94 protein-coding genes, 1 tRNA gene and 7 pseudogenes (1 of these 102 only partly in view) are annotated in these 113,973 nt (G+C 70.8%); 50 read left to right on the top strand and 52 right to left on the bottom strand.

The annotated features are described in order from the left end of the window. Positions 1–1,221: the 5' portion of an extracellular solute-binding protein gene (locus ACTWQC_RS13395; protein ID WP_443315863.1), read on the bottom strand. 84 nt of this gene lie to the left of the window's left edge; only the first 1,221 of its 1,305 coding nucleotides appear in the window; it begins with the start codon at positions 1,219–1,221; its stop codon lies beyond the left edge, outside the window. A 516-nt stretch (positions 1,222–1,737) separates the two neighbouring features. Here ACTWQC_RS13395 and ACTWQC_RS13390 point away from each other — a divergent pair. From ACTWQC_RS13390 to ACTWQC_RS13380, 3 genes and pseudogenes are all read left to right on the top strand, one after another. Beyond that, a pseudogene (locus ACTWQC_RS13390) lies at positions 1,738–3,123 on the top strand (alpha-amylase); the annotation flags it as partial. Between the two features lie 291 nt (positions 3,124–3,414). Beyond that, positions 3,415–6,168, top strand: coding sequence for a pullulanase-type alpha-1,6-glucosidase (gene pulA / locus ACTWQC_RS13385; RefSeq protein ID WP_443315862.1), 2,754 nt, complete (start codon positions 3,415–3,417; stop codon positions 6,166–6,168). Positions 6,169–6,276: 108 nt separating this feature from the next. After that, a complete protein-coding gene (locus tag ACTWQC_RS13380; protein ID WP_443315861.1) occupies positions 6,277–7,206 on the top strand; it encodes a hypothetical protein in 930 nt (309 codons plus the stop codon). Between the two features lie 92 nt (positions 7,207–7,298). Here ACTWQC_RS13380 and ACTWQC_RS13375 read toward each other — a convergent pair whose 3' ends face one another. The 7 genes and pseudogenes from ACTWQC_RS13375 to ACTWQC_RS13345 all read right to left on the bottom strand — a co-directional run bounded on the left by ACTWQC_RS13375 (position 7,299) and on the right by ACTWQC_RS13345 (position 16,247). Continuing rightward, positions 7,299–7,769, bottom strand: coding sequence for an NUDIX domain-containing protein (locus ACTWQC_RS13375; RefSeq protein ID WP_443315860.1), 471 nt, complete (start codon positions 7,767–7,769; stop codon positions 7,299–7,301). Positions 7,770–7,803: 34 nt separating this feature from the next. Next, positions 7,804–8,130: pseudogene (locus ACTWQC_RS13370) on the bottom strand (helix-turn-helix domain-containing protein); the annotation flags it as partial. 565 nt (positions 8,131–8,695) lie between these two features. Then, entirely contained in the window at positions 8,696–9,196 is a 501-nt protein-coding gene (locus ACTWQC_RS13365; protein WP_443315859.1) for a nuclear transport factor 2 family protein, read from the bottom strand. A gap of 78 nt (positions 9,197–9,274) precedes the next feature. Continuing rightward, positions 9,275–9,877, bottom strand: coding sequence for a dihydrofolate reductase family protein (locus tag ACTWQC_RS13360; RefSeq protein WP_443315858.1), 603 nt, complete (start codon positions 9,875–9,877; stop codon positions 9,275–9,277). A 92-nt stretch (positions 9,878–9,969) separates the two neighbouring features. After that, positions 9,970–10,713 (bottom strand): TetR/AcrR family transcriptional regulator, encoded by a 744-nt coding sequence (locus ACTWQC_RS13355; protein ID WP_443315857.1) that lies wholly within the window; start codon positions 10,711–10,713, stop codon positions 9,970–9,972. Between the two features lie 84 nt (positions 10,714–10,797). Further along, positions 10,798–12,834, bottom strand: a complete 2,037-nt coding sequence (locus ACTWQC_RS13350) for a hypothetical protein (protein ID WP_443315856.1) — start codon at positions 12,832–12,834, stop codon at positions 10,798–10,800. Positions 12,835–13,502: 668 nt separating this feature from the next. After that, complete coding sequence (locus tag ACTWQC_RS13345; RefSeq protein ID WP_443315855.1) at positions 13,503–16,247, bottom strand: AAA family ATPase; 2,745 nt, start codon at positions 16,245–16,247, stop codon at positions 13,503–13,505. A 389-nt stretch (positions 16,248–16,636) separates the two neighbouring features. On the opposite strand from ACTWQC_RS13345, the gene ACTWQC_RS13340 reads away from it, so the two are divergent. The 6 genes from ACTWQC_RS13340 (at position 16,637) to ACTWQC_RS13315 (ending at position 19,816) form a co-directional block, all read left to right on the top strand. Then, positions 16,637–17,263 carry a hypothetical protein gene (locus tag ACTWQC_RS13340; RefSeq protein WP_443315854.1) on the top strand — a complete coding sequence of 209 codons (627 nt, stop codon included), beginning with the start codon at positions 16,637–16,639 and terminating at the stop codon, positions 17,261–17,263. Positions 17,264–17,278: 15 nt separating this feature from the next. Further along, a complete protein-coding gene (locus ACTWQC_RS13335) occupies positions 17,279–17,794 on the top strand; it encodes a hypothetical protein (RefSeq protein ID WP_443315853.1) in 516 nt (171 codons plus the stop codon). Further along, a complete protein-coding gene (locus tag ACTWQC_RS13330; RefSeq protein WP_443315852.1) occupies positions 17,794–18,354 on the top strand; it encodes a hypothetical protein in 561 nt (186 codons plus the stop codon). The genes ACTWQC_RS13335 and ACTWQC_RS13330 overlap by 1 nt, the downstream gene beginning before the upstream one ends. Continuing rightward, entirely contained in the window at positions 18,351–18,527 is a 177-nt protein-coding gene (locus ACTWQC_RS13325; RefSeq protein WP_443315851.1) for a hypothetical protein, read from the top strand. Before ACTWQC_RS13330 ends, ACTWQC_RS13325 begins: the two co-directional genes overlap by 4 nt. A 108-nt stretch (positions 18,528–18,635) precedes the next feature. After that, positions 18,636–19,106, top strand: coding sequence for a hypothetical protein (locus ACTWQC_RS13320; protein WP_443315850.1), 471 nt, complete (start codon positions 18,636–18,638; stop codon positions 19,104–19,106). Between the two features lie 14 nt (positions 19,107–19,120). Next, a complete protein-coding gene (locus ACTWQC_RS13315; RefSeq protein WP_443315849.1) occupies positions 19,121–19,816 on the top strand; it encodes a MauE/DoxX family redox-associated membrane protein in 696 nt (231 codons plus the stop codon). Here ACTWQC_RS13315 and ACTWQC_RS13310 read toward each other — a convergent pair. Continuing rightward, positions 19,724–20,152, bottom strand: a pseudogene (locus ACTWQC_RS13310) (AIR synthase-related protein); the annotation flags it as partial. The gene ACTWQC_RS13315 and the pseudogene ACTWQC_RS13310 sit on opposite strands and share 93 nt — an antisense overlap. 118 nt (positions 20,153–20,270) lie before the next feature. Between ACTWQC_RS13310 and ACTWQC_RS13305 the strand changes: the two are divergent. The 4 genes from ACTWQC_RS13305 to ACTWQC_RS13290 all read left to right on the top strand — a co-directional run bounded on the left by ACTWQC_RS13305 (position 20,271) and on the right by ACTWQC_RS13290 (position 23,458). After that, a tRNA-Sec gene (locus ACTWQC_RS13305) sits at positions 20,271–20,365 on the top strand. 23 nt (positions 20,366–20,388) lie between these two features. Beyond that, entirely contained in the window at positions 20,389–21,672 is a 1,284-nt protein-coding gene (selA, locus tag ACTWQC_RS13300) for an L-seryl-tRNA(Sec) selenium transferase (protein ID WP_443315848.1), read from the top strand. Continuing rightward, positions 21,669–22,874: a selenocysteine-specific translation elongation factor gene (gene selB / locus ACTWQC_RS13295; RefSeq protein WP_443315847.1), complete on the top strand. Its 1,206-nt coding sequence runs from the start codon at positions 21,669–21,671 to the stop codon at positions 22,872–22,874. Before selA ends, selB begins: the two co-directional genes overlap by 4 nt. Then, on the top strand, positions 22,841–23,458 hold the full coding sequence (locus ACTWQC_RS13290) for a SelB domain-containing protein (protein WP_443315846.1): 618 nt from the start codon (positions 22,841–22,843) through the stop codon (positions 23,456–23,458). Before selB ends, ACTWQC_RS13290 begins: the two co-directional genes overlap by 34 nt. Before the next feature lie 105 nt (positions 23,459–23,563). Here ACTWQC_RS13290 and ACTWQC_RS13285 read toward each other — a convergent pair whose 3' ends face one another. Further along, a complete protein-coding gene (locus ACTWQC_RS13285; protein ID WP_443315925.1) occupies positions 23,564–26,713 on the bottom strand; it encodes an alpha-N-acetylglucosaminidase in 3,150 nt (1,049 codons plus the stop codon). A gap of 231 nt (positions 26,714–26,944) precedes the next feature. Here ACTWQC_RS13285 and ACTWQC_RS13280 point away from each other — a divergent pair, with 231 nt between their 5' ends. After that, a complete protein-coding gene (locus ACTWQC_RS13280; RefSeq protein WP_443315845.1) occupies positions 26,945–27,391 on the top strand; it encodes a hypothetical protein in 447 nt (148 codons plus the stop codon). A gap of 71 nt (positions 27,392–27,462) precedes the next feature. On the opposite strand, the gene ACTWQC_RS13275 is transcribed toward ACTWQC_RS13280, so the two are convergent. Beyond that, positions 27,463–28,947 (bottom strand): DUF1996 domain-containing protein, encoded by a 1,485-nt coding sequence (locus tag ACTWQC_RS13275; protein WP_443315844.1) that lies wholly within the window; start codon positions 28,945–28,947, stop codon positions 27,463–27,465. Between the two features lie 503 nt (positions 28,948–29,450). Here ACTWQC_RS13275 and ACTWQC_RS13270 point away from each other — a divergent pair. Then, positions 29,451–30,713 carry an IPT/TIG domain-containing protein gene (locus ACTWQC_RS13270; protein ID WP_443315843.1) on the top strand — a complete coding sequence of 421 codons (1,263 nt, stop codon included), beginning with the start codon at positions 29,451–29,453 and terminating at the stop codon, positions 30,711–30,713. Positions 30,714–30,825: 112 nt separating this feature from the next. Here the strand turns inward: ACTWQC_RS13270 and rfbC are convergent, their stop codons facing one another. Beyond that, positions 30,826–31,440: a dTDP-4-dehydrorhamnose 3,5-epimerase gene (gene rfbC / locus ACTWQC_RS13265; RefSeq protein WP_443315842.1), complete on the bottom strand. Its 615-nt coding sequence runs from the start codon at positions 31,438–31,440 to the stop codon at positions 30,826–30,828. After that, a complete protein-coding gene (gene rfbA, locus ACTWQC_RS13260; RefSeq protein WP_443315841.1) occupies positions 31,437–32,318 on the bottom strand; it encodes a glucose-1-phosphate thymidylyltransferase RfbA in 882 nt (293 codons plus the stop codon). Before rfbA ends, rfbC begins: the two co-directional genes overlap by 4 nt. Before the next feature lie 162 nt (positions 32,319–32,480). Here rfbA and rfbB point away from each other — a divergent pair, with 162 nt between their 5' ends. Together rfbB and rfbD are read left to right on the top strand one after the other, a co-directional pair. Further along, a complete protein-coding gene (rfbB, locus tag ACTWQC_RS13255; RefSeq protein ID WP_443315840.1) occupies positions 32,481–33,464 on the top strand; it encodes a dTDP-glucose 4,6-dehydratase in 984 nt (327 codons plus the stop codon). Further along, positions 33,464–34,393: a dTDP-4-dehydrorhamnose reductase gene (gene rfbD, locus ACTWQC_RS13250; RefSeq protein WP_443315839.1), complete on the top strand. Its 930-nt coding sequence runs from the start codon at positions 33,464–33,466 to the stop codon at positions 34,391–34,393. The genes rfbB and rfbD overlap by 1 nt, the downstream gene beginning before the upstream one ends. 25 nt (positions 34,394–34,418) lie before the next feature. Here the strand turns inward: rfbD and ACTWQC_RS13245 are convergent, their stop codons facing one another. The 11 genes and pseudogenes from ACTWQC_RS13245 to ACTWQC_RS13195 all read right to left on the bottom strand — a co-directional run. After that, complete coding sequence (locus ACTWQC_RS13245; RefSeq protein ID WP_443315838.1) at positions 34,419–36,230, bottom strand: DUF4012 domain-containing protein; 1,812 nt, start codon at positions 36,228–36,230, stop codon at positions 34,419–34,421. A gap of 12 nt (positions 36,231–36,242) precedes the next feature. Then, positions 36,243–36,872: a hypothetical protein gene (locus tag ACTWQC_RS13240; protein ID WP_443315837.1), complete on the bottom strand. Its 630-nt coding sequence runs from the start codon at positions 36,870–36,872 to the stop codon at positions 36,243–36,245. Next, complete coding sequence (locus ACTWQC_RS13235; RefSeq protein WP_443315836.1) at positions 36,869–38,353, bottom strand: hypothetical protein; 1,485 nt, start codon at positions 38,351–38,353, stop codon at positions 36,869–36,871. The genes ACTWQC_RS13240 and ACTWQC_RS13235 overlap by 4 nt, the downstream gene beginning before the upstream one ends. Further along, positions 38,350–39,573 (bottom strand): glycosyltransferase family 4 protein, encoded by a 1,224-nt coding sequence (locus ACTWQC_RS13230; RefSeq protein WP_443315835.1) that lies wholly within the window; start codon positions 39,571–39,573, stop codon positions 38,350–38,352. The genes ACTWQC_RS13235 and ACTWQC_RS13230 overlap by 4 nt, the downstream gene beginning before the upstream one ends. Further along, positions 39,561–40,529, bottom strand: a complete 969-nt coding sequence (locus ACTWQC_RS13225) for a glycosyltransferase family 2 protein (RefSeq protein ID WP_443315834.1) — start codon at positions 40,527–40,529, stop codon at positions 39,561–39,563. The genes ACTWQC_RS13230 and ACTWQC_RS13225 overlap by 13 nt, the downstream gene beginning before the upstream one ends. After that, complete coding sequence (locus tag ACTWQC_RS13220) at positions 40,526–41,830, bottom strand: O-antigen ligase family protein (RefSeq protein WP_443315833.1); 1,305 nt, start codon at positions 41,828–41,830, stop codon at positions 40,526–40,528. The genes ACTWQC_RS13225 and ACTWQC_RS13220 overlap by 4 nt, the downstream gene beginning before the upstream one ends. Continuing rightward, the gene (locus ACTWQC_RS13215; protein ID WP_443315832.1) at positions 41,827–43,854 is read right to left on the bottom strand and encodes a glycosyltransferase; all 2,028 of its coding nucleotides are present in this window, start codon (positions 43,852–43,854) and stop codon (positions 41,827–41,829) included. The genes ACTWQC_RS13220 and ACTWQC_RS13215 overlap by 4 nt, the downstream gene beginning before the upstream one ends. Continuing rightward, positions 43,851–44,714 carry a class I SAM-dependent methyltransferase gene (locus ACTWQC_RS13210; protein WP_443315831.1) on the bottom strand — a complete coding sequence of 288 codons (864 nt, stop codon included), beginning with the start codon at positions 44,712–44,714 and terminating at the stop codon, positions 43,851–43,853. Before ACTWQC_RS13210 ends, ACTWQC_RS13215 begins: the two co-directional genes overlap by 4 nt. Continuing rightward, positions 44,708–46,285: a lipopolysaccharide biosynthesis protein gene (locus ACTWQC_RS13205; protein ID WP_443315830.1), complete on the bottom strand. Its 1,578-nt coding sequence runs from the start codon at positions 46,283–46,285 to the stop codon at positions 44,708–44,710. Before ACTWQC_RS13205 ends, ACTWQC_RS13210 begins: the two co-directional genes overlap by 7 nt. Further along, positions 46,278–47,393, bottom strand: coding sequence for a sugar transferase (locus tag ACTWQC_RS13200; RefSeq protein WP_443315829.1), 1,116 nt, complete (start codon positions 47,391–47,393; stop codon positions 46,278–46,280). The genes ACTWQC_RS13205 and ACTWQC_RS13200 overlap by 8 nt, the downstream gene beginning before the upstream one ends. Positions 47,394–47,802: 409 nt before the next feature. Beyond that, positions 47,803–47,925: pseudogene (locus ACTWQC_RS13195) on the bottom strand (DNA-binding response regulator); the annotation flags it as partial. Between the two features lie 81 nt (positions 47,926–48,006). On the opposite strand from ACTWQC_RS13195, the gene ACTWQC_RS13190 reads away from it, so the two are divergent. Both ACTWQC_RS13190 and ACTWQC_RS13185 read left to right on the top strand, forming a co-directional pair. Beyond that, positions 48,007–48,768, top strand: a complete 762-nt coding sequence (locus tag ACTWQC_RS13190; protein ID WP_443315828.1) for a hypothetical protein — start codon at positions 48,007–48,009, stop codon at positions 48,766–48,768. Positions 48,769–48,983: 215 nt separating this feature from the next. Then, positions 48,984–50,531: a PepSY-associated TM helix domain-containing protein gene (locus tag ACTWQC_RS13185; RefSeq protein WP_443315827.1), complete on the top strand. Its 1,548-nt coding sequence runs from the start codon at positions 48,984–48,986 to the stop codon at positions 50,529–50,531. Between the two features lie 162 nt (positions 50,532–50,693). On the opposite strand, the gene ACTWQC_RS13180 is transcribed toward ACTWQC_RS13185, so the two are convergent. Both ACTWQC_RS13180 and glnII read right to left on the bottom strand, forming a co-directional pair. After that, complete coding sequence (locus ACTWQC_RS13180; RefSeq protein ID WP_443315826.1) at positions 50,694–51,311, bottom strand: winged helix-turn-helix domain-containing protein; 618 nt, start codon at positions 51,309–51,311, stop codon at positions 50,694–50,696. A gap of 417 nt (positions 51,312–51,728) precedes the next feature. After that, a complete protein-coding gene (glnII, locus tag ACTWQC_RS13175; protein WP_443315825.1) occupies positions 51,729–52,748 on the bottom strand; it encodes a glutamine synthetase in 1,020 nt (339 codons plus the stop codon). A gap of 217 nt (positions 52,749–52,965) precedes the next feature. On the opposite strand from glnII, the gene ACTWQC_RS13170 reads away from it, so the two are divergent. The 5 genes from ACTWQC_RS13170 to ACTWQC_RS13150 all read left to right on the top strand — a co-directional run bounded on the left by ACTWQC_RS13170 (position 52,966) and on the right by ACTWQC_RS13150 (position 58,238). After that, a complete protein-coding gene (locus tag ACTWQC_RS13170) occupies positions 52,966–53,898 on the top strand; it encodes a Gfo/Idh/MocA family protein (RefSeq protein WP_443315824.1) in 933 nt (310 codons plus the stop codon). A gap of 57 nt (positions 53,899–53,955) precedes the next feature. Further along, a complete protein-coding gene (locus tag ACTWQC_RS13165; protein WP_443315823.1) occupies positions 53,956–54,273 on the top strand; it encodes a MazG-like family protein in 318 nt (105 codons plus the stop codon). Positions 54,274–54,511: 238 nt separating this feature from the next. After that, entirely contained in the window at positions 54,512–55,381 is an 870-nt protein-coding gene (locus tag ACTWQC_RS13160; protein ID WP_443315822.1) for a HalD/BesD family halogenase, read from the top strand. An 86-nt stretch (positions 55,382–55,467) separates the two neighbouring features. After that, positions 55,468–56,421, top strand: coding sequence for a class I SAM-dependent methyltransferase (locus ACTWQC_RS13155; RefSeq protein WP_443315821.1), 954 nt, complete (start codon positions 55,468–55,470; stop codon positions 56,419–56,421). Continuing rightward, entirely contained in the window at positions 56,418–58,238 is a 1,821-nt protein-coding gene (locus ACTWQC_RS13150) for a choline/carnitine O-acyltransferase (RefSeq protein ID WP_443315820.1), read from the top strand. Before ACTWQC_RS13155 ends, ACTWQC_RS13150 begins: the two co-directional genes overlap by 4 nt. A gap of 254 nt (positions 58,239–58,492) precedes the next feature. On the opposite strand, the gene ACTWQC_RS13145 is transcribed toward ACTWQC_RS13150, so the two are convergent. Beyond that, positions 58,493–60,133, bottom strand: a complete 1,641-nt coding sequence (locus tag ACTWQC_RS13145) for a hypothetical protein (RefSeq protein ID WP_443315819.1) — start codon at positions 60,131–60,133, stop codon at positions 58,493–58,495. Positions 60,134–60,562: 429 nt separating this feature from the next. On the opposite strand from ACTWQC_RS13145, the gene ACTWQC_RS13140 reads away from it, so the two are divergent. After that, positions 60,563–60,805 carry a peptidoglycan-binding domain-containing protein gene (locus ACTWQC_RS13140; protein ID WP_443315818.1) on the top strand — a complete coding sequence of 81 codons (243 nt, stop codon included), beginning with the start codon at positions 60,563–60,565 and terminating at the stop codon, positions 60,803–60,805. Positions 60,806–61,518: 713 nt separating this feature from the next. On the opposite strand, the gene ACTWQC_RS13135 is transcribed toward ACTWQC_RS13140, so the two are convergent. Next, positions 61,519–62,100, bottom strand: a complete 582-nt coding sequence (locus tag ACTWQC_RS13135) for a GNAT family N-acetyltransferase (RefSeq protein WP_443315817.1) — start codon at positions 62,098–62,100, stop codon at positions 61,519–61,521. 335 nt (positions 62,101–62,435) lie between these two features. On the opposite strand from ACTWQC_RS13135, the pseudogene ACTWQC_RS13130 reads away from it, so the two are divergent. Both ACTWQC_RS13130 and ACTWQC_RS13125 read left to right on the top strand, forming a co-directional pair. Next, positions 62,436–62,804: pseudogene (locus ACTWQC_RS13130) on the top strand (NF041680 family putative transposase); the annotation flags it as partial. A gap of 100 nt (positions 62,805–62,904) precedes the next feature. Next, a complete protein-coding gene (locus ACTWQC_RS13125) occupies positions 62,905–63,489 on the top strand; it encodes a hypothetical protein (RefSeq protein WP_443315816.1) in 585 nt (194 codons plus the stop codon). A gap of 215 nt (positions 63,490–63,704) precedes the next feature. Here ACTWQC_RS13125 and glnA read toward each other — a convergent pair whose 3' ends face one another. After that, positions 63,705–65,114, bottom strand: coding sequence for a type I glutamate--ammonia ligase (glnA, locus tag ACTWQC_RS13120; RefSeq protein WP_443315815.1), 1,410 nt, complete (start codon positions 65,112–65,114; stop codon positions 63,705–63,707). A 241-nt stretch (positions 65,115–65,355) separates the two neighbouring features. Here glnA and ACTWQC_RS13115 point away from each other — a divergent pair, with 241 nt between their 5' ends. Then, positions 65,356–65,823 carry an RDD family protein gene (locus ACTWQC_RS13115; RefSeq protein WP_443315814.1) on the top strand — a complete coding sequence of 156 codons (468 nt, stop codon included), beginning with the start codon at positions 65,356–65,358 and terminating at the stop codon, positions 65,821–65,823. Positions 65,824–65,931: 108 nt separating this feature from the next. Here ACTWQC_RS13115 and ACTWQC_RS13110 read toward each other — a convergent pair whose 3' ends face one another. The 4 genes from ACTWQC_RS13110 to lipB all read right to left on the bottom strand — a co-directional run bounded on the left by ACTWQC_RS13110 (position 65,932) and on the right by lipB (position 68,968). Further along, positions 65,932–66,621 (bottom strand): DUF4191 domain-containing protein, encoded by a 690-nt coding sequence (locus ACTWQC_RS13110; protein ID WP_443315813.1) that lies wholly within the window; start codon positions 66,619–66,621, stop codon positions 65,932–65,934. A gap of 10 nt (positions 66,622–66,631) precedes the next feature. After that, a complete protein-coding gene (locus tag ACTWQC_RS13105; protein WP_443315812.1) occupies positions 66,632–66,841 on the bottom strand; it encodes an SCO2195 family GlnR-regulated protein in 210 nt (69 codons plus the stop codon). Positions 66,842–67,019: 178 nt separating this feature from the next. Continuing rightward, positions 67,020–67,985, bottom strand: coding sequence for a lipoyl synthase (gene lipA / locus ACTWQC_RS13100; protein ID WP_443315811.1), 966 nt, complete (start codon positions 67,983–67,985; stop codon positions 67,020–67,022). A gap of 116 nt (positions 67,986–68,101) precedes the next feature. Next, the gene (gene lipB / locus ACTWQC_RS13095; protein ID WP_443315810.1) at positions 68,102–68,968 is read right to left on the bottom strand and encodes a lipoyl(octanoyl) transferase LipB; all 867 of its coding nucleotides are present in this window, start codon (positions 68,966–68,968) and stop codon (positions 68,102–68,104) included. Between the two features lie 283 nt (positions 68,969–69,251). Here lipB and ACTWQC_RS13090 point away from each other — a divergent pair, with 283 nt between their 5' ends. After that, positions 69,252–70,736, top strand: coding sequence for a regulator (locus ACTWQC_RS13090; protein ID WP_443315809.1), 1,485 nt, complete (start codon positions 69,252–69,254; stop codon positions 70,734–70,736). 16 nt (positions 70,737–70,752) lie between these two features. Here the strand turns inward: ACTWQC_RS13090 and ACTWQC_RS13085 are convergent, their stop codons facing one another. Both ACTWQC_RS13085 and ACTWQC_RS13080 read right to left on the bottom strand, forming a co-directional pair. Further along, the gene (locus ACTWQC_RS13085; RefSeq protein WP_443315808.1) at positions 70,753–72,120 is read right to left on the bottom strand and encodes an NAD(P)/FAD-dependent oxidoreductase; all 1,368 of its coding nucleotides are present in this window, start codon (positions 72,118–72,120) and stop codon (positions 70,753–70,755) included. A 143-nt stretch (positions 72,121–72,263) separates the two neighbouring features. Then, positions 72,264–73,196, bottom strand: a complete 933-nt coding sequence (locus ACTWQC_RS13080) for a TIGR01777 family oxidoreductase (RefSeq protein ID WP_443315807.1) — start codon at positions 73,194–73,196, stop codon at positions 72,264–72,266. 70 nt (positions 73,197–73,266) lie between these two features. On the opposite strand from ACTWQC_RS13080, the gene ACTWQC_RS13075 reads away from it, so the two are divergent. After that, the gene (locus ACTWQC_RS13075; RefSeq protein WP_443315806.1) at positions 73,267–73,806 is read left to right on the top strand and encodes a GNAT family N-acetyltransferase; all 540 of its coding nucleotides are present in this window, start codon (positions 73,267–73,269) and stop codon (positions 73,804–73,806) included. A 322-nt stretch (positions 73,807–74,128) separates the two neighbouring features. On the opposite strand, the gene ACTWQC_RS13070 is transcribed toward ACTWQC_RS13075, so the two are convergent. Beyond that, positions 74,129–74,647, bottom strand: coding sequence for a DUF4240 domain-containing protein (locus ACTWQC_RS13070; RefSeq protein ID WP_443315924.1), 519 nt, complete (start codon positions 74,645–74,647; stop codon positions 74,129–74,131). 195 nt (positions 74,648–74,842) lie between these two features. Between ACTWQC_RS13070 and ACTWQC_RS13065 the strand changes: the two genes are divergently transcribed. Then, positions 74,843–75,772, top strand: a complete 930-nt coding sequence (locus tag ACTWQC_RS13065; protein WP_443315805.1) for an SDR family oxidoreductase — start codon at positions 74,843–74,845, stop codon at positions 75,770–75,772. Positions 75,773–75,854: 82 nt separating this feature from the next. Here the strand turns inward: ACTWQC_RS13065 and ACTWQC_RS13060 are convergent, their stop codons facing one another. The 5 genes from ACTWQC_RS13060 to ACTWQC_RS13040 form a co-directional block, all read right to left on the bottom strand. Beyond that, positions 75,855–76,895 (bottom strand): helix-turn-helix transcriptional regulator, encoded by a 1,041-nt coding sequence (locus tag ACTWQC_RS13060; RefSeq protein ID WP_443315804.1) that lies wholly within the window; start codon positions 76,893–76,895, stop codon positions 75,855–75,857. A 106-nt stretch (positions 76,896–77,001) separates the two neighbouring features. After that, positions 77,002–78,783, bottom strand: a complete 1,782-nt coding sequence (sucB, locus tag ACTWQC_RS13055; RefSeq protein WP_443315803.1) for a 2-oxoglutarate dehydrogenase, E2 component, dihydrolipoamide succinyltransferase — start codon at positions 78,781–78,783, stop codon at positions 77,002–77,004. A 48-nt stretch (positions 78,784–78,831) separates the two neighbouring features. Next, the gene (gene lpdA, locus ACTWQC_RS13050) at positions 78,832–80,220 is read right to left on the bottom strand and encodes a dihydrolipoyl dehydrogenase (RefSeq protein ID WP_443315802.1); all 1,389 of its coding nucleotides are present in this window, start codon (positions 80,218–80,220) and stop codon (positions 78,832–78,834) included. Positions 80,221–80,555: 335 nt separating this feature from the next. Beyond that, entirely contained in the window at positions 80,556–82,106 is a 1,551-nt protein-coding gene (locus ACTWQC_RS13045; protein WP_443315801.1) for a leucyl aminopeptidase, read from the bottom strand. A 331-nt stretch (positions 82,107–82,437) separates the two neighbouring features. Beyond that, complete coding sequence (locus ACTWQC_RS13040) at positions 82,438–83,256, bottom strand: adenosylcobinamide-GDP ribazoletransferase (RefSeq protein ID WP_443315800.1); 819 nt, start codon at positions 83,254–83,256, stop codon at positions 82,438–82,440. Between the two features lie 174 nt (positions 83,257–83,430). On the opposite strand from ACTWQC_RS13040, the gene ACTWQC_RS13035 reads away from it, so the two are divergent. Then, positions 83,431–84,168 carry a hypothetical protein gene (locus tag ACTWQC_RS13035; protein ID WP_443315799.1) on the top strand — a complete coding sequence of 246 codons (738 nt, stop codon included), beginning with the start codon at positions 83,431–83,433 and terminating at the stop codon, positions 84,166–84,168. On the opposite strand, the pseudogene ACTWQC_RS13030 reads toward ACTWQC_RS13035, so the two are convergent. The 3 genes and pseudogenes from ACTWQC_RS13030 to ACTWQC_RS13020 form a co-directional block, all read right to left on the bottom strand. Continuing rightward, positions 84,138–84,887: pseudogene (locus ACTWQC_RS13030) on the bottom strand (hypothetical protein); the annotation flags it as partial. The gene ACTWQC_RS13035 and the pseudogene ACTWQC_RS13030 overlap by 31 nt on opposite strands. Before the next feature lie 125 nt (positions 84,888–85,012). After that, on the bottom strand, positions 85,013–86,167 hold the full coding sequence (gene cobT / locus ACTWQC_RS13025) for a nicotinate-nucleotide--dimethylbenzimidazole phosphoribosyltransferase (protein ID WP_443315798.1): 1,155 nt from the start codon (positions 86,165–86,167) through the stop codon (positions 85,013–85,015). A gap of 64 nt (positions 86,168–86,231) precedes the next feature. Then, a complete protein-coding gene (locus tag ACTWQC_RS13020) occupies positions 86,232–86,813 on the bottom strand; it encodes a TetR/AcrR family transcriptional regulator (RefSeq protein ID WP_443315797.1) in 582 nt (193 codons plus the stop codon). A gap of 113 nt (positions 86,814–86,926) precedes the next feature. Here ACTWQC_RS13020 and ACTWQC_RS13015 point away from each other — a divergent pair, with 113 nt between their 5' ends. Together ACTWQC_RS13015 and ACTWQC_RS13010 are read left to right on the top strand one after the other, a co-directional pair. Next, the gene (locus ACTWQC_RS13015; protein WP_443315796.1) at positions 86,927–87,361 is read left to right on the top strand and encodes a nuclear transport factor 2 family protein; all 435 of its coding nucleotides are present in this window, start codon (positions 86,927–86,929) and stop codon (positions 87,359–87,361) included. After that, positions 87,358–88,224: an NmrA family NAD(P)-binding protein gene (locus ACTWQC_RS13010; RefSeq protein WP_443315795.1), complete on the top strand. Its 867-nt coding sequence runs from the start codon at positions 87,358–87,360 to the stop codon at positions 88,222–88,224. The genes ACTWQC_RS13015 and ACTWQC_RS13010 overlap by 4 nt, the downstream gene beginning before the upstream one ends. A 27-nt stretch (positions 88,225–88,251) precedes the next feature. Here the strand turns inward: ACTWQC_RS13010 and ACTWQC_RS13005 are convergent, their stop codons facing one another. Further along, positions 88,252–89,460: a bifunctional adenosylcobinamide kinase/adenosylcobinamide-phosphate guanylyltransferase gene (locus tag ACTWQC_RS13005; RefSeq protein ID WP_443315794.1), complete on the bottom strand. Its 1,209-nt coding sequence runs from the start codon at positions 89,458–89,460 to the stop codon at positions 88,252–88,254. A gap of 121 nt (positions 89,461–89,581) precedes the next feature. On the opposite strand from ACTWQC_RS13005, the gene ACTWQC_RS13000 reads away from it, so the two are divergent. Then, the gene (locus ACTWQC_RS13000) at positions 89,582–89,785 is read left to right on the top strand and encodes a hypothetical protein (protein ID WP_443315793.1); all 204 of its coding nucleotides are present in this window, start codon (positions 89,582–89,584) and stop codon (positions 89,783–89,785) included. A gap of 54 nt (positions 89,786–89,839) precedes the next feature. Here ACTWQC_RS13000 and ACTWQC_RS12995 read toward each other — a convergent pair whose 3' ends face one another. Together ACTWQC_RS12995 and ACTWQC_RS12990 are read right to left on the bottom strand one after the other, a co-directional pair. Next, entirely contained in the window at positions 89,840–90,574 is a 735-nt protein-coding gene (locus ACTWQC_RS12995) for a methyltransferase domain-containing protein (protein ID WP_443315792.1), read from the bottom strand. Positions 90,575–90,630: 56 nt separating this feature from the next. Further along, a complete protein-coding gene (locus ACTWQC_RS12990) occupies positions 90,631–91,224 on the bottom strand; it encodes a DUF3043 domain-containing protein (RefSeq protein WP_443315791.1) in 594 nt (197 codons plus the stop codon). A 309-nt stretch (positions 91,225–91,533) separates the two neighbouring features. On the opposite strand from ACTWQC_RS12990, the gene ACTWQC_RS12985 reads away from it, so the two are divergent. From ACTWQC_RS12985 to ACTWQC_RS12965, 5 genes are all read left to right on the top strand, one after another. Then, a complete protein-coding gene (locus ACTWQC_RS12985; protein WP_443315790.1) occupies positions 91,534–92,340 on the top strand; it encodes a PspA/IM30 family protein in 807 nt (268 codons plus the stop codon). Positions 92,341–92,402: 62 nt separating this feature from the next. After that, the gene (pspAA, locus tag ACTWQC_RS12980; RefSeq protein WP_443315789.1) at positions 92,403–92,681 is read left to right on the top strand and encodes a PspA-associated protein PspAA; all 279 of its coding nucleotides are present in this window, start codon (positions 92,403–92,405) and stop codon (positions 92,679–92,681) included. Between the two features lie 129 nt (positions 92,682–92,810). Next, positions 92,811–94,154: a sensor histidine kinase gene (locus tag ACTWQC_RS12975; RefSeq protein WP_443315788.1), complete on the top strand. Its 1,344-nt coding sequence runs from the start codon at positions 92,811–92,813 to the stop codon at positions 94,152–94,154. A gap of 42 nt (positions 94,155–94,196) precedes the next feature. Continuing rightward, positions 94,197–94,880, top strand: coding sequence for a response regulator (locus tag ACTWQC_RS12970; RefSeq protein ID WP_443315787.1), 684 nt, complete (start codon positions 94,197–94,199; stop codon positions 94,878–94,880). A gap of 151 nt (positions 94,881–95,031) precedes the next feature. Further along, positions 95,032–98,256, top strand: coding sequence for an efflux RND transporter permease subunit (locus ACTWQC_RS12965; RefSeq protein ID WP_443315786.1), 3,225 nt, complete (start codon positions 95,032–95,034; stop codon positions 98,254–98,256). 817 nt (positions 98,257–99,073) lie between these two features. On the opposite strand, the gene nadA is transcribed toward ACTWQC_RS12965, so the two are convergent. Continuing rightward, on the bottom strand, positions 99,074–100,252 hold the full coding sequence (nadA, locus tag ACTWQC_RS12960; protein WP_443315785.1) for a quinolinate synthase NadA: 1,179 nt from the start codon (positions 100,250–100,252) through the stop codon (positions 99,074–99,076). 273 nt (positions 100,253–100,525) lie between these two features. Here nadA and ACTWQC_RS12955 point away from each other — a divergent pair, with 273 nt between their 5' ends. After that, on the top strand, positions 100,526–100,882 hold the full coding sequence (locus tag ACTWQC_RS12955) for a HesB/IscA family protein (protein WP_436766062.1): 357 nt from the start codon (positions 100,526–100,528) through the stop codon (positions 100,880–100,882). 134 nt (positions 100,883–101,016) lie between these two features. Here ACTWQC_RS12955 and ACTWQC_RS12950 read toward each other — a convergent pair whose 3' ends face one another. After that, positions 101,017–102,726: a hypothetical protein gene (locus tag ACTWQC_RS12950; protein WP_443315784.1), complete on the bottom strand. Its 1,710-nt coding sequence runs from the start codon at positions 102,724–102,726 to the stop codon at positions 101,017–101,019. A 102-nt stretch (positions 102,727–102,828) separates the two neighbouring features. After that, positions 102,829–103,047: a hypothetical protein gene (locus ACTWQC_RS12945; protein WP_443315783.1), complete on the bottom strand. Its 219-nt coding sequence runs from the start codon at positions 103,045–103,047 to the stop codon at positions 102,829–102,831. Between the two features lie 218 nt (positions 103,048–103,265). Here ACTWQC_RS12945 and ACTWQC_RS12940 point away from each other — a divergent pair, with 218 nt between their 5' ends. Further along, entirely contained in the window at positions 103,266–104,240 is a 975-nt protein-coding gene (locus tag ACTWQC_RS12940; RefSeq protein ID WP_443315782.1) for a carbohydrate kinase family protein, read from the top strand. A gap of 93 nt (positions 104,241–104,333) precedes the next feature. On the opposite strand, the gene ACTWQC_RS12935 is transcribed toward ACTWQC_RS12940, so the two are convergent. Continuing rightward, positions 104,334–105,770 (bottom strand): cysteine desulfurase/sulfurtransferase TusA family protein, encoded by a 1,437-nt coding sequence (locus tag ACTWQC_RS12935; RefSeq protein ID WP_443315781.1) that lies wholly within the window; start codon positions 105,768–105,770, stop codon positions 104,334–104,336. Between the two features lie 342 nt (positions 105,771–106,112). Between ACTWQC_RS12935 and ctaC the strand changes: the two genes are divergently transcribed. From ctaC to ACTWQC_RS12915, 4 genes are all read left to right on the top strand, one after another. After that, positions 106,113–107,132, top strand: a complete 1,020-nt coding sequence (gene ctaC / locus ACTWQC_RS12930) for an aa3-type cytochrome oxidase subunit II (RefSeq protein ID WP_443315780.1) — start codon at positions 106,113–106,115, stop codon at positions 107,130–107,132. After that, positions 107,129–108,859 carry an aa3-type cytochrome oxidase subunit I gene (gene ctaD, locus ACTWQC_RS12925; RefSeq protein WP_443315779.1) on the top strand — a complete coding sequence of 577 codons (1,731 nt, stop codon included), beginning with the start codon at positions 107,129–107,131 and terminating at the stop codon, positions 108,857–108,859. Before ctaC ends, ctaD begins: the two co-directional genes overlap by 4 nt. Then, positions 108,856–109,254: a cytochrome c oxidase subunit 4 gene (locus tag ACTWQC_RS12920; RefSeq protein ID WP_443315778.1), complete on the top strand. Its 399-nt coding sequence runs from the start codon at positions 108,856–108,858 to the stop codon at positions 109,252–109,254. The genes ctaD and ACTWQC_RS12920 overlap by 4 nt, the downstream gene beginning before the upstream one ends. Positions 109,255–109,376: 122 nt before the next feature. Then, entirely contained in the window at positions 109,377–110,609 is a 1,233-nt protein-coding gene (locus ACTWQC_RS12915; RefSeq protein ID WP_443315777.1) for an Ig-like domain-containing protein, read from the top strand. Between the two features lie 18 nt (positions 110,610–110,627). Here ACTWQC_RS12915 and ACTWQC_RS12910 read toward each other — a convergent pair whose 3' ends face one another. Further along, positions 110,628–111,029 carry a hypothetical protein gene (locus ACTWQC_RS12910; RefSeq protein WP_443315776.1) on the bottom strand — a complete coding sequence of 134 codons (402 nt, stop codon included), beginning with the start codon at positions 111,027–111,029 and terminating at the stop codon, positions 110,628–110,630. 135 nt (positions 111,030–111,164) lie between these two features. Between ACTWQC_RS12910 and ctaE the strand changes: the two genes are divergently transcribed. The 4 genes and pseudogenes from ctaE to ACTWQC_RS12890 form a co-directional block, all read left to right on the top strand. Next, the gene (gene ctaE / locus ACTWQC_RS12905) at positions 111,165–111,785 is read left to right on the top strand and encodes an aa3-type cytochrome oxidase subunit III (protein WP_443315775.1); all 621 of its coding nucleotides are present in this window, start codon (positions 111,165–111,167) and stop codon (positions 111,783–111,785) included. Between the two features lie 86 nt (positions 111,786–111,871). Then, a complete protein-coding gene (gene qcrC, locus ACTWQC_RS12900) occupies positions 111,872–112,681 on the top strand; it encodes a cytochrome bc1 complex diheme cytochrome c subunit (RefSeq protein ID WP_443315774.1) in 810 nt (269 codons plus the stop codon). Next, positions 112,678–113,745: a cytochrome bc1 complex Rieske iron-sulfur subunit gene (gene qcrA, locus ACTWQC_RS12895; protein WP_443315773.1), complete on the top strand. Its 1,068-nt coding sequence runs from the start codon at positions 112,678–112,680 to the stop codon at positions 113,743–113,745. Before qcrC ends, qcrA begins: the two co-directional genes overlap by 4 nt. Then, a pseudogene (locus ACTWQC_RS12890) lies at positions 113,742–113,973 on the top strand (ubiquinol-cytochrome c reductase cytochrome b subunit); the annotation flags it as partial. The gene qcrA and the pseudogene ACTWQC_RS12890, both read left to right, overlap by 4 nt.

Here is a 113,973-nt window from a genome sequence, read left to right as displayed (position 1 = left end):
CTGCCCGCGCAGGATCTTCACGTAGTGCTGGTCGAAGGCGACGAACAGGTCACCGACGCCGGGGATGGCCGGGCGCGCCTTGGATGTGGCGAGCGCGTCCTGGAAGGCCTTCTTGACCGGGTCGGCCGTGACCTCCTGGGTGTAGGCGGAGGTGCGCGTCGGCAGGGTGCCGAGCTCGGTGGCGGTGTACTCCTGGCTCTTGGCTGAGGTCATGAACTTCACGAAGAGGAGAGCGGCGTCGAGGTTCTTCGTGCCGCGGTAGACCGTGTAGTTGTGGCCGCCGATCGGGGCCGCGCCCTTGCCCGTGGAACCGGCCGGGATGGGCGCGATGCCGAGGTTGTCCTTGTCCTTGAACGCCTTGCCGGTGTAGTCCTCGGCGGTCGACCAGGGGCCGTTGACCACCATGGCGACCTTGCCGTCCTTGAAGGCCGTCTGCATGTTGACGTAGCCGTCGGTGGTGGCGGGCTTCAGCGAGACGCCGGACTTGACCATCTCCAGGGCGGTCTTCACGCCCTTGACGGCCTCGGGGGAGTTCACCGTGATCTTCTTGCCCTTGACGTCGAGCATGTCGCCGCCCTCGCCGTAGATGAACGGCAGGGAGAAGTAGCCCTCGGGGTTGAGCTGGGTGCCCGCGATGCCCGTCTTCTTCTTGATCGTCTTGGCGGTCTCGATGAACTCGTCCCAGGTGGCCGGGGGCTTCTCGATCCCGGCCTTCTTGAAGATCTCCTTGTTGTAGAGGAGACCGAGGGTGTCGGTGACCTGCGGGACGCCGACCGTCTGGCCCTTGTACTTGGCGGTGGACATCGGACCGGGGAGGAAGTCGTCCGCGCCCTCCAGGGCCGCCGTGCCGTCGAGCGGCTGCAGATAGCCGAGGTTCGCGAAGCCGGCGGTCCAGCCCACGTCCGTACGCATCACATCGGGCGCGCCCTTGCCGGACTGGGCGGCGGTCTTGAACTTCTGCTCGGCGGCGTCGAAGGACACCGGAACACGCTTGACCTTGATCTTCGGGTACTTCGCCGAGAAGTCCTTCACCAGTTTGTCGTACGCCGGGCCCTCGGCCTCGTTGGAGGTGTCCCACCAGGTCACGGTGCCGGAGACGCTGCCCGGGTCCTTGGCGGCCTTGGACCCGTCGCCACCGCTGCCTCCGCTGTCACCACCACAGGCCGTCGCTGCCAGAGCCAGCACGCCGGCCACGGCGGCGACCGATATGCCTCGACGCATATTGATCTCCTCATTGGGTGTGGCCCGGCGTGCGACATGTGTGCCATGTGTTCGCTCCCCCGGCTGACGCCGGGATGTGCCCCCAGTCCCTAGGGGGCCGGGCTGGGCAGGAACGTAACAGGGCTGCAAGTCTTGCGAAAGACCTTGCAGAAAGAAAACAGCGAGATTTCCGGGCTGTGACCTCTCTGTGTCCCAGGGCTTGACCGCGGTGGTTGAGGCTCGTACGGTCTCGGCGGCGGCAAGCTGCTGACGGCTTGCTGCAAGAACCGTCATCAATGGCCTTACGGGCACGGCGCGTTGCCATGAGGCTGCACCGAGCGAACCGAAGGGCGCGGCCGCCCGCGCCGGAGGCGCTATCAGACGCTGCGAAAACGAGGCCGAGCGCGGGACCCAGCCGATATGCGGCTGGCGCCGCGCGAGCGCAGCGCCGAGGAGCGTCGACACCGGGTCGGAGCGCCCGGAGGTGAGCGAGGAAGCACACTGCCACCCGCACCCTCCCCCCACGCAGGAGGATCCATGGCCATCAGACTGCTGGCCGCCGCCGTCGCCCTCGCGGCCGGTGCGGCGGTAGCCCTCGCCGTACCGGCGCCTCAGGTGGCAGCCGCCCCGCCAGGGGACAAGGATGTCACCGCGGTTCTGTTCGAGTGGCGATTCGACTCGATTGCACGGGAATGTCGGGAAACGCTCGGTCCGGGGGGCTACGGCTACGTCCAGGTCTCGCCGCCCCAGGAGCACATCCAGGGCGGCCAGTGGTGGACCTCGTACCAGCCCGTCAGTTACAGGATCGCCGGACGGCTCGGTGACCGCACCGCCTTCCGGAACATGGTCGACGCCTGCCATGGGGCGGGCGTGAAGGTCGTCGCGGACGCCGTGATCAACCACATGACGGCCGGGTCCGGTACGGGCACGGGCGGCTCCTCGTACACCAAGTACGACTACCCCGGCACCTACTCGGGCTTCGACATGGACGACTGCCGGTCGCAGGTCAGCAACTACCAGGACCGGTACAACGTCCAGCACTGCGAACTCGTCGAGCTCGCGGACCTCGACACCGGCGAGGAGTACGTGCGCTCGCGGATCGCCGCGTACCTGAACGACCTGCTGTCGCTCGGCGTCGACGGCTTCCGCATCGACGCCGCCAAGCACATGCCGGCGGCCGATGTCGCCGCCATCAAGGGCAAGCTCACCGACCCGGGCGTGTACTGGAAGCAGGAGGCGATCTACGGCGCGGGCGAGGCCGTGTCGCCCACTGAGTACCAGGGCACGGGCGACGTCCAGGAGTTCCGGTACGCCCGCGACCTCAAGCGGGTTTTCACCAGCGAGCAGCTCTCCTATCTGAACAACTACGGCGAGGGCTGGGGCTACATGGAGAGCGGGAAATCCGCCGTCTTCGTCGACAACCACGACACCGAGCGCGGCGGCGACACCCTCAGCTACAAGGACGGCGCCGACTACACGCTGGGACACGTCTTCATGCTGGCCTGGCCGTACGGGGCGCCCGACGTCCACTCCGGCTACGAGTTCAGCGACCGCGACGCCGGACCGCCGAACGGCGGTGCGGTGAACGCCTGCTGGCAGGACGGCTGGAAGTGCCAGCACAAGTGGCCCGAGATCGAGGGGATGGTCGGCTTCCGGAACGCGGTACGCGGCACCGGCGTCACCGACTGGTGGGACAACGGCAACGACGCGATCGCCTTCGGGCGCGGCAGCAAGGGCTTCGTCGGCATCAACCACGAGGGCGGGGCGCTCACCCGTACGTACCGGACGTCGCTCCCGGCGGGCGACTACTGCGATGTGCAGAGCGGCAGCAGGACCGTCACGGTGAACGGCTCAGGCCAGTTCACGGCCACGCTGGGCGCGAACACGGCGCTGGCGCTGCACGTAGGTGCCCGCACCTGCGGGTGAAGCACGTTCCGGCACGGTCCTTGACCGCGCCCGCCCACCCGCCCCTGTAAGGGGCCGGGCAGCACCGCGAAGCCCTGCGCGTACTTCACGAACATCGTCTTGCGCACGAAGAAGTCGGTGGTCCCAACGACCGTGACCATCGCCTGCGGCGCGGCCCTTCCCGCCCCACTCGCCCTTGAAGGGCGGTTGGGCGGGAAGACCGGCGCGAGGCGCCGGGGCCGCAGGCACTGCCCGGCCGCATCCGGCCGACAGCCACTTCCCCGAATTCCTTGCGAAGGAGACACGCCTGTGACCGGCCCCTCCCTGCGACGCAGAACGGCCCTCGCGACCGCCGCTGCGGCGGTGTTCGCCCTGCTGACGGCGGCGGCTCCGCCCGGCACCGCACCGCTCGCCGGACAGCCGAAGTACCTGCTGCCGACCACGGGCGGCGCCCCCGACCTCGACCTGGCCAAGGCCGAGGCGCAGTGGATCGGCCGCGACACCGTGGTCTGGAAGGTCAAGGCCACGGACGCCACCAGCCAGCAGCTCGTCTACGCGCCCGACGGCGGCATCACGGTCGAGGACGGCGCGCTGAGCGACGAGGGGCACTGGCTGCGCCTGAAGCCGTCGGCGCTCACGGACGCGCAGAAGGCGAAGTACCCGCACCTGAAGGACTATCCGGCCTTCGTCGTGGACCCGCGCGACCGGGACCGGATCCGTACGGCCCTGAAGGGCCAGCTCATCGCCACGCAGCGTTCCGCCGAAGGGGCGCTGCTGGCGGCGACGGGCGTGCAGACGCCCGGCGTGCTCGACGACCTGTACGCGGGTGAGGCCGCGCGGGCGAAGCTCGGACCGGTGTTCCGGAAGGGCCGTCCCACGCTGTCCCTCTGGGCGCCGACGGCGCGGAAGGTGTCACTGGAGCTGGACGGCAGGACGGTCCCGATGCGGCGGGACGGCGCGAGTGGCGCCTGGAGCGTCGAGGGCGAGCGGAGCTGGGCCGGGAAGCCGTACCGGTACGCGGTGACCGTCTGGGCCCCGTCCGCGAGGAAGATGGTGACGAACCGGGTCACCGACCCGTACTCCACGGCCCTGACCGCCGACTCCCGGCGCAGCCTGGTCGCCGATCTGTCCGACCCGGAGCTCGCCCCCAAGGGGTGGTCGGACCTGAAGAAGCCGGAGGGCGCGCCGCTGCGCGACGCGCAGATCCAGGAGCTGCACATCCGCGACTTCTCGATCGCCGACCGGACGGCCGGGCACCGCGGTGAGTACCTCGCCTTCACCGCCCGGGACTCGGACGGCATGCGGCACCTGCGGAAACTGGCCCGCGCGGGGACCTCGTACGTCCACCTCCTCCCGGCCTTCGACATCGGCACCATCCCGGAGCGCAAGTCCGACCAGGCGGAGCCCGGCTGCGACCTGCCGTCGTACGCGCCCGACTCCGAGAAGCAGCAGGAGTGCGTGGCGGAGACGGCGGGGAAGGACGCGTACAACTGGGGCTACGACCCGCTGCACTACACCGTGCCGGAGGGCTCGTACGCCAGTGATCCCGAGGGCACGCGCCGCACGGTCGAGTTCCGGCGAATGGTGCAGGGCCTGAACGGAACGGGCCTGCGCACGGTCATGGACGTGGTCTACAACCACACCGTGGCGAGCGGTCAGGACCAGAAGTCCGTGCTGGACAGGATCGTGCCCGGCTACTACCAGCGGCTGCTGGCGGACGGCTCGGTCGCCACCTCCACGTGCTGTGCCAACACCGCGCCCGAGCACGCCATGATGGGCAAGCTCGTCGTGGACTCGGTGGTCACGTGGGCGAAGGAGTACAAGGTCGACGGCTTCCGCTTCGACCTCATGGGCCACCATCCCAAGGCCGGCATCCTCGCTGTCCGCAAGGCGCTCGACGCCCTCACGGTGGAGAAGGACGGCGTCGACGGAAAGAGGATCATCCTCTACGGGGAGGGCTGGAACTTCGGCGAGATCGCCGACGACGCCCGGTTCGTCCAGGCCACGCAGAAGAACATGGCGGGGACCGGCATCGCGACCTTCTCCGACCGGGCGCGGGACGCGGTGCGGGGCGGCGGGCCGTTCGACGAGGACCCGGGGATCCAGGGCTTCGCCTCCGGCCTCTACACCGACCCCAACGGCTCGAAGGCCAACGGCACGCGGGAGGAACAGAAGGCGAGACTCCTCCACTACCAGGACCTGATCAAGGTGGGACTCACGGGCAACCTCGCCTCGTACACCTTCAGGGACAGCAGCGGAAAGGAGGTCAAGGGCTCGGAGGTCGACTACAACGGCGCCCCGGCCGGATACGCCGCGGCCCCCGGCGACGCCCTGGCCTACGCGGACGCCCACGACAACGAGACGCTCTACGACGCCCTCGCCTTCAAGCTCCCGCAGGGGACCGGGGCGGGGGAGCGGGCCCGTATGCAGGTGCTGGCGATGGCCACGGCCGCGCTCTCCCAGGGCCCGGCCCTCTCCCAGGCGGGCACGGACCTCCTCCGCTCCAAGTCTCTGGACCGCAACTCGTATGACAGCGGTGACTGGTTCAACGCCATCCACTGGCCGTGCGGGACGGCGGGCAAGGCGGGTCCTCCGGACCATGCGGGCAACGGCTTCGGCGGCGGGCTCCCGCCGGCGGCCGACAACAAGCCCAAGTGGCCTTACGCCAAGCCGCTGCTGGCCGACCCCGCCCTCCGGCCGGGCTGCGCCCAGCTCACCGCCGCCTCGGCCGCGTACCGGGACCTGCTGAGGATCCGCAGCACGGAGAAGTCCTTCAGCCTGTCCTCGGCGGAGGCGGTCCAGGAGGCGCTCTCCTTCCCGCTCTCGGGCACGGAGGAGACGCCGGGCGTCCTCACGATGCGGCTCGGGGGGCTGGTCGTCGTCTTCAACGCCACACCGGAGCGGCAGGACCAGCGGATCGCTTCGCTCGCGGGCAGGCCGTACGCCCTCCACACCGCCCAGGCCCGTGGCTCGGACGCGGTGGTGAAGTCCGCGTCCTACGACCGCGATTCGGGCACCTTCACGGTCCCGGCGCGCACGGTCGCGGTCTTCGAGGGCCGCTGAAACCTCAACGGTGAAGGGGTTGTTCGTCGCTGTCACTGGGCTGCGCTACCGTGCAGCCCAGTGCACAGACGAACAGATGACCGGTGCACGGACAACAGGGGGTGGGGTATGAGCATGTCCGCATGGGGGCGCGTGGGCGTCTCGGTGACGGCCGTGGCCGTGCTGGCGGGCGTCGCAGGCTGTCAGGACGGCGCCGACTCGTCGTCGAAGAAGTCGAAGGACAAGACGGCCGGACAGCAGGGCGGCGCGCAGACGCCGGTTCAGGCCATCACGGCCGCTTTCAAGAAGACCGAGGCGGCGAAGTCCGCCAAGGTCCGGATGACGATGTCGCTGCCGGTCACCGCCGGGGGCGGTGGCGAGACGGTGATGACGGGGGTCATGGGCTGGGACCCCACGGTGATGGACATGACCATGAGCGGCCCCATGTTCAAGGCCGAGCCCGGCGCGCCGGAGAAGGTCCGCATGGTCTGGCGCGACAACGTGATGTACATGGACATGGGCGCCGCGGCCGCCAAGGACATGGACGGCAAGCGCTGGATGAAGCTCGACCTCGCCGCTGCGGCGAAGGCCTCCGGCGACGAGAAGGCCGCCAAGCAGATGACCGGCGGGCTCGACAGCATGAACCAGGACCCGGCCCAGCAGCTGGCGGTCCTCCTGGAGTCGCCGAACATCCGGCGCGTGGGCGTCCAGCAGATCGACGGGCAGCCGACCGAGCACTACAAGGGCACGCTGACCTTCGAGGACATGCTGAAGGCCAACAAGTCCGGCATCGGCGCGAAGGAACGCGAAGAGCTCCTCAAGAAGATGCGCGAGTCGAAGATCAAGGGCTACGACACCGAGGTCTGGGTCAACGAGGACGACTACCCCGTGAAGATGGACCTGGGGATGAAGACCCCGGAGGGCCGGCTCAAGGTGACGGCTGAGTACTACGACTACGGCGCCCCGGTGGAGGTCCAGACCCCGCCGGACGGCGAGACCGTCGACCTCTTCGCGATGCTGAAGGACATGGGCGAAACGCCCGCCCAGAGCCAGTCCTGACTACCAGGTTATGGCCTGGAGCCGTCCGGGCGTCCGGCCGTAATCAGCGAGAAGCCCCCCGCCTTCGGGGGGCTTTTCGTGTTCACGACGCGCTATCCCAGGTACGGAGACGAACGCTTCTCCATGAAGTGTCGCAACCGAAGTTTCTGCGTGTGGTGCATGGGCAGCGAGTCGAGTTCTTCAGTCGAGACGAAGCGAAGTTCGGTGGACTCGTCCGAGATGGCGAGCGCTCCGCCGACGATCCGTGCCGTAAAACAGACATTGAACTGTCGCCGTACTTCCCCGTCGCTGTACGCGATGACATGACGTGGGTCGGTATACGTGCCGACAAGCCCCGTAATCTCCACGTCAAGGCCGGTCTCTTCCTTGACTTCCCGCACCGCCGTTCCTGGCAATGAGTCGGCCATGTCCATTCCGCCGCCTGGCAGTGCCCAGAGGTCGTTATCGCGGCGACGCTGGAGAAGGATGCGCCCCTGGTCGTCCGTCACGACGGCGGAAGCCGCCACGACCAAGCTGTTGGGCTTGGGAGCTCTGGGGTCGTCGTAATACTCGGTCCGTGCCAAGGGTCACCCTTCCTCCACCGGTGTCGCTGTCGCCCGCGTATACGAGCACATCGATTCGGTCCCGTGCCTGCGCGAGCATGTCCACGAACACAGACATCGGAATGTCTGCGCGTTGCTCGTAGAGCGCCACCAATTCGGGGCTGACTGCGCGTGCGGCGCGTTCCTGCCTCAGGGCTGGCCATAGTGCGAACACGTCTTCCCCTAACGCCTCAGCGGCACGCGTGGCGGTCTGCCGACGGGGGGTGCGACCCAGATTGACCCATCGCTCAACCGACTTGGGGTCGACCTCGGCCTTCGCTGCCAGGCTGGCGTGCGTCCACCCTCCGGCCACGATTGCGGCTCGCAGCCTTTCGTTCGGCATTCACTCTCTCCCCGGGACGGCGGACGTTGCCAGGGACGTTGTACCCGGTGTGGGACGTCCCAAAGTGGGCTTTGGGGGAGGTTCCTACGTCCTGGCTACCCGCGGGAGCCTCACTGCTATGGCGACCAGCGAGCAGCAGACACCGACGGACAAGAACGACCCCCTGTCGCTGATGACTTTGCGTGTCAGCAGGGATGGCGGGCGGACGTACGGACCGCTGAAAGCGGTTCGTGTGGGCGATCCCGTATGCATCCTGGCGAGCCCCGCCAGCTTCCCGCCATGCGAGTGCCCGCAGCACCAAGCCGATCGGGAAGCTGATCGGCGCGCTGCTGCGCGAGCAATTCGCCGTGGTGGATCTTGACGCCTTCGTTGCTTTCGACCGGGTCGTGCCCGTTCCCGGGTGGCCGGGCGTTCCATTCGGCACGGCGGGCGAAAAACATGATCCTCCCCGTTTCGGTGGTTCAACTGTCGTGCAGTGCCGCGGAGTTGATCGGTGTGCAGTCAGGGCAGCTTACCCATGCGGCCATCGAGGGCTCGCACAGGCGCGCGAAGCGCCCGTCGGGGATCACGGGCTCGCAGCAGTGAGCCCTGGAGGCAATATCGGCGGCTCTCCCGTCGTCCACGTCACCCGTATCGCCATCCGCCGGAAGCGCCAGCCGTCGGCCGTCCGGACGGCTTCGCCGTCGATGCGGCCGCCGACGACGAAGAGTTCTCCGGGCTCCCGGCCGCGCAGCGCCTGCGTCGAGTCGAGGTGTACGTGCGTCATGATCGCGTTCAGTCCCACCGTCGCGCGGTCGCCGTCGAGGCGGATGACGTGATTCGAGCCGACGTGCTGTGTGCGCTCGAACCGCTCGAGCGCCTCACGGACTCCTTTCACCATCCCGTCGATCCCCTCGTGGCCCCCGACGGGAGTCTCGGCGCGGATGTCGTCGGTGAACATGGACCGGGCCCACGGCTCGTCGAATTCCCTCGCGTCGAGGGAGAGGAGATAACGGTCGGCGAGGTCGGTGATCTCGGCGCGGTCGGCGAGGTCCTGAAGCTGATCGTGCAGCGCTTGTGCGGTCATGCGGCGAGCCTGCTTCCTCGACCTCGGTTGAGGTCAAGCTCGGGCGCCGGACGCTCGGTGTTCGGCACCGCGCAGGCGTTACGCGGCGGAGGTGCTGCGGGAGTACGTGAGGAAAACGGCCCCGCTCTTCAGGACGGTGTGATCCATGAGTTCCCAGCGACGCGGGTCGAATGCGGCCTCGTGGGAGAAGAGCGGTATCCCGGTGCCGATCGTCAGCGGGCTCAGCTTGATGACCAGCCTGTCGATCTCGGAGTACAGCGCCCCCGCCAGCTCAGCACCACCGATCAGCCAGATGTCCTTGCCGTGCTCTGCCTTCAGCTCCCGTACCTTCGCTGCCGGATCGTCGGCGACCAACTCCACGGCCGGGTCCGGGCTCTCGCTCAGCGTCCGGGAGAACACCAGGTGCCGCAGGTGCGGGTAGGCGTTGGTGATTCCGGCCCGGAGGCCGATCTCGTAGGTCCGGCGTCCTTCGAGGACGGTGTCGAAGTGCGTGCCGTCGGCCGTGACGGACAGGGCGGCCCGGGCCGGGGCGGGCAGGGTTTCCGGGTACTCGGTTGCGATGTACTGAAGGTAGTCCTCGGGGATGGGCCAGAAGCCGTCCGGGCCAGTGGGGTCGGCACCGTCCGGCCCCGCGATGAAACCGTCGAGGGTGGAGGCGATGTAGTACACAAGCTTGCGCACGAAAGGACCTTTCGCTGTTCGGCTGGCAGCGGTGGACGGCCTGAAGCGGGCATAGGCCCCATCGAGCATCTCGTTGAGGAGGAGCCCCTCGTCTAAGCGGACGAGGCCATGCTTCCCGCGGAGGCCGGGGAGCGCTGCGGCTTCGCGGGGACCAGGGAGAGGAGGCTCGTCACCATGTCGCCGAATGCGCCGTCCGGCTCCTGCGCGACCATCCGGCGCGCCAGGTCCGCGCACTCCTCGTCGTACGCCGCGCTCACCACCACCAGCGCCGTGAAGTCGTGCACCAGCTGCAACTCCAGCTCCCCGCGCGGAATGCCCTGCCCGTCAAGCCACGTCAGGGCCGCCGCCTCGCAGAGCCCGATCCAGGAGCGGACCGCCAGGGCCACCCGTGGCCCGGGGTCGGTGACGCCGAGGTGGGCGAGCATGTGGTCGTACGCGGACTGGCGGACCTCGTCGATCATCGCGGTCGCCCGCTCGGAGCCGATGGACGAGCCGCCGCGCAACAGCGCCTCGAAGCCCGGCCCGTGCTCGTCGACGAAGTCGAAGAAGCGCCGGATGACCCGGAGCAGGCGCCCTCCGGGCGGGCCTTCCTGCGGTTCGGCGAAGCGGGCCGTCAGTTCGTCGGCGGCGCGCCGCACCACCTCGTCGTAGAGGCTGTGTTTGCCCGGGAAGTAGTGGTAGACGAGGGGCCGGGATATCCCGGCGGCCGTCGCTATGTCGTCGATGGACACGTCTCCGGGGGGCCGTTGGCTGAAGAGTTCCTGTGCCACGGCTATCAGCTGCTCGCGCCGTTCCTCCACGCCCATTCTGCGCCGGCGCACAACCCCAGTCGTCATGCGCTTACCCTAACCGCCTGCCCACCGTGACCGGCAGGGTAGATGGTGTTGTGTGCAACTAGTCTCAATCGGCGCGGCGATTGATCAGCGGAGCGCTCTGAGCCGTGCTCCGTCGTCGAGGCGGGCGTCCAACTCGGAGTGGGCACCCGCCTTTGCCGGCAGGGCCAGCAGGTTGCCCCGCGCGCTGCCCCGCACACCGCCCGAGGCCGAGATGGCGGCGACCCGCTCGCTGCCCGCTGCCAGTACGTACCACTGCCCGGCGCGCGACTTCCACAGCACCCCCGCCAGCACATGAGGCGCGCGCGGTCCGCAGGCCGCGGTGTCGTCGGCCCGCGCCACGACCGTGCCCGGGAGGCCCGACTGCCCTGCGGGCGGCGGCTGGAACTGGGCCATGACCCTGCTGCCGCCGCCCCGCCAGGTCACCGCGCGCGTGCACACCCAGGCCGCCGTGCCGCCGCCCCCCGGCAGCCGCTGTCGCGCGAACTGCCAGGAGTTCACGGCCCGTACGCCCATGGCGCGCACCGCCGCAAGGTGGCAGGCCGTACGCGACCAGGCCACGTACGCCTCGCGCCCCGCCACATCGCGCGGCGCCCGGTCCGGACTGCCGTACGTCAGGCGCGCCGGGGTCAGCTCCCCGAGGTCGGTCAGCAGGTATGCGGTACCGGTGCCGCCCTTCGAAGCATCCCGGGCCGCGCCGCGCTCCACACCCGCCCGTGCGCGCAACTCCAGCGCGGGCCAGGCCCGGCAGTCGGTCGCCGCCGCCGGGCTCGGCAGTGGGTCCGTCACCCCGTCCGCGTCCCGGTGCAGACTCCGCCCCGCGTCACCCGGCCGCAGCAGGTCGCGCAGCTGCACCCCGGACACCCAGGGGGCGGTCAGGTAGCGGACATTGTCGTCGGTGCGGCCCACGACGAGGGCGGTGGCCGATGCGGCGCCGGCGGCGTCCGTCCGCGCGAAGTCCAGTACGGCGCCGCCGCCCTCGCCGTCCCTGGGCTCCGCGTACCGCACCACGCGCAGCCCGTCGTACAGCAGCACGACCGCCGCCTCGTCGACCACGCCCGCGTACAGCAGCTGCGCGGGTCCCGGCGGCGGCCCCGAGGCGGTCCCGGGAGTCGCCGACACCCGCACCGACCGGCCGGGGCGCGCCCAGACGGCGAGCGCGCGGCGCTGCAGGGCCTTGTCGCCCGTGCGGTTGCCGCGCGGGGGCCAGGCCGAGAATTCCGTACGGTCGGAGGTCCGCCAGGCGGCGGGCGCGGCCTTCGCCAGTGCGGCCGGGTCGAGGGCCCGCTCGGAGGCCGGGTTACGGGCGTACGACGGTGCGGCAGCGCCATCCGGGCCCCAGCCGTCGCCGGGCAGCCCGAGCAGCGTGCCGCACACGAGGACGGCTGCGGTCGTGGCGACGGCGGCCCGCAGGTGCTGGCGGCGGCGCAGCAGGTCGGTGGGGCGGGCCTGGAGCGAGCACGGATCGAACTCCGGTGATTCCAGTAGCAGATCGGCCCTGCTGCCCTGCGGCGCAGTCACCCGGGCCGCCGCGATCAGAGCCGCCCGCGCGTCCTTGACCCCCGCCGCCTCCAGCAGCTGCCGCGTCTCCCGGTCGGTGAGCCGGTCGAGACCGCGCAGCACGTACGCCGCCCGGGCCGGGGCGGGGAGCGCCGACAGCGCCTGGTCCAGGGCGAGTTCGTCGGCCCCGCCGGAGCGGGGGAACAGCCGCAGGCCCCACACCTGCGGCAGCAGCGGAGGCAGTTGCGCGCGGAGGCGCAGTCCCCGTGGTCCCCGCAACCCCAGAAGTCCCCAGCCGCGCCGCGGCCGCCCGGCTTCCAGCGCTGCCCGCAGCACCCGCAGTCGTACGAAGGCGTACCCGGGCTCGCCCGCTCCCACGGCTCCGACAGCTCCGACGGCCTCGCCCGGCGTGCCACCCGTACGGCTGCGCGGCAGGGCGCGCTGGGCGAGCGCGTGCGCGGTGAGCACCCGGCGGTTCCGGCCGAGCCCCGGCGGCAGCACGAGATACGCGATCCGGACGAGCCGCGGATAGTGCTCGACGAGCGCGGCCTCGGCCTGCTCGAGCCCCACGGGCTCGACCACGGCGGACGAGTGGGTGGCGGCTGTCGCTTCCCGTGAAGTCACGTTCAGCAAAACGAGCGAATCGTCAGATGGTCACCTCGCAGGGCGGCGACGGGCCGCCCCGGAGAGCGCCGAAGGACCTCGGTTTGCGGTGTCCCGGAATGCACTGTTTCCGTGCCGCATCGTCTACTCGATGCGATGTGACGGGCCGCGGCTCATGGCTGCGGCCCCAGGCGGCGCGTGCGGCGCGTGCGGCGCGTGCGGCGTGGGCGGAGTGGGCGGACGCGGGGAACACGCCCTACGGGCCGTGGCCGGATTCCTTGGCTGCGGTCTCTCGGGGGAGTGGCCGAAGGGCCTCGGCCATCGGTGTCCCGGGATGCGCCGTCTCCTCGTGCCGCATGGCCGGCTCGCTCCTCGTGCCGCATGGCCGGCTCGATGCGATGCGACGGGGCCGCAGGCGTGCGCGGCGTACGCGGCTCGGAGGCCTGGGCCACCGCCCAGTGCGCGAGTTCCCAGCCGCGCCGCCCGGGACCACCCCGGTCCGGCTTCCTGCCCACCGGGACGGCCACCACCGCGTCGGAGCCCGCCCGGCTCTTCCCGCCGCCCGCTGCGGCGGTCCGCTCGAGGCCCGCGGACTGGGCCCGGGGCAGCACGTCGGGGCCGAACTCGCGGATGAGTTTGGCCCGCACGCGCGCCGGGACGCGGCGCGCGTAACGCGGCCCACGGGCGGGCTATTTCCGATCGCTTGGCATCGGCATCCTCGCAGGCAGATCCGCTCGTCCGCGGACGCCGAGCTTGCGGTAGATGCTGCTCAAGTGCAGCTCCACGGTGCGTCGTACGACGAAGAGGCGCTCGGAGATCTCCCGGTTGCTCAGCCCCCGTGCCGCCAGGTGAGCCACCCGGCGCTCGGTCGGGGTGAGGGACTCGGGCCCGCAGTGAGCCTGGCTGCGGGGCCGGGCACCGGCCGCGATGAGTTCGGCGCGAGCGAGGCGGACCAGCGCGATCGCGCCGCACTGCTGCGCGCAGGTCGCGGCCTGACGCAGGTGGTGGCGGGCATCCGCGAGCTGGTTGGTCGTACGCAGCGCGGTGCCGAGGTCGGCGAGGGCGCGCGCATGTTCCAGCGACGCATCGGAGCGGCTCAGCGCGGCGACTGCCTCACGCAACAGAGCGACGCCCGCGCTTCCCTTCGTCGCCCTGCCTGCCGCCCGCAAGGCCATGCCGATGGCCTGCGCGCTTCCCCACCGGCGCGCCAGGGCCAGTTCCTCCTCGATGAGTTCACGGGCCGCCGAGTTCTTGCCCATCGCCGCATACCCGAGCCCGGCCAGCGACCGCCACGGAATGACGGCGGGATTGGTCACCTGCCAGGAGTCCAGCCGCCGGCCCGCCTGCAGCAGGTCGTCCACGCCCTCCCGGATCTCTCCCGTGGCCAGGCGCAGTCGGCCCCGGCTGGTGAGCAGCCACGCACCCAGCAGGTTCGCCGGCACGGTCCGTCCCCCCAGCACGTCCGCGATCACCTGCCCGGCCGCGTCCGGGTCGCCGCTGTCCACCAGGGCGTCCGCCAGCCGCGCGGTCGCGGCCACGGCCATGCCGTCCGCCCGGCGTGAGCCGAACTGGACGAGCGTGTCCCGGCAGGCCCGCGCGTCGTTCCGGCAGTCCTCCAGCCGTCCCAGCCGGTAGTTCACCTCGCTGCGCACGGCGAGTGCCCGGGCACCACCCAGCGCGGAACGGGTGCGGCGCGCTTGGTCGACCGCCTGGCCGGCGTGGTGGAAGGCGAGTTCGAGTTCACCGGCCACCGCGAGCGTCAGCACGCTCATCGGGTGGTGGAGGGATGCCTCGTTCACTTGCGGGAGGCCGTGATCCAGTGCCCTCGATGCCAGCTTCACCGCCTGCTGCCGCCGCAGGCCCGACATCATCGCGCAGACCGACCACAAGATGCCCAGCGCGTCGTTCTCCGGCTCCTCGGTGAGGTCGACGCGGCCGGCGAGCCGGGCCAACGCCGAATCCGGCGAGGGCAGATGGAACAGGCCCAGCAGAGCCTCCTCGACCTCCAGGCTTGCCGCCACCTCAGGGGAGCGGTCTCGCGCAGGCCCGGCCACGTTCCGCAGCACCCGCATGCCCTCCCCGTAACGCTCGCTCAGGCACAGCAGTCCGGCCAGCCGCCGCGCGGCACCGGCCTGGACCGAGACGTCAGAGGTGACGTCCAGGGCCCGGCGCAGGTAGCCGACGGCCGAGCCGACATCGGCCGGTGGCTGCGCCGAGCCCATGTGCACCATCAGCTCCGACCGTCTTTGCGAGCTCATCGGCTCGCGCAGCGCCGACCGCAGATGGTCCAGCGCGCGGTCGAAGTCACCCTCTGCCATGGCCTTCGCGGCCACCGCACACAGCACATCGGCCGCCCACGGCTCACCGAGCGGACCGGAGCGCAGCAGCTGTGCCGCGATGTCGGCCGCGGGCGCCCCACGGGAATGCAGCAGCCGCGCCGCCCTGGCGCGCAGCACCTGGCCGGTGCCGGGCGCGAGGCCGGCCAGCACGGCCGCCTGGACCAGAGGCGGCCGCAGGGATACCCGGTCGCGGCACCAGTACAGCAGTGGCGCCGCCACCAGCGCGTCGACCAGCGGTGCCACCCGCGCGATGGCGAGTTCGGCGGTGGCCACGGCGAGGTCCAGTTCGACCGGTTCGCCGAACGCCGCGATCACCTCGACCAGTTCTGCGGCACCGGAACCGCAGGTCGCCAGGGTTCGTCGCAGCCAGGTCAGCACGTCCGGCGGAGGGCTTGCCAGCACCTCGCTCAGGACCGCGGAGCTCACCGGTCGTTCCGCTTCCCGCACCGCGCGGAGCACCGCCCGCAGCAGCAACGGGTTGCCACCGGTGGCCCGGTGACACGAGGCGCCGAACTCCTTCTCGACCGGCGTGCCCAGAATGTCTCCCGCGAGGTCGACGACGGCCTCGGTGCGCAGCCCATCGAGGGCGATCCCGTGGTCGAAACGGCTTACGAGGTCGGCGTCGATGACGTCCGTCGGCAGGCTCGTGGTCGCGATGACGAGAACACGCCGGCGACGGATCCTGCGCAGCAGATACGCGAGCCACCGTGCCGAGGCGTCGTCGATCCACCGTAGATCGTCCACCGCGATGACCACCGGCCGGCCCGCCGCCAGATCCATGGCCCTGGCGAAGAGCTCATCCAGGCCATCCAGGCCATCCAGGCCATCCCGGCCGGACACGGGCCAGGATCCGTCGACGCCCTCGAACAACTGCCGGACGACGCCGAACCGGCAGTCGGCCTCCAGCCGGTCCGCCGCGGCTGCGAAGACAAGCGCCCCCGCGCGCTGGGCCCGCTCGCACGCCGCGCGAAGCAGCGCCGTCCTGCCCATGCCCGCCGCGCCCTGAATCAGCACCCCTGTGCCGTATCCGCCCCAGACTTCAGCGCGCAGCTCGTCGATCGAGCACAATTCGTCCTCGCGCCCCACGAGGTGCACGGATTCCCCACCTTGGCGATTCAATGGGCCCCACCCTGACGGAATTTATCGTGGCTCTTATTCAGAAGGGATGCGCCGAGCGAATGCTCCGTTGAGCCGTTCGCGCCCTACAAGCTGTGATCTATCTCATGGCGAGCCCGGGCAACCTCGGGAACTCCGCCGCAACGACCAGCAGCGGAATAATCCTTCGGTGCCCGCCGAGAGGCACCGAAGGCGCAGGGCAGGCAGGCTGATTGAGCGGAAGCATTCCGCACTTCCGCCCGATGAATGATTCATCCGCTGCTTATGTTCTGGAGGTGGTCCGGGTGCCGGGCTCGACTTTGCGCATCATGGCTCCGAGTGGGGACAGACTGGCATTGCGCCTCGCCGGCGAAGCGCCCGTACGAACCGTGGCGACCAACGTACGGTTCGTCGGCGGCGCTTACAGCCGCGCGTTCCAGATCGGTTCCCGCGGCTATCACGACTTCGTCCGCAAACACGTGATCAAAGCGGCCCCGACGGACCGGTTCGTCGTCAAGGGGCGCGAGACCGTCGTCGCCGCCAGCGCGGACGGCAACACCACGCTGGTCACCCTGAAGGAGCGGTACCACGAGCTGATGACGGTCTTCACCGGCCCCGCGCCGAGCCGTCAGACGCTGATCGGCCTGTTCGGCACGCTGGAGATCGAGGACCACCCCCGCGGCATGCGGGTGCGCCCGGAACGCTTCACGCAGGGCGACACCGCACTGGAGCAGGTGGCCGTCGTCGTGGCCGACCGGGGCACGATCGTCGTTCCCGGACCGCGGCAGGCCGGACGGATGGTGCCCAAGCACCGAGGCAAGTCCACGCGCCACGGCGAGCTGTGGCGGGTGCCGCTGCCCGGGCGCGCCGGCTCCGCCAGCGAGCACGACTACCTGTATGTCGTCGCCGGAACGAAGGGCGCCGCCCAGGTACGGATCGACCCGGGGTCCGGGCTCGGCACCGCCGCCCTGCTGGACTGGGTGGACGGGATCGACGCCGCCTGGACCGCGGCCTGAGGCGATCGCGCATCCATGTCTGCCACCCTCGCTTTGGTGATCCTCAGTTGGATCGCGATCGTCATTCTCTATCTCGCTCTCGCCGCGGTGCTGCGAGAAGTGCGGATGCTGCGGCGGCGGCTGGACGAGCGGGCCGCCACCGCGGCGCCCCCCGCGGAGCTGGTGCTGCCCCCGTCGTTCGTGGAACGCATCGCGGAACCGGGCCGGGAGCGAACGGTGCTGGTCGCCGACGCCGGCTGCCCCCTGTGCCGGCACGCCGCCGCCGTCCTTGCGGAGATGGCGACACCGGACTTCCGGCCGGTGCTGCTCACCTACGAGCCGCCGGAGCGGTGGTCGTCGCTGCCCGACGCGCTGGAGCTCGTCCAGGACCGCGACGCGTGGTCGTCGCTGGCCCACCTGAGTCCGCCCGTACTCCTGACCGTCGGCACCGACGGCACCATCGGCTCGCTGCACCTCCCGAGCAGCGAGCGCGACATCGCCGGTGCACTCGCGGTCACCCCCTCCGCCCCACCGATGGAAAGGTCGTCGTGATGACGTCACACCTGGCTGAAATACCCTTGGTCAACCGGAATGATGACGGTGACCTGCAGCCCACCACGGCGCTCCGCGGGCTGAAGAAGCCCGCCTCGCGCAGAAGTGTGCTGCGCGGCATGGCCGCATCGGCGCTCACCGTGGGGGCTCTCTCGCTCACATGGGGCAACAGCGGGCGGGCCTTCGCCGAGGAGAGTCCGGGTGGGCTGACGGGCTGGGACCGCAACGACTGCAAGGACGCCTACCCCAGCGGCTATGACGAGCAGGCGGACGAGGGCGGTCAGTTCAAGGACGCCCCCGGGGCGTGCTTCGGCGGGCCGGTCTCCAGCGATTACTGCGACGCCAACGGCTGGTACCGCGCCGACGAGGTGACGGAGGGTGACAAGGTCACCAAGTACGCGCCGGTCTCCACGATGTGCGGCGAGAGTGAGCAGAAGAACGCGTGGAAGTGGACGACTCCGGACGGCAAGGCGTACCGGTGCTCCGACGGGGAGATGACGGTGACTGCCGGCGGTGAGACCAACACCGTGTTCAGCATCTGCCGGGCTCTGGTGTCATGAGGCCGGCTTGCCGTCTGACCTGGCATCCCGCGACCGCAGCAGCACTGATCACTGCCGCCGCGGTCGGGGGCGTGGCCACCGCGCTGCCGCTGCCCGGCGCGGGGACGCACTTGCTGTGGCCCTGGCTGGTGACCGGCGCCGCGGCGGGGTTCGCGACCAGCGGCTCCACTTGAAGCCGCAACTCAGCCTCCGTGCTGGGCTCGTCGGTCTGGCGAGGTCTTCCCCCTTATGCTTTCGCGCTCGGCCTGGTGCTGGGCGGAGTGATCAGTGGCCTTGGTGTGATGCTCGTCGGTTCCGTGCTGCGCGCGGTGCTGCCGGTGACCGCCGTGGCCGGGGCCACCCTGGTGGTGCTGGTGGTGCTGGCCGCCCGGGAGTTCGGGTGGCCGCGGTTCCCGCTCCCACAGAACGGCCGGCTGGTCCCGGAGACCGTGTTCCGGCACGGCCGGTTCTTCGGTCCGCTGCAGTTCGGGATCGAGATGGGCACCGGCATGCGCACCTACGTGCCGTCCGGACTGCCCTACGCGGCTCTGGTGCTGGTAGCGGGGTTCGCCGGGCCCCTCACGGCGCTTGCGGCCGGTGCGGCGTTCGGTCTCGGCCGGGCGGCGATGGCCATCGGCTCGCTGTACTACGGCGCCGGCGGTGAGTGGGACCTGGCTTGGAGCACCTGGGAGAAGTGGCTGAAGGTCACGCTCGTGCTGGCCTTCACCGCGGGCCAGGCGGTGCTCGTGCTGCCGCTGCTGGTTCAACCGTAAGGAGACGATGGAAGATGAACTGGACGCTGCTCGGCGCCGTCGGCGCCACCGGCAGCGGGTTCGTCCTGCTGAACGCCGGGTGGTGGAAACTGCGCCACCGCCCGGCGTTCGCGCTGGTGCTGGGCGAGCACGGGCGGGTCATGGCCGCCAACGTCACCTGGCTGGCGTGGGCGCTGCCGGTCGCCGAGCTCGCGCTGGGCCTGGGGGCGATGACGCTCGTACTGCCGCCATCGACCCGCGGGGGACTGGTGTTCCCGCCGACGTGGCTGCCGATGCTCGGCATGGTCGTGCTGGGCGGGATCTTCGCCGGGTACGCCGGCGTGCAACTGAGGCGCGGCGGGCGTCCGCGCTGCGGCTGTCTGGACAGCCACGACCGGTTCGGCCCGCACACCGTGCTGCGCGCACTGGCGATCAGCCTCGGCGGACTGGGCGGGCTCGCCGGCCGGCTCACCGACGCCGACGGGACCGGCCCGCTGCCATCGCCCGTGTGGGCGATGACCGTCGTCGCCGGAGGTCTGATGGTGGCGGTCGTCCTCCAGGTCGGGCTGCCGCTGGTCGCGAATTCCGGTGACTCAGCGGGCGGTGAGTCAGCGGGCGGTGGCTCAGCGGGCGGTGGCTCAGCGGACGGTGATCGACGCCCGCCCCGCTGGCACCAACTCGCCGATCACCGGCGCACCCGGCACCTCACCGGCGACCAACAGCCCCCCTGACGTCTGTGCGTCGGCCAGCAGCAGCCGTTCGATCTCACCGACGGCCCCGAAGTCGACGTGGGGCTCCACCCAGGCGAGGTTGCGCCGGGTGCCACCCCTGACAAAGCCGTCCTTCGCCGCTTCCCTCGCACCGTCCAGATAGCCCACCGCATCGGCGTACAGCACCGCCGAGACCCCACTCGCCCGGACCAGCTTGTAGAGATGACCCAGCAGACCGAAACCCGTGACATCAGTGGCACATCGCACCTCTGCCGAAACGGCGGCCGCGCTCGCGCGGTCGTTGAGCTCCGTGATCGCCGCTATCGCCTGCGGAAAGACCTCGCCCGTGGCCGCGTGCCATGCACGCACAGCCGCCGCCGCGCGCGTACTGGGTGAGGCGGACCTCGGTACCGCAGATCGACTCCATGACTCCAGCCGATCACACGTGCTTCCCGCCCAGGGAAGCCCTCAACGTGGAGGCGTATGGCGCCTGGTGGCGCCCGCGGTCTTCAAAACCGACGTGGCCGGGGCTCCCGGCCAGGCGGGTTCGATTCCCGTCCGCCTCCGCCAGACTTCCACGACGGGCTCATGCGATGACTGATCCAAGGCGCCGTGTTCCCCGCACCGACGCACTGCTCGCCGCACCGGAACTGCACTCTGCCCTCACCCACTTGGGGCGAACCGCGGTCAAGGGCGTCGTCCACGCCGCGCAAGAGCGGGCCAGGCGGGGCGAGATCGCCCCCGGCGAGGTGCTCGCCGAGGTCGGGCGGACCTTGCCGCAGACCGCGAGCAGCCTGCAGGCGGTGATCAACGCGACCGGGGTCGTCGTGCATACCAACCTCGGCCGTGCCCCGCTGTCGGCCGCGGCCGTCGACGCCGTCGTCGCGGCCGCCGGGTACACCGACGTCGAGTTCGACCTTGCCTCCGGCAGCCGGGCACGCCGTGGCCGCGGCGTGCGCGAGGCGCTGATGGCGGCCGTGCCCGAGGCGGGTGACGTGCACGTGGTGAACAACAATGCCGCCGCGCTGGCGCTTGCCGCCGTCACCCTCGCCGGGGGGCGGGAGATCGTGATCAGCAGAGGCGAACTGGTCGCGATCGGCGATGGCTTCCGGCTGCCCGAGCTGATGGAGAGCACGGGCGCCCGGCTGCGCGAGGTCGGTACGACGAACCGAACCACCCTGGACGACTACCTCTCGGCGGTCGGTCGGGACACCGCGTTCGTGCTGAAGGTGCATCCGTCCAATTTCGTGGTGACCGGTTTCGTGCAGTCGGTCGGCGTCGCCGCTCTGTCCGCACTCGACGTTCCGGTTGTGGTCGACGTCGGATCCGGACTGCTGCGGCGGGACTCCGTACTGCCCGAGGAACCCGACGTGCAGAGCGCATTGCGGGCCGGCGCGGCGCTGGTGACCGCGAGTGGGGACAAACTGCTGGGTGGTCCGCAGGCCGGCCTGATCTTCGGCGAGGCCGGCATGGTCCGGCAGTTGGCCCGGCATCCACTGGCTCGCGCGCTGCGGACCGACAAGCTGACGCTGGCCGCGCTGGAGGCGACCGTGCGCGGCCCGCGCCCACCGGTCGTGCAGGCGCTGCACGCCGAGCCGGCCGGACTGCGGGCGCGCGCCCAGCGGATGGCGGCTCAGCTGTCCGGTGTGGACGCGCGCATCGTGGCCTCGACGGCCATGGTGGGTGGCGGCGGCGCGCCGGACGTGGTGCTTCCCAGCGTGGCGCTCAGCCTGCCCGAGCGGTACGGCGCAGCGCTGCGTGCCGGCACGCCGCCGGTCGTGGGCCGGGTGATGGACGGTCGTTGCCTGCTCGACCTGCGCACGATCGATCTGCACCAGGACGACCAGGTCGTCGACGCCATGCGCACCGCGTCGTGATCGTCGTAGCCACGGCCGGGCATGTCGACCACGGCAAGACAGCCCTGGTCCGCGCACTCACCGGCCGTGACCCGGACCGGCTCGCCGAGGAGCGACGCCGTGGGCTCACCCTGGATCTCGGGTTCGCGTGGTGCGACCTGCCGAGCGGGCGGCGGGCTGCCTTCGTCGACGTGCCGGGACACGAGCGGTACCTGCACACCATGCTGGCCGGACTCGGCCCCGTCCGTGCCGCGCTGCTGGCGGTGGCCGCGGACCAGGGCTGGGCCGCACAGACCGCCGAACACACCGACGCCCTGGCCGCCTTCGCCGTGCCGCAGCTGATTCTCGTGATCACCCGCTGCGACCTGGCCGATCCCGGACCCACGGCGGCCGTCGCCCGTCGTGAGCTGCTCATGCGCGGCCTCCCGGCTCCGGCTCCGGTGGCGACGAGCGCGCACACCGGCCAGGGTCTCGATGCGCTGCGCTCCGCGCTCGACCGGCTCTCTCCGGCGTGCCCGCCCGGTCCGGGACCGGTACGGCTGTGGGTGGACCGGGCCTTCACCGTCTCCGGCGCGGGCACCGTGGTGACCGGCACGCTGCTCGGCGGAACGCTGCGCGTCGGGGATCGGGTCGAGCTCTGCCCATCCGGTACGGAGGGCCCGATCGCGACCGTCCGGGGACTTCAGGTGTGCGAACGATCCGTGACGGAGGCCTCCGGGCCCACCCGCCTCGCGGTCAACCTCCGGCGCGTTCCGCTCGACGCGGTGCCCCGCGGCAGCGCCCTGCTCACTCCGGACGCATGGGTCGCCGGCACGCTGGTCGAAGTCCGGCTGCACGCCGTCGGCGCGAGCGCGAATCCACCGGCGCTGCCGGCCGAGGTCATGTGCCACCTCGGCACGGCCCGTCGCCCCGCCCGGCTGCGCCGGCTCGCCGACGACCTCGGCCGGCTCCGGCTGTCCGCACCGCTGCCGCTCCATGTGGGAGACCGGCTCGCGGTGCGCGACCCCGCCACTCGTGCGGTGCTGGGCGCAACCGTGCTGGACCCGATGCCCCCGCACATGGCCGGTCGTGGCGCCGCGGGGCGGCGCAGGGCGGCACTGGAATCCGCGACCGAAGACCGCTGCTCGCCGACGAGCTCACCCGCCGCGGCTTGGTCCGCAGCGCCGACGTGCGCCGTCTCGGCATCCCCTTGCCCGCCGGCTGGCCGGAGCAGGAATGGCTGATCGACCCCGAACGCCGGCGGCAGCTCGCCGAACGCCTGCTGATCCTGGTGCGGACCCACCACGAACAGCAGTCCGCCACGGCACCGGAACTCACCAGGGAACAGATACGGGACGCACTGGGACTCCCCGGCACCCGCGTCATCGACCTCATCATGTCGCCCCAGCTCAGGGAAGACCACGGCCGCGTCGGCCTGGCCGAAGCCCCCTTGCCGGCCGCATTGCACAGAGTCGCCGAGATCGCCCACCGGGAACTCGCCGCAGCGGGCCCGCGAGCGCCGACCGCCCACCGGTGGCGCGAGCTCGGGGTCAGCGCCGCCGAACTCCGCGCGCTGACCCGGCACGGTGTGCTCGTGCGACTGGCACCGGACGTCTACCTCATCCCGGACGCGATAGAGCAGGCCATCGCCGTACTCCAGCGGCTGCCCGCACCCTTCCGCGTAAGCCACGCACGAACCGCCCTGGCCGCACCACGACGCGTCGTCGTCCCCCTGCTGGAACACCTCGATCGCCAAGGCATCACCGAGAAAGTCACCGACGACGGCCACCGACGACTGCGCCGGCCAACGCACCGTGCAACGACCTGACGCGGACGGCTCAGTGCTGCGCCACCAGCTTGACGCCCACGACCGTCAAGCCGATGACCGTGTCCAGCGCGCCTGCCACCAGGGCCGCGACCGGATGGCCCGTGCTCATCCGGCGGGAGCGGAGTCCGGGGAGCCCGCAGAGCCCTTGGCCTCCTCCGGCTCCGTCAGTTCCCAGCCGCTGAACTCGACCGTCCCGCGCGCGCCGTTCCCGCCGTTCGCCGCCGACATGAACAACCCCACGTCCTGCCGGCCGGCCGCGCCCGGCACGGAAACCGTCCCCACCGTGCGCCAGCCGGCGCCGCCGTCCGCCGAGAACTCCCCGGTGTACGCGCCCGAGTCCGCGTCGCGCGAGAGCCGGAGCAGAACCGGGGCCCGTACGCCCGTGACGCGCTGGTAGGCGTCCAGCGTTCCGTCGCCGTTCGTGTCGTACGACAGGACCACCCCGTTGGCCGGGGTCACCGACAGGTTGAGGAAGCCGGGGGAGCCGGCCGTCGCGAGGCTGTTGCGGGCGATGAGCCCGGAGCGCGCCCAGGGTCCCGTGACGGCCTGCGCGTCGACCCGTACGGTCACGGCCGTGCCGCCCGCCAGCGCGCCCTCGCGGTAGACGGCGCCGAACTCCGCCGTCGCGCGCCACAGATCCGCGCCCGCCCCGTCGATGCCGATGCGGTCGTCGAGCTGCCCGAAGACGGCCTCGTTGTTCGTGACGGTCCTCCAGCCGTCCGCCAGCGGGCCCGCCACCCACAGCGCGCCGGGGTGGACGACCCGCACCCGGTCCTCGCCCTCCGGGCCGTACTCCGTGCTCAGGTCGTACGGCAGCGGTTTCAGCGGCCGGTCCAGGGGCTCGTCGGGGGCGGTCGCGCGCCAGCGGACCGTGCCGCTGCCGCCCGGCTCCACGCGCGGCAGCGACGGGGAGCCCTCGGGCTCGGCGTCGACGCCGGACAGGGTGAAGTCGATGCGGCCGGTTGCGGACAGGCCGTTGACGTTGCGGAAGGCGGCGGCGACCTGCGCGGCGCCGCCCGGCGGCAGCGTGGACGGCTCGGCGGTGACCGTAACCCGGCCCTGGTACGGGGCCGTGGCCAGCACGTCGCGCACCCGCCGCGCCGTGCGGTACGCGTCGCTCACCGGCCGCAGCGGATAGCCCTTGCGCTCGCGCGTCCACGGTTCCTCGACCGCGTACCAGTCGAAGGACTTCGGCGCGCGGTTCTCGGCGAGGGCGTCCTCCAGCTCCTCGAGGAAGGCCCGCCACTGGGGGAGGTGGAAGTCGCCGATGAGGCCGTTCCAGTCGCGGTTGGCGTAATTGGCGAGCCGCCCGCCGTCCGCCGTGGCCCGGTCCGCCCAGGTGGTCACGAGCACCCGCGCCGTCCGCTCCAGCCGCGCCGACTCGGTCTCACCCGTGGCCATCCGCCTGGCGTCCTCCAGCCACGGCCCGAGCAGGAAGAGGCGGTGCGCCCCGGTCACGTCCTCGCTCAGCGCCATCAGCTTCAGCCACAGCCGGGCCAGGGCGCGGAAGGTGCCCAGGTGCTTGCGCTCGTAGGCGATCCGCAGCTGGGGCAGCAGCTGCCAGGAGCGGTTCGCGAGGGCCTGGCGCGCGGCGTCGGCGAGGTCGTAGCGGTACGCGTCCGAGCCGCGCAGCCCCTCCCGTACGCCGAGCAGCGCGGCGAAGGCGGCGTCGAACCCGGCCGGGTCGAAGGCGGGGGTGTGGGTGGCGTAGTGCGTGCCGGAGGCGGCGGCGAGGCTGGGGCGGGAGGCGAAGATGGAGTCGTGCGGGCGGCCGTCCCGGCTGCTGATCTCGTACGCGGTGTCGCGCAGGGCGGCGAAGGCATCGCGCGCGTGCCCGTCGCGTCCGCCGTACCGCAGGTCCGCATAGCCGTCGAACCAGGCGGCGCGCTCGACCGGCTCGCTCCGCCAGGCCAGCTCGCTGAAGAGCTCCAGGGCCGCCGGGTCGCGCTCGACGGCCTCGGGCATGTAGGCGACGCCGGTGAGCCTGCTGCCCGGCTTGTCGCGCCAGGCGGTGAAACGCTCCGCCCACATATGGGTCTTGGCGCCGATCGTCGTGCGCCCGCCGAAGTTGGGGATGGTGCCGAAGGCGTACGGCGTGCCGCCCCAGTCGTCCTCGCGGTCGGTCACCGTCTCCAGGTCGGAGAGCCCGTCCACGACCAGCATCCGGTCCTTGTCGACGGCGTCGAGGAGGTCGCGGCGCGGGTTGTCCTGCCAGCCGAGGATGACCCAGGTGGCGCCGGGCCGGGCGGTCTGCAGGGCCCGCTCGACGGCGCGCGCCGCGTCCGGCACGGGCACGTCCCCCGCGCTGCCGCCCTCGTGCAGCAGGTCCATCTTGAAATGGGATGCGGGGCCGAAGAGTTCTTCCTGGTGGCGGTAGAAGGCGGCGGCCACGTCGCGGAAGGCCTCGGTCCGCGGGTCGAGCCAGTCCGGGCGCTTCAGGCCCGCCCAGGTGCCCTGCGGGACGGTACGGGCCCCGGGGTTGCGCTCCGCGAAGCCGTCGGGGACGGTGCCGAAGTAGCCGGGGAGCACCGGCGCCATGCCGAGCTCGCGCATCCGGCCGGTGATCCTGCGGCCCAAGTCGGTCCGCCTGGCGAGGAGTTCGGGGCTGACCGGGCCGCCGTACGCGCTCATGTTCTGCAGTAGCCACCACGGCTGGTGGGAGGGGGCGGGGAGCCAGGCCCGCGCCTCCTCGTCCGAGTAGCCGAAGTCCCGGAGGAGGCGGTGGTAGACGGCTTCCTGGCCCGGGGTGACGAGGATCTGGTTGAAGCCGTGCAGCGCCATGACGTCGATGAGCCGCTCCCAGCGCGGCCAGTCGGCGTACGGGCCCGTGTAGCCGTCGTGTGTGTCGTTGAACGCGAAGCGGCTCTGCACGGTCGCGGACCGCTCGAGGGGGCGGGCGGGCGCGGGCAGCCGGCGCGGGAGGTTCGCTTGCGTGCCCGCCCAGGAGATGAGCGCCCCGCAGACGTACTTGAGGTACCAGTGGACGCCGGTGAGCAGCACCGCGGGGCTGGTGCCCGACACCTCGATACGGCCGGTGGAGCCGGAGACGCGGAAGCGCTCGCGCCGTTCGTTCCCCCCGGCGAGCATCTTCAGCCGGAACTGGTCGGCGTGGCGGGGCAGCAGACGCCCCAGCGCGGCCAGCGCCGGGGCGGTGATGAGGGTCTTCGGTTCTGCGGCGGCCGCGGGCGGGCCGCTGCCGAGGGCCGCGGCGGCGCCGAGCGCTCCCGCGGTCCCGAGTAGAGTCCGTCTGGCCATCCGGCGGCTGAGCGGATCGGTCACGTGCGCTCCCCACTGTGCGTGACGATGCGGTGGTGCGGCGTCATGTGTGTGCGGGGTGCACGTTAATGAGGGGGCCAAGGGGGAGCAATGGGGCGCGCGACAGGGGCGCCCGGAGGGAGAACTGAGTGATCCGTCCGCGGTTCCCGTAGGGGGAAGTGGCGGCGTGTGCCGTCATCCCTTGAGTTGAGTCCCGTCAGGAGGTCATCGATGCGAGCACTGAGGCGTATTCCGAGCCGTGCCGCCGTCCTGTCCGCCGTGCTGCTGCTCGCGGCCGGGTGCGGCGGGGAGGACGACGGCGAGAAGGTGCCGAAGACGGCGACGGGGACCGTGGAGCAGCTGGCCGAGAAGGCCAAGTGCAAGCCCGATATGCAGATCGACGCGACGGAGATCCGGCAGGGCATCTGCAAGACGCGGGGCGGGAAGTACGTGCTGGCGACGTTCAAGACGAACATCGGCCAGCAGAACTGGCTGAGCAGTGCGCAGGCCTACGGCGGCTCGTATCTGGTGGGCCGCAAGTGGGTCGCGGTGGGCGACCCGAAGGTGATCGGATCGCTGCGCGGCCGGCTCGGCGGGGAGGTCGAGACCGCGCCTGATCACGGTCACTCCTCTGGCGGAGGTCCTTCGCACAAGGAGCACAGCGGGCATCAGGGGTAACGACCGGGCTCCCCCAGCTTCCGCTGGGGGAGCCCGAGAACCGCTATCCGGTCAGGGTCTGCCGGACGGCTCTACTGGCACTGCCGTCCCTCGTTGATGCAGTCCACAGCCTCCTGCATCAGTTCTTCGGAGAAGACGTTGATGAAGTCACCGTGGTCGGTGATCGGCTTGTGCAACTGGTCCGGGAAGGAGTCGACCGCGAAGTTGGGCTCCGGCTGGACGTCGTAGACGAGCCGCTGCACGAGCTGCGGGATCGCCTGGAAGCCGTTGTCGCAGGAGCCGTCCTCATTGGCGAAGTCGACGTGCGTACGGTGGTTGGCGCTGTCGATGTTCTGACCGTCCCAGCAGCTCTGGAACTTGGACGTGCGCACCACCTGCTCGCCCTCCGGGCAGAGCGGGTACTTGTCCTTCAGCTGCACCTGGTCCTCGAATCCGGTGCAGCTCCACGAGGCATTGGCGTTGGCGTCACCGTTGGTGAATGCCTTGGCGTCACCGGTGATGATGCGCAGGAGCCGCGGCATCGCCACGACGTCGCCGGCCGGGTTGCCCTTGAATTCAAGGGTCACCTCCGACGGCGTCTGGATCGTGCCGATATTGCCGTCCTGACCACCGCCGGGAGCATTCGCGTCCTGCTCGTCCTGGCCGTCCTGCACACGCAGCACCGGCCAGAAGTAGGTGGACTGGTCTCCCTGGTTCTGGCAGCTGGTATCACCGTTGACGAGGTCGTCGTCACTCACGAAGGCGCCGGTTTCCTGGTTGCCCACGTAGTCGTGCATGTGCTGGGCACCATTGCTCACGCCAGGCGCGACGATGACGTTGTCCGAGTTGCGCGGGGCGCTCTCGACGCCGCAGTCGGTGGTGAAGGTGCCGGTCGAGGCGCCCTGCTGCTCCTGCGGCTCCTGGACGTTCGGCTCGACCTGGGTGATGTCTACGAAGTCCTCGGGGGAGGGTCCGCCGGCCTGCACTTCGCCGCCCTGGTCCTGTCCGGCCTGGTCCTGGCCTCCGTCCTGTCCGGCCTGGTCCTCGCCGCCCTGGTCCTGGCCGCCGTCCTGGGCCTGGTCGTCACCGGCCTGGTTCTGGCCGTCGTCCGCGACGGCGCCGCCCTCCTTGAGCTGGCACTCGGCCATCTGGTCGAGGCCCTGGGGGGCGTCGTTGCCAATGGACGAGGAGATGTCGTCGATGGTGGTCCTGCGCTGTTCCGCGAGCGGATCGAGAACCGAGTTCTGCACGAAGTTCGGATCGCTTTCCGCGGCATCCCGGTTCTGGACCATCTTCTCGTACGCATCGCCGACCTGCGTGTCGAGCTCCGCGAGCTTGTTGTCCACCTCCGACTGCGCATCTTGCGGTACTTCGGTTACCTGATCTCGCACCTCCGGACAGTCGATGGTGGAGGCATTCTGTACCTCGGCCGGCTGTTCCTGGGAGGAGTCGCCCCCCTGACCGGCGGAGGCGGAGACGTTGATGGCTATCAACCCACCGCCTCCCAGCAGGAGGGCGGCCGCCGCGGCGATCGCCCTGCCTGCCACAGTGGAGCGTTTGTGCGATTTGAGTTTCATGGAACCCCTCTACGTCGTTCCGGAAGATGGGGGGCCTCCCGGTTCGGAGAAGCTCCGTTTCATACGGCGAGGGGTGCGGCCGTGTTCAGGAGCGGATGCGGGTTCGTGGGATTCGCCAACGGCATTTGGTCCCAGGGCCGGTCATATCGGGCCGGTCCGCCTAAGCGGTCCTGGCGGCGACGGCCCCGCCCCAGCGGCGCACTTCAGCGCAAAGTGAGTAATCCTGGCGCTAATTTACATATTCATACTTGGCGCTTTTGCTCTTTTGCGCCCTGATTGCGCCCTTTTGGTGTCTATCTCATATTCGGTTCTCTGGGAAGTGGCGGTGTGTCAGGGCGGCGCCGCGGGCCCACGCAGTGGCAAGGCCTATCGGCATGGCGCGCCCCCCTGTTTCTGCGCACTCCTCCACATAGGGCATCTCATGTCCGGAATCCGGGCCGGGGCAACCGGCGTCCCCCGAGCTGGGTGTGGCATGCACGCGATCAACAACGAAAGGCGAAACGATGCCGACCATCATTCTCATAGACCCGAGCGTGGGCCCGGCCGCGGGTGGCAACGCGGTCACCCTCCTCGGTTTCGGCTTCACGGGGGCTACCGCGGTCACGTTCGGGGCGACCAACGCCGCGAGTTTCACCGTGTGGACGGACAACGTGATCACCGCTGTGGCTCCGCCCGGTACCGGCACCGTCGGGGTGACGGTGTCCACACGCGCCGGAACCAGCAACTCCGTCCGATACACCTACACCCCGGCGCCGGTGCCGGTGCCGGTGATCACCTCGGTATCGCCCACCTCGGGGCCGGCTGCCGGTGGAAACACCGTTACCGTCACCGGTTCCGGCTTCACCGGCGCGACAGCGGTCAAGTTCGGCACGGCCAACGCCACCAGCTTCACGGGGACGGGAGACAACACCATCACCGCTGTGGCCCCGCCCGGCACCGGCACGGTGGGCATCACCGTCATCACCCCGGCCGGAGCGAGTAAATCCGTGTCGTACACCTATGTCCCGGCCGCGCCGGCGCCACCGGTTCTCACGGCCCTCAGCCCGACTTCGGGCCCAGCCGGCGGGGGCAACCCGGTCTCGCTCACCGGCTCCGGGTTCACGGGTGCCACGAGCGTGACGTTCGGAGGCGTCCCGGCGACCAGCTTCAGCGTGCTCTCCGACAGCTCCATCACCGCGATCACTCCCCCCGGGACCGGTACGGTCCAGGTCAGCGTCACCACTCCGCACGGCACCAGCAACACCCAGGCGTACACCTACACGCCTGCGACACCCACGCTCACCAGCCTGGTTCCGGAGACCGGGCCGGCCGCGGGCGGCACCCTCGTCGTGCTCAACGGCTCCGGGCTCAGCGGCGCCACGAGCGTGAACTTCGGCACCACCCCGGCGACCGAATTCACCGTGGTGTCGGACAGCGCGATTGCTGCCATCGCGCCCGCGGGGACCGGGACTGTCCCTGTCACCGTGGACACACCCCTGGGCACCAGCAACACGCTGCCCTTCGTCTACGCTCCGGCCCCTCCGCCGAGCATCAACAGCCTGATTCCGGATACCGGTCCGGCGGCCGGCAGCAATCTGGTCTTCATCGACGGCTCCGGGTTCACCGGCGCCACCGCCGTGGACTTCGGCACCACACCGGCCGACGGCTTCGTGGTGGTGGGGGACGGCGTGATCGCGGCCACCGCACCGGCGGGCACCGGCACTGTTCAGGTCCAGGTCACCACGCCCAGCGGCACCAGTAACGCCGTAGCGTACGTGTATACCTGATCCGCTGGATCCGCTCAGTGGAGGGGCCTCGGCGCCGAGGCTCCTCCGCGATTCCGGCCGTGCGCCGGCCGGGCCGTCGGCCTGCCTCGCACGAGCAGGTACGGGACTGCCCTCAGAGCCGATCGTCAGTCCCGGCTCGCCGGCCACCGGTGAAGGCTCGGCAGGCGGCGAAGTCGGGGAGGATTCCGGACGCACGGGCCTCGATGAGTGACGGTGCGGCCTCGTCTGCGGGTGAAAGCTCCGTTGTCTCGAGGCGCCAGTCGATGGCCAGTTGGGGATCGTGCGGGTGCACGCGACGCTCGCTGCGGGGGTTGTAGGTGTCGGAGCAGAGGTAGCACACCATCGCACCCTCGGTCAGTGCGCAAAATCCGTGGCCCAGCCCTTCGGAGACATACAGGGCCCTGCGGGCGTGGTCGTCGAGGCGGACGCTCTCCCAGACCCCATATGTGGGAGACCCGACCCGCAGGTCGACAACCACGTCCAGGACCGCTCCTCGCACGCATGTCACGTATTTCGCCTGGCCCGGCGGCACATCGGCGAAGTGAATGCCCCGTACCACACCCCGTTTGGAGACCGACAGGTTCGCCTGAGCAAGGCGCAGCGGGTGGCCGACCTCCCCTGCGATCCGGTCGAAGCGGTACCACTCCAGGAACGTGCCTCGGGCGTCGTCGTGCTGGCGTGGTGTGACTTCCCATGCGCCATCGATACTGAGCTGACGCAGCCTCATCGCACGGCTCCTTGAGAGTCTTCGAGCAGGTCGAGCAGGTACAGGCCGTAGCCGCTCTTCATCAGCGGCCGGCTCAGTTCGCGCAGCTGGTCGTCCCCGATGAAGCCGACCCGCCAGGCCACCTCCTCAACACAGCCGATCTTGAAGCCCTGACGCTCCTCGATCACCCGGACATACTCCGATGCCTGTACGAGGGAGGCGAAGGTGCCTGTGTCGAGCCAGGCGGTACCGCGGTCCAGTCTGGTCACGTGGAGTTGCCCCCATCGCAGATACATCTCGTTGACCGCGGTGATCTCCAGTTCGCCGCGCTTGCTGGGAACCAGGCGGCTGGCGACCTCGACGACCCGGTTGTCGTAGAAGTACAGCCCTGGGACGGCGTACCGGGATCTGGGCGCGGTCGGCTTCTCCTCGATACGCACCGCCAGTCCGTTCTCGTCGAACTCCACCACGCCATAGGCGGCGGGATCGGCGACGGGATAGGCGAAGACATGCCCCCCGTCCGGATCGGTGCACGTGCGGAGGCGCGTCCCCAGGGATGTCCCGTGGAAAATGTTGTCGCCCAGGATGAGGGCCACCGATTCGTCGCCGATGAAGTCCGCGCCGACCACGAATGCCTGAGCGATACCTTCGGGCCGCTCCTGCGCGGCGTATTTCAGTTGCAGACCGAGATGTGAGCCGTCCCCGAGCAGCCGTTGGAACTGACGCTGGTCCTCGGACGTGGTGATCACGAGAATCTCGCGGATTCCGGCGAGCATCAGCGTGGCGAGCGGGTAGTAGACCATCGGTTTGTCGAAGACGGGCATGAGCTGCTTGGACATCGCTCGGGTCACGGGCCACAGCCTGGATCCCGTCCCACCGGCAAGGAGTATCCCGCGCATATTTTCCCACCAGCCCTCCGCATGCTCTGGAATTCCTCAGGATGCGGACCACCCCAGCCGGCCCGACCACAAGACATGAGGATGCATCAACCTCCGTCCAGCCACTGCGGATTCCCTGTTTTTTGCTCCACGGTGGATCCTTCTCGCTTACCGTTAACAGGTATGCGTCTGTTTGTGACCGGCGGGGCCGGGTTCATCGGCTCAGCGTTTGTCAGGTCCCTGCTCTCGGCTCCCGATGCCACGGAACATCCCCACATCACGGTTTTCGATAAGCTGACTTATTGCGGTGTCGCTGCCAACCTGGCCCCGATTGCAGCGCACCCCGGATACACATTCGTCCGAGGCGACATCTGCGACGCGAACACGATTGACGACGTGATAGCCGGCCACGACGCCGTGGTGCATTTCGCAGCCGAGTCGCATGTCGACCGGTCCATCAAGGGGGCCCGCCCTTTCGTGGTGACCAATGTGGTGGGGACCCAAGTCCTGCTGAATGCCGCCATGAGGCACCGCATCGGCCGCTTCCTGCACGTGTCGACGGACGAGGTGTACGGCTCGATCGCCACTGGCTCGTGGACCGAGGACAGCCCACTGGCGCCGAACTCGCCGTACGCCGCCTCCAAAGCGGGCTCTGACCTGCTCGCCCTCGCCTACCACCGGACCCATGGCATGGACGTGGTCGTCACCCGCTGCTCCAACAATTACGGGCCGTACCAGTTCCCGGAGAAGGTCATCCCGCTGTTCACCACGCATCTGCTGGAGGGTAAGCGCGTGCCGCTCTACGGTGACGGGCGCAACGCCCGCGACTGGTTGCATGTCTCGGACCACTGCCGGGGCATCGAGCTCGTCCTGCGCGGCGGCCGGGCCGGCGAGGTTTACCACATCGGCGGTGGCACCGAGCTCACCAACGCGGAGCTGACCGGGCTGCTGCTGGAGGCGACCGGCACGGGGTGGGAGATGGTGGACCGGGTGCCCGACCGCAAAGGCCACGACCTGCGGTACTCGCTGGACATCACCAAGATCGCCGAAGAACTGGGGTACACCCCGCAGGTGGGCTTCGCGCAGGGCTTGGCCGACACCGTGGCCTGGTACAGGAACAACCGGCACTGGTGGGAGCCGCTCAAAGCGAAGGCGGTGCCGGCGTGATGACCTCGCGGGACTCCGGCGCGCGCTCGCCGGAACGGGTGCGGTGGCTGGTCACCGGTGCGGGCGGCATGCTCGGACGTGACCTGGTCGCGGTGCTTTCCGCGGACCCGAGGGCCCGGGTGACCGCGCTGCGCAGAGCCGAGTTGGACATCACCGACGCAGACGCGGTGGCTGCGGCCGTGGCCGGGCACCACATGGTCGCCAACGCCGCCGCGTGGACCGACGTGGATGGCGCGGAAGCGGCCGAGGCGACGGCCACCGCCGTCAACGGTACGGGGGTGTGGCACCTGGCCGGCGCGTGCGCGCGAGCCGGTGCGCGGTTGTTGCATGTGTCCACCGATTATGTCTTCTGCGGGCAGGCTGCCGTGCCTTACCCGGAGGACGCCCCGACCTCGCCGCTGAACGCGTACGGGCGGAGCAAGTTGGCCGGCGAGCGGGCGATTGCCGAGCTGCTCCCGGAACTCGGGTACACCGTCCGCACCGCATGGCTGTACGGCGAGCACGGCGGCGGCTTCGTCGGCACGGTGCTGGACCTGGCCCGCCGACGGGAGAGGCTCGACGTGGTCGACGACCAGCACGGCCAGCCCACATGGTCGTATGTGCTGGCTCAGCGACTCGTCCAGCTGGGGTATGCCGCACTGGCGGGGAGCGCCCCGGCCGGTGTGTACCACGGCACCGCTTCGGGCTGGACGACCTGGTTCGCTCTCGCCCGCGCGGTCTTCGAGCTCACCGGCCTCGACCCCGAGCGGATCCGCCCGACCACCTCGGCCGCTTTCGTACGGCCCGCCGCCCGGCCCGCGTTCAGTGTGCTGGGGCATGACCGGTGGGCTGCGGCCGGATTCACTCCGCTCCCTCACTGGCGTACGTCACTCGCCCAGGCCCTGCGGCGCCCCGCTTTCGCCTCCGGGCCCGAGGTGCTGCCCGACTGAGAAGCGGGTACGACTCCTGCTCGGCTCACCGGCCCTCTGGCGACGCGCGGTTGATCCGGCAAGGTGCCGTGGACACCGTGGTGCTCTGGGGATGTGCCAGGGGTTGCGTGGGCGTGAGCGGGGGTGCTCCGGAAGCCGGTTCGCGGAGTTGCAGGTCGAGGGTGCGTGTTCGGCCGGGGCGAATCTCAACGGTGGCCGAGAAGACGGGGTGGTTCCTTTCCTGGTGGACGGACATCAGCAGGGTCCGGCCGTCGATGGATGCCTTGATCAACTGAGCGCCACGGGTGGCGTACAGAGAGGCCCAGGCGAGATTCGAGCCGCGGATGTGGGTGCGGTGCGGGGCGTCGCCTCGGTAGACGACGTAGTCCGGCAGTCCCCTGGCCGGCGCGGTGTTGGTGAGGCGGATGCGTACGCTGGTGTGGCGGGTGGCGCCCTGGCAGCGGCCGAGCCGGTAGTCCAGCGAGCGCCCAAGGTAGTAGTCGAGTTTGCTGGCGGCAGCGTTGTTCACGACCAAGTGCGCGAAGGGAGCGGCGGTGTCCGGGAGCACACCCCCGAGGGGGGTGGTGGCGAGCTGCCGTTGCTCCGGCACATGGCGGCTCCAGACGCGCAAGCGGCCGTCGGAGGCCATGGTCGTCAGTGCGCGCACTGTGGCGCTGGTGTTCAGCCGTCGGTGGAGCAGTGCTTCGCCCACGGATTTCGCGACCCGTGTGAGGGCCTTCTTGCGGGTGACCTTGTCGGGATAGTCGCTGTAGAGCTGTCGTTCGGTCAGGTCAAGGGCGTTCGCGGCCGTCAGCTGCCGCCCGTCCGGGAGGGAGACGGGGCCGGTGGCGGTGAGCAGGGTGGCGAGCCCGACGGGATCGGTGGCAATGGCACCGTCGGCTTGCCGGCCGGTGTGGTGATGCCAGAGCTCGGTCCAGATGCGCGCGGCGTAGGGGTAGTGGGGGGACAGGTTGGAGTTGGCCAGGAGCTGCGTGCTCGTGGCGTCCGAGTAGCGGAGGTCGAATTCGCGCCCGAGGCCGGCGACGGGCTCACGGACGCGGGGCAGGGCGTCGTTGGAAGCGAAGTCCTCGAATCGCAGGCGGCCGTTGTCGGCGGTGAGGATGGCGAAGGCTCCGACGAGACCGCCGGTGCCTCGTGCTTCGGCGTTGGTCTGAAGGGCGACGAAGTAGCGGCGGGGACGCTCCGCCCCCAGCATCCGCGGCAGCAGCCGGGAGACGTCGGCCGCGGTGGCCAGGGGCTCGTCGAGCCGGCTGATGTGCTGTGCCAGCTCCGTACGAGCCCGGTTGAGCCCGGCTATACCGGTGTGGGCCGGGGCGGCACTGAGCCCTTCCCGGATGGCCTTCACATGGTGAGCCGCGTCCGCAAGCCGGCCGGACGCGGCGCGCACGTCGGTGAGGCCGACCGTGGCGCCGCGCCCGGGAGAAGCCGCGCGGTGCAGTCCTCGGGCAGCCTCGGTGAGGGCAGGCAACACGTCGTAGGCGAACCTGTCCGCGGCCGAGGCCAGCTCCCGCGCCGTACGGGTGGGGCGGTCGACGAACGGCAGCCGTGTCGCGATGGCCCAGACAGGCCCTGAGGTGTTGCGCCGGGCGGAAGCCGCCCGGCGCTGGGCGATGGCCAGTTCGCGGTTGGCCCGCTCGAGGTTGCCGGAGACCAGATCGGCCCGGAACCGGCCGACCGCGGCACGCGCGACCGTCAAGTCGGTTCTGGCCTCGAGCCCGCTCATCACGAGCCAGCCGGCAAGGGCGGCGATGAACAGGCCGGCCGCTACGAGCCCGGCCAGCAGTCGGCGACGGCGCCGTCGGTTCGGGTGGGTGTGCTCGCTCTGCTCGGTCGACATCGGCTCGGTGTCTCAGTCACGGGTGGCCGGCCAGCGCCACGGAGCGAGAGCGCTGAGGTCCATCAGGGGCGGCACCGGGGCTGGTGCACCGGCCGCCGGCAGCGACACAGAGGCGCGCGGTCCCGCGGAGGCCAGGGCGGCGGAGGCCGGCGGCGTGACGAGGATCGACGCCGACTCGGTCAGCGGGGCACCATTGGCGTCCACGCCGCTCATGCTGATCCGGTGCACACCCGACGAGGTGGTCCGCGGGATGGTGACCGTAGCGGTGGCCACTCCGCTGCCGTTGGCGACGTCCTGGGCCAGCAGCACGGAATCGAGGCGGACGCTGACCAGTGAGAAGGGCCTGAAGCACCGGCCCGAGACGGTGAGGCTCCCACCGGCGCGCACCACGGTGGAGCTGAGGGTCAGAGCGCATGCCGGCGGGGGGTAGTCAGCGGTTGGCGCCGCAGCGGTGACCGACGGGTTCGCCGCCGTAGCGTGGGCGGGTGTGACGGCGGAGAGCAGGGCGGCGAGCGCGATACCGACCGAAGCGGCGGCCGTGGTCCAGCGGCGCCGCCTTGCTCGCCGTGCGTCGTCGGCGGCTATGCGTGCGCGGGTGATGACGCCTTCCGCGAGCGCGTGGGGAACGGGGCGGTTGCTCATGACAGAGTTCCTTCCGGTGAGTGCGGTGAGAGGGGTCCGGCGCCATTGCGGGTAGCCGGATCGTCGCTCCGCTCCGTGGCGTGGGCGCCGTGGAACGCCGGGCGCAGTAGGCGCGAGGGGAGGTGGCCGGGAGCCGTTGCCAGCGGCCCGGCGGCGCCACCCTTGGCGTGGGCTTCACCTGAGGTGGAGTCGAGGATGAGGATGCCCGCGATGGGCGTGCCGATCTTTCGCAGCAGGTGCAGGGCACGGTGTGCGTGCCGGGCTCGTGTGGCGCCGGCTCGTACGACGAGAATGACGGCGTCGGTGTGGCGGGCGAGGGCGGCGGCGTCCGCATTGCCGAGGAGCGGTGGTGCGTGAACCAGCATCACGTCGTTGCGGTCGGCGATGTGGGCGAGGACCTTTTCGAACGCTTTGCTGCGGAACAGGGCCGCGCTGCACTGGGGGTCGGTCGGCTCGGCGGGGACCACGCACAGCCTGTCGGACGTGATCACCGGCTGAGGTGAGAGGGCACCGTCCGCATCCAGCAGCTCTTGCAGAGTCTGCCGGTGTGCTTCCGGGAAGTGGCGGGCCACCGTCGGACGGTGCAGTTCCCCTTCAACCAGGGTGACCCGCTCATGCTGTTCGGTCATCCCGAGGGCGAGCAGGACGGCGGGCACGGCGTCGCCGTCGTCGCTGGACACGCCGGTGACCAGGAGGCGTTGGCAGGTTTGGGCGGGGGGTACCGCGGCGAGCGTGGCCACGGCGGTACGGATGGAGTCCGCGATGTCGGCGCGCTGGTAGGCCATGCGTGCTCCACGGCGCCTCAGCCGGTGGGAGAGTCGTGGGACCACCGCGAGGCTGAGTGCTCCGAGCTCGGACTCGATCTCCACCGTCGAGTACATCCGGTCATCGAGGCGGTCGCGCAGCGACACCACGCCCATACCGGTGAGCAGGCCGAGCAGGCTGCCCAGCGCCCCGTTCAGCAGGGGATCGGGAGTGACCGGCCGCCGCGGCGGCGCAGCCTCGTCCAGCGGCTGGGCCTTGATGGAGCCATCCGCGCTCAGCGGCCTGCGCTCCAGGTGGGCGCTGACCGCCCGTGCGGCCGCGTTCGCGATGGTGGCAGACCTGGCCCCCGTTCCCGCTGAGGCCGTCAGGGTGACGATCTGCACGTCAGGCTGGGCGTCCGCGTCGATGTGGCCGCTGACGAGTTCGGCGGGGAGGCGGGTGGCGGCGGCGGTGGCACGGGCGACGGTGTCCGATTCGCCGAGGCGGACCACGGTGGGGACCAGGGTCTGCGTGGTGCCCGGGTAGGGCATCGGGGTGCGCTCCTTGCTTGCGGAGACGTTGCTGATGAGCAGGATCGATGCCTTCGACTCGTAGGTGGGCGGGGTGAGTTCGGTCACCGCGTGGGCGCCGCCGGCCCCGGCGCAGAGCATCAGCAGCGGGATGCCCGCTCGGCGCGCGACCTGGTACAGGGTCATGACAGGAATCGACAGCGTCACTCGGGGCTCCTTTCGATGCGGTCCTGCCGGTGGTAGGCCGGGGCTGGGGGGCAGTCGGGGGGCCGGCCGGGACGAAGCCGGCCGGCGGGGGTGGCGAGTCGCTGCCATGCGCAGTGGAGTGCTTCAGCGATGCGGCGCCAGCTGAACTCCTCGCGTGCACGGCTGAGTCCACTGGCAGCCAGTCGCCGGGCGAGGGCCGGGTCATCGCGGATCTGTCCGAGCCGGTCGGCGAGTGCGTCCGCGTCACCCGCGGGGAAGACCAGGCCGCTTGGCCCGATGACATGGGGGATGTCTCCGGTGTCGCTGCCGACCACGGGGATTTCGCAGGCCATGGCCTCGACGAGGACACGGCCGAATTGCTCCCGCAAGGGGATGCCGATCCACGGGACGAGGTTGCGCTGGACGATTTCGACCGACGGAAGCGCGAGCACGTTCATGCGGTTCATCAGGGCGGGGAGCTCGGCATGGTCGGCCCACGGGCGAAGCTCGACGCGTCCGGGGCGATCGGACGCCGCTCGTTCGACTTCGCCGCGCAGGCTGCCGTCTCCGACGACCAGCAGATCGCAATCCACACGCTCCGCTGCGCGCAGCAGATCACCGATTCCCTTGTGCGGTTCCAGCCTGCCGACGAACCCGACGGTGAAGGGGTGCGTCCGAGGTGCCTCGCGAGGCGTGAAACGGTCGGTGTCGACACCCAGCGGGACGATGGTGGCCGGTCCCCGGTAGCCCTTCGTTCTCAGGACCCGCAGGGCCGAGGGAGTGATGGGAAAGGCGTGATCGACGGCCCGGTACGTGCGTCGTTCCAGGATGGGGAACGGGAACGGAAGCCGCATGACGACGTTTTGAGCGGCGTACAACGTGACCGGCACACCGGGCCAGTACCGGTTGCGCAGCCTGATGGCCTGCCGGGTGGACAGGTACGCGGCCTCGCCGATGATGTGGACGACGTCGGGTCGCCGCGAGAGCAGCCTCCGCGCGCTGCCCGGGTGGAACATCACGGAGGCCATGTGGCCGGTGCGGTCCTCGCCGAGCAGGTGGGGGACGACGTGGTAGCGGAAGTGCTTCTGGTCTGACGCCAGGTCGTGGAGTGCCCGGGCGGTGAGCGCGGACACGTCGGCGGCGTAGACGGTGAGCTCGGTGCCGGGCTGGTCGGCCAGCGCGGCGAAGAGGCTGATCCAGTGCTCGGTTCGCTTGCCGACCGCGATGATCAGGATGCGCATGGCTGCTGTCTTTCCAGGGGGGATGGACGGGCGGTGACGGCGAGTCGGCCCACCTGTCTCCAGGCGCGGGCGCGGCCCCGCGCGGTTCGCGGTTGCGCGGGCAGGCGCACCAGGGCGGTGCCGACGCCCAGCAGTGCGCGCAGCAGCACGGTGGCTCGTACCAGGGGATAGCTGCGGCGGTGGTGGCGGGCGAAGAAGCGCAGCAGGCTGCGGTACAGGTGCGGCCACACCTGGGTCGGGTCGTCGCTGCTGCTGGCGCCGCCGACGTGCATGGCCTCGATCGCAGGCACGTACAGCACGCGGAAACCATGCCGCGATGCCTGGAGGCACAGTTCCTCGTCCTCGTAATACATGAAGTAGCCCTCGTCGAGGCCCCCGAGCTTGTGGAGCAACGTGGTCCGCACAGCGAGGCAGGCTCCGGAGAGCCAGTCCACGGGGACGGGCGGGCCGGGTGCCCGGCAGGCGTCGTAGGCGCGCCGCCGCCGGCTCCCGCACAACAGCCAGCGCACGCCCACCGGGAGCAGGCCGGCTCCGAACCGGCTGGCCAGCACGGTGGTCCAGGTCTCGAATGGGTGGGCGCTGATGAGCACCCTGCCGTCCGGGTGCAGAAGGCGGGGCCCGGCGATACCGACGTGCGGCTGTGTGCGTATGGTGCGGACCAAGCCTCGGGCGGTGGTTTCCGGAAGTACGCAGTCGGGGTTCACCAGCAAGGTGACGTCGGTGGTGATCCCGGTCAGGGCCTGGTTGACGGCCGCCGCGAAGCCGACGTTCACCGGGTTCGTGACGAGCTTCCTCTCGGGGAAACATCTGGTGATCAGCTTCACGGTGTCGTCCGATGACGCGTTGTCGATGACCCGCACAGCGGCGCCCGTCCGACGCAGAGCTGCCAGGCAGTCGACGATATGGACGGCGGAGTTGTGGGTCACGACGATCGCCGTGGCGTGCAGTTCGTTCATGACGGCTTCTCTCGTGCGGGGGCCGGAGGCCTGAGGGCTGTCTGGCTGGTCAGTAGGGCGACGGCTGGCAGCAGCCCGAGTTCCCAGTGACCGTCTGTGGGGCCGGCGAAGGCCACGGCCGCGAGGAAGCCGCAGGTCAGGGCAGCGAACGCCACGGCGTAGTCGTCAGGTGCCGCCAGGCTGGTCCGGATGGCCCGCAGCAGGGGCCAGAGCACGAGCAGGCCCACCAGTCCAAGGTTGGCGAGGACCATGACGTAGAAGACGTGGTAGACCGGTCCCACCGTGGTGACCGTGTAATCCGGCAGATACACCGGCGGAGTGACGTGTCCGAGCCCGCCCCCGATCAGTGGCTGGGCCATGAACACGTCCATCCCGACGGCCGCTTCGGGCAGTCGGTGGCCGGCGGACTGGTGCACCTGGTCGACGGCCAGCGACGCCCGGGCCTGGAGCCCGGGACTGACGGCCACGGCCAGTGGGACCAGCACGGCTCCAGCCATGGCGGCCGTCAGGATGCCTCGCCTGACCTGCCAGCTTCCCTTGACCAGAAGGACCAGCAGAGCCAGTCCTGTTGCCAGCCAGACCGCGCGGTACCCCGCCATAACGGCATCCACGCCCAGTAGGGCGATGAGCACGGCCAAGCCGGCGCGCTTCCAGCCGCGGGCGTGGCTTGCCGCTACGAGCAGGGGCGGAAGCGCAAGCGCCGACAGCAATCCGCCGTGCCGGGTGGGCATGGTGAGCTCCGCGGCGGCAAGCGCGGCGGCCCCGACGAGATAGCACACCGCCGCTTTCTTCATCGCCAGGCGATTCGGCAGGGTGTAGGTGGTGAGAAAGAAGTAGCCGGGGATGACGGCGAATTCGTAGGTCGCCACCATCACCTCGTGCGAGGGGTTGCCGCGGGCCAGGCCGTGCGCGGCCGCGAGTGGCAAGAGCCCCGCCACGGCCAGCATGGGCACGTCGGCGGCGGTGCGCGTCGGCCGGTCGTCGGTGCGCAGCAGGGTGCGGCGGGCGAGCAGCGCGAGGCAGCCGATGGCCAGGATGCCTGCGTGTACGGCTACGACGAGGCTGACCCGGGTGTCGCCCAGCGCGCCGACGGCCACAGTGCCGCCGACGATTCCGGCCGGAAGGATGGCATACGGCCATCGGGAGAAGGCCAGGAAGCACACCTCGGCGCCGACACCGAGGATGCCGAGGCGGCCGGGCAGCAGCTCTTTGGTCGCAGCGCCGGCGGCACCGATTGCGCCGGCGACACCGAAGGCACCGGCGGCGGCCCCGGCCGGCAGCACGCGGGGGTAGGGCTTCATGGTGGGTCGGCCTCCAGCAGGTCGGCCAGCAGTCGGCGCACCGTCTCGCCCCGCGCCGTCCAGCTGTGCGGCACCGCTGCGGCCCGCCGGAGCGACTGCGTCTCAGGGCATGGGGCGGTCTCGAGGGCCTGCTCGATTGCGCTGGTGAACGCGTGCGGGCCGGCGGCGAGACGGACCAGACCGTCCGGCAGCTCGGTGAGCGCGGGCAGGGGCGTGGCCACGACCGGCTTGCCCAGGGCCAGGTACTCGTACAGCTTCTTCGGGTGGACGTAGTCGATGAGTCCGCCGAGACGGTAGGGCAGCAGACATACGTCGCATCCACGCAGGATCGCCGGGACGTCCTCGAGAGGGATCTGCCCCCGTCGGTGCACGTTGGGCAGGCCGCGCAGCGCGGCTCGACCAGGCCGGGTGGAGGCCCCCACCACCACGAAGGTCCAGTCGGGGTGGCGGCGGGCCACCGCTGCGAGCAGTTCGCCGTCGAAGGCGCGGGTGTCGACCGCGCCGACGTAGCCGAGCCGTGGGCGGGGCAGGCGGGCGACCCAGTCGGCGACCGGGCCCTCGACGGTGAACAGGTCGGGGTCGCAGCCGTTCGGCACGACCGCCGGCCGGCGCCGTGCACCGGGAAGGCGGGCCGGCAGCGCTGAAGAGGAGGCGACGACCAGGTCGGCGATGCGGGACGCGGCCCGGGAGGCCCGCCGCAGATGCCATCGGTTCCAGCGGCGGGTGAAGGTCCAGTCGAGGTCCGCCACGTCGTACACCACGGCGCGTTCGCCGCATTGGCCGACGGTCGGGACGGCGAGGTCCTCATCGATCCACAGGACGCGGGCAGCGGGGCGCCGGTCCAGCCAACGGCGGACCAGGCACGCGGCGACCCGGCGGTTGAGGCGGTTGACCAGCGGCAGTTGGCGGCCGAAGGGCAGCACACCCGGCACGGTCGCCTGCCAGAGCGAGGGGCCGACCGGCTGGACCGTGAACCGCCAGCGCGGATGCCACCCCGGTGGCTCGACGAACATCACGCGGTGGGCGTAGGCGAGCTGCCGGGCGAGGGCGTGCTGGCGCTGGCAGCCGACCGACCATCCAACACCACTGAACATGACGACCCACGGGCGCCGGTCGCCGTCGGGCAGAGGGCCTGGATCCCCGCGCAGCGCCGCGCACACCTCCCGCAGTCCCAGGTGGCCGTGGAACCGCAGCATCCGGCGCGCGGCACGGTCCCAGAAGACCAGCGCCCGGAACAACGCAAGCCGCCGACCGGGCTGGGTGCACTGCAGATAGCGGGTGAGGCCGCTGAGGTGGTGGCGGGACCGGGAGGCAGCGCTCAGCAGGCGTGTGGAGGCACCGAGGGTGTGCGTGACCGCGGCGTTCGGCGTCATCCACAGCTCGTGGCCGGCGTCGGCCAGGGCGCGGGCCAGCAGGACATCGTTGAAGTAGATCGGCAGGCGCTCGTCGAGGATTCTGTGCGGGCCGAGGACACTGCGCCGCAGCAGCAGACAGCTCGCCGAAGGCTGCTCGACCGGCCGAGGGCGAGAGAACGCCTCCCCGGCCATGAGGTACCTGCGCATCGCACCACGGAAGCCGGGCAGCTTCCGCAGCACGGTGGCCAGTGCGAGCGCGCTGGTGAAGGTCGGCAGCCGGAGGTAGTGCTGCTGGATGGTGCCGTCGGGGTTCAGATACAGCGGGGCGACTCCGGCTGCCTCGCGCCGGTCGTGCAGGAACCGGACGAGTGCCGCGAGTGTTGCCGGGCGCAGCCGCACATCGCTGTTGAGCAACAGGATCAGCTCGCCTGACGCACCCGCGTACGCCTGGTTGACCGCGGCCGCGAAGCCTCGGTTCTCGGGATTGCGGATGAGGAACACGTCGTCGCGGGCGGCCAGCATCTCGGCGGACCCGTCCAGCGAACCGTTGTCGACGACGATCACCTCATGGTCCACCCCCACGGACGAGGCCAGCGCGTCCAGGCAGCGCCGTGTCTCGGTGAGGGTGTTCCAGCTCACCACGAGCACCGACACCTCGGGAGATGTCATGGCTGCCGCCCATCTGCCGGGCGTTGGGCGAGGACGCGCAGGTAATCGCCCAGCCGCGGGTGGGTCGTACCGAGTGAGCCGCAGATGGCCCAGTCGGTGACGAGCCTGGACACCGTCGAGCGACGCGGCCAGTGACGGCGCCTGGTGTAGTGGCGGGGCAGCACGGTATCCCAGCGCCGGACCTCGAAGCCGCAGCTGTCGAGCAGGGACTGCAGCGTCCGCGGGTCGAAGTGCCAGTTGTGGTACTCCGGCTGCAGATCCGCCCAGGACAGGCCCTGGCGCTGTGCCGCCGCGGAGGCGAAGTTCGGCACCTCCAGGGCCAGCCAGCCACCAGGGGTGAGCGCCGACCATGCCTTTTTCAGGAACTGTCGGGGGTCGTCGACATGCTCGAGAACGTGAAAGGCGCACACCGCTTCCACGGGATCGTCGAGGGGGGCGGTCTCGAAAGTGCCGTGCCAGATCGTCAGCGCCAAGTGGTCCCGGGCGAACTTGGCGCAGTTCTCGGTCGGTTCCACGCCTCTGACCACGATGCGGGCCTCGCGGGCCGCCTCCAGGAAGAAGCCGCCTGCGGATCCGGCCTCCAGCAACGTCGCGGGCCGCGTGGCCGTGAGCAGCCAGCGCAGCCGCCGACGCGCCTCGTGGCGCCACTGCGCCTTGTGGCTGAAGTAGCTGCGGTAGCCGCCGGATTCGAAGTAGTCGGCCGTGTAGATCCGCGCGGACTCCCGGTTGCCTCCCGTGCGTGCGGTCCAGGTGAAGCCGCAGCCGCGGCACTGGTGCAGCCAGCCGTCCAGGAGCGTCTGTGCGGACGACCCGTCCCCGCACAACAGGCAGTTCTCCGCTGTCGAAACAGTGCTCACCATGTCCTCCGATTCGTTGCCGCCTCCACGTTGCGATGCCGCGCCAGCCGGGCAAGGACCGTCCGCAGACGGTCACGGTCGGCGCGGGTGAAGAAGCCCAGCGCGACCAGCGCCCCGATGACGATCACCAAGCTCGTCCCCGTGCGCGATACGACGGCCAGCGCGGCGCCGAGCCTGCCCGCCCCGTCGGGGAGGGCAGGTGCTACTGCCCAGGTCAGGCCTGCTGCGGTGACAGCGGCGGCAGCCGGTGGCCACAACGCCTGGAGCAGCGGAACAAACGGCCGTCCGGAATCCCGGTGGAAGTGCACGAAGAAGTAGACGGTGGCTGCCGTTGCCGCCAGTGCTGTCGACACCGGCGCCCCCACGGGCCCGAGCAGCCCTATCAGCGGGATCGTCATGAGGATGTTGAGACCGGCGGCCAGCAGCGCATAGCAGGTCTCGCGTCCCGGCCGTCCCTCCGCCCGTGTCACCACGGCAGCGGCGCCGCTGGTGAGGTTGACAGCGCACCCCAGGGCGACGATGACGAGGGTGGTGGCGCCCAGCGGCACCGGGTGGCCGAGGAACAGCCGTACCAGTGGCTCCGCGGAGACTGCGAGTGCCGCGGTTCCCGCCGCCACGTAGACGGCCAGGTACCGGGTCGTCACGATGTACATCCGGTCCAGCCGGTCCGGCGATGCCTCGCACGCGGCGGTCGCAGCCGCAGGGAACAGGATCGTGAACATGGCCGCTGCCGGAAGACGCAACAGGTTCGCCAACCGGCTCCCCACATCGAACGCGGCCACCGCCGACGGCGAGAAGAAGCCGGCGATCACCAACCGGTCCGTCTCGGCGTTGACTGCGGCGGCCGCATTCGACACCTGCACCGGAATCCCGTAGCCGGTCACCGCGGCAACATCGGATGCGCGAATCCCCCGCAGCTGCGGGCCCACGCCCGGAACCCGTCGGCGAGCAGCCGAAACGAGCACCAGCGTGCGCAGCGCGCTGATGGCCGCCGACCCGGCACCGAGCGCGACCAGCCCGCCGCCCCGAGCGGCGATGAACACCCCCAGTCCCGCCCCCAGCACAGCGGTGCCGCCGGTGATCCGCGCCACCGAGCCGTATCGCTGGGTTCCCTCCAGTACCGCTTGCCACGGCCTGCCGAGGCCGTCGAGGGTGAAGCCCACCAGCAGAAGCAGTGCGGCGTCTCGTATCTGTCCCGCTGAGCCGTCCAGGTGGAAGGCGCGGCTCAGCCACGGCCAGCACACGATCGTCCCGCCGGCCAGCAACGTCCCCGAGCCGATTCCCCAGATGGTGCCCAGGCCCAGTACGGCTGCGGCGCGGTGTGGGCACCCATCACCCGACGCCTGGGCCACTTCCCGGATCTGGGCGGAACCGAGCCCCAGATCCAGGAGGTTGAGGATCGCCACGGCACCGGTCAGGAGCACCCACACACCGAACCGGTGTGCTCCGAGGCTGCTGTAGAGAAAGGGCAACGACACCATGCTGGCGACCGCGGCGACGACCCGCGCCGTCAGCAGGCTGGCGCCGTTGCGGGCGACTCGGTCGGCCGAGCCGGTCGCCGTGCTGCTAGCCACGGGGAAATCCCCGTACCAGGTCACCGAGCGTCAGCAGCAGAAGCCGCAGATCCAGACGCACGGACCGGCTGTTCACATACAGCAGGTCGCAGCGGAGCTTCTCCTTCACGGAGGCGGTGTAGCCGTCGGTGAGCTGTGCGATCCCGGTGATACCCGGCCTGATCAGGTGTCGCAGGTCGTAGTGGGGCAGTCGGCGGAACTCCGCGATGAATTCGGGTCGTTCTGGGCGTGGCCCCACCAAGCTCATGTCACCGCGGAGCACGTTCCACAACTGCGGCAGCTCATCCAGCCGGATACGACGCAGCGCCCGTCCCAACGTGGTCACACGCGGGTCGTCGGTCCTGGCCAGTACCGGGCCGGTCTCGTACTCCGCATTCACCTTCATGGTACGGAACTTGACGAGCCGGAAGATACGGCCTCCTTCACCGACCCGTTCCTGGAAGAACAGGGGAGGGCCGTCCCAGCACAACACTGCGCTGATCAGCAGCATCACCGGTATCGATATCGGCGCGGTCAGTGCGATCAGCAGGAGATCCATCGCGCGCTTCGAGAACGAATGCGCGGGGCGCCGGACCCGCCAGCGCAGTCGAAGCCACGGAAGTCCACCGACGCGTTGCAGCCGCATCGACCCAAGCAGTCCGTATGCGGGGCGCGCGAGAAGAAGGAGATCGACACTATGGGCCAGGCAGAGGTTCATCAGCCGCCCATCAAGGTATTCCAGAGAGGACTTCAGAAAGAGGGCCCTGGGGCGGTACACGGTCATCAGCACGTCCAGTTGGACGAAATTCGCCGGGGCCGGCAGGCGGGCCACGACGGTCAGCTCTTCGTCGAGCCGGTCATCATCGGAATCCGGCCATACGCCGCCGCCGAGGACAATCGCACAGGACCGACCGGCCGAAGAACCCACATCTGTGCAGCGGCTTCTCACACCGCGCCAGGAAACGAGATTTCCCAGCACATCCCGGAGTCGGCGCCGTCCTGCCTGGACGCGCGGCCACGTCGGCCCGTCCCCCCGCTCGACGTCGACCGCTTCGCCTCGCTTCCACATCGGGGCGTCCGGCGCAGCGGTTCGACGCCACGCGTATTCCCAGTTCAGTTCCGAGCGCACGGCCTCTCCTCTCTCAACCACCAACCTCTGCGATGTCATACGATTTCGGGTCGATGTCTTCAGGATTGCGCGAGAACGGCACCGGGCGACAGGGGGGTTACGAAAAAGAAGAAGCTCATATGAAGCACCGAAGGGCGTGTGTTCTTCACATCAATCCACACCTTCCCGCCGGTGCACCAGGGTGGCGATTCACTACAATCAGATGATGCGGAACCTGCGAGGTCGAGCTCCGAGCCCTGCATTCGGGTGGTCGCGGTATTCCGCAATGGAGTGCCAACTGCCCTATAAAATAAGGCAAATTGGGCCGAGGGATCTCCGCCCTACCCCTGGTCGAGATACGCGAGTACGGCAAGTACCCGGCAGTTGTCGTCATCCGAGGGCGGCAGCCGCAGCGTCCCGAAGATGTTGGCAGATACCCCACCCCGCCGTCGCCGTCCGCCAGCAACTTTCGCGCGGAGAGCTGCTCGACGTGCTGCGAGAGCACCAGCACCGGCTGCCCGGGGGTCGCCCGCCGCGCGGCGAGCGCGCACCGGGCCCTGAGCGGCCCGGTTTACCAGGACAATCTGCCGTCGTAACCATCCCGGCATCGACGGGGTGGCAGCATGTGCGCACCATGACGGACGACACCCGGTGCTCGCTGCTGCGACACGTACGGGCCGCGGTTTTCGCGGCGGTGTGCGTGGTCCTGGCAGGTGCCGGGCACGCTGTGGCGTCGGGCGAACACATACCGTGGCAGGCGCTGCTGGCGGCTTTCGGCGTCACAACCGCCGCCGCCTGGCTCGGAGCGGGGCGGCGGCGGGGTGTCCTGTCCATCGGCGCCGGACTGATGGCGGTGCAGGGAGGCCTGCACCTCATCTTCGCCGGAGGGCACAACGGCCCGCGGCCCAGTGCGACGCAGTTCTCGGACGGCATGGGTGACATGGACGGCACGGGCGCGGGTGCCATGCCGGCCGCGGCCGCGGCGGCCGACGCCGTCGGTGGATCCGGTGCCGTGGCCGCGGACGGGGAAGTTCTGGATCACCTGAGCCACCTGTTCCACCTCGGCTCCGCGGCCGACGGGTCCAGGGCGATGCTCGCCGTGCACCTCCTGGCGGGCCTGGCCTGCGCGATGTGGCTGTGGCGCGGCGAGTCCGCCTTCTTCCGGCTGTTGCGCTGCCTGGACGCACGCGCCTTCACCCCGCTGCGGCTGCTGCTGTCGGCGGGAGCATGGCGTACGGCCGTACTCCGGCCCGTACGCCACACGCTGCGCGCGGCCGCCGTCGCCGGGCGGCTGCGCAGCGCACTCCTTGCACATGTCCTCTCGCGGCGCGGGCCGCCGTACGGCACGGTGTTCGGTAGCACCGCGCCCGCTGACGCCCTGCCCCCCCGCCCGTGATCTGACCGGTCGTGACCTGACCGGATCCGACGCCCCTTCGGGACAGGCCCTCGATGGGCGTGGCACCGCCCCGGTGGGCACTCACCCCCGGGCGCGATCCGGCACACCCCGGCCCAGGCCGGGGCGGTCGGCCCCATCTGCCAACGCCGCGTAACGGCATGCCCGTGCCCGTACGGCCCATGCCCGTATGCGGCCGCCGAAAGCGAAGGATTTCCATGTCCGTTGAGGACCCCGCAAAGGGGAACGAGAAAACCCGGCCGGCCCCGCCCGGCCCGGAGACGACTGCCGACGACGAGGTAACGACCGCCGAGCGCACGCCCGACGACCGGGCGGCGTCCGGACCGAGCCCAGCCGCCGGTGGCCGCACGAGCGCGCGGGCGGCTCTGCGCCCGCTCGTGCTGCGCCTGCACTTCTACGCAGGGCTCCTCGTCGCCCCCTTCCTGCTCGTCGCGGCCGCGACCGGACTGCTCTACGCCGCCTCCTTCCAGATCGAGAAGGCCGTCTACGCCCACGAACTCCGCGTCCCCGTGGGCGAGACGACCGTCCCCCTCGCGCGCCAGGTAGAGGCCGCACTCGACGCCCACCCCGACGGCACGCTCACCGCCGTCTGGCCCTCCGCGGAAACCGGCGCCACGACGCGCGTCCTGCTCAGCGACCCCAGCGTGGACGAGGACAAGTCACTCGCCGTCTTCGTCAACCCGTACACCGGCGAGGTGCGCGGCGCTCTCGAGAGCTACGGAGGGTCGGGCGCCCTGCCCTTCCGCGCCTGGGTCTCCGGACTCCACAGCAACCTCAACCTCGGCGAACCCGGCCGCCTCTACAGCGAGATCGCCGCCAGCTGGCTGTGGGTCGTCGCCCTCGGCGGCCTGCTCCTGTGGATCGGGCGCAGGCGCACCGCGCGCGGCTCCGGCGGCGTCCGCGGCCTGCTGCTGCCCGAGCGCGGTGCGACCGGGCGGCGGCGCACCATGTCCTGGCACGGCGCGGTGGGCATCTGGGCCGTACTGGGCCTGGTGTTCCTCTCCGCGACCGGCCTGACCTGGTCGACGTACGCGGGCGAGAACATCGACGTGCTGCGCACGGAGCTGCGCGGCGCCACCCCGGCGGTCACGGCCACGCTGGACGGCAGCGACGCGGGCGGCGGACACGGCGACGACCACTCCGGGCACGGCGACGCCGGCGGCCACGAGCACGCCGGCGGCCAGGGCAAGGACATCGGCATCGACCGGGTCTACGAGATCGCCGAGGAGCGGAAGCTGACCGGCGGTCCCATCGAGATCGCCGCGCCCAGCGAGGAGGGCACCGCGTACGTCGTCAAGCAGACCGACAAGCACTGGCCGGTGCACCTGGACGCGGTGGCCGTGCACCCGGCCACCGGCGAGGTCACCGACGAACTGCGCTTCGCGGACCACCCGCTGCTCGCCAAGCTCACCCGCTGGGGCATCGACGCCCACCAGGGCCTGGCCTTCGGCCTGGTCAACCAGCTCCTGCTGATGGGGCTCGCCCTCGGGCTCATCCTGCTGATCGTGTGGGGCTACGTGATGTGGTGGCAGCGCAGGCCCACGCAGGACCGCCGTCTCCGTTTCGGCAGGCCCATGCCGCGCGGCGCGTGGCGACGGGTGCCCCTGCCGGTGCTGCTCCCGCTGCTCGTCGCGGCGGCCGTGGCAGGCTGGCTGATCCCGCTGCTCGGAATCCCACTGGCGGCCTTCCTGGCAGCCGACACTCTGATCGGAGCCACAGCCCGCCGCCGCGCAGCAGGGGGCTGATTCCCGCGGTCCTCCCATCCACCTCATGACCTTGACCCCGAGCGGGCAAGGTCATGCTGGGGAATCGGGTCCGCCGAGGGCCCGGCGTCCGGGCTCGGCCGCGTCGCCCGAGGCCATGGCGACCGGGCGCCGGAGCCCTGCGGACGTACCGCCCGTGGTCTTCTAGACCGCGGGCGGCGCGTACTTGTAGCCCACGCGCCGCACCGTCACGATCGAGTCCCGGTGCGCGGGCCCCAACTTGCGCCGCAGCCGGGCGATGTGGACGTCGACGGTCCTGCCGTCGCCCACATGCCCGTAGCCCCACACCGTCGTGACCAGGTGGTCACGGCTGTGCACCCGGTGCGGGTGGGCGACGAGGTGCGCCAGCAGCTCGAACTCGAGGTACGTCAGGTCCAGCGGGCTGCCGTCGACCTGCGCGGTGCGCCGCGCCGTGTCGATTCGCACCGGGCCGGTGCCCTCCTGCTCCGCCACCGGCGAGACGGCGGCGGTACCGGCTGCCGCAGCGGCGGCCACGGCGAGCCCGGCCGGGGGCTCATCGGCCGGTACGAGCACCAGGTAGCCCACCATCGGCGGCTGCCCCGGAAGGGTGGGCACGGTGTGCTGCGGCGCCGGCAGCCAGGTGGCCCCCGGCGGCAGGAAGTCCGACACGTGCACCACCTCGTCCCGGTCGACGGCCCGGAGGCGGTGACGGCCGAGCGTCGCCGACGGGCTGACCGAAGGCGAGTTGATGGCAGACGAGTTGACGGGAGCGGCGGCGGACAGCGAACGGGTGTCGGTCATGAAGCTCAGCTCTTTCGCGCGAGAAGTCGTCGGTGGACGTCGTGCGCGCGGGCCTTGGCCGGTTCCGTTGACCGGCGGCCGGCTTTCGCCGGGTGCGGCGTCAGCGGTGCGAGAGGGCCTGCGCGGAGAACGCGCGGCAACACACCCGGTCGAAGTCGTGATTCTGCCGGGAAGGCCAGAACGGCTCGAGGTCACGGCGACCCGGCGAAGAGTTCTGGAAGCTGGCCATGGCCCTATTGAAGCAGAAGGGCCGGCGGGAGTGCTCTGCCCGGTCACCTGTTGATACGGAATTCCGGCGCCCTGCTCCTCTTGATACGGAACGCGCGGCGCCCGCCGCCCCTTGCGGGGACGGCGGGCGCCGGGAGCTCGTGGAGAAGGCAGCTCGTGGCGTAACAGCTCTTGAGAAAAGAGCGCGGATCAGACCTGGCCGGCCTTCTCCAGGGCCGTGCAGCAGGTGTCCACGATGAGGCGCGTCACCACGTACGGGTCGACGTTCGCGTTCGGACGCCGGTCCTCGATGTAGCCCTTCCGGTCGACCTCGACCTGCCACGGGATGCGGACCGAGGCGCCGCGGTTGGAGACGCCGTAGCTGAACTCGTTCCACGGGGCGGTCTCGTGCTGGCCGGTGAGCCGGGACTCGATGCCGACGCCGTAGTTCTCGACGTGCAGCAGCGGCTTGTCGCCGTCGCCCAGCGCCTCGCAGGCGGTGATGATCGGCTCGTAGCCCTCGCGCATCGCCTTGGTGGAGAAGTTGGTGTGCGCGCCCGCGCCGTTCCAGTCGCCCTTCGCCGGCTTGGCGTCGAGCGTCGCCGAGACGCCGAACTCCTCGGCCGTGCGGTAGAGCAGCCAGCGCGCCACCCACAGGTGGTCGGAGACCTCCAGCGGGGACAGCGGGCCGACCTGGAACTCCCACTGGCCCGGCATGACCTCGGCATTGATGCCGGAGAGGCCGAGCCCCGCCTTCAGGCAGTTGTCGAGGTGCTTCTCGACGATCTCGCGGCCGAAGATCTCGTCGGCGCCGACACCGCAGTAGTAGCCGCCCTGCGGGGCCGGGAAGCCGTTCTCGGGGAAGCCGAGCGGACGGCTGCCCTTGAAGAAGGTGTACTCCTGCTCGATGCCGAAGATCGGCTCCTGGGAGCCGAACTTCCCGGCGACCTCGCGGAGCGCGGCGCGGCTGTTGGAGGCGTGCGGCGTCATGTCCGTGTTGAGGACCTCGCACAGGACGAGGACGTCGTCGCCGCCGCGGATCGGGTCGGGACACGAGAAGACCGGCTTGAGCACGCAGTCGGAGGCGTGGCCCTCCGCCTGATTGGTGCTGGACCCGTCGAAGCCCCAGATCGGCAGCTCCACGCCGGCGGCGAGAATCTTCGTCTTGGAGCGGAGCTTGGCGGTCGGCTGGGTGCCGTCGATCCAGATGTATTCGGCCTTGTAGGTCACGGGCGGTCCTTATTCTCGGCGCAGGCGGTGCGGGACTGCGGTCAGTACCGGGGCAGCTTGGCAATACGCGATTTCCCGTCCATTGCTCGAATGTGAACCACGTGTTACCCGGTGCTCCGATAGAGGAGGCGGGAACAGGGAGGCCGCGGGCAGGCCGCCCCCGGGTACGCTGCCGCTGGTCAGCGGGGCGGCAGCGGCGAGGAAGGCGGGACAGCCCATGCGCATCGGACTGCTCGGTACGGGCCCCTGGGCGGACGCCGTGCACGCGCCCGCGCTCGCCGCGCACCCCGAGGTGGAGCTCACCGGGGTGTGGGGCCGCAGGCCTGAGGCGGCGGGGGCGATAGCGGAGCGGCACGGCGCGCGCGCGTACTCCGATCCCGCCGCGCTCTTCGCCGACTGCGAGGCCGTCGCCATCGCGCTCCCCCCGGACGTGCAGGCCGGCTTCGCGGTCCAGGCGGCGGACGCCGGCTGCCACCTCCTCCTGGACAAGCCCGTCGCGACGGTCGCCGAGGACGCCCGGCGGGTCGCCGAAGCCGCCGAGCGCTCCGGCGTCGCCTCCGTCGTCTTCTTCACGCTGCGCTTCGACCCGGCGGTCGCGGCCTGGATCGAGGAGCAGGCCGCGGCGGGCGGCTGGTTCACGGGCCGGGTGGACTGGCTCAGCACGGTGTTCTCCGGCGACGGCAGCAACCCGTACGCGGCCTCGCCGTGGCGCCGCGAGAAGGGCGCCCTGTGGGACGTCGGCCCGCACGCGCTGTCCATCCTGCTGCCCGCGCTCGGCGACGCCGCCTGCCTGTCCGGCCCGGCCGGGGTCACGGCCGCCCGGGGCCCCGGCGACACCGTTCACGTGGTGCTGCGGCACGCGGGCGGCGCATCCAGCACGGCGACGCTCAGCCTGACCGCCCCGCCCGCCGCGGCCGGGGCGTACGTCGAGCTGCGCGGCGAGCACGGGACGGCTTCGCTCCCGCAGACCGGCGGCGATGCCGTCGCCACCTTCCAGCGCGCCGTCGACGCCCTCCTCACCGCCGCCCGCACGAGCGCACCGCACCCGTGCGACGTCCGCTTCGGCCTCCGCGTAACGGAGATCCTCGCCGCGGCCGAAGAGGTCCTCCTTGCGGCGCGGGCAGGGCCACGATCACGGGCACGGACCTAAGGCTCAGCCGGTGGAGCGCGTGGCGGCTCCCCCGGGCTCCCGGGGACAATGGCGTCCATGCGTGACGCCGCCTGGGACACCGTCGACCGACTCACCGCCTGGCTCAACCGCGAGAGCCGCCTGTCTCCCGAGCAGGAGAGGCTGCTGAGAGTGCTGAAGCTCTCCGAGGAAGTCGGCGAGGCCGCCCAGGCCGTGATCGGCGCCATGGGCCAGAACCCCAGAAAGGGCGACAGCCACACGTGGGAAGACGTGCAGAGCGAGCTGTGCGACGTCATCGTGACGGCCATGGTGGCGCTGACGACGCTGACGCCGGAGGCGCGGAAGGTGTTCGCTGAACAGCTGGACCGGGTCGCCAGGCGGTCACTGGCCGAGTGACTGAGGTCGAGACAGGTGCGCCGCCTCGGCACAGTGTGACGTGTCACAGACAACTTGCGCGGCGATATGGAAGCTTCAACTGCGTTACCGCTCAGTTCTGTTGCTGAAGAGCCGAAGGTGAGGACCGGACGGCATGCAAACCGCGTAAGTCGCCCCTAAGGGGGCGTCGGAGGCGGGACTGCAGGCCGGCGGGGGGCATCCGGCTCGGGACGGTCTGCCCGCACGTGGAGAGGATCGAATGAGCACTTTGGAAGCCATTACCCTTGACCAGGTGGTCGACACGGCTCGGTATCCCCTGTCGGAACTCGAGAGCGCCGAGGGACAGGCCGTGGTTTCCCGTGCCCGGCGCGAGCTGCAGACACTCGGCTGCACCGTGCTGCGGGACTTCATCCGTCCGTCGCTCCGCGACCTCCTGCGGCAGGAGTGCGCGGCCATCGCCCCCCTGGCGCACTTCGACGTCGAAACCGTCAACGTCTACAACATCGCCGTGGACTCGGCTCTGCCGGAGGACCACCCCGGCCGGCGGACCTTCCAGCGGGGCAACGCATTCGTCGCGCGGGACCGCGTCCCCGCAGGCTCCCTCATCAGCCGGCTCTACTCCCACCAGGTGTTCCAGGGCTTCATCGCCCGCTGCTTCGGACTGCCCCAGCTGCACGAGCTCGCGGACCCGCTCTCCGGGCTGGTTCTCAACGTCGTCGAGCCGGGCATGGAGCACCCGTGGCACTTCGACACCAACGAGTTCACCGTGAGCATGCTCACCCAGGAGGCGCAGGCCGGCGGCGCCTTCGAGTACTGCCCGAACATCAGGTCCGCGCGCGACGAGAACTTCGACGACGTCCGGGACGTCCTGGACGGCCGAGGTGAGCGGATGATCCGGCGCCTCCCCCTGCGACCCGGTGACCTGCAGCTGTTCAAGGGCCGCTACTCGCTGCACCGGGTCAGCCCCGTCCGGGGCGAGGCCGCGCGCCACTCCGCGATCTTCGCCTACAGCGAGCGCCCCGGCGTCATCGGGAGCGTGGCACGGACCCGGCAGCTCTTCGGCCGGGTACTGCCCGAGCATCTGGTGGCCGAGGGCCGGGCCGTCCGGGGCGACCGACTGCTGGATTAGCGGTCGGCGAGGACGTGAGGATGTGAGGACGTGATGTCGTCGTAGGCCGTTGTTCCCCACTCTGCGATCCACGGAGGGTAAGCCCTGTGCGTTTCGACGCGAACGGAAAAGTCTCGCTCGACCACATCTACACCCAGCCCGATCCGCGTACGTATTTCAGCGTGCTGCGCCCGCTCGGCTACTGCATTCCGCAACAGGCCAAGCCTTACTTCGCGAAGCTCATCAAGGAGTTCCGGGAGTCCCGGCACGTCGCGGCGCCGAAGGTGCTGGACATCGGGTGCTCGTACGGAATCAACGCCGCCCTGCTGAAGTACGACGCGACCATGGACGAGCTGTACGCGCGCTACTGCGGCGAGGACGGCGGCGCCGACGCGCAGGCCGACGCGCAGGCCGACGCCGAGTCCAACGCCGAGTCCCACCCAGAGTCCGACGCGTGGACTCGCGAGGCCATGCTGGCCCGGGATCGCGAACTGTCGCGGTCGCGCCAACCCGCAAACGCCCCTCGCTTCGTCGGCCTGGACACCTCCGGCAGTGCGTTGTCCTACGCGCTCGAGGCCGGGTTCCTCGACGACGCGGTCCACGCCGACCTGGAGGAGCGCGAGCTCACACCGGAGCAGCGTGCCCAGTTCGCCGGAACGGACCTGGTGATCTCGACGGGCTGCCTCGGCTACGTCACCGAGCGGACCCTCACACGCGTCGTCCGAGCGCAGGGCGGCCACCGGCCCTGGATGGCGCACTTCGTGCTGCGGATGTTCCCGTTCGATCCCATCGAGCGGGCGCTCGCCGGCCTGGGGTACCGGACCGTCCGCATCGAAGAGGTGTTCAAACAGCGGCGGTTCGCCTCCCCGGAGGAACAGGCGCTCGTACTGGACAGGATGTCGGCCGTCGGGGTGGATGCTCGGGGCCTGGAGGCGGAAGGCTGGCTCTACGCACAGCTCTACCTCTCCCGGCCGTACGACACTTCAGATCCTCCGGCCGGTGGGCTCGACGCCCGCGAGGAAACAACAGGTCCCCACGATCTGAATCGAGAACGGAATTGAACATCAGTCAGGGTGAAGCACCCGTCCCTACCTTCGCCCAGGAAGACAGCCTGCCGCGCGTTCCGCTGCCTACGCTGGAGGCGAGCTGCGAGAGGTTCCTCGCCTGGTGCGCCCCGCTGCTGGGCCCCGAAGAGCAGGCGGTGACCGAGGAGGAGGTGGCCGCCTTCCTCCGGCCCGGCGGCTCCGGCCGGGTGCTGCACGCGGCGCTTGAGGAGTACGACGCCCAGGAGGGCGTGCACAGCTGGCTCGACACCTTCTGGCCGTACCGCTACCTGGGCCGCCGGGACCGGATCGCGCTCAACGCCAACTTCTTCTTCCTGTTCCAGGACTCCGGCAGTCCGCAGGTGGAGCGGGCGGCCGGGCTCATCGCCGGTGCCCTCAACTACAAGGGGAAGCTCGACCAGGGGCTCATCCCGCCGGTGGTCCAGCGCGGTGTGCCTCAGTCGATGGTGCAGAACGCCTACCTGTTCTCCACCACCCGGATCCCCGGCGCGCAGCAGGACACCGTACGCGCTCCCTACTCCGAGGAGTCGCCCGGCCCGTCCAAGGCCCGGCACATCGTGGTGTTCTTCCGGGGCAGCATGTTCCGGCTGGACGTGCTCGGCGCGGACGGCGTCCCGCACAGCCTCGACGACATCGAGGCGGGGCTGCACGCCGTCATGAAGGCGGGCGCCGAGCCGGCTGCCGCGGACACCTCGGTGGGCCACCTCACCACCATGGCCCGCGCGGAGTGGGCGGCCGCCCGGGAGTCCCTGCTCGCCTGCCACCCCCGCAACGCGGACGCGCTGGACGACGTCGAGACCGCGCTGTTCTGCGTCTGTCTTGAGGACTTCGCGCCCGCGGACACCCAGGGGACCTGCGACGAGCTGCTGTACGGCGACCGCGGCAACCGCTGGTTCGACAAGGCCGTGTCCTTCATCGTCTTCGCCGACGGCCGGGCGGGCATCAACGTCGAGCACTGCGAGCTGGACGGGACCACCATCCTCAGCTTCACCGACGCCTTGCTCAGCACCCCGGCCGAGGAGCACTCCCGGCAGTCCGGGGCCCGCTCCCAGGGGCTCCCGGCGCTGGAGCCGATCGTGTTCGAGCTGGACGACGCCCTGCGGGCTCAGGTGCGCTCGGCGGCCGACGCCTTCGCGGCGTACGGGGAGAGCACCGCGACCGCCACGGTCTCGTTCGAGGACTTCGGCGCCACCGCCGCCAAGGCCCTCCGGGTCTCACCGGACGCGTTCGTCCAGGTCGCCTACCAGCTCGCCCACCAGCGCGCCAAGGGGCACTTGGGCGCCACGTACGAGTCGATCGCCACTCGGCAGTACCGGTACGGGCGGACCGAGGCGATGCGCGTCGTCACCCCGGAGATGCTCGAGTTCGTGGCGGCGATGGACGACCCGGCGGCGGACGCGGACACCCGGCGCGCTGCCTTCCGGGCGGCCGCCGAGGCGCATGTGACCCGGGCCAAGGAGTGCCAGGCCGGTCAGGTGCCCGAGCAGCACCTGTGGGAGCTGGAGCTGATCCAGCGGCGGCGCGGGGCGGAGCTCGGCGTGCTCGAGCAGCCCGCGCTGTACCGGACGCCGGGCTGGGTGACGATGCGGGACGACTACCTGAGCACCAGTTCCGCGCCGTCCGCCAACATCCAGTACTTCGGCTTCGGATCGACCAGCAGCCGGTGCATCGGCGTCGCCTATGTGCTGCTGCCCGAGCGGTTCAACGTCTACCTGAGCACGCCGATTGCAGTGGCGGACGAGATGCGGGTATTCGCCGACCGGCTCCGGGAGGCGGTGGGCGAACTGCGGGAACTGCTGGCCTCCGAGCAGTAGGACCGAAGGGGCCGGAAGGGCCGAAGGGGCCGGGAAAACCGAAAGGGCCGCCACCCCGCATCGGGGTGGCGGCCCTTTTCAAGACCGGCGTCGGACCGTGGTCTTCAGACGTCGGCGTCATCTCGCAACGTCCCGTCGATGGGTCTGCTGGAAGCGAAGGAGTCGGCGGCTCCCCGTGTGGCCCGGCTCACTGGCGGGCCGCGCGTGGACGCGACCCACAGAAGAGGAAGGCTCGGCCGGATCGGCCGACTACGCTAAGCGAGTTCGAGCAGTGGTCCGGACACCGGCCCGAAGTTCGTCATCAGGATCGGCCGTATGGCGAACCGGCGGAACGTGTGCGGGATGGTCGACTTGAGCTGAATGACGAACCGGTCAACCTCGCCGGGGGCGATCTGCTGCGCGATGTCGCAGCTGACCGAGGCACCAGGTGCCTGCAGGGGCGTGATGTCGACGTCGTACACGGCAGACACCTCCTGTACGCCCAGGACGAGGAGGTCGAGCTCCACTGCGACGGACTCGAACTCGACGGCGTGAATGGACACCGTCGAACCGCCGGTGTTGGTCACCCGGAAGTCAGCCCGTATGAGGCCGACCGCCACCCGTTCCAGCTTGACGTCGTTGACCTCGAGCTTCCCCGGGGCTCGCTCGCCGCTCGTCGTCGATGAGCCGTCGTCGGCCCGAGCCGCTCGCACGGTGGCGATCAGCGTGGCCACTCCGGTGAACACGATCAGGACCACGACGGCCCAGACGGGGGCGCTGGCTTTGTCGGTGATCTGCAGAATCGTGCCGAGCACGACAGGGATCACCGCGACACCGACGGCGATCGACGCCTGCCGGGCCCGGTAATTGGCTGGGGCAGTCACCGGCTGGACTTCGGCGCTCGCGGGCTCCGCAGCGGGTGGCAGTGGTTCGGCCGGCACCACGACGACGTTGTGGTCGAGCGAGACCACGGTGGTGTCGACCGCAAGCTCGACCTCGTCGACATCCTCGCGTCGTTCGTTGGTCGCCGGATCGAACGCATGCATGCGGAGCTCGCTGACGTCAGCGACGCCGGTAACGTTGGACAGAGCTTCACGCACTACGGCGCGGTCAACGGTTCGGCCGAGTGGCCATCCCGCCCCGTCGCGCCCGTCGGCGATCGGGTTGAGGAGCTCGTAGAGGGCACGCTGTGTACGGGACTGCAGAAAGCCCTCGTCGGCGCCGGGTGCGGCCTCGACGGTCGCGTTCACCCCGACACCGGCGAATCGCGCGGCCTCGAACCGCGGGACGAACCGCAGGCCATCCGGCTGTGGACCCAGGTCTCGCGCCAGCTCTTCGGCCAGCATCTCGCTCTTGCGGGACAGGAAGTCGTACACGGGGCGACCGTTGTCTGCGCGGACCTTGGCGACGACCACGTAGACGGTGAAGGGCACGTCATCGTGCATCGTGGTGTACCAGTCCACCTGGGCAATGTGCGACGACAGTCGCCGCAGTAGCGGCACGCCGTCGTCGCCGTACGATAACGCCGCCCAGCGCGGGCCGGTGACCGTGGTGAAGTCGCCGGGCGCGAGCCGGAACTCGGAGTCGCTGCCCGGGTTGATCACGATCCCGGACAGCGTCGGCCAATCCCGCATCAGGTGCGTAAAGCGCTCGGCCGACACGTAGTTGGGTGCTGCGTTCGCGGAGTGGCTGGCCAGAAACTCGGTCGCGCGCTGCTTGGAGGTATACGTGCGCAGGAAGCGGTGGTCGCCGTCCCGCCAGACGACCGCGTCGTGCTGGACCTGATCGGGTCCGCGCATCACGATGGGCTGGTAGACCCACATGTCGGGAAGGAGCTGGTGCACTCCCGCGATGTCGTCGGCCTGCGCAGACCGGATGAACGCCTGCTCGACATCGTTGACATCCTGTGCCGTCACCAGTACCTCCTCATCCAAGCCGCGCTGAGCCATCACTGGAAGACCGCCGTAGTGGGTCGCACAAGGGCCTTGAGTCATTGCATCACCACGACCGGTCTGGCCCCAACCGCCGGGCGTCGCCGTCTGCCTCCCGTCAGCGGAGCGAATTGTCCAAGGCCGTCCCGCGACCACCACACCCCCGCTACACTGCTCGCCACCAAGTCGTTGACCAGGACAAATACCGAAGTCCGGCTGGAGTACTAGGCACATCGGCCCCCTTCGGCGCGCGCTTCGGGCACTCCCGTGAGAAAATATTTGTGACGGGACTTCCCCGCTGAAAACCCCTATAGGGCACCTTGACGAAGCGGTCTGTCCGATCGCCGTCGCCAAGTCTCCCCGTTTATCGGCGGGAGCGAGTCAGCCAGCATTGATTCACCTTGAGGGGACGCGATGACCATCAGTAAGCGGCCTGGAGACATAAATCAGGGACAAATTGTGGCGAGACTTCAGAACGCGCTGACCAAAAGAGGCTTCGAGTGTCCTGCCAGCGGTCGCTTTGACGCCCACACGGAGAACGCGGTCATGCAGTTCCAGAGGAAGCACGGGCTCGTCCCCGATGGGATCGTCGGGCCCATCACTTGGGCGGCGATCGGATTCAAGGGTGCCGTGCCCGGCCCGGTTACCATCGATTGAGCACGGCCATGGATTGAAGACCGATTGCGCCTCGATAGCGAGGGCGAGGCCGTACGGCTCGTCCAGCAAGCGCTGAGCGACCTGGGGTTCGACAGAGGCATCAATCAGCCGTCCCACGCTTCATCACTCCAGAGATCTGCGGGTGGTCGACCACCGGCCGCTGTGGTGAGAGCCACGAGATCGATGCCCTGGTAACGTCACGGCGTCGGAGACTGCGCCAACCGACCGCCTGCGCTTACTCCATCTGCCTACTATGGCGAGTCTTTGGGCCTGACGGGCCCCGGAGTTCCAGGTGTCGGGCCGCCGCCCGTGCATGTACAGCCTGTGAGAAGGGCGGTTGGTCGGCAGGCGAACTCTGGACTGTTGGCCGACAACGTCAGGGAACCGGGTCTCGCGTTCGCCGTGGCCAGCCGGGCAAGGCATAGACCCCCGATCCCGCTGCTGCACGGCCGGCCAGTGCTCCAGACTCGCGCGGTAGGTCTCAACGTCCCGCTCTGGCTGCTCCAGTCGTTCCCGGTGTCCTGATATCGCAGTAGCGGGCCCCGGCACCATCCGGACGTACACGGACCTGATGCCGAACAGCCAGGACCGCGCTCGGAAGGCCGTAGACGCCGCGTTCGGCGCGGACATGCAGGACAACGGCGACGGAGCAGCGTCGGTCGCACTCTGAGCTTGTTCTTCAACCTCTGGTGCCCTTCTAACGGGGAACTCGGTCAGTGCACCCGTCGGGCCATGAAGAGTGCTTGTTCACCAGTCGACTCTGTGCCGTCGTAGAGCGAGGTGTCCAGCCCGCAGAAGACGAAGCCCATCCGGAGGTAGGCGCGAATGGCGGGAGCGTTGATGTTGCTGACCTCAAGCCACACATGCACGGCCCCGTACTCCCTCGCGAAGTCGAAGGCGTGATTCATCAGGGTTCGCCCAACCCCCTTGCCCCTCCACGTTGGTGCGACCTCAATGTCACAGATGGTCAGGCGCGCGTTCCACGGGTCGAAAGAGGTCTCCACAGCACCGCACAACTCGTCTCCGTCGAAGGCGACCACCGTCCGGTTCAGCTCGGGATCGCCGTCGTCGTCCTCACTGCCGTCCTCAGCGGGGAAGACCTTGTGGATGGAAGGTTCCACCGGAGTCTGACGGATTCTGAAACCCTCGTCGGTCGCGGCAACTTCGAATACAGAATCCGTCGTGAACGACCCGTCGAGCTCCGCAAAGGCCTCGCCGTCCTCGGGCCGCGCCAGCCGGTAGACGATGGTCCCCACCACGCCAAGCACCGTCTCATTGTCTGCAGTCGTCTTCATGACGCGACCGTACGTCCGCCCTCATGAGGGCGATCGAGTTCCGGCCGGCGGTGAGGAGCCCCAGTCACCCTAGGTCTGACCCGTGCTCCGAAACCGGAAACCCGTCCCCACCAAGGCATTCAGTGTCGGCCGAATTCGGCCTCCGACAACACCAACCTCGAACAAAGCTCGCACGCCGCTGCTCGGATGGGTGATTGCCGCATGTCGGATCGGCCTTCGATTGATCCTGGGCTCTGGATCAAGGAGCCATCGAACCAACCGAAGGCCGTGGACATGGGTGTGCTGCCCCTGAGTGCCGAGCGCGATCCGCTCGCGGTGGCGTCGCGCTTCCGGGACGGGCTCTAGGCTGGACCCGCCCGAAGATCCGCACCCCCGAAGCCGGTGACCGCTGGACGTGGCTGGTCATCGCCGCCCACACACAGCTGAGGCTCGTCCGCGAAGTCGCCGCAGACCTGCGGCGCCCGTGGGAGAAACCGGCCGAGTCCGGTCGGCTCACCCCCGCACGGGTCCGCCGCGGGTTTCGACACCTCCGCCCGCACCTGACCTGCCCGGCCCGAGAGCCCAAACCGTCCCGGCCCGGGCCGGGACGGCCACTCGGCTCGAAGAACCGGCGGCCCGCCACCCGCTTCGACGTGGGCAAAACCGTCAAACGCCCGGAGAGCATCGCCGAACGCAACCGGCTCAAACCTCAAAGAACAAGCTGAGAACCTGTTTCTGAACCCGAAGGGGTGACTTGCTCCACCGCGGGCGCCCGACAGCTCGGCTGTGACAGAAGCATGGGCGGTCGTGAGGGAGACCGTCGCCGTGGCACTGATCACCGCCTGTTCAACTCTGCTGGGCGGAGGACTGGCTGCCTTCGCGGCAGCATGGTCCAGCAGCAGGCAGTTGAACAGCCAGGAGAAACTGGCGGGACAAAGCCGAGACGAGCAGAGGGAAGCGTGTCGACGGCAGTTGCGACGCGATGCCTATGTCGGCTTCCTCAATCAGCTCGATGCCACCAACCGGGCTATGTGGGAGGTCTGGACTCATCCCCTACCTTCTGATCACCAGCCGGTCATTGATTCCCTCTATTCAATGATGTGGCAACTGGGCGAGGCATCCAACATCATCATGCTCGAAGGCCCTGAGGACGTGGCGGCTGCTGCAGAAGATGCCATCAGGTGTTGTTGGGAAAGAATGGGCGACTTGGCTAGGGCTAGCGCCTCCGCAGTTGAGCGGGACCGGTCTACGGATCTCTCTGCGCTTTTCCCATACGAATGGGAGAGATTCGCGCGCCAGGGTCGGGAGGTTCACACGCGTTTCCTGGCTCAAGCAAGCGCCGTTATAGGGGCTGCGATGCAGGCCGTCATTGAGAGACGCATGGCCGATGGAGGCGAACCCCGGCACTGACTCGTCCTGGTACAAGCTGTCTTGGGGGAGGCCCCCTTCGGTGGGGCAGCCGTCCACGCGCCGGCCCGGAAGCACGGCGGAACCGACTGATCAGGGACTGGTCAAGGGCTGCCCACAGAAACGGCCGTCGGCCGCGCCTTCCGGCGAGGGAAGGACACGGCCGACGGCCTACAGACGGCCCAGGAGAGCGGAAACTGCTCTGACCTGCGACGTTCTTAGACGTCGAAGTAGAGCTCGAACTCGTGCGGGTGCGGCCGGAGCTGCAGCGGCGCGATCTCGTTCGTGCGCTTGTAGTCGATCCAGGTCTCGATCAGGTCGGGGGTGAAGACGCCGCCCTGGAGCAGGAACTCGTGGTCCTCCTCGAGGGAGTCGAGCACCGCCGGGAGGGAGGTCGGGACCTGCGGGACGCCCGCGTGCTCCTCGGGGGCGAGCTCGTAGAGGTCCTTGTCGATCGGCTCGGCCGGCTCGATCTTGTTCTTGATGCCGTCCAGGCCGGCCAGCATCAGGGCCGAGAAGGACAGGTACGGGTTGCCGGAGGAGTCCGGGGCCCGGAACTCGACGCGCTTGGCCTTCGGGTTGGAGCCCGTGATCGGGATACGCATCGCAGCCGAGCGGTTACGCTGCGAGTACACCAGGTTGACCGGGGCCTCGAAGCCGGGGACCAGGCGGTGGTACGAGTTCACCGTCGGGTTCGTGAAGGCCAGCAGCGACGGGGCGTGCTTGAGGATGCCGCCGATGTAGTAGCGGGCGGTGTCCGAGAGGCCCGCGTAGCCCTGCTCGTCGTAGAAGAGCGGGTCGCCGCCCAGCCACAGCGACTGGTGGACGTGCATGCCCGAGCCGTTGTCACCGAAGATCGGCTTCGGCATGAAGGTCGCCGTCTTGCCGTTCTTCCAGGCGACGTTCTTGACGATGTATTTGAAGAGCTGCAGGTCGTCGGCCGCGGCGAGCAGCGTGTTGAACTTGTAGTTGATCTCGGCCTGACCGGCGGTGCCGACCTCGTGGTGCTGGCGCTCGACCTGCAGGCCGGCCTTGTTCAGCTCCAGGGTGATCTCGGCGCGCAGGTCGGCGAAGTGGTCGACCGGCGGGGTGGGGAAGTAGCCGCCCTTGTAGCGGACCTTGTAACCCCGGTTGTCCTCGATCGCGCCGGTGTTCCAGGCGCCCGCCTCGGAGTCGATGTGGTAGAAGGCCTCGTTCGACTTGGTCTCGAAGCGCACGCTGTCGAAGACGTAGAACTCGGCCTCGGGGCCGAAGTACGCGGTGTCCGCGATGCCGGTGGAGGCGAGGTAGGCCTCGGCCTTCTTGGCGATGTTCCGCGGGTCACGGCTGTACTGCTCGCCCGTGATCGGGTCGTGGATGAAGAAGTTGATGTTGAGAGTCTTGTCCCGGCGGAACGGGTCGACGCGCGCCGTCGAGAGGTCCGCGCGGAGCGCCATGTCGGACTCGTGGATGGCCTGGAACCCGCGGATCGACGAGCCGTCGAACATCAGCTGCTCGGCCGGGTCGAACGCCTCCACCGGCACCGTGAAGTGCTGCATGATGCCGGGCAGGTCGCAGAACCGGACGTCTACGAACTTGACGTCCTCGTCCGCGATGAACTTCTTCGCGTCGTCGGCGTTCTGGAACATCCAACTCCTCCTAGCCCGCCGCCGGAGGGCGGGATTGTCTCAGTCGAGTGGCCAGTGCGGTGGCACACTGGCCCCGACCATAGGTTTCCGGGATTTCCCGAGCATGACCCATTTGTTTCGCCGAGGTTAACCGGCCGCCTGCTCGGCACCCATCCGTACCCCCCATAAAACACCCAGCAGGCCGGTTTGGGGTGATGCCCCGCGCGCGGGCGACCGTATGCGGTCCCAGTACCGTGGTCGGGTGGACAACAGGCAAGCAATCGGATCGTGGCTCTCCGGGCCCCGCGCGGCCGCCGAGGACATGGGCGTCGACTTCGGGTACCGGGGCAAGCGGCTCGGGCTGCCGGAGGAGGGGCCGGGCTCGATCGCGCCCCTCGGACGGCGCTTCGGAGCCCTCTTCATCGACTGGGCGCTGTGCGGCGTCATCGCGTACGGGCTCCTCGCCCGCGGCGACACCCAGGCCGCGGGCAACTGGGCACTGCTGATCTTCCTCGTGCTGAGCGTGCTCACCGTGGGCAGCATCGGGAGCACGCCGGGCAAGCGGCTCCTCGGCCTCCGGGTGATCTCCGTGAGCGGTGCGCGGCTCCCGCTGCCGTACGTCCTGATCCGCTCGGTGCTGCTGGCCCTCGGCGTCCCGGCCCTGATCTGGGACCGCGACGGCCGCGGCCTGCACGACCGGCTGGCCCGCGCCGTGCAGGTGCGGGTGTAAGGACACCCAGTCCCCAAACTCGTCCACTCACCAAAACTCGCCAGGGCGGCCCGGAACCAAGTTCCGGGCCGCCCTGGCGAGTTTTTCGCGATCTCGCTCAGCGCAGCGTCACCGCATCCGGCCGCCGCGGGGCATCCGCATGCCCTTCGGCATCGGCCCCTTCGGCAGCGGCATGTTGCTCATCAGGTCGCCCAGGGCGCGCAGCCGGTCGTTGACCGTGGTCACCTGGGGGCCGGGGAGCACCCGCGGCAGCTTCAGCAGCGTGGTGCGCAGCTTCTTCAGCTCCACCTGGCCCTCGCCGTTGCCCACGACCACATCGTGCACCGGCACGTCCACGACGACGCGCGCCATCTTCTTCTTCTCGGACGCCAGCAGGCCCTTCAGCCGGTTCGGGTTGCCCTCGGCCACGAGCACGATGCCCGCCTTGCCCACGGCGCGGTGGACGACGTCCTGGTTGCGGTTCATCGCCACCGCCGGGGTGACGGTCCAGCCGCGCTTCATGTTCTCCAGCACCGCGGCCGCCGCGCCCGGCTGGCCCTCCATCTGACCGAAAGCCGCCCGCTCGGCCCGGCGGCCGAAGACGATCGCCATCGCGAGGAAGGCCAGCAGGAAGCCCAGGATGGCCAGATAGACCGGGTGCCCGATCAGAAAGCCGATCGCGAGGAGAACACCGAAGGTGACGATTCCCACAGCCGCGACGACAAGGCCGACCTTGGAGTCGACCCGCTTGGTCATCTGGTAGGTCAGGGCAATCTGCTTGAGCCGCCCCGGGTTTTCGGAAGTTTCCTGCCTCGCCATGCCCCAGAGTCTACGTGGCCTGCGGAGCCCGGGTGGCCACGGCCTCCAGTACGTGCTGCGCCTCCCGCCGGTCCTTCGCGCGGCGCCGGTCCTCCAGCACCGCGGTCCAGGCGTTCTGGCGTGCAGTGCGCTGGCCGCCGCGCATCAGCACGGACTCGACGGCGCGGAGCGTGTCGGTGAAGGACGGGATGGCGGTGGCGCGTACGGGCGCGGCCTGCATGGCGTCAGTCCCCCTCGTAAGCGGTGGGGTGGGAAGCGGCTCCCACCAGATTCACTGATGGGTGTTACCAGTGCGTGACCGGTCGGTCAAACACCAATGAAACCCATACGGGAGCGGGCCACACCTTGGCGCCGTCCGTACGAGCGACGCCGCGCTTCCGCTCCGCCCGGGACCGCGGTCAGACCGACCGTGCGGCGACCGTGGCGTCGCGGCGCTCCATCGCCTGCTGGAACAGGCGGCCCGCCCGGTACGAGGAGCGGACCAGCGGCCCGGACATCACACCCGAGAAGCCGATCTCCTCGGCCTCCTCCTTCAGCTCCACGAACTCCTGCGGCTTCACCCAGCGCTCGACCGGGTGGTGCCGGACGGAAGGACGCAGGTACTGGGTGATGGTGATCAGCTCGCAGCCCGCGTCGTACAGGTCCTGCAGCGCCTGGCTGATCTCCTCGCGCTCCTCGCCCATGCCCAGGATCAGGTTGGACTTGGTGACCAGACCGTCCTCGCGGGCCTTGGTGATCACCTCGAGCGAGCGCTCATAGCGGAAGGCGGGGCGGATCCGCTTGAAGATCCGCGGCACGGTCTCGACGTTGTGCGCGAGCACCTCGGGGCGGGCGGAGAAGACCTCGGCCAGCTGCTCAGGGACGGCGTTGAAGTCCGGAATCAGCAACTCGACCTTCGTACGGCCCGCTTCGCGCTGCGCCGTCATCGCGTGGATCTGCCGCACGGTCTCCGCGTACAGCCAGGCGCCGCCGTCCTCCAGGTCGTCGCGCGCGACGCCGGTGATCGTGGCGTAGTTCAGGTCCATCGTGACCACGGACTCGCCCACGCGGCGCGGCTCGTCCCGGTCGAGCGCCTGCGGCTTGCCGGTGTCGATCTGGCAGAAGTCGCAGCGCCGGGTGCACTGGTCGCCGCCGATGAGGAAGGTGGCCTCGCGGTCCTCCCAGCATTCGTAGATGTTGGGGCAGCCCGCCTCCTGACAGACGGTGTGCAGGCCCTCACGCTTCACCAGGCTGTGCAGCTCGGTGTACTCGGGGCCCATCTTCGCCCGGGTCTTGATCCACTCGGGCTTGCGCTCGATGGGGGTCTGGCTGTTCCGGACCTCCAGGCGCAGCATCTTGCGTCCGTCGGGTGCGACAGCGGACACGTCCGGCTCCCTACGACTTTTGATTCTTCGGGCGGACACCAGGGTACGCCCGCTATTCGTACGTCTTTACGCCCCTGGCAACCCGCGGCTGAAGGGCCGCATTCCCGGCCGGGCCGCTAGACGGCGCGGGGCAGCGGCTCCGCCGCCTCCAGGACGCCCCGGAGGTGCTTCTCGGCCACCGGCAGGACCTCGTCCACCGGGACCCGGCGGCCGAGCTCATTGGAGAGCGAGGTCACCCCGGCGTCGCGGATGCCGCACGGCACGATCCGGTCGAACCAGGTGTTGTCGGGGTCGCAGTTCAGTGCGAAGCCGTGCATGGTCACGCCCTTGGCGACGCGGATGCCGATGGCGGCCAGCTTGCGGTCCTCGCGACGCTGCCCGGCGTTGGACGGCGCGTACTCGGGGCCGTTCAGCCGGGCGTCGAACTCCTCGTCCTCCAGCCGCGGGTCGAAGTCCAGCGACAGGCCCGCCCGTCGCCCGCCACCACCCTCAGCGGAAGCTCCCCCAGACTCCGTCCGGGGGTACCCCCACCGCGCAGCCTCTCCATGCGCCGACCGCTGCTCGACCGGGTCGCCGAGCACCCAGACCCCGCTGCGCCCCTCGATCCGGGTGCTCTCCAGGCCGAACTCGGCGCAGGTGAGGATCAGCGCCTCCTCCAGGCGGCGGACGTGCGCCACGACGTCCACCGGGCGCGGCAGCTTCAGGATCGGGTAGCCGACGAGCTGGCCGGGGCCGTGCCAGGTGATCTTCCCGCCGCGGTCCACGTCGATGACCGGCGTCCCGTCCAGCGGGCGCTCGCTGTCCGCCGTACGACGGCCCGCCGTGTAGACCGGGGGGTGCTCGAGCAGCAGGCAGGTGTCGGGAATCTCGTCCGCGAACCGGGCCGCGTGCACCCGGCGCTGCTCCTGCCACGCCTCCTGGTATTCGACGGCGTCCGCCCCGAAGCCCAGGTGGACAAAGCGCAGCTCGCGCGGCTCACTCACGGCAGCTCCTCTTCCGGCCTCTCCCGGGCGCCGAACGCGCCCATGCCACTGTACGACCGCCCCCGCGCGGGGCCCCAGGCGGCTGCGGCACGGGACCCGCGCAGAGCCCGGGCTCGCGGACCCCGTGCGGGCCTCGCGGAAAGCCTCGGTCCGCCGCTCAAACGCCTGCTCACACGATCGGATGAATGAACGACATGGGGCGCTGCAGCAGGTCCGGGGGCCGCTACATTCGCGCCGTTCCACGAGGGCGCCCGGGCCCGGAAGTCAGGAGACCGCACAGCCGATGACGGATCGACCCCAGCAGCGCACCCCCAACCGTCAGCTCGCCGCGCTCATTGCAGAAGCCGGGTTCTCCAACGCCGGGCTCGCCCGCAGAGTCGACCAGCTCGGCCTCGAGCACGGACTCGACCTGCGCTACGACAAGACCTCGGTGACCCGCTGGCTGCGCGGGCAGCAGCCGCGCGGCACGACGCCCGCGCTGATCGCCGAGGTGTTCTCGCGGCGCCTGGGGCGCCGGCTGTCCGCGCAGGACCTCGGGCTCGACGCCTGCGGCCCCGTCTACGCGGGGCTCGAGTTCGCCGCCTCGCCCGCCGAGGCGGTGGACATCGTCAGCGGTCTGTGGCGCAAGGACTCCGGCAGCCACTCCGAGCTGCGCAAGATCGCGTTCACCCCGGCCGGTCTCGTGGTGCCCAGCCGGGACTGGCTGATCGGCCGCCCCGACGACCGGGTCGCCCGGGCTCCGGAGCCCCTGCCGCCCGCGCCCGGCGCCCCGGCAGCCGCCGGGCGTCCCGGCCGGGGGCCCGCGCCGATGCGGGCGGCGGTCCCCAGGCAGCGGCAGTCCGCCGCCGAGCCCGGCCGGCCGGGCCAGCGGGTCACGGCCGGCGACATCGCGGCCCTGCGCTCGGTCGGGGAGCTGTTCCGCACGCTCGACCACGCATACGGCGGTGGGCACGCCCGGCAGGCCCTGGTGCGGTACCTGGAGCACGAGGCCGAGCCGATGCTGCGCGGGTCGTACGGGGAGACCACCGGGCGGCGGCTGTTCGGCGCGGTCGCGGACCTGACCCGGCTGGCGGGATGGACCTCCTACGACATCGCGGCGCACGGGCTCGCGCAGCGCTACTTCGTCCAGGCCCTGCGGCTCTCGCAGGCGGCGGGCGACCGGCCGTACGGCAGCTATGTGCTGGTGACCATGGCCCGGCAGGCGGTGTATCTCGGGCACGGGCGGGAGGCGGTACAGCTCGCGCGCGTCGCTCAGCAGGGCGTCGGCGGCGGGGGAGCGCCGGCTGTGCAGGCGCTGCTGCACGCCGTGGAGGCGCGCGCGCACGGCGTACTGGGCGAGGTGCGCGCCTGCACGGCGTCGCTGGCGCGGGCCGAGCGCTTCTTGGAGGCGGCCAGGCCGGGCGACGATGTGCCGTACTGGGCGCGCTTCTTCGACGAGGCGCAGCTCGCCGACGAGTTCGGCCACTGCTACCGCGATCTCCAGCAGTACCGGGCCGCCGCCCAGCACGCGGAGCGCTCGCTGCAGCTGCGCGGCGCGGGCTACGCCAGGAGCCGGCTGTTCTGCCGCGTGGTGCTCGCCTCGGCCCGGCTCGGGCTCGGCGAGCTGGACCAGGCGTGCGCGGTGGGGGCCGAGGCGGCGGTGCAGGCGGCGGAGATGCGGTCGGCCCGGGCCGTTGAGTACGTGCGCGACTTCGAGCGGCGGCTCGAGCCGTACAAGGACGCGGCGCCGGTGCGGGCGTTCCGGGAACGGCTGGCCGCGCTCAACTGACCAAGCGGCCTGGCCGTCAGGCCGCCGCGGCGCGGAGTTCCGCCGGGGCGCCGGCGGCTCCGAGGCCGAAGTCGCGGAGGGCCGCTTCGGCCGCGCGGCGGCCGGACACGAGCGCGCCCTGCACCGTGCTCGTGTCGCGGTGGTCCCCGCACACGTACAGGCCCCCCACCACCCGTACAGGACGCTGCAGGTCGTGCGGCGCCCGCATCGCGGGGACCGCCTCCGGATCGTGGTGGGCGGCCAGCAGCTGCCAGCCGTCCGCCTGCGTGCCGTACAGCTCGCCGAGCTGCGTGCGGGCCGCCTTGTCGAGGGCGTGCAACGGCTCGCGGGCGGCCGCGCCGAGGACCACCGAGGTGATGAGGACCCGGCCGGGCGGGGTCCGGGACGGGTCGGCCTCGCTGATGACGGCCGTATACGAGACCGGCCCACGGCGGTCCGCGTCCAGCACGAGCACCGGCTCGGCCAGCGGCGCCGCGTCAGCGGTGTGGTGCAGCACGGTCACCGGGTGGAAGCGCGGCAGCCGCAGCCCCGGCAGGAGCCCGGCAGCCTTCCGCGCGCCCGTGGCCACCACCACGGCGCGGCACGGGAGTTGGCCGTGCTCGGCGGTCTCCACGGAGGTGGTGGAGGCCGACACCGCGCGGACCCCGGTCCGTACGGTGCCCGGCGGCAGAGCGGCTGCCAGCAGCTCGGGCACGGCCGAGGCGCCGCCCGCGGGGATACAGAGCCGGCCGCGGGCGAAGGTGCGCAGCGCCAGGTCGGCGCAGCGGCTGGACGTGGTGAGTTCCGGGTCGCTGAGCAGCGCCGTGAGCAGCGGCCGCAGGAAGCCGTCGACCGTACGGGACGGCAGGCCGCGCGCGGCGAGCGCGTCCGCGGTGGGCAGCTCGGCGCGGGCGAGCAGGCGGTCGGCGGGCATTGCGGCCAGCCGGTTGAGCAGGGCCGAGGCGCGCGCCTGGTCGAGCGCCCCGCCCAGGGGAGACCGGGCGGCCGAGGCGAGGACGCGCGCGGCGGTCAGCGGGCCCCTGGCGGTACGCGCCTCGGCGTACCGCTGACTGCGCCCGCCCAGGTGCACCAACACCCCCTGGGAGAGCGGCCGCAGGTCCAGGCCGTCCAGGCCGTCCAGGCCGTCCAGGCCGTCCAGGCCGTCCAGGCCGGGTGTACGGCGCAGCTCCGGATACGAGGTGAGCAGCTGCGCGGCCCGGTCGAGGCGGAAGCCGTCCACCCTGTCGGTGGCCATCCGCCCCCCGATGTAAGGGGCCGCCTCCAGGACGCTGACGCTTACTCCGGCGTCGGCCAGCCGGCGGGCCGCGGCGAGCCCCGCCACCCCCGCGCCGACGACGATGACGTCCGTCCGGTCTGTCTCGTGCCGTGCAGGGCTGCTGAGCACGTCCCCTCCCGAGGTCGGCTGTGTCCCGCGCAGGGCGCTCCGCGGGTTGCTGGGAACGTCATGCCCGGGGCAGCCGTGGGGAATGCCCGCGTTCCGGACTGGCGTGCGAGGAATCCGGTCGAACCCGGGTGTCCGTAAGGCCCTCAGCGCAGCGCGGCCCGCAGCGCGCTCTCGACCGTCGGATAGGCGAAGGAGAAGCCGGTCTTCAGCAGCTTCGCGGGCACCACCCGCTTGCTGGCGAGGATGTCCTCGGCGAACTCGCGCAAGGTGAACCGCAGTACGGGCGCCGGCACGGCGAACGCGGTCGGCCGGTGCAGCACCCGCCCCATCGCCGCCGTCACTTCGCGGTTGGTGAGCTGTTCCGGAATGGTGCAGTTGACCGGCCCCGACAGCTCCTCGGTGTCCAGGATGTGCCGGATCGCAGCGACTTCGTCGTCCAGCGCGATGAGGCTCCAGTACTGGCGCCCGTCGCCGAGCCGGCCGCCCAGGCCGAACTTGAAGATCGGGAAGAGCCGCCGACCCCAGGCCCCGCCCTTGCGGGCGATGACGGGCGCGCTGCGGGTGAACACGGTCCGGATGCCCGCCTCTTGGGCCGGTGCCGCCGCCTCCTCCCACGCCTGGCAGAGATCCGCCATGAAGCCCTCGCCGGGTGGCGCGCTCTCGTCGGTCAGCCGGTCACCTGTGTCGCCGTAGAACCCGACCCCGCTGGCGCTGACCAGCACCCTGGGCGGGGTGTCCAGCGAGGCGACGGCCTCGGCGATCGCGGCCGTACCCAGCACCCGGCTGTCCCAGACCTCCTTGCGGTAGGCCGGGGTCCAGTAACGGTCGCCGACGCCGGCGGCCGCCAGGTGCACCACCGCCTCGCAGCCCGCGATCCCCGCCGCGTCGACGTGCTGCCGCACCGGATCCCACGCGACCTCGTCCGCCGCCCGCGGCTGCCGCCGCACCAGACGGACCACCTCATGCCCTCCCCCAGAGCCTTCGGCCCGGGAGGGGCCCCCATCGCGCAGGGACCGTACGAGAGCTGTGCCGATGAGCCCGGCCGAGCCGGTGATCGCAATTCGCATGGCAGACATCCTGCCCGGATCCCGTCCGGCCAGGCTCCGCAATCCCGCCGAAGCACGGCCGGGTGGCAGAGTGTCACCCATGTCTGCCTCGCACATACGTCCCGTCATACGCGGTGCCGTGCGCGCCGACGACGCCGCGCTCGCCGAGCTGGACCACCGCACCTGGTCGACCCTGCACGCCGTACTGCCGGGCCCGCCCCCGGAGGGCGACCCGTTCTTCGAGGCGGCGCACCCGCCGTCCCAGTACCTGGTCGCCGAGTACGCCGAGTACGAGGCGGGGGCTTCTCCCGGCGGGAGCCGGCGGATCGCGGGCTACGTCCGGCTCGTGACCCCCACCACGCTGCCCGCCAACGCGCACGTCCGGCAGATCCAGGGACTCGCGGTGGACACCTGGGCGCGCGGGCGCGGCATCGCGAGGGCCCTGCTCGACGCGGCGTGCGAGGAGGCCAGGCGGCAGGGCGCGAGCCGGATCACGCTGCGGGTGCTCGGGCACAACACCCCGGCCCGGCGGCTGTACGAGTCGGCGGGCTTCGCGGTGGAGGGCGTGCTGCCGGGGGAGTTCCTGCTCGAGGGGAAGTACGTGGACGACGTGCTCATGGGCCGCAGCCTGTCGGGCTGACCTTCCCCGCATCCGCGGGTGTGGTCGCCTGCGCAGGCCCGCTCCGGCCGCCGCGGCCGTCGGCACACCAGCGGCGGCGTATCGGTGGCTGGGGCCGGCCGCGTCTGCGGTGGTGTGGGGACCGTGCTCCGCGTCCGCGTGTGTGTGGGCGCCCTGTGCCCGAGGTGATGTGGGGTCCGCCGCGTCTGCGATGGTGTGGAGGCCCTGTCCCGCGCCCGGTGATGTGGGGCCTGTCCCACATCCGCGGGGGGGGTGTGGGGGCCCCGCCCCCACACCCGGGCCCCCCGGGTTCCGCGGAGCGGCCGAGCGGCGAGCTGCCCGCTCAGGGCCGGAACGCGTCCCACAGCTTGGGGAACCGTTCGGCCAGCGCCCGGTCGTCCTCGAAGTCCAGCGCCGTGCCCTCCGGCTCGCGCGGCGGCCGCGGCAGCCCCAGATCCGGTGTCTCGAGCCCGGTGAGCTGCTCGTACGCCTCGTCCGCCGCGTACCCCAGCTCCTCAGCGTCCCCGTCGACCTCCTCGTCGAAGTCGTCGAGCAGGTCGGCCAGTGCGTCGGGATCGTGCACCGCGCCCTCGTAGACCTCCCGGCCCTGACCGATCAGCCAGCAGCGGAAGTTGTCGAAGGCATCGTCGCTCGCGCCGCCCAGAAGCACCCAGGCCGCGCCCCATACGTCCCAGTGGTAGGCGCGGTTGAAGCGGGCCTCGAAGTGACGGGCGAAGTCGAGCACGGCGTCCGGGTCGAGTTGCACCAGGCGGTCCACGACCAGGTCCGCCTGCTCCTCCGGGTCGCCCTCGGCCGCCTCGCGGGTGCTGTCGATGATCTCCCAGAACTCCGTCTCGTCCATCACCCGACCAGCATCGGCCCTGCCATGCCGCCCCGCACCCGGAGCGGCCCGGATGCGGCTGTGTCGTTATCCGGCACCACACGCCGCATCCGGCACCACACGCCGCCGCCCGCCCGCAAACACGACAGAAGGTGTCCGGTTTGGGTGGCAGGGTCGGAACGCAACCACACCTCGGCACAGCGAGAGGACTCACACGTGAGCGAACAGCGCGCACTGGCAGGCAAGGTCGCACTCGTCGCGGGAGCCACCAGGGGAGCGGGCCGGGCGATGGCCGTGGAGCTCGGACGGGCAGGGGCCGCGGTCTACGCCACCGGCCGTACGACCCGCGACCGCGTCAGCGAGGTCGGCCGCACGACGGAGACCATCGAGGAGACCGCCGAGCTGATCACGGCCGCGGGCGGCGAGGGCATCGCGGTGCCGACCGACCACCTCGAGCGGGACCAGGTACGGGCCCTGGTCGAGCGCATCGACCGCGACCACGGGCGGCTCGACGTCCTCGTCAACGACATCTGGGGCGGCGAGCACCTGCTGGAGTTCGGCGAGAACACCAAGGTCTGGCAGTACGACCTGGACAAGGGTCTGCGGATGCTGGAGCTCGGCGTGAAGACCCACGTCATCACCAGCCACTACGCGCTGCCGCTGCTCATCAGGCGGCCCGGCGGGCTGGTCATCGAGGTGACCGACGGCACAGCCGACTACAACGGCACCTACTACCGCGAGAACCTCTTCTACGACCTCACCAAGAACGCCCCGATCCGGATGGCCTTCGGGCTCGGCAAGGAGCTGGAGGGGTCCGGCTGCACCGCGGTGTCCCTCACGCCCGGTTTCCTGCGCTCGGAGCAGATGCTCGACGGCATGGGCATCACCGAGGAGAACTGGCGCGAGGGCGTGAAGCACATCCGCAGCTTCTGCATCGCGGAGTCCCCGACCTACGTGGGCCGCGCCGTCGCCGCGCTCGCCTCGGACCCGGACGTGGCGCGCTGGAACGGCCAGTCGCTCTCCAGCGGGCAGCTCGCCCAGGTCTACGGGTTCACCGACACCGACGGCACCCGACCCGACGCCTGGCGGTACATCAAGGAGGTCGAGATCGAGGGCAGGGACGCCGACGACACCGACTACCGCTGACGCTTGTCCGAGGGCGGTTGCGGCGGTTCCGGCACCGCAGGTCCGCGTCGTCGGGATTCTCGCCGCCGCGGCGGGAGCATTTCTACTGCTGATACAGCGCCGCCGCGCGGGCGGCTGCCTCCGCGAACCGCTCGCGCAGCGCCGCCGGCTCCAGCACTTCCGCCTCCGGCCCGAGCGTCAGCAGCTGGCTGAACGCCACCTCCAGCGACTCGACGGGCAGGGTGACCCGCACCCACCCCGCCGCGTCGGGCTCGCCCGCGGCCGCCACCGCCTCCCGCCCCGCCGTACGGTCCGTCACATACGGCAGCCTCCGCGCCCCGGACTCCGAGAGCCGCAGCACGACCTTCTCCCGCAGGATGGAGCGCGCGAACTGCTCCGCGCGCTCCGCCCAGAAGCCCGGCAGATCGAAGGACTCGTCCCGGACGAACCGCTCCGGGCCGGCCGTGCTCGCCGCGCCCGCCGGGACCTCCGCGCCTTCCATGCCCTCCGCGGCGGGTGCGACCGCCGCGAACCGGTCCACGCGGTAGACGCGGTAGTCCCCGGAGCCGGCGAACTCCCCGGGCACCCGCGCCGCCAGATACCAGACCCCGGCCTTCAGCACGAGCCCGTACGGCTCCAGTTCCCGCTCCACCTCCGCGTCGCCGCGCACATACCGGACCGTGAGCGGACGGTCGTCCCACACCGCCGCCGCGATCTCCGGCAGCAGCTCCGGGGTCTCCGGCTCCTGCCACCAGCCCGGCGCGTCCAGATGGAAGCGCTGCGCAGCACTGGTCGGTGCGTCGCTCAACTCCGGCAGCAGGGCGGCCGCCACCTTCAGCCGCGCCGCCGAGCCCGCGTCCGCCAGGCCCATCTCGCGCAGCGCCGACGGCACGCCCGACAGGAAGAGCGCCTCCGCCTCCGTACGCCCGAGGCCCGTCAGCCGGGTGCGGTAACCGCCGATCAGCCGGTAGCCGCCCGCCCGCCCCCGGTCCGCGTACACCGGAACCCCAGCCTCCGACAGCGCGAGCACATCCCGCGCCACCGTGCGCTCCGAGACCTCCAGCTGCCGCGCCAGTTCGGCCGCCGTCATGGACGGCCGGGACTGGAGCAGCAGCACCAACCTGATCAGCCGCGCCGCCCGCATGAAGCCATCATGACGGGCGGGTACGACGGCGGCCGCCCGTACGACAACGGCCGCGCCCCCGACCCGGGATCCGGGCGGGGGCGCGGCCGTGTGTACCGAAGGCGCCTCAGAGGCCGAGGTCGACCTCGAACTCACCGGCCTCGAGGATCTCCTTGACGGCCACCAGGTAGCGGGCGGCGTCGGCGCCGTCCACCAGGCGGTGGTCGTAGGAGAGCGACAGGTACGTCATGTCGCGGACGGCGATGGTCTCGCCGAGCTCCGGGTGGGCGATGACCACCGGGCGCTTGACGGTCGCACCGATGCCCAGAAGGGCCGCCTGGTTCGGGGGCACGATGACCGTGTCGAACAGCGCACCGCGCGAGCCGGTGTTGCTGATCGTGAAGGTCGCGCCGGACAGCTCGTCCGGGGTGATCTTGTTGCCCCGGACCTTGCCGGCCAGCTCCGCAGTCTTCTTGGCGATACCGGCGATGTTGAGGTCGCCCGCGCCCTTGATGACCGGGGTCATCAGACCCTTCTCGGAGTCCACCGCGATACCGATGTTCTCGGTGTCGAAGTAGGTGATGGTGCCCTCGGCCTCGTTGATCCGGGCGTTGATGACCGGGTGGGCCTTCAGCGCCTGGGCGGCGGCCTTGACGAAGAACGGCATCGGCGAGAGCTTGACGCCCTCGCGCTGCGCGAAGCTCTCCTTCGCCTTGGCGCGCAGCCGCATGATCTTGGTGACGTCCACCTCGAGCACGGAGGTCAGCTGGGCCTGCTCGTGCAGCGCCTTCATCATGTTGTCGCCGATGACCTTGCGCATGCGGGTCATCTTGACCGTCTGGCCGCGCAGCGGGGACGGCTCGACGGCAGCGGCCTTCGGGGCTGCGGCAGGCGCGGCCGGGGCGGCAGCGGCGGCCTTGAGCGCCTCGGCGGCGGCGAGGACGTCCTGCTTGCGGATGCGGCCACCGACGCCGGTGCCCTTGACCGTCGCCAGGTCCACACCGCTCTCCGCGGCCAGCTTGCGCACCAGCGGGGTCACGTACGCGCCCTCGCCCTCGCCGACCGGAGCGGCCGGGGCCGGAACGGACGGAGCGGCAGCCGGGGCCGGGGCGGGAGCCGGGGCCGGGGCGGCCGGAGCCTGCGGCGCCGGAGCGGGCGCAGGCGTGGGAGCCGGGGCGGCCGGTGCCGGGGCAGGCTCCGGAGCCGGGGCGGGGGCCTCGGCCTGCGGGGCCTCCGGAGCAGGCGCGGGCGCCGGAGCGGCGGGGGCCGGGGCCTCGGCCGGAGCCGCACCGGCGGCACCGATCACGGCCAGCTTGGCGCCGACCTCAGCGGTCTCGTCCTCACCCACCAGGATCTCGAGCAGGGTGCCCGCGGCCGGAGCCGGGATCTCGGTGTCGACCTTGTCGGTGGAGACCTCGAGCAGCGGCTCATCGGCCTCGACCGACTCGCCGACCTGCTTCAGCCAGCGGGTCACGGTGCCCTCGGTCACCGACTCGCCCAGCGCGGGCAGGACGACATCGGTGCCCTGGGCCGCACCGGCCGGAGCCGCCGCCGGGGCGGCAGCGGGGGCGGGGGCCTCGGCCTGCGGGGCGGCCGGAGCCGGCTCGGGCTGGGCGGCCGGGGCCGGAGCGGCCTCGGCGGCCGGTGCCGGAGCCTCGGCCGGGGCGCCCGTACCGTCGTCGATGATGGCCAGTTCGGCGCCGACCTCGACGGTCTCGTCCTCGGCCACCTTGATGGAGGAGAGTACGCCGGACGCGGGGGCCGGGATCTCGGTGTCGACCTTGTCGGTGGAGACCTCGAGCAGCGGCTCGTCGGCCTCGACCCGCTCGCCCTCGGCTTTCAGCCAGCGGGTGACGGTGCCCTCGGTCACGCTCTCACCGAGCGCCGGCAGGGTTACGGAAACCGCCATGGTTTCTGTTGCTCCTAACGATCTGTGCGGATGGGTCGCGCCCGGGGATTAGTCGTGGGAGTGCAGCGGCTTGCCGGCGAGCGCCAGGTGGGCCTCGCCGAGCGCCTCGTTCTGCGTCGGGTGCGCGTGGATGAGCTGCGCGACCTCGGCGGGCAGCGCCTCCCAGTTGTAGACCAGCTGCGCCTCGCCGACCTGCTCGCCCATACGGTCACCGACCATGTGGACGCCCACTACGGCGCCGTCCCGCACCTGGACGAGCTTGATCTCGCCCGCGGTCTTGAGGATCTTGCTCTTGCCGTTGCCCGCGAGGCTGTACTTCAGGGCGACGACCTTGTCCGCGCCGTACAGCTCCTTGGCCTTGGCCTCGGTGATGCCGACGGAGGCGACCTCGGGGTGGCAGTACGTCACCCGGGGCACGCCGTCGTAGTCGATGGGCACGGTCTTCAGACCGGCGAGACGCTCCGCCACGAGGATGCCCTCGGCGAAGCCGACGTGCGCGAGCTGAAGGGTCGGCACCAGGTCACCGACGGCCGAGATGGACGGCACGTTGGTCTGCATGTACTCGTCGACGAGGACGTAGCCGCGGTCCATGGCGACCCCGGCCTCCTCGTAACCCAGGCCCTGCGACACCGGGCCGCGGCCGACGGCGACGAGCAGCAGCTCGGCCTCGAAGGTCTTGCCGTTCTCCAGCGAGACCTTCACACCGTCGGCGGTGTACTCGACACCCGAGAAGCGGGAGCCGAGGGAGAACTTGATACCGCGCTTGCGGAAGGCGCGCTCCAGCTGCTTGGAGCTGTCCTCGTCCTCGACCGGGACGAGGTGCGGAAGCGCCTCGACGATGGTGACGTCGGCCCCGAAGGACTTCCAGGCGGAGGCGAACTCGACGCCGATGACACCGCCGCCGAGCACGATGGCGGACTGCGGCACGCGGTCGAGCACCAGCGCGTGGTTGGAGGAGATGACGCGGTTGCCGTCGATCTCCAGGCCCGGCAGCGACTTCGGCACGGAGCCGGTCGCCAGCAGGATGTGGCGGCCCTCGTAGCGCTGGCCGTTCACATCGACCGAGGTGGGCGAGGAGAGCCGGCCCTCACCGGTCACGTAGGTGATCTTGCGAGAGGCGACCAGGCCCTGCAGGCCCTTGTACAGGCCGGAGATCACGCCGTCCTTGTACTTGTGCACACCCTCGATGTCGATGCCGTCGAACGAGGTCTTCACACCGAATTCGGCGCCCTCGCGGGCCTGGTCGGCGATCTCACCGGCGTGGAGCAGAGCCTTCGTGGGGATGCATCCGTAGTGCAGGCAGGTGCCGCCCAGCTTGTCCTTCTCGATCAGTGCGACGTCCAGGCCCAGCTGTGCCCCGCGCAGGGCAGCGGCGTAACCACCGCTACCGCCTCCGAGGATCACTAGGTCGAAAACGGTGCTGGCGTCGTTCGCCACGTCACGTCCTCCATGCATGGTGCGCCGGAGCCGGTCTACGGCGACCGGGCGGCGGCTGTTGTTCGGCCGCTTTTCTGTCGGCCCTCGGTGTGGCTCGCCGGGTAAGCGAGCCGGGGGCCCTGTCCTGCCGAGACCCCATCTTCGCACTTGTTCCGGGGAGCCGGGACGCGGGGCCACGGTCTGAGACACCGGTATGTGCCTCGGCTTCGGTTACCCGAGCGTACGCCCGTACGGATTTCGTCGAAGGCGAACGGATCTTCCGGCAGGGGTACGGGTACGGCCCCGGGCGCGGTGCCCGGGGCCGTACGAGCTGCCGGTGCGGGCCGCGGCCCGGGTCAGGCCAGGTCGTCGGCGGCCGTGCGCTCCACCAGCCGGACCAGGGTGCGGACCGCCGCGCCCGTGCCGCCCTTGGGGGTGTAGCCGTACGGCGCTCCCTCGTGGAAGGCCGGGCCCGCGATGTCCAGGTGCGCCCAGGTGATGCCGTCGCCCACGAACTCCTTGAGGAACAGGCCCGCGACCAGGCCGCCGCCCATCCGCTCGCCCATGTTGGAGATGTCGGCGACCGGCGAGTCCATGCCCTTGCGCAGCTCGGTGGGCATCGGCATCGGCCAGGACTGCTCGCCGACCTCCTCGGCGATCTCGTGGATCGCGGTGCGGAAGGCGTCGTCGTTCGCCATGATCCCGAAGGTGCGGTTGCCCAGCGCCAGGACCATCGCGCCGGTCAGGGTGGCCACGTCGACGATCGCGTCGGGCTTCTCCTCGGAGGCGCGGGTGAGCGCGTCGGCGAGGACGAGCCGGCCCTCGGCGTCGGTGTTCAGCACCTCGACGGTCTTGCCGCTGTACATGGTGAGGACGTCGCCGGGGCGGGTCGCCGTGCCCGACGGCATGTTCTCGGCGAGCGCCAGCCAGCCGGTGACATTGACCGGCAGGCCCAGCTTGGCCGTGGCCACGACGGCGGCGAAAACGGCGGCGGCGCCGCTCATGTCGCACTTCATCGTCTCGTTGTGGCCGGCCGGCTTGAGGGAGATGCCGCCCGAGTCGTACGTGATGCCCTTGCCGACGAGGGCGATGGACTTCTTCGCCTTGGGGTGGGTGTAGGCGAGCTTCACCAGGCGGGGCGGGCTGGCCGAGCCCTGGCCGACGCCCATCAGGCCGCCGTAGCCGCCCTTGGCGAGCGCCTTCTCGTCCAGGACCTCGATCTTGAGGCCGTGCTCCTTGGCGGCGTCCTGCGCGGCGGCGGCGAACGACGTGGGGTTGAGGTCGTTGGAGGGGGTGTTGACGAGGTCGCGGGCGCGGTTGACCTCGGCGGTGAGGGCGGTGGCGCGCTCCGCGGCCGCCTTGAAGGCCTTGTCACGGGGCTTGCCGCCGAGCAGCACCACCTCGGCGAGCGGCTCCTTCTTGTCGTCCTTCTTCTTGCCGTTGGCGTTGCCGCCGGCGTTGCTGTTGCCGTTGTTGCGGTAGGTGTTGAAGGCGTACGCGCCGAGCAGCGCGCCCTCGGCGATCGCCGCGGCGTCCCCGCTGTCCTGGACGGGGAGCGCGAACGCGCCCTTCTTCGAGCCCGCGAGCGCCCGTGCGGCGGCACCGGCGGCGCGCCGCAGCGCCTCCGTACCGAAGCCCTCGCCCTTGGCGGGGGTGTCTCCGAGACCGACCGCCAGCACGACCGGGGCCTTGAGACCGGACGGGGCGGGGAGCTTGGTCACCTCGCCCTCACCGCCGGAGGCGCCGAGGGTCTCGAGGACGGTGGCCAGCTTCCCGTCGAACGCCTTGTCCACGGCCTCGGCGCCGGGCGCGACGACCGGGCTCTTGTCGCCCTTGGCCACGCCGATGACGACGGCGTCCGCGCGGAGCGTCGCCGCAGAGGAGGTGCTGATAGTCAGTGCAGTCACGGGTTGGGGTTCCTCTTCCATGTGCGTTCCTCGGCCAGTCGGTGGGCCGGCCGCCGCGAGCCCACGGGGGCCGTACCGTGCTGCGCACGGCCCCGGGCGCTGTGTGCATCGTATGCCGCCCGCCTCCCGCTTTCGTCGGGCGAACTCCGACATCTCGCCTGCCCACGGGCCCAGGGGCGGGGCCCGCCCGTTGAACCCTCGGCTCGAGGCCCCCGGTACCGCGTCTGCGACGCGGTCTCTTCCTACCCGCCCGCCCTTCAAAGGACGGGCGGGTGGGAAACCGCCCCGCAAGGCGCAGGCGTCCGCGCAGGCCGGGGTATGGCAGTCGGCGTCAGCCGAGGGCGAGAACCAGGAGGGCGGCCGTCGCCGCCGTTTCCGCGAGGGCGCCGAAGACGTCGCCCGTGACGCCGCCGAAACGGCGCCGGCAGTGGCGGAGGAGGAGTTCGGCCGAGGCGACGCCGGCCAGCGCGGCCAGCGCGTGGTGCGCGGCGCCGTAGGCCCCGAAGCCGCCCCCAGAGGCCCCGCAGGCAGCGACGGCGACGACACCCGCGACTGCCGCGGCCCGTACCGGCACGGTGCCCGCCACCGCCGCGCCGAGACCGCCGGGCCGCGCGGCCGGCACCCCCGCGCGGGAGGCGAGTGTGAGGGCCAGCCGAGCCGCCACGCCCGCGACGGCCGCCGCGACCGCACCGCGTGCGGGGCCCTCCGCGTACAGCTCGTGCAGGGCGGCGACCTGGGCCAGCAGCACCAGCACCAGCGTGATGACGCCGAAAGGACCGATGTCCGACTGCTTCATGATGCGCAGGGCGTCCTCGGCCGGCCTGCCGCTGCCCAGCCCGTCGGCGGTGTCGGCGAGACCGTCCAGGTGCAGCCCGCGGGTGAGCACCGCCGGTACGGCCGCCGCCGCCACCGCGGCGAGCAACGGCCCGCCGCCCAGGGCCTGCAGAAGCCAGCCCGCGGCGGCCGCGCACAGCCCGACGGCCGCGCCGGCGAGCGGAGCCCACAGCATCCCGGCCCGCGCCGCCGCCCGGTCCCACCGGGTGACCCGCACCCGGAAGACGGTCAGCGTGCCGAAGGCGAAGCGCAGTCCGTCAGCGGGGGAGGCGGAAGGCGCTGCGGAACCGGCCGGGCCGGGTGTCGTGTCGGTCATCGCGCGCAGGCTATCCCGCCCTCCGGCACGCATGTCCCGTACGGGTCTCCCGTACGCATCTCCCACGAACCGGGCCCCACCGCACCAGGGCGGTGAATTGCTGTAAGGACAAAAGGGGCATAAGGGTATAGCGCTGAAGAGCGGGATCACATCGGAAGCGAGGAAACAGGTGCCATGGGCGGCTGGTGGGAGCGGAACATCGTCGAACCCGGCAAACTCCCCCTCTTCCTCGCCCTCTCCGCCTTCATCCTCACCTTCCTGATCACCCGCTCCATCACACGCATGATCCGCGCCGGGAAGGGGCCGTTCCGCAACGTCAGCCCTGGCGGTATGCACATCCACCACGTCGTCCCCGGCATCGTGCTCACCGTCTTCGGCGGATTCGGGGTGATCGCCGGTTACGGGCACGGCTTCGGCAGCGGGTTCGCGGCGGTCGTCTTCGGCATGGGCGTGGGTCTGGTGCTCGACGAGTTCGCGCTCGTCCTGCACCTCCACGACGTCTACTGGACCGAGCAGGGCCGGCAGAGCGTCGAGGTCGTCGTACTCACCGCGGCACTGGTCGGCCTCATGCTCCTCGGCTTCGTGCCGTTCGGCGTGAACGGCATGACCGAGGAGGAACAGCAGGACCGCGCCACCCTCATCGGGAACATCGCCCTCAACTTCCTCATCGCCCTGATCGCCCTGGTGAAGGGCAAACTCAGGCTCGCCGTGATCGGGGCCTTCGTACCGTTCGTCGCACTCTTCGGCGCCGTACGTCTCGCCAGGCCCGGCTCGCCCTGGGCCAAGCGCTTCTACCGGAAGCGGCCGCGGGCCAGAGCGCGGGCGCACGTGCGCGCGTACCGGCACGACCAGCGCTGGAGCAAGCTGCGCCGCCGGTTCCAGGACTTGGTCGCCGGTGCCCCCAGCCGCTGACGGACCCGGCGGTGCTCCCGGCGCCTCCGCCAGGCCGCGTATGCCGTCTGTGCGGTGCACAGCACCAGGACCGCGGCGATGGCGGCCAGGTGCTCCTTGCCCGCCAGATTGGGCTTGACGATCACCTCGACGACCATCGCGGCCACGACCAGTCCGGCCGTGAACCACGCCCGGTGGCGCCAGGACACGTACACCGCGAGGCCGACGACTGCGGCGGAGGGCCCGGTGTCGTGGACCAGCGCGTCCTCGGCGGGCAGGCCGAGAAATCCGCCGGGTCCGACTGCCGTGCCGTAGCGCGCGTACAGCGTCCCGGCGAGCGTCGCCAGATACCCGACCAGCAGGGTGCGCAGCCGCCCCAGGCAGATCTCGCAGATGCCGAAGACGACGAGGATCTGGGCGAGCGCGCCCCAGACGGGCAGGTCGAGGGCGGGGACGAAGACCGACAGGGGGGTGCGGAGGACGGCCGGCCACCAGGGCTGCGCGGCCTGTACGCAGCCGATGTCCTGGACCGGCCTGTAGCCCCACGGCTGGTTCTGCACCAGCTGGAACAGCGCGGTCAGGCACACGGCGGCGACGGTCATGGGGATCGCACCGAGTACGGCGGGCCGCTTGCGTACGAGTGTGTCCCGCACGGCCTCGTACACCGCCCCCCACTCGGCGCGGGCGGCGCGCCCGAGCGTCGCGGCGGCTCCGGACTGCGCTGCGCAGTGGGGGTGCACCTGGACTTCTCCCGTGAAAGTCGATCAACTGGCCCATGAGAGCGGCGATTCGGGAGAAGCCGGGTGGCTTACGGCACCGCGGCCCAGCAGCGGTGTCGTCGACACCGGCCCGCGGTGCGGGTCGGTCAGTCGCGCTCGGACTCCTCCGGCGGCTCGCCCTCGCCCGTCCCCGGCGCCGACCCCGTAACCGTCCCTGTCTCCGGCTCCAGTTCCGGTTCTGGTTCCGGCTCCGGCTCAGGGCGCTCGGGCAGTTCCGCCGCCAGGGCGGCCGCCGCCTGCACCAGCGGCAGAGCGAGCAGAGCCCCCGTTCCCTCGCCCACAGTGACGCCGTGGTCGAGCAGCGGGTTGAGTGCCATCCGGTCAAGTGCCTTCGCCTGCGCGGGCTCGCCGCTCGCCTGGCCCGCCAGCCACCAGTCCGGCGCCCGGAACGCCACCCGCTGCGCCACCAGCGCACACGCGGCGGACACGACCCCGTCGAGGATCACGGGCGTACGGCGCACCGCGCACTGCAGCAGGAACCCGGTGATCGCGGCGAGGTCGGCGCCGCCGGTCGCGGCGAGCAGCTCGAGCTGGTCGCCCAGGACGGGGCGGGCGCGGCGCAGCGCGTCGCGGATCGCGGCGCACTTGCGCATCCACGCGAGGTCGTCGATACCGGCGCCGCCGCGGCCGGTGACCACGGACGCGTCGGTGCCGCAGAGCGCGGCGATCAGCGCGCCCGCGGCCGTGGTGCCGCCCACGCTCAGATCGCCGAGGACGACCAGGTCCGTGCCGGAGTCCGCCTCCTCGTCCGCCACCGCCATTCCGGCGCGGAACGCCTGCTCCGCCTCGTCGGCGGTGAGCGCGTCCTCGATGTCGATACGGCCGGAGCCGCGGCGGACGCGATGCCGTACGACCTCCTCGGGCAGCTCGCCCGGGTCGCAGTCCACGGCCATGTCCACGACGCGTACGGGGACGCCGAAGCGGCGGGCGAGCACGGCGACGGGGCTCTCGCCGTCGAGGACGGCGCGTACGAGGTCCCGGGTGGTGCCGGGACGGCGGGCGGAGACGCCGAGCCCGGCCACGCCGTGGTCACCGGCGAACAGCACGACGCGCGGGTGCTCGACCGGCTTCACCGGGACCGCGCTCTGCGCGGCGGACAGCCACTCGCCGAGTTCATCGAGGCGCCCGAGCGCGCCGGGGCGTACGACGAGGCGCTCCCGCCGCTCTTCGGCGTCGCGTCGGACGCCGCCGTCGGGACGCTCGATCAGATTGCCGAGGTCGTCGAGATTCAGGCCGCTCACGCGCGGAACCTTACCGTCGCCGCGACGGCCGCCGCCGCCCCGGGCGGCGCCCCGCGCTCACCCCTCACCCCGCCGCCAGGACGGCGCGGGCGAGGGCGGCAACTCCCCTGCGGATGTGCTGCCGTGACGTCCCGCTTGCCGTGAGGTGCTCGATCAGGTCGCTGCGTACGGCGGCCAGCAGGGCATGGGCGAGAAAGTCGGTGTCCTGCTCGCCGCGGACCTCGGCCAGGAGCGAGGCGAGCTGCGTGTGCCACAGGGCGTAGGTGTCGTTCCGGTACGGACTTCCGCTGCCCGCGCTCTCCAGGGCGAGCATCAGGGGGTGGATCTCCAGCTTCAGCCGCAGCAGTGCGTCGAGCAGGGCGAGGACGCGCTCGTCCGCCGGGGCGCCGGGGCCGAGGGGTGGTGGACCCGCGACGGCATCGGCCCTCAGCTGTTCGGTGCGCTGCTCGACGAGGGCCCTGACGAGGCCGACGCGGTCGCCGAACCGGCGGAAGAGCGTGCCCTTGCCGACCCCGGCGGCCGCGGCGATGTCGTCCATGGATACGCGGTCCGGGCTGCCGCGCTCGGCGAACAGACGCGCCGCGGCGGCCAGTACCGCCTCCCGGTTGCGAACGGCGTCGGCTCGCTCCTTGCGTGCGGGCGGCACGGTTCCTCCTCGGGGTGGACTGGAAAAGTGGACCGTTGGTCCGTATAGTCGAATGCGGACCGACGGTCCGCATGCTATCGCGGACGTCATCGACCGAGAGAAAGGACCGCACCATGGCGGACACCACGCCGGCCGGCGTCTTCCGGCACGGAATGGACCTGCTGCTGGCCAAGGACATCGCGGGATGGGTGGATCTGTGGGCCGAGGACGGCGTCATCGAGTTCCCCTTCGCCCCGCCCGGCGCCCCGCGCCGCCTGGAGGGCAGGGCCGCAGTGCAGGCGTACATGGCGCACTACCCGGACCACATCGACCTCGCCGCCCTCCCGCACCTGGAGGTGCACCGGACCGAGGACCCCGAGGTCGTCATCGTCGAGATGCGCGCGGAGGGGCGCGCGGTGGCCACCGGCAAGCCGTTCGCGTCGTCGTACATCGCGGTCGTCACCATCAAGGACGGCCTGTTCACGCACTACCGGGACTACTGGGACCCGCTGGTCGCCCTGGAGATCGCGGGCGGAACCGACGCCCCCTTCGCCGGTTCCCAGCGGTGACCGGCGACATGGCCGGGCGTGGGACGGTCCTGGTGACCGGCGGCACCGGCAAGACCGGCAGCCGGATCGCGGCCCGGCTGGCCGCTGCCGGCTTCCAGGTCCGCGCGGCCGGCAGGCGGCCCGCCCCTGCCCGCGAAGTGGAGCGGGTGCGCTTCGACTGGGACGACCCGTCAACCCACAATCCGGCGCTCGACGGCGCACACCGCCTCTACCTCGTGGCGCCCGCCGGCGCCCACGACCCCGCCGCCCCGATGCTCCCGTTCCTGCGCCGGGCGCGGAAGGCCGGAGTCCGCCGCGTGGTCCTGCTCAGCTCGTCCGCCATCTCCGAGACGGACGGCGGGCTCGGCGAGGTGCACCGGGCCGTCCGCGAACAGTTCCCCGAGTGGGCCGTGCTCCAGCCGTCCTGGTTCATGCAGAACTTCACCGGCGACCATCTCCACGCCCACAGCATCCGCGCCCATGACGAGATCGTGACGGCCACCGGTGACGGCCGGGTCGCCTTCGTCGACGTCGAGGACATCGCCGAGGTCGGCGTACGGGCGCTGGCGGACGAGCGCCCGCACAACACCGCCCACCTCATCACCGGTCCCGAGGCGCTCAGTTACGGCGATGTCGCCGCCACCGTCTCCCGCGTGGCCGGCAGGCCGGTCCGCCACCGCTGCGTCGCATTCGCCGCCATGCGCGACCGGTTGACCGCCGGCGGTATTCCGGAGCGGTTCTCCGAACTCCTCGCGGGCATGGACCGGGCCATTGCCGGAGGGAGCGAGGACCGCACCAGTCCTGTCGTGGAGCGCGTCACGGGCCGGCCGCCCCGCTCCTTCGCCGACTTCGCCGCAGCCCACGCACCCACCTGGCAGCGGTGACGGAGGGGTGGCCCGTCGCAGGGCCCCTCAGGAGCGCGGGCGGAGCGGGAGGGGCCGGCCCGCCACGACCAGGAGGACGTCTTCGCACTCGGCCGCGAACGCGGCGTTCAGACGCCCCAGTTCGTCGCGGAAGCGGCGCCCCGCGGACGTCGCCGGGTGCACCCCGGACCCCACCTCGTTCGACACGGCGACGACCGTTCGCCGTGTCGCCCGTACCGCCGCCACCAGCGCATCCGTCCGGTCGTGCAGCTCCCGCCGCGCCCCGCCCGAAGCCCACCGCCCGTCGTCCCACGCCCCCGCCGAGTCCATCGCGTCCGTCAGCCACAGCGCGAGGCAGTCGATGAGCAGCGGCGGACCGTCCTCCGCCAGCAGCGGGACCAGGTCGCAGGTCTCGACCGTGCGCCAGGAGCCGGGCCGCCGCTCCCGGTGCCGGGCGACCCGGTCCGCCCAGTCGCTGTCGCCCTCCCGCGCGCCGCTCGTCGCCACGTACACCACGTCGGGGAAGGACTCCAACCGCCGCTCCGCCTCGACCGACTTCCCCGAGCGCGCCCCGCCGAGGACGAGCGTGCGCCGCGGCACGTCGGGGATCGCGTGGTACTCGCCGGCCACCAGCGTCCGACCGTCGGGGACCGCCCGCGCGCCCGCCGCCGCCAGCCTGCGGTGCAACTCGGCCCCCGGGGGCACGTCGTGGTCGATGTGGACGGCCACCACGTCCGTGGTCGCCGCGACCGCGCCCGCGGCGCGCAGCCTGGCGAGCGCGTCGGGCCGCCCGGTCACGTCGAGCACCGCCATGTCGTACGGCTCGTGTCCTTCGGACAGGCCCGCGGGCGCAGCCTCCGGCGGCAGATACAGCAGCCGGTCCCCTTCGGGGCCCGTCACCGCGTAGCCCGTCCCGGGCACGTCCACCGCGATGGCCCGCACCCGGTGGCCGCTGATCAGCGCGAGCTCGCGCCCGTCGGGCACCCGGGCCGGCGCCGGAAGCCCGGCCGGGACCTCGACAGCGGGCCCGTTGTGCGGGTGGGACAGCAGCACCTGACGTACGCCGGTCAGCGTCTGGCCCGCGCGGGCCGCGGCCAGCGCGGCGCCCGGCGTGAGGTCCAGCAGCAGCGCCCCGTCGGCGAGCAGTGCGGTCGCGGCCCGAGCCTCGTCGCCGACGGCGGTCGCGCAGGCGGCGCAGGGGCAGTCGGGGCGGGGCAGCCCGCCGGGGGTTCCGGTGCCGAGCAGAGTGATTTCCACGCCCTGATCGTCTCGCGTCGCCGCGCGACGGGCGCGCGGGGTCCACCCGGACGGCCCGTTAGGCTGCGGGACTGCGGGAAGTATCCGCTCGGAGTGGTTCAGAGGGACTCGGGAGGCGCATATGGCATGGACGTGGCGGTTCGAGAAGGCCGACGGTACGGAGACGGTGCCGGCCATCGAGCCCGAGGAGTTCAGCACCCAGGGCGACGCCGAGTCCTGGATCGGCGAGACATGGAAGGACCTGCTGGACGGGGGCGCGGACCAGGTGACGCTCTTCGAGGACGGCACCAAGGTCTACGGACCGATGAGCCTGAACGCCGACTGAAGCCGACGGCACGCCGGCTGACGCCGACGGAAGGCCGGCTGAAGGCGCCCGTACTCAGCCGCGTACGCCGCACAGGTGCAGCAGCGCCGCCACCGCGCGATACGGGTCGGTGCGCCCGGCCCGCTCCTCCGCGGCGAGCAACCGCTCCAGCTCCTCGGTGCTCCGCGGCTGCTCGTCGTCACCGGCCAGGTCGGTGAAGACCCGTACCCCGTACCAGGCGTGCAGCGGGGCGCCGATCCCGGCGAGGGTGGCCGTGAGCGCGCTGAGCCGGTCGGCCCGCACCTCCAGGCCGATGCGGTTCGTGTAGACCGGGCAGTCGAACGCGGACAGCGCGCTCTCCCAGTCGCCCGCGAGACCGGGCCGCATCGCCAGCGCGTCGGCGTTCCGAACGAGCAGTGAGAGCAGCCCGCCCGGGGCCAGCACCCGGGCGAGGCCCGCCAGCATCGCGTCGGGCTCGGCCAGGTACATCAGTACCCCGTGGCACAGCACCACGTCGAAGCTGCCCGGCAGGAAGTGGACGCCGGTGTCGCGGCCGTCGCCCTCGATGAGGCGGACTCGTTCGCGTATGCCCTCCGGCTCGGCGGCCAGTGCGGTGCGGACCGCGGACAGCATCTGCGCGTCCGACTCCAGGCCTGTGATCATGTGGCCCGCGCGGGCCAGCCGCAGCGCCTGCGTCCCTTGGCCGAGGCCGACGTCGAGGACGCGGAGCCGCTGTCCCACCGGGAAACGGCCGGTTATCTGCTCCTCGAGCTGCCGGGCCACCAGCTCCTGGCGGACGGTATTCCGCACACCTCCGAGCTTGCCGAGCCAGCCTGCCGCGCCCCCGGTGAAGCCACGCGGAGCGCTCAGGGCCGCTCTCCGCGCTTGACCTGCGGCTTCGGCAGCCGCAGCCGGCGCATCTGGAGGGTGCGCATCAGGGCGTACGGCACGGCCCCGCGGAGGTTCTCGTTCGGGAAGCGGGTGCGCAGCTGCTTCTTCAGGCGGAAGGAGATGCCGAACGAGTCGATCACGATCATCACGATGACGCCCAGCCACAGCAGCAGCGAGATGTTCTTGATCGCGGGCGACGGCAGCATGCTCAGCACCAGGATGAGCACCGCGAGCGGCAGGAAGAACTCCGCGACGGCGAAGCGCGAATCGACGAAGTCGCGAGCGAAGCGCCTGACCGGGCCCTTGTCGCGGGCCGGGAGATAGCGCTCGTCGCCGCTCGCCAGCGCCTCGCGCTGCCGGGCCAGGGCCTCACGGCGGGCCTCCCGCTGGCGCTTGGCGCCGTCCTTGCGGTTGGTCGGCGTGGAGGCCAGGCTGCGACGGCCCGACTGGGCCTCGCTGCGCTTGGGGGTGGGGCGGCCCTTGGGGGCCTGCGGGTCACGGGGCTGCGGCTGGTCCGCGGTCATCTTGGCGACCGTGGCCTGCTCGTCCTTGGAACGGCTTCGGAACACAAAGCCCAAGGGTACGGGGTCCGGGGGTGTGGACCCCAGCCCCGAGGGGAACGATCCGGCAACGGCACGTACGACCGCCGCGGCACAACCGCCACAGGACGCGACGGCACAACCGCCGCAGGACACGGCTGAACGGAGGCGGGCCCCGCCCCCCACCTACTCCTTGCGCCGGATACGGCGGTGCCGTGATCGTCCTGCAGGAGGAGCGCATCGGGGCCCGATCAGTGCGGTAATAGAGGCAGGACCCGTACTGTTGGGTCATAGAGACGGCTTTAGTCCGAGCCCGGAAGAAGGGGGCGCGCGAGGCCCATGAGCGGTGTCATGAAGCGGATGGGGATGATCTTCCGCGCGAAGGCCAACAAGGCCCTGGACCGGGCCGAGGACCCGCGCGAGACCCTCGACTACTCGTACCAGAAGCAGCTCGAGCTGCTTCAGAAAGTCCGCCGCGGCGTGGCGGACGTGGCCACCTCCCGCAAGCGGCTCGAGCTGCAGCTCGGCCAGCTGCAGGGCCAGTCGACCAAGCTCGAGGACCAGGGCCGCAAAGCCCTCGCCCTGGGCCGCGAGGACCTGGCGCGCGAGGCGCTGTCCCGGCGGGCCGCGCTGCAGCAGCAGGTCACCGACCTGGAGACGCAGCACCAGACACTGTCGGGTGAGGAGGAGAAGCTCACGCTGGCGGCGCAGCGGCTGCAGGCCAAGGTGGACGCCTTCCGTACGAAGAAGGAGACCATCAAGGCCACCTACACCGCGGCTCAGGCGCAGACCCGGATCGGCGAGGCCTTCAGCGGCATCTCCGAGGAGATGGGCGACGTCGGCATGGCGATCCAGCGGGCCGAGGACAAAACGGCGCAGCTTCAGGCGCGGGCCGGCGCGATCGACGAACTGCTCGCCTCGGGCGCGCTCGACGACCAGAGCGGCATGGCCAAGGACGACATCGCGGCTGAGCTGGACCGGCTCTCGGGCGGCACGGACGTCGAGCTCGAGCTGCAGCGGATGAAGGCCGAACTGGCGGGCGGCAGCGGTTCGCAGCAGGCTATTGAGGGAGGCCAGCAGCAGGACCAGGGCCAGCAGGACCAGGGCCAGCAGGAACAGGACAAGACCAGGTTCGACAAGCAGTAGCCCTCCGCCCCGCGAGCCGTGGACCCGGGCGTAGCACGTACCGGACGTATCTGGAGGTCGTCATGATCGTGCGGATCATGGGGGAGGGGCAGGTGCGGCTGGCCGGCAGCCACGTCGCCGAGCTCAACAAACTGGACGACGAGCTCGCCGCCGAGATGGACAGCGGCGACGAGGCGGGCTTCCGGCGGACGCTCCACGCGCTGCTCGAGGCGGTGCGGGAGTTCGGCGAGCCGCTGCCCGACGACTCCCTGGAACCCTCCGAACTGATCCTTCCGGCGCCCGACGCGACGCTCGAAGAGGTCCGCGAGATGCTCAGCGAAGACGGGCTCATCCCTGGCTAGCGTCAGCCGTCTCCGACCCCTGGGGTCGTGGATCACAGGGCAGGTGTGGACCACGGCTCCAGGGGTTCTCGACGTACGGCCCGTCCGCGCGGTGCTCGGCGCTCGCCGCAGCCCTTACCGTTGCTTGTCGTGACCGTGACCTCCCTCGCCGTCGGGCAGGGCCTCGCCCGTCCCCAGCGCTGGCTGCGCGCCCACCCGCTTGCGCTGGACGCCGCCGTGGCCGCGGTCGTCCTCGTGCTCATCCTCCTCGGCATGGTGACCGAGCCGCACGGTCCGAGCGGGCCGCGGTACGGGGAGCGCAGGCCCGAGGCGTCGAGCGTGGTCCTCGCGGTCCTCGCCTCCGCGGCGCTCGTGCTGCGCCGCCGCAGGCCCCGCCGGGTCCTCGCCGTCACCGGCCTGTTCACCCTGGCGGAGCTGGTGACGGGCCCTGGGGATCACGGTGCGCCGATAACGATGACCACGGCCGTCGCCGTCTACACCGTGGCCTCCCGCACCGACCGGTCCACGACCTGGCGGGTCGCCCTCCTGACCGCCGTGGCCCTCACCGCCACCGCCATGCTCTTCGGCGCCCGGCCCTGGTACGGCCAGCAGAACCTCGGGATCTTCGCCTGGAACGGCATGGCCGCGGCCGTCGGCGACGCCGTACGCAGCCGCCGCGCCTTCATCGACGCCATCCGCGAGCGGGCCGAGCGCGCCGAGCGGACCCGCGAGGAGGAGGCCCGCCGCCGGGTCGCCGAGGAGCGGATGCGGATCGCTCGCGAGCTGCACGACGTCGTGGCCCATCACATCGCGCTGGTCAACGTCCAGGCCGGGGTCGCGGCGCACGTCATGGACAACCGCCCCGACCAGGCCAAGGAGGCGCTGGCGCACGTACGGGAGGCCAGCCGCTCCGCGCTGAACGAACTGCGCGCCACGGTCGGCCTGCTGCGCCAGTTCGGAGACCCCGAGGCCCCCACCGAGCCCGCCCCCGGACTCGCCCTCCTCGACCAGCTGGTCGAGGGGTTTGCACGCGCAGGGCTGCCGGTCGAGGTCGAGGTGTCCTCGACCGCGCCGAAGGGGCCGTGGCACAGCCGCCGCGCCGAGGACGCGGCCGCGGTCATCGGCGAGCTGCCGACGGGCGTCGACCTGACCGCCTACCGGGTCGTGCAGGAGGCCCTGACCAACACCCACAAGCACGCGGGCGACGAGGCGCGCGCCGTGGTCCGTATCGCCAGGGCCTGGCAGTCCCTTGAGATCACGGTCCTGGACGACGGCGTCGGGGTGCCCGTGCCCGTGCTCGTGGAGGCCGGGGAGGAGGGCACGGCGGACGGCGGGGACGAGGGAGCCGTGGACGCGGGCGGCGGCCACGGCCTGTTGGGCATGCGGGAGCGCGCGGCCGTGCTGGGCGGGGAGTGCGAGGTGGGACCGCGGTACGGGGGCGGCTTCCGGGTCCACGTACGCTTGCCGCTCATGACCGCGCAGGAGACCGCGTAAGAGACCGCGCAAGAGCAGGAGACCGCGTAAGAGGGGGGCCATGTGACGATCCGGGTGCTGCTCGCCGACGACCAGGCGCTGCTGCGCAGCGCGTTCCGCATCCTCGTCGACTCCGAGCCGGACATGGAGGTGGTGGGGGAGGCGTCGGACGGCGCGGAGGCGGTCCGGCTGGTGCGCGAGCGGGGCGCCGACGTCGTTCTCATGGACATCCGGATGCCCGGCACGGACGGGTTGGCCGCCACCCGCGAGATCAGCTCGGACCCGGCGCTCGACGGCGTACGCGTGGTGATGCTGACGACCTTCGAAGTCGACGAGTACGTCGTGCAGTCGCTGCGCGCCGGCGCCTCGGGCTTCCTCGGCAAGGGCGCGGAGCCCGAGGAGATGCTGTCGGCCATCCGGGTCGCGGCGGCGGGCGAGGCGCTGCTGTCACCGGCCGCGACCAAGGGCCTGATCGCCAAGTTCCTTGCTCAGCCCGAGTGTTCGGACCCCTCGGAGGAGCGGGGCGAGGAGGCCGCCCGGCTCGCCGCGCTCACCGGCCGCGAGCGCGAGGTACTCGTCCTCGTCGCGGGCGGCCTCTCCAACGACGAGATCGCCGAGCGGCTCGCGGTGAGCCCGCTGACCGTCAAGACGCATGTGAACCGGGCGATGGCGAAGCTCGGCGCGCGCGACCGCGCCCAACTGGTGGTCATCGCGTACGAGTCGGGGCTGGTACGCCCAAGGGTGTAGCGGCGGGGGAGCGGGCCGTACTGCGGCTGCGGTACGCGCAGGCCAGCGAGAACCGACCTGCGAGCGAGGAAAACCGCCTCTCGCGTGGTTGATCGTATAAGGCGGGCATAAAGCCCTCTTCCGATCGGCAACAGAAGAGAGACCTCCACCCATGTCCTGGCTGTCCAGAATCAGCCTCGTACAACGCGGTTTGATCGCCTTGATGGCGATCATCGCGATCGCCTTCGGCGCCGTCGCGATACCTCAGCTCAAGCAGCAGCTGCTGCCCACGATCGAGCTGCCTATGGTGTCGGTGCTGGCCCCGTATCAGGGTGCGTCCCCCGATGCCGTCGAAAAGCAGGTCGTCGAACCGCTCGAGGACACCATCGAGTCGGTCGACGGCATCACGGGGATCACGTCGACGGCGAGCGAGGGCTCGGCCGTGATCATGGCTCAGTTCGACTACGGGAACGGCTCGAAGCAGCTCGTCGCCGATGTCCAGCAGGCCGTGAACCGGGCGCGCGCCCAGCTGCCGGATGACGTCGACCCGCAGGTCGTCGCGGGCTCCACCGACGACATGCCGACCGTCGTCCTCGCCGTCGCTTCGCCCGGCAAGGACCAGCAGGCGCTCGCCGACCGGCTGGACCGTACGGTCGTGCCCGTCCTCAAGGACATTGAGGGCGTCGGCCAGGTCACGGTGGACGGCGTCCAGGACCGGATCGTCTCGGTCACGCCGGACGACGCGAAGCTCGCCGATGCGGGGCTCACGGCGGCCGCGCTCGGCCAGGCGCTGGAGGCGGGCGGCGCGTCCGTGCCCGCCGGTTCCTTCGCCGAGGACGGCAAGAGCAAGACGGTCCAGGTGGGCGGGGGCTTCACCTCGCTGCGGCAGATCGAGGACCTGCGGGTGTCCGCCGCGGCGGCGGCCGGGGGAGGTCAGGGCGGCGAGGGCGGCGAGGGCGGTCAAGGCGGGAGCGGAGACTCCGGCGCGCCCCCGAAGCCCGTACGCCTCGGCGACGTCGCCACGGTCGGGGAGAAGTCCGACACCCCGGTCTCCATCACCCGCACCAACGGCGAGCCGAGCCTCGGCATCGTCATGACGATGGGTCAGGACGGCAGCGCCGTCGCCATCTCCGACGCGGTCCAGGACAAACTGCCCGAGCTGCGCAAGGACCTGGGCTCCGGCGCCGAGCTGACGGTCGTCAGCGACCAGGGCCCGGCGGTCTCCAAGTCCATCGACAGCCTGACCACGGAGGGGCTGCTCGGCCTCCTCATGGCCGTCGTGGTGATCCTGGTCTTCCTGGTGTCGCTGCGCTCCACGCTGGTGACCGCGGTGTCCATCCCGCTGTCCGTCGTGATCACCCTGATCGTGCTGTGGTCCCGCGACCTCTCGCTCAACATGCTGACCCTCGGCGCGCTGACCATCGCCATCGGCCGGGTCGTGGACGACTCGATCGTCGTGCTGGAGAACATCAAGCGGCACTTGTCCTACGGCGAGGAGCGGCAGAAGGCCATCCTCGACGCGGTCAAGGAAGTCTCCGGCGCGATCACCTCCTCGACGCTGACGACGGTCGCCGTCTTCCTGCCGATCGGTGTCGTCGGCGGCATGATCGGCGCGCTGTTCGGCCCCTTCTCCCTGACCGTCACGGTCGCGCTGCTCGCCTCGCTGATCGTGTCGCTGACGGTCGTACCCGTCCTCTCGTACTGGTTCCTGCGCGCCCCCAAGGGCTCAGAAGGCGTGGACCCGGAGGAGCTGCGCCGCGTCGCGGAGGCGAAGGAGGCGCGCAGCGCGCTCCAGCGGCTGTACGTGCCGGTGCTGCGGTTCGCCACCCGCCGCCGCTTCACCAGCCTCGTCATCGCGGTCCTGGTGCTGGTGGCCACCTTCGGCATGGCGCCGCTGCTGAAGACCAACTTCTTCGACGCGGGCGACCAGGACACCCTCTCGATCAAGCAGGAGCTCGAGCCCGGCAGCAGCCTGGCCGCCGCGGACGCCTCCGCCAAGAAGGTCGAGGAGATGCTCGACGGGATCGAGGAGGTGAAGGACTACCAGGTCACGGTCGGCTCATCCGGCATCCTGGCGGCCTTCGGCGGCGGTACGGGCGCCAACCAGGCCTCGTACCAGGTGAAGTTGGAGGACTCCGGCGACTCCGACGCGGCCATCGACAAGATCCGCGACGGCCTGGACGGGCTCGGCGAGGGCATCGGCCAGACCACGGTCCAGGCGGGCGACGGCTTCGGCAGCCAGGACCTGAGCGTGGTGGTCAAGGCCGCGGACGCGGGTGTGCTGCGGAAGGCGTCCGAGGAGGTGCGCGCGGAGGTCGCGAAGCTCGACGGCGTCACGGACGTGCAGAGCGACCTGGCACAGAGCGTTCCGCGGATCTCGGTCACGGGGAACGAGAAGGCCGCCCGGTACGGCTTCACGGAGGCGACGCTCGGCCAGGCCGTGACCCAGGCGGTCCGCGGGGTCCCCTCCGGCAAGGCGGTCCTCGACGACACCGAGCGCGATGTGGTGCTGAAGTCCGCGAAGCCCGCCACGACGGAGGCGCAGCTCAAGGGGTTGACGCTGGCCACCCCGGCGGGCGCGGTGAAGCTCGGCGAGATCGCCGAGGTCAGGACGGTGCCGGGGCCGGTCCAGATGACCCGGATCGACGGCGCGCGGGCGGCGACGATCACGGCCAAGCCGACCGGTGACAACACCGGCGCGGTGAGCGCCGAGCTCCAGTCGAAGATCGACGCGCTGGATCTTCCGGACGGCGCGACGGCGGACATCGGCGGCGTCTCGCAGGACCAGGACGAGGCGTTCTCCTCGCTGGGCCTGGCGATGCTGGCGGCGATCGCGATCGTCTTCATGCTGCTGGTCGCGACCTTCCGGTCGCTGGTGCAGCCGCTGATCCTGCTGGTCTCCATCCCGTTCGCGGCGACCGGCGCGATCGGCCTGCTGGTCGCCACGGGTACGCCGATGGGCGTCCCGGCGCTGGTCGGCATGCTGATGCTGATCGGGATCGTGGTGACCAACGCGATCGTGCTGATCGATCTGATCAACCAGTACCGGGCTCAGGGTTACGGCGTCGTCGAAGCGGTCGTCGAGGGCGGCCGCCACCGGCTGCGGCCGATCCTGATGACCGCGCTGGCGACGATCTGCGCGCTCCTGCCGATGGCGCTGGCGATCACCGGCGACGGCGGCTTCATCTCGCAGCCGCTGGCCGTGGTGGTGATCGGCGGCCTGGTCACCTCCACGCTGCTGACGCTGCTGCTCGTCCCGACGCTCTACGCGATGGTCGAACTCCGCAAGGAGCGCCGCCGCGCAAAGCGCGCCGCCCGGCGCGCGGCAAAGCCGTCGAGCCCGGCGCAGCCGACCGCGCCCGACGACGACCGCACGGCAGAACCGGCGAGCGTCTGACGCCCGCTCGGAGCGAGTGCCCGGTCGATTCCGACCGGGCACTCGCCGGCCGAGCCCGGCGCCCGCACACTGGGCTGCTTGCCTTCTCGGCGGCCAGCACCTGCGTCTTGGGCGCAGCCATCCCCGCCCGGCCGCGCCCCGCCCCTTCGGGCGCGGGTTTTCCATGCACCGACCTGGAAGGGCGGATGGGGCTGCCTCCGTCGCGAGGCGTGCGGCGAAGTCCACGGCCCTCCACGTCCGTTGCCGTGGGACACGGGCGACGACGACCGCACGGCAGAACCGGCGAGCGTCTGACTGGCTTGGTCGACCGAGGCCCCGGTCCATCGCGGCCGAGGCTCCCGCCGGTGGTCCGCCGCGGCTGGTTTCGTCCGGCCTCTGACTGGCTTGGTCAGCCGAGGCCCCGGTCCATCGCGGCCGTGGCTTTCGCCGGTGGTCCGCCGCGGCTGGTTTCGTCCGGCGTCTGACTGGCTTGGTCAGCCGAGGTCCGGGTCCATCGTGGCCGTGGCTTTCGCCGGTGGTCCGCTGCGGCTGGTTTCGTCCGGCGTCTGACTGGCTTGGTCAGCCGAGGTCCCGGTTCATCGTGGCCGTGGCTTTCGCCGGTGGTCCGCCGCAGCCGGTGTCGTCCGGTGGAGGTGAGGCCGTGGCGCGGCGGAGTCGGCGGGCGTCTGGCCCGGCCTCCGCGCGCTCCCGGGCGGCCTCGCGTTGCAGGCCGCCCGGGGCGGCGCGGAGCGCCTGGCCCGTTGGGGGGCGGGGCCCCTGTCCCGGGAACCCGCGAAACCCGGGGCCTGGGCCCCGGGTTTCGCGGTCGTTCGGCTGCCTACGGCAGCATCAGCATCCGCTCCAGCGCGAGCTTCGCGAACTTCTCCGTCTCCGCGTCGACCTCGATCCGGTTGACCACCTTGCCGTCCGCCAGGGACTCCAGTGCCCACACCAGATGCGGCAGATCGATCCGGTTCATCGTCGAGCAGAAGCAGACCGTCCGGTCGAGGAAGACGATCTCCTTACCCTCGTCAGCGAAACGGTTCGCCAGCCGCCGTACGAGATTCAGCTCCGTGCCGATCGCCCACTTCGACCCGGCCGGCGCCGCCTCCAGCGCCTTGATGATGTACTCCGTCGAGCCGACGTAGTCCGCCGCCGCCACGACCTCGTGCTTGCACTCCGGGTGCACCAGCACGTTCACGCCCGGGATCCGCTCCCGCACATCCCGTACGGACTCCAGCGAGAAACGCCCGTGCACCGAGCAGTGCCCGCGCCACAGGATCATCTTCGCCGCGCGCAGTTCCTCCGCCGTCACGCCGCCGCCCGGCTTGTGCGGGTTGTAGACGACGCAGTCCTCCAGCGACATCCCCATGTCGCGGACGGCCGTGTTCCGCCCCAGGTGCTGGTCCGGCAGGAAGAGGACCTTCTCGCCCTGCTCGAAGGCCCAGTCCAGCGCCCGCTTGGCGTTGGACGAGGTGCAGATGGTCCCGCCGTGCTTCCCCGTGAAGGCCTTGATGTCCGCGGAGGAGTTCATGTACGAGACCGGGACCGTCACTTCGGCGATCCCGGCTTCGGTCAGCACGTCCCAGCATTCGGCCACCTGCTCGGCCGTGGCCATGTCGGCCATCGAGCAGCCCGCCGCCAGGTCCGGCAGGACGACCTGCTGGTTGTCCGCGGTCAGGATGTCCGCGGACTCGGCCATGAAGTGCACACCGCAGAAGACGATGTACTCGGCCTCGGGCCGCGCGGCGGCGTCCCGCGCGAGCTTGAAGGAGTCACCGGTGACGTCGGCGAACTGGATGACCTCGTCACGCTGGTAGTGGTGGCCGAGCACGAAGACCTTGTCCCCGAGCCTCGCCTTGGCCGCTCGGGCCCGCTCCACCAGGTCCGGATCGGACGGGGAGGGCAGGTCGCCTGGGCACTCAACACCGCGCTCGCTCTTCGGGTCGGCCTCCCGGCCGAGCAGGAGAAGAGCGAGCGGTGTCGGCTGGACATCGAGAGTTTGGGCGGTGGTCACAGACACGCACCCTTTCTGTTTCCGCAGACACGCCTTTTCGTCTGATTGACGCTATCTATCATAACCGCTTCGTGTCAGTTTGACGATGGCGATCGCGTCGATGTGACGCATTCCCGCGGCCTCTGCCGGGCACGCCGCCCGGTGCCGCTCCCGGGCCGCGCCAGGGTGTGCGAGCATGAACGCGGAAGAGAACGTGTCAGGCTCGGAATGAATCCGCGGCCCCGTTGGTTGCAGCCGACGGCAAGCAGTCCGTACAACCCGGGAGAGAAGCAGATGTCCGTTCAGGACGAGAAGACCAGCGTGAGCGACGGCATCATTCTGTCCGACGCCGCCGCGGCGAAGGTCAAGAGCCTGCTGGAGCAGGAAGGCCGCGAAGACCTCGCGCTGCGCGTCGCCGTCCAGCCCGGTGGCTGCTCCGGCCTGCGCTACCAGCTCTTCTTCGACGAGCGCTCGCTCGACGGCGATGTCGTGAAGGATTTCGACGGTGTGAAGGTCGTCACCGACCGGATGAGCGCCCCGTACCTGGGCGGTGCCTCCATCGACTTCGTCGACACCATCGAGAAGCAGGGCTTCACGATCGACAACCCGAACGCGACCGGGTCCTGCGCCTGCGGCGACTCGTTCCACTAAGAGTCCCGGGCTGGACGCCCAGCACCACACGCACGCCGAGGGCGGCGGATCTCACGGATCCGCCGCCCTCGGCGTATCGGCGCCCGGCTCTGTCCAGCCCGGTTCAGCCGGGCTCTGGCCAGCCCGGCGGCGGGTCAGTTCTGCGCCGGCCCGCCCTCGCCGGTCCCCTTCTGTACGGCCTTGCCGGTCGCGGCATCGACGACCTTCCGGTCGCCCAGCGGCTTGTCCAGGGTCACCTTCTTCTCGAAAAGCTTCGCGATCTTGATGCACACCTGGCCCGGCTTCTTCTCCTTGCCCGTGACCTGGACCTTCACCGTGCCGGGCGAGGAGGTATCCGCGGAGGCCGAGTAGTCGCTGCACACCCCGCCCCAGAACCGTACGGTCAGCGTCCCGTCGTCGGCGCTGTAGGAATCGACGTGCACCGGAGTGCCGGCGCCGGGCTTGCCGGGCTTCCCCGGTTCCGCGGGCTGGGCCGTCGGCTCGTCGCCGCCCGTCCCCGGGCCGCCCGGCGACTGAGGCGCTGCCTGGGCGATGTACTTCTCCTGCACCGCGGGGTGGGTCACCGTGTACGTGCTCTGCTTGCCCTTCGCGCTCGGCTGCTCCACCTCGAACATCCACGACGGCACCAGCGCCTGCTGCCCCGCCACGAAGTGGATCGCCAGACCGAAGACCGCGTCGCGCACCTTCAGCGGCTTCGGCTCCTGCTGCGCCTGGTCCGGCGCCGCGCACGGCAGCGTGTGCGCCTCGCCGGGTTCGCCGCCAGGCTCCCTGCCGTCGTGCGGCACGGCCGACGCGCAGCCGCCGATGCCGACCTTGCCGCCGCCGCTCGCCTTGTTGAGCAGCTTCAGCGTGTCCGCGGCGCCGAGCACCGGATAGTCGGGGCCTTTCTTCAGCTCTGTCAGGTGGCCGCTGCCGCCGACCACCTGGCCGTCCGATCCGACCTGCAACCCGGTCTGCCAGCCGTACGAGGGCAGCTCGCCGTACACCGGATTCGCATTGACGATCCGTACGGCGCCGATGGTCCGGCTCGCGTCCAGCTTCGCCTCGCTCAGCCCGATGCCGTCCAGCACCGGCTCTGCCGCCTTCTTCGCCTTCTCCTGGGAGACCGGCCCGGCGCCGTCACCGCCGCCAGAGCCGTCCGCGCCGTCCGGGCCGTCCGGGGTGGCGCAGCCGGTCGGCCTCGATGCGGACGAGCCGTCGCCCTCCCCGTTCTGTGGCGCACTCATCGGCGGCTCGGCGCACTCGGGGCCGCCACCCTTGCCGTACCGGACGTATGTCCACGTGCCGGGGGCCTTCTTGCTGACGTCCAGCGTCGGACCCGACGCGTCACGGGTCAGCCCGAACTTCCAGGTGTCGTCGACCAGTCGCGGCGCTCCGGACACCCCGAGGGCCTTGGCCAGCTTCTCCGCCTGCGCGCGCGTCACCCCGTCCTGCGCGCGGTATACGGGCGCCGAGTCGGGGCCGTCGGGCAGCTCGCCCGTGGCGCGGTAGCGAGCGCCCTGCGGGTCGGGCTCACCCGGCGCGATCCCGGGGCCGTCCCCGGCCTCGCCGCGCGCGTACCCGTCCAGCTCGAGCGGCGGCGGTTCGCCCTGCCCGGCGGCCGGCGTGCCGTCCCCGCCCTCCGAAGCGGTCGAAGCCCAGTACGCGCCGCCGCCACCGGCCAGCAGCACCGCGGCCGCGACGGAGACGGCGACGAGCGTCGGGCGCCGCCGCCACGGGGTCCCGTGCGTGGGACGGTCCGGGTCCGGCGTGCTCTTCGGTGTGCCGTCGGTGGGGGTCCTGCCCCTGCCTTCGCCGGGGGTGCCCCCACCGCCTCCGGCAGGGGGCGTCTGGTCGCTGCTCACCGCATTGCTCCTTCGGCTCCGCCCGACAGATGCTGTCGGGTCCCTCATCCGTGGGACGCGGGTTGGACGGAGCGGGGGAGCGCACGGTTCCCGTCAGTCGCCTCAGTCGCCGTACTCCGACATTCCGTCCAGCAGGTGGGCGGATGCGGGCGGGACCTCGACCCCTTGGATGCGCGAAGGCGACACGTGCTCGGCGGGGGGCGGCCCGGCGGCGGCCTCCGCCCAGCGCGGCGCCATCCGTGCGCAGTCGCCGCGGAGCTCGTCCATCGACTCCGGCTCGGCGGGGACGGGCGGGGGAGGGGAATCGGCGTGCTTGGTCATAGGCACTCCCGGTCCGGGGAGTCCGCACAGCCGCGGACCCCGACACTCGAACCGTATGTACCCGCTGAGGACCAAGAAAGACCTACTATCGGGTAGTTTTGCCAGGTCGGAACGGCGGGCCCGGAGCCGGTAGCGTGGGCGTCGTTCTTCTCACCGCTTCCCATCGAGCTTCGCGTCCGTCCAATCATCCCTTCACTCGCCGCAGGAGCAGATCCGTCGTGCGCATTGCTGTCACCGGCTCCATCGCCACTGACCATCTGATGACCTTTCCCGGCCGTTTCGCCGACCAGCTCGTCGCGGACCAGTTGCACACGGTCTCGCTGTCCTTCCTGGTCGACACCCTCGACGTGCGCCGGGGCGGCGTCGGGCCGAACATCTGCTACGGCATGGGGCTGCTGGGCCTGAGCCCGATCCTCGTCGGGGCCGCCGGCGAGGATTTCGCCGAGTACCGTGCGTGGCTGGACCGGCACGGGGTGGACACCGCCTCGGTCCACATCTCCGAGGTGCTGCACACGGCCCGTTTCGTCTGCACCACGGACACCGACCACAACCAGATCGCGTCCTTCTACACCGGCGCGATGAGCGAGGCCCGCAACATCGAGCTCAAGCCGGTCGCGGACCGGGTCGGCGGGCTCGACCTGGTGCTCGTGGGCGCCGACGACCCGGAGGCGATGATCCGCCACACCGAGGAGTGCCGCTCGCGCCGCATTCCCTTCGCCGCGGACCCCTCCCAGCAGCTGGCCCGTATGGAAGGTGACGACATCCGCGTCCTCGTCGACGGCGCGGCCTACCTCTTCACCAACGAGTACGAGAGCGCCCTGATCGAGTCCAAGACCGGCTGGACGGGGGAGGAGATCCTCGCCAAGGTCGGGACGCGCGTGACGACCCTCGGTGCGCGGGGCGTACGGATCGAGCGGCGCGACGAGGACCCGATCGAGGTCGGCTGCCCCGAGGAGGAGGCCAAGGCGGACCCGACCGGTGTGGGCGACGCCTTCCGCGCGGGCTTCCTGGCGGGTCTGTCGTGGGAGCTCTCGCTGGAGCGGGCGGCGCAGCTGGGCTGCATGCTGGCGACGCTGGTGATCGAGACGGTGGGGACGCAGGAGTACGAGCTGCGGCGCGGCCACTTCATGGACCGCTTCACCAAGGCCTACGGCCACGAGGCCGCCGCCGAGGTCCAGGCTCACCTGGCCTGACCCACCCCGGCGCTGCATTCCTCAGACCGGTCCGGCCTCTCCTCCGCCATCGCAGGGGGAGAGGCCGGACCGGTTCTGTCGAGACGGGTCGGGTCAGGTGCGGCGGCGGACCAGATAGGCCGTGCCGCGGGGGGCCGGGCGCTCGCCCACGTACTCCTGGTCCCGCATCTGGCACCAGGCAGGGAAGTCCAGCCGCGCCGCCTCGTCGTCCGAGAGGACCTCGACGATCTCGCCGATCCCGACGTCCCCGATCACCCGAGCCAGCTCGATCACCGGGACCGGGCAGCGCTTTCCGAGCGAGTCGACGGTCAGAGCGGGCTGTTCGCCCCTCTCGGCCGTGTTTCCTGTGCTCCCATCGGCTGCGGCCGCCGCTGCGCCCGCCGCCTCCGTCGGTGCGTCCGCCGGGGCACCCAGTCGCTCGCGCACCCCCCGCACCGCGTCCGGCAGCACCGCGAGGAACCGTTCCACGTCCTCCTCCGCCGTCCCGAGGGGCAGCGACACCCGGACGTTGCCCTCCGACAGCACCCCCATCGCCCGGAGCACATGGCTCGGCGTGAGCGTGCTCGAGGTGCACGAGGACCCCGAGTTCACCGAGAACCCCGCCCGGTCCAGCTCGTGCAGCAATGTCTCTCCATCGACATAGAGACAGGAGAAGGTGACCAGATGCGGCAGCCGCCGCACCGGATCGCCGACGACCTCGACGTCCGGCACCAGCTCGGGCACGCGCCCCCGGATCCGGTCCACAAGACTCCGCAGCCGCTCCGCCTCGTCCGTGGCGTCCTGCTGTACGGCACGGAGCGCGGCCGCCGCCGCGACGATCGCCGGGATGTTCTCGAAGCCGGGCGAGCGCCCCGACTCCCGCTCGTCCGCCGGGCCTTGGGGAGCGAACCGCACTCCTTTGCGTACGGCGAGCAGGCCGACCCCGGGCGGTCCGCCCCATTTATGGGCACTCGCGGCGAGCAGCGACCAGTCGCCCGCGACCCGCCCCCACGCCAGCGACTGCGCCGCGTCCACCAGCAGCGGCACGCCCGCCTCCGTACACAGCCGCGCGACCTCCGCCACCGGCTGCTCCGTCCCCACCTCATGGTTGGCCGACTGCAGGCAGGCGAGTGCGGCGTCCGGCCGCAGCGCCGCCCTGTACGCCTCCGGGTCCACTCGTCCCGTACGGTCCACGCCGACCTCGCCGACCGTGCCGCCGCCCGCCCGGTGCGTCTCGGCGGCGTGCAGCACCGAGGAGTGCTCGACGGCGGACACGACCAGGTGCCGGCCGGTGCGGCGACGTCCCGCCAGGGCGCCGGCGATGCCGCTGTGCACCGCGCGCGTGCCGGAGGAGGTGAAGACCAGCTCGTCGGCGCGGCAGCCGACGGCCTCGGCGGCGGCCTCACGGGCGGCGTCGAGCAGCAGGCGCGCCCGCCGCCCCTCCCGGTACAGCCGCGCCGGGTCGGCCCACCCCTCGTCGAGCGAGGCGGTCAGCGCCTGGCGGGCGACCGGGTGCAGCGGAGCGGACGACGCGGAATCGAAGTACACCACGTATGAACGCTAACGCGGCGCTCCGTACGACCGTCGGCGCGGGCGCCGAGCGCCGGCCGCGGACGCCGCTCGCGTCGCAGGCGAGGGCGTGCCGATGGCGTGCAGGGGGCACGCGACGGGCCTGTCGAAGGGCCTGTCAGAAGGCTCGCGGAGACCCGCGTTCCACCCCTTCGGGGAGCGGCACGCCGCGTTGGGCACCCTCCCCGCGCGACCCCAAATTGCGTCCAGTAGGGTTTGGTCCGCATAAACATCCAAACCCCTGCCCGCGCCTGGGCCGGCGACCGACCAGCGTGACGGCCGCGTACCCGGCCACGCGGGCCGAGACTCTCGGGAAGGCGCTACGTGAGTCCCAACGGCTCCGACCGCTCGTCGCGGCGCCCGATGCGGCGGAAGCTGCCGCAGGCGCTGGCCGCGGGCCTGGTCCTTGCGACCGCGACCGGTTGCACATACAAGGACTTCCCCCGCCTCGGAATGCCCAGCCCCGTCACGGACGAGGCGCCGCGGATCCTCTCCCTGTGGCAGGGCTCGTGGGCGGCTGCGCTCGCCACGGGCGTGCTGGTCTGGGGCCTGATCCTGTGGGCGTGCATCTTCCACCGGAGGTCGAGGACCAAGGTCGAGGTACCTCCGCAGACCCGGTACAACATGCCGATCGAGGCCCTCTACACGGTGGTCCCGATCATCATCGTCTCGGTGCTCTTCTACTTCACCGCGCGCGATGAGAGCGAGCTGCTCAAGACCTCCCAGAAGCCGGACCACATCGTCAACGTCGTGGGCTACCAGTGGAGCTGGGGCTTCAACTACATCGAGGACGTGGACGGCGACGCCGCCACGCCCGCCAAGCTCCCCAAGGAGCTGGAGCCCATCGCGTCGAGCAAGCGCGAAGGCATCCCCGCGGACGCCGAAGGCGTCTACGACACGGGCACGCCGGGCGAGAGGACTCCGGGCAACCCCAGCCCCGGGCCCACGCTGGTACTCCCCAAGGGGGAGAAGGTCCGGTTCATCCTGACCTCACGTGACGTCATCCACTCCTTCTGGGTGCTGCCGTTCCTCTTCAAGCAGGACGTCATCCCGGGGCAGACCAACGTCTTCGAGGTGACTCCCAACAAGGAGGGCACCTTCCGGGGCAAGTGTGCCGAGCTGTGCGGCGTCGACCACGCCCGGATGCTGTTCAACGTCAAGGTGGTCTCCCCCGAGGAGTACCGGGCGCACCTGAAGGACCTGGCACAGCAGGGCCAGACCGGCTTCGTCAACGCCGGTGTCCCAGGCCTGGGCACGGGCAACTTCCCGGGCCAGACCGGCGTCGGCGGCGACGACGAGTCGTCCGCGCACGGCGAGTCGCACGATGCGGAGAGTGACAAGTGAGTCTCCTCAACGAACCCCAGGGTGCTGCCGACACCGAGTCCTACGAGGACGAGCTGCCGGTACGCCGCAGGCAGCCCGGCAACGTCGTGGTGAAGTGGCTGACGACCACCGACCACAAGACGATCGGCACGCTGTATCTGGTGACGTCGTTCGCGTTCTTCATGATCGGCGGGGTCATGGCGCTGCTCATGCGGGCCGAACTCGCCCGTCCCGGCACGCAGATGATGTCGAACGAGCAGTTCAACCAGGCGTTCACGATGCACGGCACCATCATGCTGCTGATGTTCGCGACGCCGCTGTTCGCCGGATTCGCGAACTGGATCATGCCGCTGCAGATCGGCGCGCCCGATGTGGCCTTCCCGCGGCTGAACATGTTCGCCTACTGGCTCTACCTGTTCGGCTCCCTCATTGCGGTAGGCGGGTTCCTCACCCCGCAGGGCGCGGCCGACTTCGGCTGGTTCGCGTACTCGCCGCTGTCGGACGCGGTCCGCTCGCCGGGCGTGGGCGCCGACATGTGGATCATGGGTCTGGCGTTCTCCGGCTTCGGCACGATCCTCGGCTCGGTCAACTTCATCACCACGATCATCTGCATGCGCGCTCCGGGCATGACGATGTTCCGGATGCCGATCTTCTGCTGGAACGTGCTGCTGACCGGTGTGCTGGTGCTCATCGCCTTCCCCGTGCTGGCGGCCGCACTGCTGGCGCTGGAGGCGGACCGGAAATTCGGGGCGCACGTCTTCGACGCGGCCAACGGCGGAGCGCTGCTGTGGCAGCACCTGTTCTGGTTCTTCGGCCATCCAGAGGTCTACATCATCGCGCTGCCGTTCTTCGGCATCATCTCCGAGGTCATTCCGGTCTTCTCGCGCAAGCCGATGTTCGGTTACATCGGTCTGATCGCGGCGACCATCTCGATCGCGGGACTGTCGGTGACGGTGTGGGCCCACCACATGTACGTCACAGGCGGCGTGCTCTTGCCGTTCTTCTCCTTCATGACCTTCCTGATCGCGGTGCCGACCGGAGTGAAGTTCTTCAACTGGATCGGCACCATGTGGAAGGGAAGTCTCAGTTTCGAGACCCCGATGCTGTGGTCCGTCGGATTCCTGATCACCTTCCTCTTCGGCGGCCTGACCGGCGTCATCCTGGCCTCGCCGCCGCTGGACTTCCACGTCTCGGACTCGTACTTCGTGGTCGCCCACTTCCACTACGTGGTGTTCGGCACGGTCGTCTTCGCGATGTTCGCGGGCTTCCATTTCTGGTGGCCGAAGTGGACCGGGAAGATGCTGGACGAGCGGCTCGGCAAGATCACGTTCTGGACGCTGTTCATCGGCTTCCACGGCACGTTCCTGGTCCAGCACTGGCTGGGCGCCGAGGGCATGCCGCGGCGCTACGCGGACTACCTCGCCGCCGACGGCTTCACGACGCTGAACACGATCTCGACGATCAGCTCGTTCCTGCTCGGCCTGTCGGTCCTGCCGTTCCTCTACAACGTCTGGAAGACCGCCAAGTACGGCAAGAAGGTCCGGGTCGACGACCCGTGGGGGTACGGCCGCTCGCTGGAGTGGGCGACTTCCTGCCCGCCGCCGCGGCACAACTTCCTCACCCTGCCGCGGATCCGCTCCGAATCCCCGGCGTTCGACCTGCACCACCCGGAGATCGCGGCGCTCGACGAGCTCCAGTTCCACGCGGGTGAGACGGCACTCGCGGGCGGCAAGGAGGCCGGGAAGTGAAGATCCAGGGACGCATGTTCATCTGGCTGGCCGTCTTCATCCTGGCCATGGCCATCGTCTACGGCGTGTGGTCGAAGGAGCCGGTCGGCACCACGGCGCTGTTCCTCGCTTTCGGCCTGTCCATCATGATCGGCTACTACCTCGCCTTCACCGCCCGCCGGGTGGACACGGGGGCGCAGGACAACAAGGAGGCGGACGTCGCCGACGACGCCGGTGAGCTGGGCTTCTTCAGCCCGCACAGCTGGCAGCCGCTCTCCCTGGGCATCGGTGGCGCGCTGGCCTTCCTGGGCATCGTCTTCGGCTGGTGGCTGCTGTACTTCTCGCTGCCGGTCATCCTCATGGGCCTGTGGGGCTGGGTCTTCGAGTACTACCGCGGCGAGAGCCGCACCCAGTAGCGCTCAGCACCGCATACCGCGTACCCGCGGGTCGGGCCCGGACAACCTCTCAGGTTGCCGGGCCCGACCCATTTGCAGGCATTCGACGCGCCGATCCGTCACCTTTTTCTTATTTTGTGACCATGAGTCACACTCCTCGAATCCGGACGGCAGCGAGCTGCGCTCTGCTGATAGCCCCGCTGGCGATACTCGCCGGCGCCTGCGACGACGGTCACCCGCTGTCGGCCACGCCGTACGACGCGGCCGACCAGATAGCCCTCAGCGCGGACGAGGGCGGCAAGGTGAACCCCGACAAGCCGCTCGAGATATCCGCCAAGGGCGACGACGGACGGATAACCGACGTGACCGCCACGGACGCCGCAGGACGCTATGTGCGCGGCGAACTCTCCGCCGACGGCTCCCGCTGGCGCAGCACCTCCCCGCTGGCCGCAGGCGCCCACTACACCGTCCGGGTGAGCACCGAGGACGAAGACGGTGCCCCGGGCCGCCGGACCGTCGACTTCGACACCAGACCCGCCGACAAGCTGCTACGGGTCTCGCTCGGCCCGGACAGCGGAACGTACGGCGTGGGTCAGCCCGTCACCGCGCAGCTGAGCCACCCCGTCAAGAGCCCCGAGGACCGCGCGACCGTCGAGCGCGCGCTCAGGGTCGACTCCCAGCCCCGCGTGGACGGCGGCTGGCACTGGGTCGACGACAAGACGCTGCATTACCGTCCGGCCGAGTACTGGCCCGCTCAGACGACGATCCAGGTACGCAGCTCACTCGACGGCATCAAGGTCGGGAATCGCCACGGCGGTTCGGCCAAGCCCCTCAAGCTGCGGATCGGCGACCGGGTCGAGGCCCTCACCGACGCCGGGGCGCACCAGATGACCGTCAAGCGCAACGGCAAGGTCATCCGCACCATCCCGGTGACCACGGGAAGGCCCGGCTACGACACCCGCAACGGCGTCAAGGTCGTCCTCGCCAAGGAGAGCTACGTCCGTATGACCAGCGCCAGCATCGGCGCCTCGGACTTCTACGACCTGGGCGTCTACTGGGCCACCCGCGTCACGTGGAGCGGCGAGTACGTACACGCCGCCCCCTGGTCCGTCGGGTCGCAGGGCGCGGCCAACGTCAGCCACGGGTGCACCGGCATGAGCATGGAGAACGCCAAGTGGTTCTTCGACACCGTCAAGCTCGGTGACATCGTCGAAGTCCGCAACAGCGGCGGCGAGATGATGCCCGCGTTCGACGTCGGCTTCGGTGACTGGAACGTGGACTGGGCGAACTGGCGCAAGGGCAGTGCCGTGGTCCCCGCAGGAAGCCATGTCGGCAGCAACCCCGCCGACGCGGCCCGGCTGCGGCCGGAGGTCTGACCGTATGGCCCGGCGCGGTCAGGCCTCGATGGCCAGGCGCGTGCGCAGCAGACCGGCCAGTGCCTCCGCGAACTCCACCGGGTCGATCGGGTGCGTCACCGCGGCGTCCGCCCGGCTCCAGGTCGCCAGCCAGGCGTCCTGCGGGCGGCCGATCAGCAGCAGTACGGGCGGGCAGCGGAAGATCTCGTCCTTGATCTGCCGGGAGACGCCCATGCCGCCGGCCGGTACCGCCTCGCCGTCCAGCACGCAGACGTCGATCCCGCCCGCCTCCAGGGCCGAGAGAACGGCCGGCAGGGTCGCGCACTCCACGAACTCGACCTGCGGAAGATCGGGCGCGGGGCGCCGCCCCGTCGCCAGCCGTACCTGCTCGCGGGTGCTCGCATCGTCGCTGTAGACCAGCACCGTGGCGGTCGGCTGCATCGTTCCTCCGCGTCGTCAAGGATCGGACCATCGGGCGGAGCCTACTCCGCCAAAGGCCCTGGGGAGGAGGGGGCTGAAGCCCTGACACACCGAACGGTACCCCCCGGAGTGAGGGCGGGATAAGCGACCGACATAATGTCGGTCGTGGCGACAGCAACGACAGTAGAAACCGGGCCCGCGCACCCGTCGGTCAATCGGCCGAACCTCACCAGCGTCGGAACCATCATCTGGCTGAGTTCCGAGCTGATGTTCTTCGCGGCCCTCTTCGCGATGTACTTCACCCTGCGGTCAGTGACCGGGGCTGCGCACTGGAAGGAGATGGCCGACGCCCTGAACTTCCCGTTCTCGGCGACGAACACCACGATCCTGGTGCTCTCCTCCCTCACCTGCCAGCTGGGCGTGTTCGCGGCCGAGCGCGGCGACGTGAAGAAGCTGCGCGGATGGTTCGTGATCACGTTCATCATGGGCGCGGTCTTCATCGGCGGACAGATCTTCGAGTACACCGAACTGGTCAAGCACGAGGGCCTCTCGCTCTCGTCCGACCCGTACGGCTCGGTGTTCTACCTGACCACCGGGTTCCACGGCCTGCATGTGACGGGCGGTCTGATCGCCTTCCTGCTGGTCCTGGGCAGGACGTACGCGGCCAGGAGGTTCACCCACGAACAGGCCACGGCGGCCATCGTCGTCTCCTACTACTGGCACTTCGTCGATGTCGTCTGGATCGGCCTCTTCGCCACGATCTACATGATCAAGTAACGGGCCCGTCCGGGGCACCGGACCCGCGTTACCGCACAGACATACCCAAAGCATCGACGCAGAAGATCCTGACACCGGGGTAATCCGTGAAAAAGCTCTCCGCACGACGGCGCCATCCGCTGGCGGCGCTCGTCGTCCTACTCTTCGCGCTGGCGGTCACCGGGGGGCTGTACGCAGCGTTCGCGCCCGCGGACGAGGCGCAGGCGCAAGACACCGCCCAGTCACTCGCCATCGAGGAGGGCAAGAGGCTCTACCAAGTCGGCTGCGCCAGTTGCCATGGCACCGGCGGTCAGGGCTCCTCCGACGGACCGAGTCTGGTCGGCGTCGGCTCCGCCGCCGTTGACTTCCAGGTCGGCACCGGCCGCATGCCGGCCCAGCAGCCCGGCGCCCAGGTGCCGAAGAAGAGGAAGGTCTACACGCAGGCCGAGACCGACCAGCTGGCGGCGTACATCGCCTCGCTCGGCGCCGGCCCGATCGCGCCGACCGAGGAGCAGTACGACCCCAAGGGCGCGGACATCGCGAGGGGCGGAGACCTGTTCCGCACCAACTGCGCGCAGTGCCACAACTTCACCGGCAAGGGCGGCGCCCTCACCGGTGGCAAGTACGCCCCGGAGCTCGAGGGCGTCGACTCCAAGCACATCTACGAGGCCATGCAGACCGGCCCGCAGAACATGCCGTCTTTCCCGGACTCCACGATGCCGGAGCAGGACAAGAGGGACATCATCGCGTACGTCAAGGCGACGAGTGAGGACGACTCCCCGTCTCCCGGCGGCTTCGAGCTGGGCGGGCTCGGCCCCGTCAGCGAGGGCCTCTTCGGCTGGATCTTCGGCCTGGGCGTGATGATCGCCGCCGCCATCTGGGTCGCCGCGCGGACCGCAAAGGCCAAGAAGTCATGAGTGAGACTGGATCCAACAAAGACGTGTCCGAAGAACACCTGCCGAGTGAGCAGGCATCGGCCGAGGCCGGCACGCTGGTCCCCGCGGGCGAACCGTTCGCCGACCCGGGGCTGCCGCCCCACGAGCACCGCATCCAGGACATCGACGAGCGGGCCGCCAGGCGTTCCGAGCGCACCGTCGCGCTGCTCTTCACCCTGTCCATGCCCGCCACCGCAGCCTTCATCGCCGCATACGTGACCATCGGGGTCGACGAGATCCTCTACGTGTGGCCGATCGGCCACATCAGCGCGCTCAACTTCGCGCTGGGCGTCACCCTCGGCGTGGCCCTGTTCTGCATCGGCGCGGGCGCGGTCCACTGGGCCCGCACGCTGATGTCGGATGTGGAGACCGCGGACGAACGGCACCCGATCTCGGCCCCGCCCGAGGTCAAGGCCAAGGTCATGTCGGACTTCCGGCAGGGCGCCAAGGAGTCGGGCTTCGGCCGCCGCAAGCTGATCCGTAACACCATGTTCGGCGCGCTCACCCTGGTGCCGCTGTCCGGTCTGGTACTGCTGCGCGACCTCGGCCCGCTCCCGGAGGACAAGCTCCGCCACACCCTGTGGGAAACGGGCAAGCTGCTGATCAACCAGAACACCGATGAGCCGCTGAAGCCCGAGGACGTGGTGGTCGGCTCGCTGACCTTCGCCAAGCCCGAGGGCCTGGAAGAGGACGCGCACGACTTCCAGGACCAGATCGCCAAGGCGGCCCTGATGATCGTCCGGATCCAGCCGGAGGACATCAAGGACAAGCGCACCCTCGACTGGTCGCACCAGGGGATCGTCGCGTACTCGAAGATCTGCACCCACGTCGGCTGTCCGGTGAGCCTGTACGAGCAGCAGACGCACCACGTGCTCTGCCCGTGCCACCAGTCCACCTTCGACCTCGCCGACGGCGCACGGGTCATCTTCGGCCCGGCCGGTCACGCGCTGCCCCAGCTGCGGATCGGCGTGAACAAGGACGGTTACCTCGAGGCGCGCGGCGACTTCGACGAGCCGGTCGGCCCGAGCTTCTGGGAGCGCGGATGAGTACTCCAAGCGAAAAGCGCCAGGCGCCCCGCGGCGAGCGGGTGGCGGACTGGGCGGACGGCCGGCTGGGCATTTATGGCCTGGCGAAGGCCAATATGCGTAAGATCTTTCCGGACCACTGGTCGTTCATGCTGGGTGAGGTTGCGCTCTACAGCTTCATCATCATCATTTTGACGGGTGTGTATCTGACGCTGTTCTTCCACCCGGCGATGAACGAGGTGGAGTACC

The sequence above is a fragment of the Streptomyces sp. 8N616 genome, from assembly GCF_052246385.1.
GTDB lineage: Bacteria > Actinomycetota > Actinomycetes > Streptomycetales > Streptomycetaceae > Streptomyces.
Note: the sequence above shows the minus strand (reverse complement) of the source record. Positions and strands in the feature narration are given on the sequence as shown.

Excerpts from the sequence above, each read along its gene's own strand:
- ACTWQC_RS13380 (WP_443315861.1), top strand. The coding sequence starts at position 6,277 with ATGAGCATGTCCGCATGGGGGCGCGTGGGCGTCTCGGTGACGGCCGTG.
- ACTWQC_RS13365 (WP_443315859.1), bottom strand. The coding sequence starts at position 9,196 with ATGACCGCACAAGCGCTGCACGATCAGCTTCAGGACCTCGCCGACCGC.
- ACTWQC_RS13355 (WP_443315857.1), bottom strand. The coding sequence starts at position 10,713 with ATGACGACTGGGGTTGTGCGCCGGCGCAGAATGGGCGTGGAGGAACGG.
- ACTWQC_RS13335 (WP_443315853.1), top strand. The coding sequence starts at position 17,279 with ATGTCTGCCACCCTCGCTTTGGTGATCCTCAGTTGGATCGCGATCGTC.
- ACTWQC_RS13330 (WP_443315852.1), top strand. The coding sequence starts at position 17,794 with ATGACGTCACACCTGGCTGAAATACCCTTGGTCAACCGGAATGATGAC.
- ACTWQC_RS13325 (WP_443315851.1), top strand. The coding sequence starts at position 18,351 with ATGAGGCCGGCTTGCCGTCTGACCTGGCATCCCGCGACCGCAGCAGCA.
- ACTWQC_RS13320 (WP_443315850.1), top strand. The coding sequence starts at position 18,636 with ATGCTCGTCGGTTCCGTGCTGCGCGCGGTGCTGCCGGTGACCGCCGTG.
- ACTWQC_RS13315 (WP_443315849.1), top strand. The coding sequence starts at position 19,121 with ATGAACTGGACGCTGCTCGGCGCCGTCGGCGCCACCGGCAGCGGGTTC.
- selA (WP_443315848.1), top strand. The coding sequence starts at position 20,389 with ATGACTGATCCAAGGCGCCGTGTTCCCCGCACCGACGCACTGCTCGCC.
- ACTWQC_RS13285 (WP_443315925.1), bottom strand. The coding sequence starts at position 26,713 with ATGGCCAGACGGACTCTACTCGGGACCGCGGGAGCGCTCGGCGCCGCC.
- ACTWQC_RS13280 (WP_443315845.1), top strand. The coding sequence starts at position 26,945 with ATGCGAGCACTGAGGCGTATTCCGAGCCGTGCCGCCGTCCTGTCCGCC.
- ACTWQC_RS13275 (WP_443315844.1), bottom strand. The coding sequence starts at position 28,947 with ATGAAACTCAAATCGCACAAACGCTCCACTGTGGCAGGCAGGGCGATC.
- ACTWQC_RS13270 (WP_443315843.1), top strand. The coding sequence starts at position 29,451 with ATGCCGACCATCATTCTCATAGACCCGAGCGTGGGCCCGGCCGCGGGT.
- rfbC (WP_443315842.1), bottom strand. The coding sequence starts at position 31,440 with ATGAGGCTGCGTCAGCTCAGTATCGATGGCGCATGGGAAGTCACACCA.
- rfbA (WP_443315841.1), bottom strand. The coding sequence starts at position 32,318 with ATGCGCGGGATACTCCTTGCCGGTGGGACGGGATCCAGGCTGTGGCCC.
- rfbB (WP_443315840.1), top strand. The coding sequence starts at position 32,481 with ATGCGTCTGTTTGTGACCGGCGGGGCCGGGTTCATCGGCTCAGCGTTT.
- rfbD (WP_443315839.1), top strand. The coding sequence starts at position 33,464 with ATGACCTCGCGGGACTCCGGCGCGCGCTCGCCGGAACGGGTGCGGTGG.
- ACTWQC_RS13245 (WP_443315838.1), bottom strand. The coding sequence starts at position 36,230 with ATGTCGACCGAGCAGAGCGAGCACACCCACCCGAACCGACGGCGCCGT.
- ACTWQC_RS13240 (WP_443315837.1), bottom strand. The coding sequence starts at position 36,872 with ATGAGCAACCGCCCCGTTCCCCACGCGCTCGCGGAAGGCGTCATCACC.
- ACTWQC_RS13230 (WP_443315835.1), bottom strand. The coding sequence starts at position 39,573 with ATGCGCATCCTGATCATCGCGGTCGGCAAGCGAACCGAGCACTGGATC.
- ACTWQC_RS13225 (WP_443315834.1), bottom strand. The coding sequence starts at position 40,529 with ATGAACGAACTGCACGCCACGGCGATCGTCGTGACCCACAACTCCGCC.
- ACTWQC_RS13220 (WP_443315833.1), bottom strand. The coding sequence starts at position 41,830 with ATGAAGCCCTACCCCCGCGTGCTGCCGGCCGGGGCCGCCGCCGGTGCC.
- ACTWQC_RS13215 (WP_443315832.1), bottom strand. The coding sequence starts at position 43,854 with ATGACATCTCCCGAGGTGTCGGTGCTCGTGGTGAGCTGGAACACCCTC.
- ACTWQC_RS13210 (WP_443315831.1), bottom strand. The coding sequence starts at position 44,714 with ATGGTGAGCACTGTTTCGACAGCGGAGAACTGCCTGTTGTGCGGGGAC.
- ACTWQC_RS13190 (WP_443315828.1), top strand. The coding sequence starts at position 48,007 with ATGACGGACGACACCCGGTGCTCGCTGCTGCGACACGTACGGGCCGCG.
- ACTWQC_RS13185 (WP_443315827.1), top strand. The coding sequence starts at position 48,984 with ATGTCCGTTGAGGACCCCGCAAAGGGGAACGAGAAAACCCGGCCGGCC.
- ACTWQC_RS13180 (WP_443315826.1), bottom strand. The coding sequence starts at position 51,311 with ATGACCGACACCCGTTCGCTGTCCGCCGCCGCTCCCGTCAACTCGTCT.
- ACTWQC_RS13170 (WP_443315824.1), top strand. The coding sequence starts at position 52,966 with ATGCGCATCGGACTGCTCGGTACGGGCCCCTGGGCGGACGCCGTGCAC.
- ACTWQC_RS13165 (WP_443315823.1), top strand. The coding sequence starts at position 53,956 with ATGCGTGACGCCGCCTGGGACACCGTCGACCGACTCACCGCCTGGCTC.
- ACTWQC_RS13160 (WP_443315822.1), top strand. The coding sequence starts at position 54,512 with ATGAGCACTTTGGAAGCCATTACCCTTGACCAGGTGGTCGACACGGCT.
- ACTWQC_RS13140 (WP_443315818.1), top strand. The coding sequence starts at position 60,563 with ATGACCATCAGTAAGCGGCCTGGAGACATAAATCAGGGACAAATTGTG.
- ACTWQC_RS13135 (WP_443315817.1), bottom strand. The coding sequence starts at position 62,100 with ATGAAGACGACTGCAGACAATGAGACGGTGCTTGGCGTGGTGGGGACC.
- glnA (WP_443315815.1), bottom strand. The coding sequence starts at position 65,114 with ATGTTCCAGAACGCCGACGACGCGAAGAAGTTCATCGCGGACGAGGAC.
- ACTWQC_RS13110 (WP_443315813.1), bottom strand. The coding sequence starts at position 66,621 with ATGGCGAGGCAGGAAACTTCCGAAAACCCGGGGCGGCTCAAGCAGATT.
- ACTWQC_RS13105 (WP_443315812.1), bottom strand. The coding sequence starts at position 66,841 with ATGCAGGCCGCGCCCGTACGCGCCACCGCCATCCCGTCCTTCACCGAC.
- ACTWQC_RS13090 (WP_443315809.1), top strand. The coding sequence starts at position 69,252 with ATGACGGATCGACCCCAGCAGCGCACCCCCAACCGTCAGCTCGCCGCG.
- ACTWQC_RS13080 (WP_443315807.1), bottom strand. The coding sequence starts at position 73,196 with ATGTCTGCCATGCGAATTGCGATCACCGGCTCGGCCGGGCTCATCGGC.
- ACTWQC_RS13075 (WP_443315806.1), top strand. The coding sequence starts at position 73,267 with ATGTCTGCCTCGCACATACGTCCCGTCATACGCGGTGCCGTGCGCGCC.
- ACTWQC_RS13070 (WP_443315924.1), bottom strand. The coding sequence starts at position 74,647 with ATGGACGAGACGGAGTTCTGGGAGATCATCGACAGCACCCGCGAGGCG.
- ACTWQC_RS13060 (WP_443315804.1), bottom strand. The coding sequence starts at position 76,895 with ATGCGGGCGGCGCGGCTGATCAGGTTGGTGCTGCTGCTCCAGTCCCGG.
- sucB (WP_443315803.1), bottom strand. The coding sequence starts at position 78,783 with ATGGCGGTTTCCGTAACCCTGCCGGCGCTCGGTGAGAGCGTGACCGAG.
- ACTWQC_RS13040 (WP_443315800.1), bottom strand. The coding sequence starts at position 83,256 with ATGACCGACACGACACCCGGCCCGGCCGGTTCCGCAGCGCCTTCCGCC.
- ACTWQC_RS13035 (WP_443315799.1), top strand. The coding sequence starts at position 83,431 with ATGGGCGGCTGGTGGGAGCGGAACATCGTCGAACCCGGCAAACTCCCC.
- ACTWQC_RS13015 (WP_443315796.1), top strand. The coding sequence starts at position 86,927 with ATGGCGGACACCACGCCGGCCGGCGTCTTCCGGCACGGAATGGACCTG.
- ACTWQC_RS13000 (WP_443315793.1), top strand. The coding sequence starts at position 89,582 with ATGGCATGGACGTGGCGGTTCGAGAAGGCCGACGGTACGGAGACGGTG.
- ACTWQC_RS12985 (WP_443315790.1), top strand. The coding sequence starts at position 91,534 with ATGAGCGGTGTCATGAAGCGGATGGGGATGATCTTCCGCGCGAAGGCC.
- pspAA (WP_443315789.1), top strand. The coding sequence starts at position 92,403 with ATGATCGTGCGGATCATGGGGGAGGGGCAGGTGCGGCTGGCCGGCAGC.
- ACTWQC_RS12965 (WP_443315786.1), top strand. The coding sequence starts at position 95,032 with ATGTCCTGGCTGTCCAGAATCAGCCTCGTACAACGCGGTTTGATCGCC.
- ACTWQC_RS12955 (WP_436766062.1), top strand. The coding sequence starts at position 100,526 with ATGTCCGTTCAGGACGAGAAGACCAGCGTGAGCGACGGCATCATTCTG.
- ACTWQC_RS12945 (WP_443315783.1), bottom strand. The coding sequence starts at position 103,047 with ATGACCAAGCACGCCGATTCCCCTCCCCCGCCCGTCCCCGCCGAGCCG.
- ACTWQC_RS12915 (WP_443315777.1), top strand. The coding sequence starts at position 109,377 with ATGAGTCACACTCCTCGAATCCGGACGGCAGCGAGCTGCGCTCTGCTG.
- ACTWQC_RS12910 (WP_443315776.1), bottom strand. The coding sequence starts at position 111,029 with ATGCAGCCGACCGCCACGGTGCTGGTCTACAGCGACGATGCGAGCACC.
- ctaE (WP_443315775.1), top strand. The coding sequence starts at position 111,165 with ATGTCGGTCGTGGCGACAGCAACGACAGTAGAAACCGGGCCCGCGCAC.
- qcrA (WP_443315773.1), top strand. The coding sequence starts at position 112,678 with ATGAGTGAGACTGGATCCAACAAAGACGTGTCCGAAGAACACCTGCCG.